General features: G+C 37.4%; 102 protein-coding genes and 4 pseudogenes. 53 read left to right on the top strand and 53 right to left on the bottom strand.

The genetic code is table 11. The annotated features are described in order from the left end of the window. Nucleotides 1-2,073, top strand: a 2,073-nt coding sequence (locus tag ACINWC743_RS13660) for a type I secretion target GGXGXDXXX repeat protein (RefSeq protein ID WP_009585936.1), incomplete at its 5' end; no start/stop codon positions are given. Nucleotides 2,074-2,468: 395 nt separating this feature from the next. Here the strand turns inward: ACINWC743_RS13660 and polA are convergent. Continuing rightward, nucleotides 2,469-5,231, bottom strand: coding sequence for a DNA polymerase I (gene polA, locus ACINWC743_RS13665; protein WP_009585914.1), 2,763 nt, complete (start codon nucleotides 5,229-5,231; stop codon nucleotides 2,469-2,471). Nucleotides 5,232-5,393: 162 nt separating this feature from the next. Between polA and ACINWC743_RS13670 the strand changes: the two are divergent. Next, nucleotides 5,394-8,107 (top strand): annotated as a pseudogene (locus ACINWC743_RS13670) (DUF2339 domain-containing protein). An 808-nt stretch (nucleotides 8,108-8,915) separates the two neighbouring features. Next, nucleotides 8,916-9,236 carry a DUF2834 domain-containing protein gene (locus tag ACINWC743_RS13675; RefSeq protein ID WP_005033541.1) on the top strand — a complete coding sequence of 107 codons (321 nt, stop codon included), beginning with the start codon at nucleotides 8,916-8,918 and terminating at the stop codon, nucleotides 9,234-9,236. Nucleotides 9,237-9,670: 434 nt separating this feature from the next. Here the strand turns inward: ACINWC743_RS13675 and ACINWC743_RS13680 are convergent, their stop codons facing one another. Then, nucleotides 9,671-10,846: a thiolase family protein gene (locus ACINWC743_RS13680; RefSeq protein WP_009585894.1), complete on the bottom strand. Its 1,176-nt coding sequence runs from the start codon at nucleotides 10,844-10,846 to the stop codon at nucleotides 9,671-9,673. A 116-nt stretch (nucleotides 10,847-10,962) separates the two neighbouring features. After that, on the bottom strand, nucleotides 10,963-11,385 hold the full coding sequence (locus tag ACINWC743_RS13685) for a GspH/FimT family protein (RefSeq protein WP_009585928.1): 423 nt from the start codon (nucleotides 11,383-11,385) through the stop codon (nucleotides 10,963-10,965). A gap of 484 nt (nucleotides 11,386-11,869) precedes the next feature. On the opposite strand from ACINWC743_RS13685, the gene omp38 reads away from it, so the two are divergent. From omp38 to ACINWC743_RS13700, 3 genes are all read left to right on the top strand, one after another. Beyond that, a complete protein-coding gene (gene omp38, locus ACINWC743_RS13690; protein ID WP_009585983.1) occupies nucleotides 11,870-12,901 on the top strand; it encodes an outer membrane protein Omp38 in 1,032 nt (343 codons plus the stop codon). Between the two features lie 116 nt (nucleotides 12,902-13,017). Next, nucleotides 13,018-13,473, top strand: coding sequence for an OmpA family protein (locus ACINWC743_RS13695; protein ID WP_009585935.1), 456 nt, complete (start codon nucleotides 13,018-13,020; stop codon nucleotides 13,471-13,473). 76 nt (nucleotides 13,474-13,549) lie between these two features. Then, on the top strand, nucleotides 13,550-14,080 hold the full coding sequence (locus ACINWC743_RS13700; protein WP_009585932.1) for a hypothetical protein: 531 nt from the start codon (nucleotides 13,550-13,552) through the stop codon (nucleotides 14,078-14,080). A gap of 68 nt (nucleotides 14,081-14,148) precedes the next feature. On the opposite strand, the gene ACINWC743_RS13705 is transcribed toward ACINWC743_RS13700, so the two are convergent. The 4 genes from ACINWC743_RS13705 to ACINWC743_RS13720 all read right to left on the bottom strand — a co-directional run bounded on the left by ACINWC743_RS13705 (nucleotide 14,149) and on the right by ACINWC743_RS13720 (nucleotide 19,693). Then, entirely contained in the window at nucleotides 14,149-15,354 is a 1,206-nt protein-coding gene (locus tag ACINWC743_RS13705; RefSeq protein WP_009585917.1) for an RtcB family protein, read from the bottom strand. A gap of 397 nt (nucleotides 15,355-15,751) precedes the next feature. Beyond that, nucleotides 15,752-17,215, bottom strand: a complete 1,464-nt coding sequence (locus tag ACINWC743_RS13710) for an amino acid permease (protein WP_004829930.1) — start codon at nucleotides 17,213-17,215, stop codon at nucleotides 15,752-15,754. Nucleotides 17,216-17,217: 2 nt separating this feature from the next. Then, nucleotides 17,218-18,249, bottom strand: a complete 1,032-nt coding sequence (locus tag ACINWC743_RS13715; RefSeq protein WP_004829927.1) for a class I SAM-dependent methyltransferase — start codon at nucleotides 18,247-18,249, stop codon at nucleotides 17,218-17,220. Nucleotides 18,250-18,319: 70 nt separating this feature from the next. Next, nucleotides 18,320-19,693, bottom strand: coding sequence for a uracil-xanthine permease family protein (locus tag ACINWC743_RS13720; RefSeq protein ID WP_004829925.1), 1,374 nt, complete (start codon nucleotides 19,691-19,693; stop codon nucleotides 18,320-18,322). Between the two features lie 174 nt (nucleotides 19,694-19,867). On the opposite strand from ACINWC743_RS13720, the gene typA reads away from it, so the two are divergent. The 4 genes from typA (at nucleotide 19,868) to ACINWC743_RS13740 (ending at nucleotide 24,032) form a co-directional block, all read left to right on the top strand. Continuing rightward, nucleotides 19,868-21,703, top strand: coding sequence for a translational GTPase TypA (gene typA, locus ACINWC743_RS13725; RefSeq protein ID WP_004829923.1), 1,836 nt, complete (start codon nucleotides 19,868-19,870; stop codon nucleotides 21,701-21,703). Between the two features lie 193 nt (nucleotides 21,704-21,896). Next, complete coding sequence (mscL, locus tag ACINWC743_RS13730; RefSeq protein WP_004829921.1) at nucleotides 21,897-22,328, top strand: large conductance mechanosensitive channel protein MscL; 432 nt, start codon at nucleotides 21,897-21,899, stop codon at nucleotides 22,326-22,328. A 133-nt stretch (nucleotides 22,329-22,461) separates the two neighbouring features. Further along, a complete protein-coding gene (locus tag ACINWC743_RS13735; RefSeq protein WP_009585871.1) occupies nucleotides 22,462-23,103 on the top strand; it encodes a hypothetical protein in 642 nt (213 codons plus the stop codon). Between the two features lie 14 nt (nucleotides 23,104-23,117). Beyond that, entirely contained in the window at nucleotides 23,118-24,032 is a 915-nt protein-coding gene (locus ACINWC743_RS13740) for a hypothetical protein (protein ID WP_009585929.1), read from the top strand. Here ACINWC743_RS13740 and ACINWC743_RS13745 read toward each other — a convergent pair. Both ACINWC743_RS13745 and mutM read right to left on the bottom strand, forming a co-directional pair. Continuing rightward, nucleotides 24,029-24,313 (bottom strand): peptidylprolyl isomerase, encoded by a 285-nt coding sequence (locus tag ACINWC743_RS13745; protein WP_005033515.1) that lies wholly within the window; start codon nucleotides 24,311-24,313, stop codon nucleotides 24,029-24,031. The two genes, ACINWC743_RS13740 and ACINWC743_RS13745, sit on opposite strands and share 4 nt — an antisense overlap. After that, nucleotides 24,310-25,161 carry a bifunctional DNA-formamidopyrimidine glycosylase/DNA-(apurinic or apyrimidinic site) lyase gene (gene mutM, locus ACINWC743_RS13750; protein WP_009585979.1) on the bottom strand — a complete coding sequence of 284 codons (852 nt, stop codon included), beginning with the start codon at nucleotides 25,159-25,161 and terminating at the stop codon, nucleotides 24,310-24,312. The genes ACINWC743_RS13745 and mutM overlap by 4 nt, the downstream gene beginning before the upstream one ends. 389 nt (nucleotides 25,162-25,550) lie before the next feature. Here mutM and ACINWC743_RS13755 point away from each other — a divergent pair, with 389 nt between their 5' ends. The 4 genes from ACINWC743_RS13755 (at nucleotide 25,551) to ACINWC743_RS13770 (ending at nucleotide 31,178) form a co-directional block, all read left to right on the top strand. Further along, nucleotides 25,551-26,849: a carbohydrate porin gene (locus tag ACINWC743_RS13755; RefSeq protein WP_009585904.1), complete on the top strand. Its 1,299-nt coding sequence runs from the start codon at nucleotides 25,551-25,553 to the stop codon at nucleotides 26,847-26,849. A gap of 42 nt (nucleotides 26,850-26,891) precedes the next feature. Then, the gene (locus tag ACINWC743_RS13760; protein ID WP_009585874.1) at nucleotides 26,892-29,006 is read left to right on the top strand and encodes a TonB-dependent receptor; all 2,115 of its coding nucleotides are present in this window, start codon (nucleotides 26,892-26,894) and stop codon (nucleotides 29,004-29,006) included. A 19-nt stretch (nucleotides 29,007-29,025) separates the two neighbouring features. Further along, nucleotides 29,026-30,144, top strand: coding sequence for an NADH:flavin oxidoreductase/NADH oxidase (locus ACINWC743_RS13765; RefSeq protein WP_009585885.1), 1,119 nt, complete (start codon nucleotides 29,026-29,028; stop codon nucleotides 30,142-30,144). Nucleotides 30,145-30,254: 110 nt separating this feature from the next. After that, nucleotides 30,255-31,178 (top strand): AEC family transporter, encoded by a 924-nt coding sequence (locus ACINWC743_RS13770; RefSeq protein WP_009585896.1) that lies wholly within the window; start codon nucleotides 30,255-30,257, stop codon nucleotides 31,176-31,178. Nucleotides 31,179-31,213: 35 nt separating this feature from the next. Here the strand turns inward: ACINWC743_RS13770 and ACINWC743_RS13775 are convergent, their stop codons facing one another. The 5 genes from ACINWC743_RS13775 to ACINWC743_RS13795 all read right to left on the bottom strand — a co-directional run bounded on the left by ACINWC743_RS13775 (nucleotide 31,214) and on the right by ACINWC743_RS13795 (nucleotide 35,500). Continuing rightward, nucleotides 31,214-32,026, bottom strand: a complete 813-nt coding sequence (locus ACINWC743_RS13775) for a tetratricopeptide repeat protein (protein WP_009585964.1) — start codon at nucleotides 32,024-32,026, stop codon at nucleotides 31,214-31,216. A gap of 226 nt (nucleotides 32,027-32,252) precedes the next feature. Then, nucleotides 32,253-32,960, bottom strand: coding sequence for a DsbC family protein (locus tag ACINWC743_RS13780; protein ID WP_009585925.1), 708 nt, complete (start codon nucleotides 32,958-32,960; stop codon nucleotides 32,253-32,255). Between the two features lie 104 nt (nucleotides 32,961-33,064). Next, nucleotides 33,065-34,729, bottom strand: a complete 1,665-nt coding sequence (locus ACINWC743_RS13785; protein ID WP_009585893.1) for a DKNYY domain-containing protein — start codon at nucleotides 34,727-34,729, stop codon at nucleotides 33,065-33,067. Nucleotides 34,730-34,925: 196 nt separating this feature from the next. Next, nucleotides 34,926-35,246 carry a low molecular weight protein tyrosine phosphatase family protein gene (locus ACINWC743_RS13790; protein ID WP_005033495.1) on the bottom strand — a complete coding sequence of 107 codons (321 nt, stop codon included), beginning with the start codon at nucleotides 35,244-35,246 and terminating at the stop codon, nucleotides 34,926-34,928. After that, nucleotides 35,243-35,500 carry a hypothetical protein gene (locus ACINWC743_RS13795; RefSeq protein ID WP_005033493.1) on the bottom strand — a complete coding sequence of 86 codons (258 nt, stop codon included), beginning with the start codon at nucleotides 35,498-35,500 and terminating at the stop codon, nucleotides 35,243-35,245. The genes ACINWC743_RS13790 and ACINWC743_RS13795 overlap by 4 nt, the downstream gene beginning before the upstream one ends. A 175-nt stretch (nucleotides 35,501-35,675) precedes the next feature. Between ACINWC743_RS13795 and ACINWC743_RS13800 the strand changes: the two genes are divergently transcribed. Then, on the top strand, nucleotides 35,676-35,921 hold the full coding sequence (locus tag ACINWC743_RS13800; protein WP_004829903.1) for a hypothetical protein: 246 nt from the start codon (nucleotides 35,676-35,678) through the stop codon (nucleotides 35,919-35,921). Nucleotides 35,922-35,949: 28 nt separating this feature from the next. Here the strand turns inward: ACINWC743_RS13800 and ACINWC743_RS13805 are convergent, their stop codons facing one another. Then, nucleotides 35,950-37,197 carry a TPM domain-containing protein gene (locus tag ACINWC743_RS13805; RefSeq protein ID WP_227510933.1) on the bottom strand — a complete coding sequence of 416 codons (1,248 nt, stop codon included), beginning with the start codon at nucleotides 37,195-37,197 and terminating at the stop codon, nucleotides 35,950-35,952. Between the two features lie 224 nt (nucleotides 37,198-37,421). Here ACINWC743_RS13805 and ACINWC743_RS13810 point away from each other — a divergent pair, with 224 nt between their 5' ends. Then, entirely contained in the window at nucleotides 37,422-38,597 is a 1,176-nt protein-coding gene (locus tag ACINWC743_RS13810) for a PQQ-dependent sugar dehydrogenase (protein ID WP_035301192.1), read from the top strand. 825 nt (nucleotides 38,598-39,422) lie between these two features. Here ACINWC743_RS13810 and ACINWC743_RS25310 read toward each other — a convergent pair. The 4 genes and pseudogenes from ACINWC743_RS25310 to ACINWC743_RS13830 form a co-directional block, all read right to left on the bottom strand. Continuing rightward, nucleotides 39,423-39,893, bottom strand: a pseudogene (locus tag ACINWC743_RS25310) (TPM domain-containing protein); the annotation flags it as partial. Between the two features lie 116 nt (nucleotides 39,894-40,009). Then, nucleotides 40,010-40,504, bottom strand: coding sequence for a hypothetical protein (locus ACINWC743_RS13820; protein WP_009585953.1), 495 nt, complete (start codon nucleotides 40,502-40,504; stop codon nucleotides 40,010-40,012). Nucleotides 40,505-40,506: 2 nt separating this feature from the next. Then, complete coding sequence (locus ACINWC743_RS13825) at nucleotides 40,507-40,851, bottom strand: hypothetical protein (RefSeq protein ID WP_009585918.1); 345 nt, start codon at nucleotides 40,849-40,851, stop codon at nucleotides 40,507-40,509. 275 nt (nucleotides 40,852-41,126) lie between these two features. Then, nucleotides 41,127-41,849, bottom strand: coding sequence for a YgfZ/GcvT domain-containing protein (locus tag ACINWC743_RS13830; protein WP_009585863.1), 723 nt, complete (start codon nucleotides 41,847-41,849; stop codon nucleotides 41,127-41,129). A gap of 238 nt (nucleotides 41,850-42,087) precedes the next feature. On the opposite strand from ACINWC743_RS13830, the gene acnD reads away from it, so the two are divergent. From acnD to ACINWC743_RS13865, 9 genes are all read left to right on the top strand, one after another. Further along, the gene (gene acnD / locus ACINWC743_RS13835; RefSeq protein WP_009585899.1) at nucleotides 42,088-44,694 is read left to right on the top strand and encodes a Fe/S-dependent 2-methylisocitrate dehydratase AcnD; all 2,607 of its coding nucleotides are present in this window, start codon (nucleotides 42,088-42,090) and stop codon (nucleotides 44,692-44,694) included. 170 nt (nucleotides 44,695-44,864) lie between these two features. After that, a complete protein-coding gene (locus tag ACINWC743_RS24495; RefSeq protein ID WP_009585890.1) occupies nucleotides 44,865-45,011 on the top strand; it encodes a hypothetical protein in 147 nt (48 codons plus the stop codon). Nucleotides 45,012-45,181: 170 nt separating this feature from the next. Further along, entirely contained in the window at nucleotides 45,182-45,325 is a 144-nt protein-coding gene (locus ACINWC743_RS23945) for a zinc ribbon-containing protein (protein WP_004829882.1), read from the top strand. A gap of 121 nt (nucleotides 45,326-45,446) precedes the next feature. Then, a complete protein-coding gene (locus ACINWC743_RS13840) occupies nucleotides 45,447-46,025 on the top strand; it encodes a DUF4126 domain-containing protein (RefSeq protein WP_035301207.1) in 579 nt (192 codons plus the stop codon). Between the two features lie 190 nt (nucleotides 46,026-46,215). After that, nucleotides 46,216-46,428 (top strand): hypothetical protein, encoded by a 213-nt coding sequence (locus ACINWC743_RS13845; RefSeq protein WP_080972000.1) that lies wholly within the window; start codon nucleotides 46,216-46,218, stop codon nucleotides 46,426-46,428. A 369-nt stretch (nucleotides 46,429-46,797) separates the two neighbouring features. Further along, the gene (locus ACINWC743_RS13850) at nucleotides 46,798-47,247 is read left to right on the top strand and encodes a hypothetical protein (protein WP_009585975.1); all 450 of its coding nucleotides are present in this window, start codon (nucleotides 46,798-46,800) and stop codon (nucleotides 47,245-47,247) included. Nucleotides 47,248-47,507: 260 nt separating this feature from the next. Then, nucleotides 47,508-47,945, top strand: coding sequence for a hypothetical protein (locus ACINWC743_RS13855; RefSeq protein WP_035301195.1), 438 nt, complete (start codon nucleotides 47,508-47,510; stop codon nucleotides 47,943-47,945). 613 nt (nucleotides 47,946-48,558) lie between these two features. After that, a complete protein-coding gene (locus tag ACINWC743_RS13860; protein ID WP_009585966.1) occupies nucleotides 48,559-49,260 on the top strand; it encodes a DUF1003 domain-containing protein in 702 nt (233 codons plus the stop codon). A 614-nt stretch (nucleotides 49,261-49,874) separates the two neighbouring features. Next, nucleotides 49,875-50,723: a GGDEF domain-containing protein gene (locus tag ACINWC743_RS13865; protein WP_009585955.1), complete on the top strand. Its 849-nt coding sequence runs from the start codon at nucleotides 49,875-49,877 to the stop codon at nucleotides 50,721-50,723. Nucleotides 50,724-50,767: 44 nt separating this feature from the next. Here the strand turns inward: ACINWC743_RS13865 and ACINWC743_RS13870 are convergent, their stop codons facing one another. The 6 genes from ACINWC743_RS13870 to ACINWC743_RS13895 form a co-directional block, all read right to left on the bottom strand. Then, nucleotides 50,768-51,181 carry a roadblock/LC7 domain-containing protein gene (locus ACINWC743_RS13870; RefSeq protein WP_004829867.1) on the bottom strand — a complete coding sequence of 138 codons (414 nt, stop codon included), beginning with the start codon at nucleotides 51,179-51,181 and terminating at the stop codon, nucleotides 50,768-50,770. A 17-nt stretch (nucleotides 51,182-51,198) separates the two neighbouring features. Then, the gene (locus ACINWC743_RS13875; RefSeq protein WP_009585978.1) at nucleotides 51,199-51,732 is read right to left on the bottom strand and encodes a GTP-binding protein; all 534 of its coding nucleotides are present in this window, start codon (nucleotides 51,730-51,732) and stop codon (nucleotides 51,199-51,201) included. A gap of 14 nt (nucleotides 51,733-51,746) precedes the next feature. Then, entirely contained in the window at nucleotides 51,747-52,715 is a 969-nt protein-coding gene (locus tag ACINWC743_RS13880) for a hypothetical protein (RefSeq protein ID WP_009585911.1), read from the bottom strand. 455 nt (nucleotides 52,716-53,170) lie between these two features. Continuing rightward, nucleotides 53,171-53,830: a hypothetical protein gene (locus ACINWC743_RS13885; RefSeq protein ID WP_009585933.1), complete on the bottom strand. Its 660-nt coding sequence runs from the start codon at nucleotides 53,828-53,830 to the stop codon at nucleotides 53,171-53,173. Nucleotides 53,831-53,845: 15 nt separating this feature from the next. Beyond that, nucleotides 53,846-54,286, bottom strand: a complete 441-nt coding sequence (locus ACINWC743_RS13890) for a ClpXP protease specificity-enhancing factor (protein WP_004829860.1) — start codon at nucleotides 54,284-54,286, stop codon at nucleotides 53,846-53,848. A gap of 26 nt (nucleotides 54,287-54,312) precedes the next feature. Then, nucleotides 54,313-54,966, bottom strand: coding sequence for a glutathione S-transferase N-terminal domain-containing protein (locus tag ACINWC743_RS13895; RefSeq protein ID WP_009585973.1), 654 nt, complete (start codon nucleotides 54,964-54,966; stop codon nucleotides 54,313-54,315). 169 nt (nucleotides 54,967-55,135) lie between these two features. Between ACINWC743_RS13895 and ACINWC743_RS13900 the strand changes: the two are divergent. Next, nucleotides 55,136-55,453: pseudogene (locus ACINWC743_RS13900) on the top strand (hypothetical protein); the annotation flags it as partial. Nucleotides 55,454-55,640: 187 nt separating this feature from the next. Here ACINWC743_RS13900 and rpsI read toward each other — a convergent pair. Together rpsI and rplM are read right to left on the bottom strand one after the other, a co-directional pair. Beyond that, nucleotides 55,641-56,027, bottom strand: a complete 387-nt coding sequence (rpsI, locus tag ACINWC743_RS13905) for a 30S ribosomal protein S9 (protein ID WP_004829853.1) — start codon at nucleotides 56,025-56,027, stop codon at nucleotides 55,641-55,643. A gap of 12 nt (nucleotides 56,028-56,039) precedes the next feature. Next, a complete protein-coding gene (gene rplM / locus ACINWC743_RS13910) occupies nucleotides 56,040-56,468 on the bottom strand; it encodes a 50S ribosomal protein L13 (RefSeq protein WP_004829852.1) in 429 nt (142 codons plus the stop codon). Between the two features lie 247 nt (nucleotides 56,469-56,715). On the opposite strand from rplM, the gene ACINWC743_RS13915 reads away from it, so the two are divergent. The 4 genes from ACINWC743_RS13915 to ACINWC743_RS13930 all read left to right on the top strand — a co-directional run bounded on the left by ACINWC743_RS13915 (nucleotide 56,716) and on the right by ACINWC743_RS13930 (nucleotide 60,373). Further along, nucleotides 56,716-57,126, top strand: coding sequence for a hypothetical protein (locus ACINWC743_RS13915; protein ID WP_035301197.1), 411 nt, complete (start codon nucleotides 56,716-56,718; stop codon nucleotides 57,124-57,126). A gap of 573 nt (nucleotides 57,127-57,699) precedes the next feature. Continuing rightward, entirely contained in the window at nucleotides 57,700-58,671 is a 972-nt protein-coding gene (gene pdxA / locus ACINWC743_RS13920) for a 4-hydroxythreonine-4-phosphate dehydrogenase PdxA (protein WP_005033449.1), read from the top strand. Nucleotides 58,672-58,709: 38 nt separating this feature from the next. Next, nucleotides 58,710-59,522 carry a 16S rRNA (adenine(1518)-N(6)/adenine(1519)-N(6))-dimethyltransferase RsmA gene (gene rsmA, locus ACINWC743_RS13925; protein ID WP_004829846.1) on the top strand — a complete coding sequence of 271 codons (813 nt, stop codon included), beginning with the start codon at nucleotides 58,710-58,712 and terminating at the stop codon, nucleotides 59,520-59,522. A gap of 2 nt (nucleotides 59,523-59,524) precedes the next feature. Continuing rightward, the gene (locus ACINWC743_RS13930; protein WP_009585922.1) at nucleotides 59,525-60,373 is read left to right on the top strand and encodes a symmetrical bis(5'-nucleosyl)-tetraphosphatase; all 849 of its coding nucleotides are present in this window, start codon (nucleotides 59,525-59,527) and stop codon (nucleotides 60,371-60,373) included. Between the two features lie 168 nt (nucleotides 60,374-60,541). Here the strand turns inward: ACINWC743_RS13930 and ACINWC743_RS13935 are convergent, their stop codons facing one another. From ACINWC743_RS13935 to hflX, 6 genes are all read right to left on the bottom strand, one after another. After that, nucleotides 60,542-61,420 (bottom strand): ATP-grasp fold amidoligase family protein, encoded by an 879-nt coding sequence (locus ACINWC743_RS13935; RefSeq protein WP_009585963.1) that lies wholly within the window; start codon nucleotides 61,418-61,420, stop codon nucleotides 60,542-60,544. Nucleotides 61,421-61,769: 349 nt separating this feature from the next. After that, nucleotides 61,770-62,216, bottom strand: a complete 447-nt coding sequence (locus ACINWC743_RS13940) for a DUF2147 domain-containing protein (RefSeq protein ID WP_035301198.1) — start codon at nucleotides 62,214-62,216, stop codon at nucleotides 61,770-61,772. A gap of 53 nt (nucleotides 62,217-62,269) precedes the next feature. After that, a complete protein-coding gene (locus ACINWC743_RS13945) occupies nucleotides 62,270-62,713 on the bottom strand; it encodes a DUF2147 domain-containing protein (protein ID WP_005033434.1) in 444 nt (147 codons plus the stop codon). A gap of 92 nt (nucleotides 62,714-62,805) precedes the next feature. Further along, the gene (locus ACINWC743_RS13950; RefSeq protein WP_004829838.1) at nucleotides 62,806-63,474 is read right to left on the bottom strand and encodes an LrgB family protein; all 669 of its coding nucleotides are present in this window, start codon (nucleotides 63,472-63,474) and stop codon (nucleotides 62,806-62,808) included. Between the two features lie 9 nt (nucleotides 63,475-63,483). Then, nucleotides 63,484-63,855 carry a hypothetical protein gene (locus tag ACINWC743_RS13955; RefSeq protein WP_004829835.1) on the bottom strand — a complete coding sequence of 124 codons (372 nt, stop codon included), beginning with the start codon at nucleotides 63,853-63,855 and terminating at the stop codon, nucleotides 63,484-63,486. Between the two features lie 43 nt (nucleotides 63,856-63,898). Next, nucleotides 63,899-65,230 (bottom strand): ribosome rescue GTPase HflX, encoded by a 1,332-nt coding sequence (hflX, locus tag ACINWC743_RS13960; RefSeq protein WP_009585927.1) that lies wholly within the window; start codon nucleotides 65,228-65,230, stop codon nucleotides 63,899-63,901. A gap of 330 nt (nucleotides 65,231-65,560) precedes the next feature. Between hflX and ACINWC743_RS13965 the strand changes: the two genes are divergently transcribed. After that, entirely contained in the window at nucleotides 65,561-66,376 is an 816-nt protein-coding gene (locus ACINWC743_RS13965; RefSeq protein WP_009585879.1) for a lysophospholipid acyltransferase family protein, read from the top strand. Nucleotides 66,377-66,618: 242 nt separating this feature from the next. Here the strand turns inward: ACINWC743_RS13965 and ACINWC743_RS13970 are convergent, their stop codons facing one another. After that, nucleotides 66,619-68,247, bottom strand: coding sequence for a phospholipase D family protein (locus ACINWC743_RS13970; protein ID WP_005033424.1), 1,629 nt, complete (start codon nucleotides 68,245-68,247; stop codon nucleotides 66,619-66,621). Between the two features lie 96 nt (nucleotides 68,248-68,343). On the opposite strand from ACINWC743_RS13970, the gene ACINWC743_RS13975 reads away from it, so the two are divergent. Continuing rightward, complete coding sequence (locus ACINWC743_RS13975; RefSeq protein WP_049044448.1) at nucleotides 68,344-69,354, top strand: metallophosphoesterase; 1,011 nt, start codon at nucleotides 68,344-68,346, stop codon at nucleotides 69,352-69,354. A 12-nt stretch (nucleotides 69,355-69,366) separates the two neighbouring features. Here the strand turns inward: ACINWC743_RS13975 and ACINWC743_RS13980 are convergent, their stop codons facing one another. Next, nucleotides 69,367-69,558: a DUF4366 domain-containing protein gene (locus tag ACINWC743_RS13980; RefSeq protein ID WP_227510934.1), complete on the bottom strand. Its 192-nt coding sequence runs from the start codon at nucleotides 69,556-69,558 to the stop codon at nucleotides 69,367-69,369. 1,198 nt (nucleotides 69,559-70,756) lie between these two features. Between ACINWC743_RS13980 and ACINWC743_RS24500 the strand changes: the two genes are divergently transcribed. The 6 genes from ACINWC743_RS24500 to ACINWC743_RS14015 all read left to right on the top strand — a co-directional run bounded on the left by ACINWC743_RS24500 (nucleotide 70,757) and on the right by ACINWC743_RS14015 (nucleotide 76,966). Beyond that, nucleotides 70,757-70,933, top strand: a complete 177-nt coding sequence (locus tag ACINWC743_RS24500) for a hypothetical protein (protein WP_009585982.1) — start codon at nucleotides 70,757-70,759, stop codon at nucleotides 70,931-70,933. A 165-nt stretch (nucleotides 70,934-71,098) separates the two neighbouring features. Then, nucleotides 71,099-71,470 carry a hypothetical protein gene (locus ACINWC743_RS13990; protein ID WP_035301201.1) on the top strand — a complete coding sequence of 124 codons (372 nt, stop codon included), beginning with the start codon at nucleotides 71,099-71,101 and terminating at the stop codon, nucleotides 71,468-71,470. A 441-nt stretch (nucleotides 71,471-71,911) separates the two neighbouring features. Beyond that, a complete protein-coding gene (locus ACINWC743_RS14000) occupies nucleotides 71,912-72,127 on the top strand; it encodes a hypothetical protein (protein ID WP_004829817.1) in 216 nt (71 codons plus the stop codon). A gap of 286 nt (nucleotides 72,128-72,413) precedes the next feature. Beyond that, a complete protein-coding gene (locus ACINWC743_RS14005; RefSeq protein ID WP_009585877.1) occupies nucleotides 72,414-73,562 on the top strand; it encodes a JmjC domain-containing protein in 1,149 nt (382 codons plus the stop codon). A gap of 8 nt (nucleotides 73,563-73,570) precedes the next feature. Next, entirely contained in the window at nucleotides 73,571-74,836 is a 1,266-nt protein-coding gene (locus ACINWC743_RS14010; protein WP_009585943.1) for an HlyD family secretion protein, read from the top strand. Nucleotides 74,837-74,839: 3 nt separating this feature from the next. Further along, entirely contained in the window at nucleotides 74,840-76,966 is a 2,127-nt protein-coding gene (locus ACINWC743_RS14015; protein WP_009585869.1) for a peptidase domain-containing ABC transporter, read from the top strand. A 70-nt stretch (nucleotides 76,967-77,036) separates the two neighbouring features. Here ACINWC743_RS14015 and ACINWC743_RS14020 read toward each other — a convergent pair whose 3' ends face one another. Beyond that, nucleotides 77,037-77,783 carry a hypothetical protein gene (locus ACINWC743_RS14020; protein WP_009585913.1) on the bottom strand — a complete coding sequence of 249 codons (747 nt, stop codon included), beginning with the start codon at nucleotides 77,781-77,783 and terminating at the stop codon, nucleotides 77,037-77,039. Nucleotides 77,784-77,998: 215 nt separating this feature from the next. Between ACINWC743_RS14020 and ACINWC743_RS14025 the strand changes: the two genes are divergently transcribed. The 5 genes from ACINWC743_RS14025 (at nucleotide 77,999) to ACINWC743_RS14045 (ending at nucleotide 80,305) form a co-directional block, all read left to right on the top strand. Further along, on the top strand, nucleotides 77,999-78,379 hold the full coding sequence (locus ACINWC743_RS14025; protein WP_005033416.1) for a ribonuclease E inhibitor RraB: 381 nt from the start codon (nucleotides 77,999-78,001) through the stop codon (nucleotides 78,377-78,379). Between the two features lie 138 nt (nucleotides 78,380-78,517). Then, nucleotides 78,518-78,964, top strand: coding sequence for an SRPBCC family protein (locus ACINWC743_RS14030; RefSeq protein ID WP_009585895.1), 447 nt, complete (start codon nucleotides 78,518-78,520; stop codon nucleotides 78,962-78,964). A gap of 27 nt (nucleotides 78,965-78,991) precedes the next feature. Next, complete coding sequence (locus ACINWC743_RS14035) at nucleotides 78,992-79,351, top strand: DUF488 domain-containing protein (RefSeq protein WP_009585989.1); 360 nt, start codon at nucleotides 78,992-78,994, stop codon at nucleotides 79,349-79,351. 94 nt (nucleotides 79,352-79,445) lie between these two features. After that, nucleotides 79,446-79,790 carry a zinc ribbon domain-containing protein YjdM gene (locus ACINWC743_RS14040; protein ID WP_009585926.1) on the top strand — a complete coding sequence of 115 codons (345 nt, stop codon included), beginning with the start codon at nucleotides 79,446-79,448 and terminating at the stop codon, nucleotides 79,788-79,790. A 56-nt stretch (nucleotides 79,791-79,846) separates the two neighbouring features. Further along, nucleotides 79,847-80,305 (top strand): nucleoside deaminase, encoded by a 459-nt coding sequence (locus ACINWC743_RS14045; protein ID WP_009585958.1) that lies wholly within the window; start codon nucleotides 79,847-79,849, stop codon nucleotides 80,303-80,305. Between the two features lie 92 nt (nucleotides 80,306-80,397). Here the strand turns inward: ACINWC743_RS14045 and ACINWC743_RS14050 are convergent, their stop codons facing one another. The 5 genes from ACINWC743_RS14050 to ACINWC743_RS14070 form a co-directional block, all read right to left on the bottom strand. Continuing rightward, nucleotides 80,398-80,811, bottom strand: a complete 414-nt coding sequence (locus ACINWC743_RS14050) for an ExbD/TolR family protein (RefSeq protein WP_009585886.1) — start codon at nucleotides 80,809-80,811, stop codon at nucleotides 80,398-80,400. A 20-nt stretch (nucleotides 80,812-80,831) separates the two neighbouring features. Further along, nucleotides 80,832-81,257: an ExbD/TolR family protein gene (locus ACINWC743_RS14055; protein WP_009585972.1), complete on the bottom strand. Its 426-nt coding sequence runs from the start codon at nucleotides 81,255-81,257 to the stop codon at nucleotides 80,832-80,834. Nucleotides 81,258-81,284: 27 nt separating this feature from the next. Continuing rightward, the gene (locus ACINWC743_RS14060; RefSeq protein ID WP_009585889.1) at nucleotides 81,285-82,145 is read right to left on the bottom strand and encodes a MotA/TolQ/ExbB proton channel family protein; all 861 of its coding nucleotides are present in this window, start codon (nucleotides 82,143-82,145) and stop codon (nucleotides 81,285-81,287) included. 21 nt (nucleotides 82,146-82,166) lie between these two features. After that, on the bottom strand, nucleotides 82,167-82,871 hold the full coding sequence (locus tag ACINWC743_RS14065; protein WP_009585892.1) for a TonB family protein: 705 nt from the start codon (nucleotides 82,869-82,871) through the stop codon (nucleotides 82,167-82,169). Between the two features lie 144 nt (nucleotides 82,872-83,015). Further along, nucleotides 83,016-85,691 carry a TonB-dependent receptor gene (locus ACINWC743_RS14070; protein ID WP_199953675.1) on the bottom strand — a complete coding sequence of 892 codons (2,676 nt, stop codon included), beginning with the start codon at nucleotides 85,689-85,691 and terminating at the stop codon, nucleotides 83,016-83,018. Nucleotides 85,692-86,436: 745 nt separating this feature from the next. Here ACINWC743_RS14070 and ACINWC743_RS14075 point away from each other — a divergent pair. From ACINWC743_RS14075 to ACINWC743_RS14100, 6 genes are all read left to right on the top strand, one after another. Beyond that, nucleotides 86,437-88,227, top strand: a complete 1,791-nt coding sequence (locus tag ACINWC743_RS14075) for an ABC transporter substrate-binding protein (RefSeq protein WP_026040282.1) — start codon at nucleotides 86,437-86,439, stop codon at nucleotides 88,225-88,227. 18 nt (nucleotides 88,228-88,245) lie between these two features. Next, entirely contained in the window at nucleotides 88,246-90,054 is a 1,809-nt protein-coding gene (locus ACINWC743_RS14080; protein ID WP_373867891.1) for an ABC transporter substrate-binding protein, read from the top strand. Between the two features lie 68 nt (nucleotides 90,055-90,122). Further along, a complete protein-coding gene (locus tag ACINWC743_RS14085) occupies nucleotides 90,123-92,132 on the top strand; it encodes a M3 family metallopeptidase (RefSeq protein ID WP_009585947.1) in 2,010 nt (669 codons plus the stop codon). Between the two features lie 14 nt (nucleotides 92,133-92,146). After that, the gene (locus ACINWC743_RS14090; protein WP_005033381.1) at nucleotides 92,147-93,085 is read left to right on the top strand and encodes an ABC transporter permease; all 939 of its coding nucleotides are present in this window, start codon (nucleotides 92,147-92,149) and stop codon (nucleotides 93,083-93,085) included. 8 nt (nucleotides 93,086-93,093) lie between these two features. Beyond that, nucleotides 93,094-94,230, top strand: coding sequence for an ABC transporter permease (locus tag ACINWC743_RS14095; protein WP_005033379.1), 1,137 nt, complete (start codon nucleotides 93,094-93,096; stop codon nucleotides 94,228-94,230). Between the two features lie 11 nt (nucleotides 94,231-94,241). Continuing rightward, complete coding sequence (locus ACINWC743_RS14100; protein WP_009585967.1) at nucleotides 94,242-95,972, top strand: ABC transporter ATP-binding protein; 1,731 nt, start codon at nucleotides 94,242-94,244, stop codon at nucleotides 95,970-95,972. A gap of 415 nt (nucleotides 95,973-96,387) precedes the next feature. On the opposite strand, the pseudogene rluB reads toward ACINWC743_RS14100, so the two are convergent. From rluB to betI, 7 genes and pseudogenes are all read right to left on the bottom strand, one after another. Next, nucleotides 96,388-97,246, bottom strand: a pseudogene (gene rluB / locus ACINWC743_RS14105) (23S rRNA pseudouridine(2605) synthase RluB); the annotation flags it as partial. 41 nt (nucleotides 97,247-97,287) lie between these two features. Next, nucleotides 97,288-97,878 (bottom strand): SMC-Scp complex subunit ScpB, encoded by a 591-nt coding sequence (gene scpB / locus ACINWC743_RS14110; RefSeq protein WP_004829778.1) that lies wholly within the window; start codon nucleotides 97,876-97,878, stop codon nucleotides 97,288-97,290. Further along, nucleotides 97,875-98,666: a segregation and condensation protein A gene (locus ACINWC743_RS14115; protein ID WP_004829773.1), complete on the bottom strand. Its 792-nt coding sequence runs from the start codon at nucleotides 98,664-98,666 to the stop codon at nucleotides 97,875-97,877. The genes scpB and ACINWC743_RS14115 overlap by 4 nt, the downstream gene beginning before the upstream one ends. A 513-nt stretch (nucleotides 98,667-99,179) precedes the next feature. Continuing rightward, on the bottom strand, nucleotides 99,180-99,974 hold the full coding sequence (locus ACINWC743_RS14120) for a TorF family putative porin (protein ID WP_009585910.1): 795 nt from the start codon (nucleotides 99,972-99,974) through the stop codon (nucleotides 99,180-99,182). A gap of 61 nt (nucleotides 99,975-100,035) precedes the next feature. Next, entirely contained in the window at nucleotides 100,036-101,733 is a 1,698-nt protein-coding gene (betA, locus tag ACINWC743_RS14125) for a choline dehydrogenase (protein ID WP_005033368.1), read from the bottom strand. A 90-nt stretch (nucleotides 101,734-101,823) separates the two neighbouring features. Next, nucleotides 101,824-103,296 (bottom strand): betaine-aldehyde dehydrogenase, encoded by a 1,473-nt coding sequence (gene betB / locus ACINWC743_RS14130; RefSeq protein ID WP_009585876.1) that lies wholly within the window; start codon nucleotides 103,294-103,296, stop codon nucleotides 101,824-101,826. After that, on the bottom strand, nucleotides 103,289-103,912 hold the full coding sequence (gene betI, locus ACINWC743_RS14135; RefSeq protein WP_005033361.1) for a transcriptional regulator BetI: 624 nt from the start codon (nucleotides 103,910-103,912) through the stop codon (nucleotides 103,289-103,291). The genes betB and betI overlap by 8 nt, the downstream gene beginning before the upstream one ends. Before the next feature lie 257 nt (nucleotides 103,913-104,169). Here betI and ACINWC743_RS14140 point away from each other — a divergent pair, with 257 nt between their 5' ends. Continuing rightward, nucleotides 104,170-105,768 (top strand): BCCT family transporter, encoded by a 1,599-nt coding sequence (locus ACINWC743_RS14140; RefSeq protein ID WP_009585981.1) that lies wholly within the window; start codon nucleotides 104,170-104,172, stop codon nucleotides 105,766-105,768. A 267-nt stretch (nucleotides 105,769-106,035) separates the two neighbouring features. Here the strand turns inward: ACINWC743_RS14140 and ACINWC743_RS14145 are convergent, their stop codons facing one another. The 3 genes from ACINWC743_RS14145 to ACINWC743_RS14155 form a co-directional block, all read right to left on the bottom strand. Continuing rightward, nucleotides 106,036-106,767 (bottom strand): sulfite exporter TauE/SafE family protein, encoded by a 732-nt coding sequence (locus ACINWC743_RS14145; protein WP_009585897.1) that lies wholly within the window; start codon nucleotides 106,765-106,767, stop codon nucleotides 106,036-106,038. Nucleotides 106,768-106,986: 219 nt separating this feature from the next. Further along, nucleotides 106,987-108,693 carry a flotillin family protein gene (locus tag ACINWC743_RS14150; protein WP_004829766.1) on the bottom strand — a complete coding sequence of 569 codons (1,707 nt, stop codon included), beginning with the start codon at nucleotides 108,691-108,693 and terminating at the stop codon, nucleotides 106,987-106,989. Nucleotides 108,694-108,723: 30 nt separating this feature from the next. Further along, the gene (locus ACINWC743_RS14155; protein ID WP_035301202.1) at nucleotides 108,724-109,368 is read right to left on the bottom strand and encodes a YqiJ family protein; all 645 of its coding nucleotides are present in this window, start codon (nucleotides 109,366-109,368) and stop codon (nucleotides 108,724-108,726) included. 1,020 nt (nucleotides 109,369-110,388) lie between these two features. Here ACINWC743_RS14155 and pnuC point away from each other — a divergent pair. From pnuC to ACINWC743_RS14170, 3 genes are all read left to right on the top strand, one after another. After that, a complete protein-coding gene (gene pnuC, locus ACINWC743_RS14160) occupies nucleotides 110,389-110,973 on the top strand; it encodes a nicotinamide riboside transporter PnuC (protein ID WP_009585931.1) in 585 nt (194 codons plus the stop codon). Nucleotides 110,974-110,990: 17 nt separating this feature from the next. Beyond that, entirely contained in the window at nucleotides 110,991-111,272 is a 282-nt protein-coding gene (locus tag ACINWC743_RS14165; RefSeq protein ID WP_009585960.1) for a hypothetical protein, read from the top strand. An 834-nt stretch (nucleotides 111,273-112,106) separates the two neighbouring features. After that, a complete protein-coding gene (locus ACINWC743_RS14170) occupies nucleotides 112,107-113,249 on the top strand; it encodes a GGDEF domain-containing protein (RefSeq protein ID WP_052012584.1) in 1,143 nt (380 codons plus the stop codon). A 266-nt stretch (nucleotides 113,250-113,515) separates the two neighbouring features. On the opposite strand, the gene ACINWC743_RS14175 is transcribed toward ACINWC743_RS14170, so the two are convergent. Next, complete coding sequence (locus ACINWC743_RS14175) at nucleotides 113,516-114,790, bottom strand: MFS transporter (protein WP_009585961.1); 1,275 nt, start codon at nucleotides 114,788-114,790, stop codon at nucleotides 113,516-113,518. A gap of 160 nt (nucleotides 114,791-114,950) precedes the next feature. Further along, entirely contained in the window at nucleotides 114,951-115,154 is a 204-nt protein-coding gene (locus ACINWC743_RS24900; RefSeq protein WP_009585865.1) for a hypothetical protein, read from the bottom strand. Nucleotides 115,155-115,343 lie beyond the last annotated feature (189 nt).

Genomic DNA, 115,343 nt, shown 5'->3' on the forward strand with positions numbered 1-115,343 from the left:
GGTAAAATCACTGGAACCACCACAGATGTTGCACCGAATAGCGATGTGATGATTACCATCACCGGTAAAGATGCAGCAGGCAAAGATGTCGTGATTCACAAGACAGTGAAGACCGATGCGGATGGCAACTACCAGACAGAACTTACGGTCGCTGATGGCATCGTAGATGGTTCAAGTGTCACTGTTGAAGCCACGACTACAGATCGCAACGGTCAAGGTGTTGGACCAGCAAGCGATCATCTTGCAGGTCAAGGCGATAACGACAACGATCCAAGTACGCCTGACGATACTGGCTTAGACTTGGTCACAGCTGAGATCACGGTTGAGATCAATACAGCGGGTAAAATCACTGGAACCACCAAGGATGTTGCACCGAATACCGATGTGGTGATTACTATCAAGGGCTATGATGAAAATGGAGAACAAGTTGAAGTTGATAGAACGGTTCAAACAGATTCAAATGGTCATTATGTTTATGAGTTAACGCCAGCAGATGGTATTGCAACAGGTACGCAAGGTTCTACAGTAGATGTTGTTGCAAAAACCAATGATCGTAATGGAAATACGATTCAAGATCATGACGTAGAAACAGTTGATCCAGTGATCAAAAATGATCAGTCAACAGGTGTGACAAATGGCGATAACTCCATCATTGGTACATCAGGTGATGATCTAATCGCAGGAGATACGGGTGGTTTAAAAACAAACTTTGTGGCAGGAAAGAACTATAACGTATCCATCGTTTTAGACTTGTCAGGAAGTATGCTATTTAATATGGCAGGAACGATTAGAAATGGCGCGAATGTTCCAGAAGGCGAAACGCGTCTTGAAATTGCCAAGAAAGGTTTAAAAGCCTTTATTCAACAGATGGTTGATCATGACGGTACGATTAATTTACAAATCGCATCTTTTTCAGCAAATAATAGTCTTGGAAACACCGTCAATAAAATCTATACCAATGTAAGCGTAGACAATATTGATCAAATCTTTGCGGATATTGGAACTGGAAAAAATGATGGACTTCAAGCAGGAGGCGGAACTTATCCTGAAATAGGTTTTAATAAAGCCGTAAATTGGTTCAATGATGTGTCTGATGCTAACTTTGAAAATCAAACATATTATATTACGGATGGTGAGCCAAATAGTTCGCAAAACACACTAGATAGCGCCTTCCGTCCATTGGCTGATCAAAGTAAAGTCTTTGCTGTTGGTGTGAGTAGTGCTGTAAGTGATGCAACTGTGTCACGCTACGACAATACAGATGCGAATGGAAACAAGCTACCTGGTGCTTGGAGTGGTTCAAATCATGGAGAAGCGAAAGCAATTGCTGATGCGGATAAACTCATTGCATATTTGATCGGCGGTTCAGAAAACTTTGTACCTGCTGATGTAGGCAGCGATACCATTAAAGGTGGTGCAGGTGATGATATCTTGTTTGGTGACGCGATGAATACCAACTGGATTACATGGTCAGGTAGAGATCCTTTGATGCATCCACAATATTCAGGTTATTCAACACTGATTGCGTATTTAAAAGCAGAAGTCACAAGTGGAGCAGAACCAACCCAACAGCAAATTTATGATTTTGTGAAAGAAAATTTTAAGAAATTTGTTGAAGCTGATGCGAATGACCCAGTCACTAAGGGTGGGAATGATACGATCTATGGAGGTGCCGGTGATGACATTATTATTGCAGGTGCAGGTAATGATATTATTTATGGCGGTTCTGGCAATGATATTATTTCTACAGGTCGTGGTAATGACACCATCATGTATGATGTGCTTGTCAATGCTGATGCTACTGGCGGCAATGGTACTGATGTTTGGGTGGATTACCAATCAAACGATAAAATTGAATTCAGTTCTGATTTCTTTGATGGCTTACTTTCAGATAAAAGTAATATTGGAGAATTTATCAAAATTGAAGATGATGGTCGCGGTAATGCCGTACTCAAAGTAGATCGTGATGGTAGTTTAAATACTCAGCATGAATGGGCGGATATATTAATTATTGAAGGTAAGAGTAAAATAGATTTAATGGATATGATTAATCAGCAAATTGTGATCGGTTAAGTATTCTTGGCTTTGATAGATTAAAATCTAATTTTTTATAAATAAAAATGCTCCATTTGTGGGGCATTTTTATTTGACAGAATATATTTGAAAATCAATCTAAAATATTAAATCTCATTCATCTAGCAAAACCTCATCTTTATCAACCTTTATGCGAAGAGTTGAAAAATACAGATTTACTGTAAAGGCGGATCAACAAAGCTATGTACTGAAGATCAAGTTGACTCTGTCTAGGATAAGTTGATCAACAACAAAAGCCCAAATAATTGATTCTAAAAATAGTCCACGCAATTAAGATAGAAGTGTTTTGATTTGACTTCCATCTTAATCTTGTGATGCGAAGGATATGTTTTAATCTACGCTCCCTTAAAAAGAAAGCAGATTAAAGGTTGGGCTTAATGTGCTTCTCCCCAGTTCTTGCCTTGACCAACCTCAACCTCCAAAGGTACAGATAAAGTCACAACTTTTTGCATGACATCTTTAATCTGTTCAGCCACTTGATCGGCAACAGCTTCATCGACTTCAAACACCAATTCATCGTGAACCTGTAAAAGAAGTTTTGCTTGATCTTTAGGTAGGATTTTATCAACTTCAATCATTGCCATTTTGATGATTTCTGCTGCTGAGCCTTGCAATGGCGCATTAATTGCAGCACGTTCAGCACCTTTGCGCACCATCATATTCCGTGCATCAATATCTGGTGTATATAAACGACGACCTGTAATGGTTTCAACAAAACCTTGCTCCAAAGCGACCTGACGAGTACGTTGCATATACTCATAAATGCCTGGATAACGGTGGAAATATTGTTTGATATAGTTTTGTGATTCTTCACGGGTAAAGCCCAATTGACGAATCAAGCCAAACTCAGACATCCCATACAATAAGCCAAAGTTCACGGCTTTCGCTTGACGACGTTGGTCAGAAGTCACATTTTCAAGAGCAACGCCCAATACTTCAGATGCTGTGCGGCGGTGTACATCTTGCCCATTTTTAAAGGCATCGACTAAAGCCTCATCTTGCGAAAAATGTGCCATTAAACGTAATTCAATTTGAGAATAATCGGCAGCGAGTAACACACGACCTTTGGGGGCAATAAATGCTTTACGAATTTGTCGCCCAATCTCTTCACGTATTGGAATATTTTGTAAGTTCGGATCTGTTGAAGATAAACGACCAGTTGCAGTTAGCGCTTGATGATAGCTCGTATGTACTCGGTGGGTATCATTATTCGCTTGTTTGACCAAAGCCTCAGTATAAGTACTTCGCAATTTGGTTAAACCACGATACTCAATGATCAGTTGGGTTATTGGATGATCAATTTTTTCCAAGACAGCTTCAGAGGTACTGTATTGTCCTGTTGCTGTTTTCTTGCCCCCTTTTAAACCCAGTTTTTCAAATAAGACTTCACCCACTTGCTTTGGTGAGCCGACATTAAAAGATTCACCAGCGATCTCAATAATTTGATTTTCAAGGTTTTGAATTGTATTGGCGAAATCAACACTGAGTTGATCCAAAAATTTTAAATCTAGCTCAATGCCATTTTCTTCCATACTGGTCAGAACGCTGGCAACAGGCATTTCAATATTGTGTAAAATTCCGCTGAGCTCAGGGATTTCTTTGAGTTTTCGTTCTAATACTTCATAAAGGCGATAAGTGACATGCGCATCTTCTGCTGCGTAATGACCAGCTGTTTCAATATCAATTTGATTAAAGGTTTTTTGCTTCGCCCCTTTACCCGCAACCTGTTCAAAGGTTGTCGTTAAATGACTCAGATAAACTCGAGCAACATCATCCATACCATGACGAGTTGCTACTGAGTTCAACACATAAGATGCCAACATGGTGTCAAAGAACCAACCTTGTAGATGAATCCCATGGTTTTCAAAAATATGTGCATCATATTTTAAATGATGCCCAATTTTTTCAATATTTGGATCTTCTAAAATAGGTTTAATTTGTTGAATGATTGTTTCGCGATTGAGTTGCTCTGGCGCACCTTCATAATCATGTGCTAAAGGGATGTAATAGGCATCATGTGCATCGAATGCAAGCGAGAAACCTACCATTTCAGCAACACGATAATCCAAACTTGTGGTTTCTGTATCAATTGCAAAGCGTTTTGCCGTACTTAAACGCTGGAATACTTTGTCCCAAACATCTTGACTTAATACAGTATGATACGTTGCTTCACCTAAACGGTCATCGACACTTGAACTTGTGGCTTGATCGGTGATTTCACTTTCAACAGCTTGTTCAGTTTTGATGGCACTTTGTGCAGTTTGTTTATAGGTTGAACTATTGGGGTTGTTGGGATGATCTAAAGACTGTAATTGGTTACGGAACTCAAGCTCTGTATATAAGTTGCGCAATGCTTCAACATCAGGATCGCAAAGTTTTAAGTCTTCATAGCTGATGTTTAAATCAAGGTCAATGATGATGCTGGCAAGTTGATGATCAAGAGTAATCCCATCAACATTGTCTTTTAGACTTTGTCCAACTTTACCCTTGATATTGTCCACATTTTTTAAAATGCCATCGATTGAACCATATTCATTTAAAAGCTTGGCGGCAGTTTTTGCACCTACCCCAGGAACTCCACGAATACCATCTGATGCGTCTCCCATTAAGGTTAGATAATCAATAATCTGATCCGGACGTACTCCAAATTTTTCAATGACACCATCAACATCCATTGGTTTGTCTTTGAAACTGTCTTCCAATGTCACTTTATCTGTCACCAACTGCGCCATGTCTTTATCGCCAGTTGAGATTAAAACTTGATAACCTTCTTTTTCAGCACGTTTGGCTAAGGTACCGATAATGTCATCAGCTTCAGCACCTGGAAGGGTGTGAAGTGGAATCCCTAAGGCGCGAATTAACGCATGTAAATAAGGAATTTGTTGGGATAATTCTTCAGGCATACTTGGGCGATCACCTTTATAAATCGGTGAAAGCTGATGACGAAAAGTCGGTTCAGGTGTGTCGAAAATAACAGCCATATGGGTTGGTTGTACACGACGCATAAGCTTTTGTATTGCCGAGATTGCTCCACGAATCGCATTGGTCTGTAATCCCGTTGATGTTGTTAGAGGTGGGAGTGCATGAAAGGCACGAAATAAAAAGTATGACCCATCGACCAATACAAATGGTGGCATTGATATTTTCCTAATTCAAATTACCGCTTTATTGTACGTGATTTTTCTCTGTTGCGTAGTGGCAACCATCGTGCTTGTGTTACTGAATATCTGATGAATTAACAGAATCATGTTGGAATGCTGTTGTATGATCAATATATTGAGGATGAAGAAAGTAAAAATATGCTGAAAGGGCAGAGTGAAATTCGCATTATCTGGTTAATGATGCTCATTATTATTGCGGTGAGTGCATGGTTTTTAGATGCACACGTATTGACTTATCTCTGTGGTTTAGCTTTTGTCATGAGTGTAATGCACTATGTCGATGCGATTCAAAATCCGATGTTAGATATCGCCCAAAGCATGCATTTACCGTTACATAGTACCTCAAAAGTCCCGCTCTATATTTCTTCTATCATTGCTGTTGTCGGATTAACCCTGCATTTGAGTTGGATGGTGGGACTAGGTTTAACGGCATGGATTTTCTTTTTTCTTAGATGGTTGAGGCGTCTAGAACGTTATCTCACACAAGTTCAGATACAAATTCAGTCGCTTGAATATTCTGCGAATCGATCAACTGCTTCATTCTCAATTCCTTCAACGCAATCTGAAGAAGTGCCACGAGATTCCGCAACGAGTTTGATTTCACAAATTCAAGATTGGATTTTTAAGGGGAATCCTGTACTGAAAGTTGCCATATTGGTGTTGGTCATTGGGATTATACTGTTACTGCGTTTTGCAACAGAGCATTGGCAATTGAGTCTCGTAATTAAACTCACATTGGTTGCTTTATCGAGTATCGCAATCACCACACTTGGTCTGAGTCTGCAAAGTAAAAATCGTAGTTTTGCATTGGCACTGGAGGGATTGGGGCTTGCTGGATTATCTCTCACCTTATTTTTTGCATATTATACCCATGTAATTCCTAATATTTATCTGGCAAGCCTTTGCTTTGTTATGATTATGCTAATTACACTCAGCTTAAGCTTAAAGCAGCAAAGTGTTGAATTGGCACTTATGGCAATGTCAATTGCCTACATTGCACCCTTTACCTTACCCGTACGCGACGCCACTGTCGTTGAGCTTTTAACCTATTATTTGCTGATTAATATTGCAATTGCGATAATGAGCACTTTGAGACCGTGGAAATATCTGAATCAAATCGGTTTCTTGGTTACAGCAATCGTTGGGAGTGTCTATGCAATTGGTCATGGTGATTTACAAGACAAACAGACACTTACCCTTTTAATTTTTGCGCATACAGCTGTTTTTATTTGGTTAGGTTTCCGTTTTAGCCAACTAATTGCCAAACAAGATGTTGAACAATTTAAGCTTAAACCGAGTTTAGATATTGCCTTGATTTTTGGTGCTCCGATTGTCAGCTATCTTTTTTTATATTTGCTTTTTTTCATCAAAGCATGTTATTGGCGAGTTTTAGTTTAGCTTTTGCTGCGCTTTTCGCAGGAATTTATCAATTTTCAAAACGTAATCAGTCGATTCAATTGATTTCACAGAGTTATTTTATTCTTGCCTTGATCTTTATGGCTTTGATTCCACCTATTTTATTACATGGACAATGGAGTGTAGTCGGATGGGTACTCGAAGGGTTATGTATATGGGGGTATGCGTTATATCGACAATCAGCAATTAGCCGTTATTTGGCGATGGCATTGATGGTCGTTGCAGGGGCAACAAGCCTGTATTATTTATTTAAACTGCCAAGCTTCCCAACCACAATGTACTGGTATTTATGTATTAGTTATATTTTTGCAGTGTTATTGGGAAATAGTCGTGAGGCATTTCGACAGCAACTGAATGCGCTGTCTACCTTATTTCTGAGTTTATTGATGATTGCAGCAACGTCGATGTTGCTTATTCTACTGCTTGACTATTTTAATGGTGCTTATCACTACATATACACATTGCTGATACTCAGCGCTACTTATCTGTTGATGAATGAATTGATGCTCAAGTTAAAAGCATTATCAACATGGTTGATCCCCAAGTGGATTGGTATTATTCCTATTTATGTTTTTGCACTGATTCTTTTATTGGATATAAGTCAAAATGGTGTATTGGTTTGGCAAACTGACATTGATCGATGGGGAATGACATTAGCAGGATTGATATTGACCACACTATGGTTAAGACCTTTTCATGCGCTACGCTTTATGGAAGAGTGGGGAAGTTTAGGCGTTTTAATCAGTTTAAGCTTAGCTAGCTTAACTTTAATTCCTTCTACACCTTATATTAGTGTCGTGATATTACCTTTATTGTTTTGTGGGTGGTGCTTTATTCAGAAAAGTGCGGATTGGAAATTTTTTTGGCAAACACGAACCAGTTTGGCGCTGATGCTGATATGGATCATCTGTTCGCAATTATTTTCTCAACAGGCTTTTCAAGGCTATTTATTGCCAATCTTGAATCCATTTGATTTGGTGAGTATTGCAATGTTAATGGGCTTTTTATGGATGCTCAACTTGCAACAGAAGCTGGCTCTACAACAGGGTACAGACCAAGGTATTCTGGCTGTTTTGTCGGTTTTAAGTCTACTTTGGTTAAGTAGTTATATGGTTCTGCGTGCGCTACATGTGTATTTTGCTACACCTTATAATCAATTAGATTTATGGCAAGATGCGACGGCACAATTAAGTTTGACCTTACTTTGGGTGAGCCTGGCGTTGATTAGTATGAGTTTTGCCAGCCGTAAACAATTACGTCCTGTATGGATTTTAGGTGGCAGCATTCTGGTCATTGTGACCTTGAAGCTGGTTTTGCTTGATTTATCTCATATCGGTACACTGACCCGAGTCATATCGTTCTTGGGAGCAGGTTTTGTGATGTTACTCATCGCCTATATTGCCCCTATTCCTGAACCAAAGCGTTTAGAGTCTTAATTAAGTCTGTGGATGGTTCATGGCGAGTTATTGAAATCTTAGTGTGTGGCTAAATTTTATTTATTCTGAATCTTCAAGTGTGACTTAGAAATAAATATACCAAGTTCAAGCTTATCACGAGATACTTTATTTTAGCGTTTCAATCAAATCGCTAAGATAGTGCCCAGTAATAGAAGCCCCGTATATGTTTCTTCAATGTTTAGATTTATCTCAATATTAAATACTTTTTACTAAGACAAAAAAGCTGATTAGAGATTTTTGATCAATGCGTGGTATATTTTTGATATTTATTTATATTTAACCTGAGTTCGATGTAATTAAATCTTCAACTCATTGAAAAATAATAAATCTCTATGGATTCTTGCTACCTTTTCATCCAATTTTAGAATGAGGAGCGGAGCTCGGCAAGCGCAACCATCAATAGCGTTTCATTTCTCTTGATCAATAAAATGAAGGCGATCAATAGATTGTTTGATGATCTAAAGCTTGCACTGCCACGCTTTACTTCTAAAGTTTAAATTGTTTTGCGTAGGGATGCCTCACTTTTCAGAGATGAAAAGTGACAAAAATCTTTCGTTGAGCGAGGGGTACATCCTCATACCCCCGCTCAACATGGCGACATCCATGTCGCCTCACGATAGCAAGACCATCTATGATTGAAAAGTACAAAATAAATGAATCATCCAAATCACTTGTATGAATAATCAGGCGGTTTGGATGTATCATCTTTCATCAAGGATTTTTATCGAACTCAGGTTATATTTAAATCTTTTGAAAATAAGGTCAATTTAATTAGAAAGGAATAATCATGAAAAGAATATACGCGCTATTGACTCTCCTTGGAATCATCCTTCCATTCTCACAATTTATCCTGTGGTTAAATCAACATGGATTAAACTTAACCCTGTTTTTTCAGCAAATTATTGATAATCCAATCGCAGCATTTGCATGGCTAGATGTCATTGTCACTGTTGTGGTGATTGTCGTTATGGTGATACAGGATGGTCAACAACTGAAAATGAATAGATTATGGGTTCCTGTCATTGCTTCACTGATGGGTGGGGCATCAGTCGGGCTGCCTTTATTTTTATATATGAAACAATGTCATCTTGAACAAAGAGCGGTATAAATCATAGCATTCTTGAAAATTTACATGGTATAAACAAGGCGCATTTACAGTCTTATATTTTGAGAAAAGTTTTAATCGATTTGCGCAGGAGAAGCGTTACTTTACTCAACCATTTTTTTTAACGGTCTTCTTGCACTGTAAACAAAATAGAGCCTTGTTTTTGCTCATATACTCCCGCTCAACATGAAGACATTCATGTCGCCTCACGATCGCAATGTTAGGCAAGATTGGCTGATGAAAAAAAGCAAAGATATTCTATTGATATGAAGTGAATCATATTGATTGGTAACATATAGGCTTGAGCCTTTTAACAGAGGCGTGGGGTGGATTTTGTTTTTTTATCGAATGACGATGAAATAAGATGAAATAAAAAGGCATCAACCATAATGGTGATGCCTTTTTATTTCAGTGAGTTTTAATCTATGAGAAAAAGCTTAAAGAATTTCAATCGCCACAGCGGTTGCTTCACCACCACCAATACACAATGCTGCAATTCCTTTTTTGCCACCTGTACGTTTTAATGCATGGATCAACGTCAAGATAATACGTGAGCCTGTTGAGCCTACAGGATGTCCTAATGCACAGGCACCACCATTGATGTTGACTTTTTCTGCATCTAATTTGAATTCATCGATTGGACACATGGTGACCATAGCGAAGGCTTCATTGATTTCCCATAAATCGACATCTTGAGCATTCCAGCCTGTTTTATTTAAAACTTTTTGGATTGCACCTACAGGGGCAATGGTAAATTCAGATGGATGTTGAGAGTTTGAAGCATAAGCCACAATTTTTGCTAAAGGTTGCAGACCTTTTGCCTTTGCAACATCTGTAGAGGTTAAAACTAAAGCAGATGCACCATCCGAAATTGAGCTGGCATTTGCAGCCGTGATGGTTCCATCTTTAGCAAATGCTGGACGTAAGGTTGGAATTTTTTCAATATTGGCATTAAACGGTTGTTCATCTTGATCAATAACCACATCACCTTTACGACCTGAAACAGTCACAGGTACGATTTCGTCTTTAAACCAACCTTCAGTAATGGCTTTTTGAGCACGTTGTAAAGAACGAATGGCAAAGTCATCCATTTGTTGACGGCTATAACCTTTGCTATTCGCCATATCCTGTGCAAAAGATCCCATTAAGCGACCAGTTTCAGCATCTTCCAGTCCATCAAAGAACATATGGTCTTTGACTTCACCATGTCCCATACGATATCCACCACGGGCTTTCGGCAGTAGATATGGTGCGTTGGTCATCGACTCCATACCACCAGCAACAATGATCTCGGCAGAACCTGCTTTAATCGCATCAGCGGCTTGCATAACAGCTTTCATGCCTGAACCACATAGTTTATTGATTGTGACTGCACCTGTTGAATCAGGTAAGCCAGCTTTACGCATCGCTTGACGAGCAGGACCTTGTTTCAAACCAGCAGGGAGTACACAACCCATAATGACTTCTTCTACATCATTGGGTTGTAAACCAGCGCGCGCAATTGCTTCTTTAATGGTTACAGCACCTAATTCAGGCGCAGTGACATTGGCTAGACTACCTTGAAAACCACCCATTGCAGTACGTGCACCATTGACAATTACGATGTCAGTCATTGTTCTGATCTCCACATGATTCTTGTTAAATATATCCAAAACTTAAGCAGTATATAAAAAACAGCGCAAGAATAAATGCTGAATATGCAATATATGTAGACGCTAGAGAACAGTTTTTAACATTTTTCAGTAGGCTCCTTATTTAAAGTCGCCATTCGTCCGATTTTATAGCGGGTATTGTTGTCAGTATCATGATGCCCACAATAGTAAAAACTGCCTGGTGAACCACGTGGTAGTCCGGTATCACCTTGAAGGGTCAAGACATCACGACTACTGGCACTCCCAATCCAAGTCAAGGTTCCATATTTAATATTTTTTTCAGTTTTAAGGAGTATGAGCTCGCCATCATCAATCTGCTTATTTTTATTACGATCTGTAAAAATAATTATGCCTTTATGCCATGTGTTTTTTTCACATTGGACCAAGCTTTCCGACGAACATATGACAACTGTTGTTCGTCGTGCCAATGCCTGACTTCTTGCATAAGAAACATGCTGTTGAATCATGGGATGAATCGATCGAAATTCTTGCTTTTGCATCCAATCATGATAAAAAGGCAAACTGATTAGGCAAATTATTGCAACGATAACAATTATGCTTATAAGCTCAAACAAAGAAAAACCTTGTTCTTTACAATAAAAATACATGTTTTAATCTTCTGTTAAGTATTGTTTTTTATTTGAAAAATAATGACTTGTCTATTAAATCTTATTGAAACGCTTTTGTAGTAAAATATTTATTACTATCACTTTCTTTTACTGCTAAAATACAGGTAGTAAAAAGATAAGCGATTCACGAAAAAAAATTGAGTAGAAAGTTACCGAATTACAACGGAAATTGTAAGTAATTTTGTCAATAATTTACTTGATTAAAGTTATCAAGCACTTGGAAAAAGCCTCAAGTGTTTGTATGATTCAACGTGAGTAGCTTAAAAATAATACTGGGGTATTAAAATTTATCTCAGGGTAGCCAATAAATTTTAGGCTAGGCTTGAACAACAATTGTTATCTCTGGAGGATATCCATGAAATTGAGTCGTATCGCACTTGCTATGCTTGTTGCTGCTCCACTCGCTGCTGCTAATGCTGGTGTAACTGTTACACCATTAATGCTTGGTTACACTTTCCAAGACTCTCAACACAACAACGGTGGTGACAAAGGTGAGTTAACTAACGGTCCTGAGTTACAAGACGATTTATTCGTTGGTGCTGCTCTTGGTGTTGAACTTACTCCATGGTTAGGTTTCGAAGCTGAATATAACCAAGTTAAAGGTGATCTTGACGGTACTGGCGTTCCTGGTTCTGAATACAAGCAAACTCAAATCAACGGTAACTTCTATGCTACTTCTGATTTGATCACTAAAAACTATGACAGCAAAATCAAGCCATACGTATTGTTAGGTGCTGGTCATTACAAGTACAAACTTGATGACATGTCTTACCACAACAACGAAGAAGGTACTTTAGGTAACGCGGGTGTTGGTGCTTTCTGGCGCTTAAACGATGCTTTATCTCTTCGTACTGAAGCTCGTGGTACTTATAACTTTGACGAAAAATTCTGGAACTATACTGCTCTTGCAGGTCTTAACGTAGTTCTTGGTGGTCACTTGAAACCTGCTGCTCCTGTAGTAGAAGTTGCTCCAGTGGTTCCAGTTGCTCCAACTCCAGTAGAACCAGCTCCACAAGTTCTTACTGAAGATTTGAACATGGAACTTCGTGTGTTCTTTGATACAAACAAATCAAACATCAAAGATCAGTATAAACCAGAAGTTGCTAAAGTAGCTGATGCGTTGAATACATTCCCGAATGCGACTGCTCGTATTGAAGGTCACACAGATAACACTGGTCCACGTAAGTTAAACGAACGTTTATCTTTAGCTCGTGCTAACTCTGTTAAATCAGCGCTTGTAAGCGAGTACAACATTGATGCATCTCGTTTGTCTACTCAAGGTTTCGCTTGGGATCAACCGATTGCTGACAACAAAACTAAAGAAGGTCGTGCTATGAACCGTCGTGTATTCGCGACGATCACTGGTAGCCGTACTGTAACTAAATAATTAATTATTTAGTTAAAAAAAGGCGACTCAATTGAGTCGCTTTTTTATTGGAAATACATATAATTGATCAATATCTAAATAAAACTGAAGCAAAAATCAATAATTATAGGTTAGTCATGAAATACGTGATTCTAGGATTGATGTTGTTGAGTTTAACTGCTTGCACGTCTACGCCCATAAATAGCAATACTGTTTCCATCCAAAAACAATATCCAAACGAAGTAAAGTCTTTGAAACATGGGCTTTCTATATATTTTCAGCCGAAATCGACTGAAATCGATCCGCAATATCGCCCAGCTTTATCAGTTGCTGCACAGTTATTGCAAACCAATAAAAATTTTGTGCTTAATATCGAAGGACATACAGACAGTTCAGGCTCATTGGCTGCCAATAATAAAGTCTCATTGACACGTGCAAATATCGTCAAAGATTATTTAGTGAGTGAATATAAGGTTAATCCTGATCAATTGATTACTCTTGGTTTGGGCCCAACAAAGCCTATCGCAGATAATAAAACTGCGGAAGGCAAAGCAAAAAATAGACGGGTCACTGTTATTTTAAAAATTAAGTAAATTCACAATAGAACTCAATTTTTTTCTATACACGTTATAATGATTTACTCAGATTTTTTAAGTGTTTGGATTGTGAATGAGTCTACAACTTCCTGATGAATTACTGGATTTAGAGGCTAATGGTGGTATTTTTGCGGTCTGGATGCTGATGCAAAATTGTGCTATCCAAGTTGATATTCAAACGCTTGTTCAGCTTTGCAAGCATGATTCTGAAGATGGAACATTTACCATCGGCTTGGCAGTTGGGCTTAAAAAATTAGGTTTTGATGTTGTATTTCATACAGCAGAAGATCCCAATATCCACTTCAAAGAAATTGAGCATTACACAGAGGCAAATCGCCTAGGTTTGGCTATTGAACAACCCTTAACTTATCAAGATATTCAAACCAACATTGAACAGGGTTATGCCATAGTTGTCTATTATGACACCTTAGAAGGGATTGGTAATCACTCCTTGGTGTATTCAATTGATGATCAAGAAATATGTTTTTATGATAGCTTTGATCCAATGCAAAAAAATATTTTTGAACAACAATGCCGGGCTGAAGGTATTTGCCAACAGGTCATCGTCATTCGTGAATATTGTCCTAAGCTCCGATACAGTTAACTTTGCGTTCGATTTCCTCTTTGCAAATCGAAACTCACAAAGAGGAAGTGCTTAACTACAATTAAGACTTAGCCTTTAATACACAATACTTGTTTAAGGGTATGCACCACTTCAATCAAATCGCTTTGATTTGCCATAACTTGATGAATATCTTTATAGGCACTAGGGATTTCATCTACTACGCCTTTGTCTTTACGACACTCAACGCCAGCAGTTTGTGCGATTAGATCTTGCTGATTGAACATGTGTTTAGCTTTCGTTCGACTCATTTTCCGTCCTGCACCGTGTGAACATGAACAGAATGAATCTGGATTGCCTTTGCCTTTTACAATAAAGGATTGCGCGCCCATTGACCCCGGAATAATTCCGTATTCATCAAGCCCTGCACGAATTGCACCTTTGCGGGTAACAAAGACTTCTTCACCAAAGTGAAGTTCTTTTTGCACATAATTATGATGGCAATTAATCGCTTCTTTGGTCATCTGAAAGCTGGGTAATAATGGGCGAATGGCTTCCAAAATTAAACGCATCATTTCACGTCGATTTTCAAAAGCATATTCTTGTGCCCATTCAACAGCTTCAACATAATCATCAAAGTTGCTTGAACCTTCTGCAAAATAGCTCAAATCCTTATCGGGTACATGACCAAAACGGTTTTGCGCTTCTTTTTTGGCACGTTCAATAAAATACGTACCAATCACATTGCCTAAACCACGACTACCCGAATGTAGCATGACCCAAACATCATCATTTTCATCAAGGCAAAGTTCAATAAAGTGGTTTCCGCCTCCTAAAGTTCCAAGTTGTTTCTGCCAAGTGACATCAAAACTGCGTAACATACGTTTTAATGCTGGATGCTTGTCAGTAATTAACTTTAGTTTTTTATCTAAAGGAGAAAGTGTTGATGCTTTGGCTTTAATTTGCTTGTGTATTTCAAATCCAACAGGAACTTTTCTTTCAATTGCGTTACGTAAACTACTCAAGTTGTAGGGAAGTTGAGCAGCTTTTAGACTTAATCTTAAAGCATTCATTCCACAACCAATATCCACACCCACAGCAGCAGGAATGATGGCATTTTTAGTCGGAATCACACTACCTACTGTAGCCCCTTTACCTAAATGTACATCAGGCATGACTGCAATATGCGAGTGAATAAATTGCAGCTGTGACATCTTTCGTAGCTGTGTCAGGCTTTCTTCATCTACATCCGTAGTATAAATTTTTACAGGAACGCCATATTCTGCTTTGGCGTTCAAAATCATTTGTATGCCCATTTTTTCATTCTCTAAGCAAATTATTTTTATTGTCCGAAAGTTTTAAATAAATATTACCCATCCATGACTCGGATTCAATAGGCAATAAAAAACCTAGCGAATGCTAGGTTTGAAACTGACATTCGGACACTTTGATTAAATCAGTGTCCGTGAGTAGACGACGACTTAATCTTAATTCAATGTTTTCTCAAGTTGTTGCATGTCGTACTCCTGTTTATTTTTTGATTCGAAAATCAAAGACCAAAATTCTGTTTGGATATTACCCAATGGGCGCTATTCTATAAATAAAAAAAACTTTGTCAATCCATCCCGCCAATTTTTTTAGATTAAACAGGGGCGTTCAAGCTAAAAAAAATAATAAAGCAGCTCGAAAGCTGCTTTATCTAAATATTCTAATTTATTCTTTTTCCACTGAAATTGGACTGACATCCATTTTGTCATAAGGTACAAATTTAGTTTTATGCTTCCATTTATAACCAAGCCAAATCACAAGGAACAGCGGAATACTGATATAAGTGGACAGCACGCTCATCCATTTTCCTGCAAGAATAGCCTCTGAATTTTGTCCAAGAATAATAATGGCACAGAGAATAAATGCAAACCAAGGACCAAATGGGAAGAATTTTGCTCGATACGCTAAATCTTCCAGTTTGTGACCTTGTGCCAAATAGCCTTTACGGAAGCGATAATGCGAGACTGCAATACCTAACCACACGATAAAACCACACATTCCTGACATATTTAACAGCCACGTAAATACCACACTTTCACCAATAAAGGTGGTCAAGAAACACAGTGCTGCAATTGCAGTCGTGGCATAGAGTGCATTCATTGGCACGCCACGCAGATCGAGTTTAGCGAAAATTCGTGGTGCTTTTCCTTCACGAGCCATATCAAATAACATACGTGTTGATGAATACATGCCCGAATTACCCGCAGACATAATGGCAGTTAAAATCACCGCATTCATTAAGCCTGCTGCAAAAGCTAATCCTGCTTTTTCGTACAATAAGGTAAATGGTGAAAGGGTAATATTACCGTCGCCTTCAGCAGCAAGAGCAAGATTTGGATCTGTATATGCCACCAAGGTACCGATGATAAAAATACATAAAATATAGAATAACAGAATTCGCCAGAAGATCTGTTTGATTGCAATCGGAATGGTTTTCTTTGGATCTTTAGATTCACCCGCAGCAACGCCTACCATTTCAGTTCCCTGAAATGAGAATCCTGCAATCATGGCAACACCGACCAAGGCTTGGAATCCACCCACGAAAGGTGCATCACCAATGGTCCAATTCTTTGTAATTGAATCTGTTGGATCTAACATGATTTTGCCAATCATGAATAAGCCAATCACAATAAAGAACAGGATGGCAATGACTTTGACCAAGGAGAATAAGAATTCACTTTCACCAAAGCCTTTGACGGTTAATGCATTGATAAAGAAGATAATGGCGAGAAAGATTGCACTCCACCAGAATCCAGGAATATCGGGAAACCAAAACTTCATAATGAACTGAACTGCAACCAGCTCAAAAGCAACAGTAATTGCCCAGTTATACCAATAGTTCCAACCCAGAGCGAATCCAAAGCCTTCTTCTACATATTTATTACCATAGGTAAAAAATGCACCTGAAGTTGGGTTGTGAGTTGCCAATTCACCCAAACTGGTCATTAAGAAATAAATCATAATACCAATCAGTACATAGGCAAGTAGTGCTCCACCTGGACCTGCTGTGGCAATGGTTTGACCAGAAGCAAGAAATAATCCTGTACCGATAGAACCGCCAATCGCGATCATGTTTAAATGTCGTGCTCCAAGCTTACGCTGGAGTTGTGGATGATCTGTTTCGCTCATCGTTATTCCTTACTGCTTTTTTGAGTATTGGCGAATAGCACTTTAAAGCCTTGTTGATCGGCTTTTGTAATGCATTGACCAAAGCTCTGCTCAATGAGTAATGGGTAATTTAGGAAGCGGTTTGCCACAATCCATAATTCACCGCCTGATTTTAAATGTCGTCTTGCAGTTTTACATAATGTTTCACTGGCATTGTAGTCGGTTTGAATACCTTGGTGAAACGGTGGATTGCTGACGATGGCATGTAAAAACAATGGCGCATCCTCAATTCCAGTCACTGCTTTTATTTCGAGTTGTTCTAAAGGTAGATGATTCTTTTCAAACGTCATTTGTGTTGAAGCTAAAGCAAAAGCATCAACATCTAAAGCAAAAATACGATTTTTAGGATTGAGTTTTGAGAGAAATGCGCTGATGACCCCCGCACCACATCCAAAGTCAGCAATTTTTCCTGAAGTGACTTGTTTCAAATAAGGCAATAGTACAGCAGTTCCAATATCTAATCGATTTTGACTAAATACACCAGGTAGGGCACAAATGCGAAGATCACCTGAAGGCGTGCTGACATTGTATTCTTGCGCCCATTGTGCGAGCGGTTTCGGAGTCACGGTTTTATCAGTCGTCAATTGCCACATTTGGCAATGACGTGCGCTGTCTAATTTTATGGCTTGACCATAAGGCAATAATTGTTTTGCAGCACGTTCAACACCGCCTTTCTTTTCTCCAACCAAAAAGATTGAAGCGCCGATTGCTAAACGAGCAACCAACTGATGCAGAACATAATTGAGTAATTCTTTGGATTTTGGGACAAAAACAATAGCTTGATCAAAATCAGCCTCTGCCATGTCTGTTCCAAAATGCACGTTGGCTTGTTGGTTTTGGAAATATTGGAACTCATTGTAATTCCAAGTCCAAACACTTGCCTCGATGTCATGAGCTAAATTTGAAAGTAGATCATCCGTTGGTGCATTGACCAATAAAACACGTCCAGAGAGATAGTCATGCTGTCGAATGACAACTTCACTTCTTGGCTCCATATTCACCATCCATCATTAAAATTGAACAATAATGCCCAGTCTAGGCTGGGCATTATAAAGAATTGATTCGTTATTTTTTAGTTTCAGGCAAAACTAAATTTAAAATTAAGGCAGCTAGTCCGCCTGTCGCAACACCAGAACTAAAGATATTGCGTGGTAATTCTGGTAAATGTTCTAAAATTTGAGGAACTTGGGCAACACCTAAGCCAAGTGCAAGTGAAATTGCAATAATCAACAATGCACGACGGTCAAGTTGAATTCCAGATAAAATGTTAATTCCCGATGCTGCTACAGCACCAAACATCACCATGACTGCACCACCAAGAACGGCTTGAGGCACAGCTTGGATGATTCCAGCAACAGCTGGAAATAATCCAAGAATGATGAGCATGATCGCAATCCAAATACCGACAAATCGACTCGCAACACCTGTCAATTGAATCACACCATTATTTTGGGCAAAAACAGAACTTGGAAAGGTATTGAACAGCCCTGCAAGAAATGAGTTTGCACCATTGACCAATACACCACCTTTGATTCGCTCCATCCAAACAGGACCATCAACAGGTTGGTTTGAGATTTTTGAGGTCGCAGTCACATCACCAATTGCTTCTAGAGAGGTCACGAGGTAGATGAATGCCATTGGAATAAACAAACTCCAAGAGAAACTAATTCCAAAGTGCATAGGTGTTGGGATTTGAATTAATGGGGCATCTTTTAAGCCTGAAAAATTTAAATAGCCCATAAAGCCTGCAAGAATATATCCAATCACTAAGGCGATTAAAATTGCAGAACTCTTAATCCAAACCACTTTAAATCGATTGAGCAAGATGATAATCGCCAATACTGTACATGACATAATCAGATTATCTTTGCTTGCAAAAGTGTGGGTGTCCATTGCTTGATAGCCACCCCCCATACTGATAAGACCTTCTTTAATTAAGGTCAATCCAATCAGCAATACCACGATTCCTGTCACCAATGGTGTAATGAGTTTTTTCACCCAAGGTAAAATGCGTGATACACCCATTTCGATAAATGAACCTGCGATCACCACACCAAAAATAGAAGCCATGACTGCTTCAACTGGAGTACCCGCTGCTACCATTGCAGAACCAATCCCAATCATTGGTCCAATAAAGTTAAAGCTTGTACCCTGTACGATCAATAAACCTGCACCAAAAGGTCCAATTTTTTTGCATTGTAAAAAAGTAGCTACCCCTGAAATCACCAAAGACATCGATAAAATCATGTTGGTGTCTTGAGGCGATACGCCTAGTGCTAAACAAATGAGTAAACCCGGGGTCACAATTGGAACGATAATCGCCAATAAGTGTTGTAAAGCAGCAAAAAATGCGATAAGTGGTTTTGGACGATCATTTAAACCATAAATAAGATCGATTTGACCCTGTTTTTGATCGGAAGAGGTATGAGAATCAGACATGGTACAGAAAGAGGAAGCTGCGAGATGGCGCTATTCTAATCGCTTTACACACTATTACAAAATAAAAAGCCAGCAGTTGTGAAAAAAACTTGTAACTGTCAATAAACTGTCACTACTAAAAGTTATCTTTTTTCTGTATAATTTGCCCTCAAATTTAAAGCGTATCGAATTTACATGTCTGATATTAAAACTCTCCGTAATATTGCCATCATCGCGCACGTCGACCATGGTAAAACGACTCTAGTAGATAAACTTTTACAACAATCAGGTGCACTCGGTGACCGCGCGGGTGAGATTGAGCGTGTTATGGATTCGAATGCGCTTGAGTCTGAACGTGGTATTACCATTCTTGCAAAAAACACTGCAATCAAATGGTTAGACAAACGTACAAACACTGAATACCGCATTAACATCGTTGACACCCCGGGACATGCTGACTTCGGTGGTGAAGTTGAACGTGTAATGTCTATGGTTGACTGTGTACTTCTTTTGGTTGATTCACAAGAAGGTCCAATGCCTCAAACTCGCTTTGTAACTCAAAAAGCGTTTGCGCGTGGTTTGAAGCCAATCGTGATCATCAACAAAGTAGACAAGCCAAGCGCTCGTCCAGACTGGGTGATCGATCAAGTATTCGATTTGTTTGATAACTTAGGCGGTAGCGACGAACAGTTAGATTTCCCAGTTGTTTATGCTTCTGGTCTTCGTGGTGTTGCTGGTCCATCTCCAGAAGAACTTGCTGAAGATATGACCCCGTTGTTCGAAACAATCGTAGATATTGTTGAACCACCTTCAGTTGATGTTGATGGTCCATTCCAAATGCAGATTTCTTCACTTGACTATAATAGTTTTGTGGGTGTAATCGGTGTGGGTCGTATTCAACGTGGTTCAGTAAAAACCAATACACCAGTGACTGTGATCGATAAAGATGGCAAGACACGTAATGGTCGTATCTTAAAAATTATGGGTTACCATGGTCTTGAGCGTGTAGATGTAGATTCAGCTCAAGCAGGTGATATCGTATGTATCACTGGTTTAGATGCATTAAACATTTCTGACACGATCTGTGATCCTAAAAATGTTGAAGCTTTACCTGCATTGTCTGTAGATGAACCTACAGTTTCGATGACTTTCCAAGTAAACAACTCACCGTTTGCGGGTAAAGAAGGTAAATTTGTAACTTCACGTAATATCCGTGAACGTTTGGATCGTGAGTTGATTCATAACGTTGCTTTACGTGTAGAAGATACTGACAGCCCAGACCGTTTTAAAGTATCTGGTCGTGGTGAACTTCATCTTTCAGTATTGATTGAAACAATGCGTCGTGAAGGCTTCGAGATGGGTGTTTCTCGTCCGCAAGTGATCATGAAAGAAGTTGATGGCGAAATGCAAGAGCCATACGAGAACGTAACATTTGATGTTGAAGAACAGCATCAAGGTTCTGTTATGGAGCAAATGGGTAACCGTAAAGGTGAGTTGACCAATATGGAAGTTGACGGCAAAGGTCGTATCCGTATTGAAGCAACTGTTCCATCTCGTGGTTTGATTGGTTTCCGTTCTGAATTCTTAACCATTACTTCTGGTACTGGTATCATGACTTCAAGCTTCTCGCATTATGGTCCTGCGAAACAGGGTGCAGTTGCGAAACGTCAAAATGGTGTGTTGATCTCTATGGTTAACGGTACTTGCTTAGCGTTTGCATTGTTCACTTTACAAGACCGTGGTCGTCTGTTTGCTGAACCACAGTTAGAAGTGTATGAGGGTATGATCGTAGGTATGAACTCTCGTTCAGACGACATGACTGTGAACCCAACTAAAGCGAAACAGTTAACTAACATGCGTGCATCTGGTACAGATGAAGCATTAACGTTGACACCTGCTATTAAATTCACGCTTGAACAAGCATTAGAATTTATTGAAGATGACGAATTAGTTGAAGTTACACCTAAATCTGTTCGTATTCGTAAAAAATTCTTAACTGAAAATGAACGTAAACGTGCTTCTCGTGGCTAAGTGTTTTAACTAGGAATAATTTCATTTCTAGAAAAAAAACCGCAATTTTTTAATAAATTGCGGTTTTTTTATATAAATGTAAAAGGCTTTTGGTTTTTAACAAAAAACGAGTAAATTAAGCGGAAATGTACATGGAAACATAATGTATACTTCGTCACATAAAAAATACCTAAAATTGGCTTGGAGTTAAAATATGAGTATTCTTTCAGAATTCAGAGAGTTCGCCATTAAAGGCAACATGATGGATATGGCAATTGGTGTCATCATCGGTGGGGCATTTGGTAAAATTATTGACTCATTGGTCAAAGACGTGATCATGCCATTGATCTCTGTAATCACAGGGGGCGGTGTAGATTTCACACAAAAATTTATTGTATTGGGGGACAACCCGAATAATTTAACTTCATTAGATGCTTTACAAAAAGCAGGTGTGAATGTTTTAACCTATGGTAACTTCATCACGATCTTCTTAAACTTCCTGATTTTGGCTTGGGTTGTATTTCTGTTGGTTAAATTCCTTAATAAAATCCGTAAACCTGCTGAAGCTGCGCCTGCTGCAACACCTGAAGATATTGAATTACTCCGTGAAATTCGTGATGAATTGAAGAAACGTCCGCAAGCCTAATAAATTGGTTTGAAGTTGCAGGATTATATATTTTTAAATGGTTTTAGAAATATAAAATGATTGTAAAGAAACGAATTGAAACGGTACGATTAAGTACCGTTTTTTATGCGAGAACATAAAAAGGATGATGGCTATGGTAAAAAAAAGCATAGGGATAGTGATCACACTCATGGCTTTATCCGCTTGTTCTGAGCATCCAAAAGAACAACAGGCGGTAGAAAAGGCTCAGGCTGAACGTGCAGATCAAGCGCAAGCTGCAAGTGGTTTGACGTTTAGTGATATGCCGAATGAACAGACCACGTATGCCACCATTGAAACAGATTCAACAGATGAAAATGAAGCACTGTTACTTGCTTTGGAAACACGGTTGTTAAAGGCTAATTTTGAATTTATTGAAAAAGACAGTGGATCATCATGGTCGGAAAATGATTGTACGCTCAACAAAGTCATACAAGTAAAAGGCGAAGGAATTCGTTCATATAAAGCCGTCAGTAAAGAAAAATTAGGTGATGATCAACAGTATCGTCCAGATTTTGTCTTGTTGGTGTTTAGTTTTAAAGATGAAGCGACAGCTGAACAAAGTTTTAAAATGCTGGAATCAGCCGTTAATTCGGCAGGAGGTTACTGCAATGGTAAATCGCCTGAAAATATTGTCAGAAATGGCAATGAAATTTTTTACTTTACGACCAGAGCAGAGATGTTTAGGACGTATATTGATGATTATGCGAAGTTTGTCCATGAGTTTAAACCTGAACAAGGTGATTCAAATATATAAAAGAGTTTAAATTCATGAGAATAGCTCAGATTTTTATTTTTTTGGCGAGTTTTCTAATCTATGGATGCCAAGCCCATGTTAAAGTTGATGAAAATTTTATTAAGCAGTTCAGCCCAGAAATACGCCCTCAAGTAACCTTGATGTGTGAACAATATGATTCTAATGATCAGGTTCAAGGAGTTTATTTTAGTCACTACGCATTTGGTTTATATACCTTTATTGGAATTAAAAACAACAGATTTGAAATATTAAGCTTTGATGATGTCAAGTATTCTTCTATGGATAAAGTTTCAAATATTGAATCGCAAACAGGTCAATATATAAAACGAAATGACCAAATCATTTTAAAAACGGAAAAAATGACTAAGTCAGACCCCTTGGCAAACCAAAGTGCAGATTTTGAAAACTTTATTTATTTGCGAAACTCTCAAAGTGCATTTCTAATTAAAGATATTGAGGATGTAGCCAGTTCAATGTCATGGTCACAAACAATGGGAAGTGCGCGTTCGCAATTTAAGAAGATTCATTGTCATATTCAGGATTATCATCATTATAAAGGTGATGAAGAACCATCACCATCTTATCAAGCATTGCCTAAACGCTTTAAAGCACTTGTGTTTGATCAACCTTTGCATTTGACAGTAAAGTCTGCGGAAGACATTTCAAAGTCATTAGAGCGAAATGATGATTCCGAAACAGTTATAGAGCAAACAGTTCAAATTCTAAGTGGCAATACTCAGAAGTTATTTATAAACCAGCCAATCTGTATTATTCAAGGGCAAGGTAAAGGATTATATGGATATATCAATCAACCAAGTCAGCCCCTTACTACAGCATGGATGAGTTTTGAGCAAGGTAAAAGTACGGGAATTGCCAGACAAGGCGATATCATTTCAACTTCATACCAAGAATGTAAATCTTTAAACTAAAAATCCATACGAAATTTAATTTCAACCAAATGAAAACCAAATTGACTTTTTACAGGTCCATGTAGGATATGTTCAGCTGCAGTAAACACCAATTTATCAATCACAGGAACAAGCTGTCCTTTTTTCACTTCACCCAGTTCACCACCACGTTTAGCTGAATTACACGTTGAATGTTGTTTCGCAATTTTGGCAAAATCAGCGCCATCATGGATCTTCTTCTTGAGCTGCTCTGCAAGATCTTTGTCTTTGACGAGAATATGTCGAACGATTGCAGTTTTCATTTACTTTTTCCTCGTGTCTTTTTAGTCGTATCTTTGGTTCGCTTAAGTGGTTGGCATTGGGGGCAAAAAACACTGGCTCTTTGTCCAAGTTTTAGATTTTCCAAAGTCGTTTCACAGTTGATACACATTTCACCTGCGCGACCATATGCCAACAAAGTTTGTTGAAAATAGCCATTTTCACCCATCGCATTGCTATAATCTCGTAAAGTTGACCCACCCAAATCAATTGCTTGCTTTAGGATTCGTTTAATTTCAATCACCAAATTTTGAACTTGTAGCTTTGATAAGCTTGACGCAGGTTGGGCAGGGTGAATACCCAAATTAAATAAGCTTTCAGTTGCATAGATATTTCCTACACCAACGACGATATGGTTATCCATGATTGCAACTTTTGTGCCGACATTTTTATTTTTTAATTTTTCAAACAAATATTCAGCATTAAATTCATCACTTAAGGGCTCAGGACCTAAAGTATCAATAAGTTTGCTTTGGCTTTGTTCATTCAGCCAAATAATGCAGCCAAATCGGCGTGGATCATGATAGCGCAATTGCATATCTTCAAATTGAATAATGAGGTGATCGTGCTTTCTCATTTCATCTGACTCATCACAAATTCTAAAGCTGCCTGACATCCCTAAATGCCAGAGCATTGTATGACGTTCGAACTCAGCCAAAATATATTTGGAACGACGAGTTAAACCAATGAGTTTTTGACCTTGAAGTTGCTGAATATCTTCTGGAATTGGCCAACGTAAGCGAGATTCACGGACTTGGACATACATCACTTTCTGATCGATTAAGGGAACTAAGCTGGTTTTAGTTGTTTCAACTTCAGGTAATTCAGGCATGCATGTGTCGTATTGGGATAAGAGCTCATTATTGTATGCAAGAATTGGATGGCTTTAAAGTGCGATACTGTTAGTCCTACGACTTTAGGTTGAACCCATAAGATAAATCGCAGAATGACGCGTTAGCGTGTTTGATAAGCTTTTGTTAATTAAAATAAAGTTTATTGATAAAATAAAGTTTTCCGATTGATAAAAAATATCTGATAGTTATATGTAAAAAAATGTGTAAATTTCTAGTAAATAATCTCTATAAATAATTTGGATTCTCCATAGTATTTTAGGCGTGATTGTGATTTTAAAATATGATTTTTATATTAATTTTATAAGGATCAAAAGTTTGAAATTAACAAAATTATCTGTATTCATTCTGCTCCAAATTAGGCTGCCCCATGAAAAAAATTGCTTATCCTTTATTGGCAATCTCTACTTTTACCATGATGTCTGTTGCATCGGCTGAAGATGCTTTTGACCTGCATGGATCAACCATGACAGGGGACTGGAATGGTACACGTACTGAGTGGGCTGAAAAAGGGATCAAATTCGATGGTACGATTGCCATGGATGGTTCATATCTCGCTGATGGTGGTTATGATGCACATCAAGCACCAACCTTTGCAACCCAGTTTGGTCTTGGAACTACTTTGGATATGACGAAATTAGCAGGTTGGAGTGATGTTACGATTCGTGCTTTAGTCACAGCACGTCAAGGGGAAAGCACATCATTAAGAGGGATTCAGGCACCTGATGCACCACAATGGGCAAACTCTCAAGCCAACTGGGGACGAGGTAATTCAGGAAGTCGTTTGAGTGAGCTCTATATTGAGAAGAATTTTAAAGAACAAGGGCTCAGTATTCGTGTGGGTCGAATGGGTTTGGGGACTGAATTTAATACCATGGCTTGTGATTTCCAAGGTAATGCATTCTGTGCTGCACAAATGGGGAAATGGCAAGGTAAGCTTTGGTATAACACACCCGTTTCACAATGGGGCGGACGTTTGAAGTATCAAATCAATCCTGAGTTATTCGCACAAGTCGGTGTTTTTGAATACAACCCAGACAATGCTTTGGAGCGTCAAGGCTGGAACTTGGATACCAAACATGCTGATGGTGTAAATATTCTTTCTGAAGTGGTGTGGTCACCAAAGCAAGGTTTCAATGCTTTACCAGGCAGTTATCGCTTTGGTACGCTTTACAATACTGCTGACGAGGCAAAAAATCAGTACGATGTGGCTTATAAAGCAGGAACTAAGGCTGAAGATCGTACATATGGCGGCTGGATTGCCTTTGAACAGCAATTGACCTCAGCAGGTGAGGGCAAACGAGGTCTACATAGCTTTGGTAATTTTACTGTACATGATCGAACGACAACAGCGGTAAGTGATTCACAACAACTGGGTTTAAAGTATTATGGACTATTTGAAAGCCAACCCAACGATATTCTAGGCTTAGCCGTCAATAGAGTACATTTGAACGATCGTTATACGGATTATGTGAATAATAGTCGCTTAGGCACAAATTTAAGACAGCTGAATGAAGATGCAGAGTATAATGTTGAGTTAAATTACTCATATTACCCTGCCAAATGGTTCATGCTTCGTCCTTTAGTGCAGTATGTGGTGCATCCTGGTGCAACCAATCAGGTCGACAATGCACTGGTCATTGGCTTGGGGTCTAAAATTATTTTCTAAAATTATTTTCTGCAATCACCCGAGGAAACCTAGATGTAAAGAGTGAAACATTTAAAAATTAATACCACACTACTTTGTTTAATAGTCTGTATTTCCCAGAACATCTATGCTGAATCGGAATCTCAGGGTTCGACTCAGCAACTCCCCACCATTAAAGTTGAAGCAACACGCTCAGACACGAGCATACTCAATACGCCTGCATCTGTTTATCGTATAGACCAACAACAAAATCAAAATAATATGGGAGTGAACCTCACTGAAACTCTCAAAGGCATTCCGGGCTTACAGCTCAATAACCGTGAAAATTATGCGCAAGATTTACAACTGTCCATGCGTGGCTTCGGTGCACGTTCAACCTTTGGTGTCCGTGGTATCCGTTTGTATGTGGATGGTATTCCTGCAACCATGCCCGATGGACAAGGTCAGACGTCAAATATTGATTTAAGCAGTTTGGATCATATTGAAGTACTGGGTGGACCTTTTTCATCACTCTATGGAAATTCTTCAGGTGGGACGATTCTAACGACGACCAAAGAGGGAACAGGGCGCGATTCGATTGAGTTAGGATACTCAGGTGGAAGTAACAATAAAGGGCGTGCTGATATTGTTTTACAAGGTGGTGCCGATAAAGCCAATGAGCCAAGTTATGTGATTAGTTCTTCGTATTTTGATACTGATGGCTATCGTGATCATAATGCAGCAAGAAAAACCTTGAGTAATGCTAAACTCACTTGGGATTTAGATGACGGCTCAAAAATTAATTGGATCACCAACTATGTTAATATTCATGCGGATGATCCACAAGGTCTCAGTCGGGATCAATGGAAGCAAAACCCTAAACAAGTGAATGATAGTAAAAATATCTATAATGTGCGCAAAGATATTAATCAGACACAAACAGGTGTTAATTGGACCAAGCCCATCAACGACCAAAATGAAATTTATTCAATGGCTTATTTAGGTCATCGAGAGGTCACACAATATCAATCTATTCCGAATACTGCTCAAAAGAATCCTCGTCATGCAGGTGGTGTTATTGATTTCTCTAGAGATTTTTATGGTGCAGATTTACGTTGGACAGGTAAAGAGCTTTTGCCCAACACGCGTATCAGTTTAGGGCTTGCTTATGATGCCATGAATGAAGATCGCCAAGGATATGAAAATTTTGATGCCAATGGTCAATATGGAGTAAAAGGTAAGCTACGCCGTGATGAACGAAATACTTTATGGAATTTAGACCCTTATCTTCAGGCGGCTTGGCATTTTTTACCAACTGTACGGCTAGATACAGGATTGCGTTATAGCAATGTCCATTATGAATCTAAAGATCATTACATCACAAGCTCTAATGGCAACGATAGTGGGCAAACAGATTATAAAAAATTACTTCCATCAGCTGCTTTGACATGGGAAATTACGCCTGAGATTAGCAGTTATCTCAGCTATGCCAAAGGATTTGAAACACCAACTTTCACTGAAATGGCTTATCCAACCAGTGGAACTTCAGGGATAAACTTTGCACTGAAACCTTCGACCAGTGATAACTATGAACTGGGTTTAAAGGCACAAAATCAATTGGGTAATTTCACGGCTGCAGTTTTTCAAAGCAATACACGAGATGATATTGTTTCTGCCGGTTCTGTGGATGGTCGAGCGACCTATCAAAATGCAGACAAGACATTACGTCAAGGCGTTGAATTATCTTGGAATAAAAAATTATGGAAAGATATTACTGCACAAGCCAGTTATAGCTTCCTAGATGCAACATTTGATGCCGATATCCCAAATACAGATCCGAAAAAAGTCATCCAAAGTGGAAACTACATTCCCGGTATTGCTAAAAATCAAGCCTTTATTGGACTTGGTTGGCTTCCAGAAAGTGGTTTAAATGCTGGGGTCGATGTTCGTTATATGGATAAAATCTATGTTGACGATCTCAATACAGATACTGCACCAAGTTATACAGTCACCAGCCTAAATGTCGGTTATATCTGGAAAAACAAAGATTGGAAAGTCCGTAGTTTTGCTCGAGTCGATAATTTATTCGACAAAAACTATGTTGGCTCAGTTATTGTAAATGATGGTAATGGGCGATTCTTTGAACCTGCAGATGGTATTAACTGGAGTGCCGGTTTGAGTGTCACCAAACAATTTTAATTCGCTGGGAAAGTAATTTATGTCTGCTCAACCGAAGTTATTTGAATCCATTCAATTTGGCTCGCTCGCACTGAGCAATAAAATAATTATTGCACCAATGTGTCAATATTCTGCAACTAATCAAGGTGAAATCACGTATTGGCACGAACAGCAATGGGCAAATTATGCTTTGTCAGGTGCAAGCTTGTGTATTGTTGAAGCGACTGCGGTTCAAGCAGAAGGACGTATCAGCTATGCAGACCTTGGTTTGTGGAATGATATTCAACGAGATCAAATAAAGGCTTTATTGAATAAAGTAAAAACGATAGCGCCAACGCCTTTTGGCGTACAACTTGCACATGCAGGTCGTAAAGCCTCAACGGATAAACCATGGTTGGGGAAAGGGCAAATTGCAGCAGATCATGCGCATGGTTGGCAGACAGTTTCTGCCAGTGATATTGCATTCAACATTGAAGATGTTGCACCACACGCATTAACGCTTGATGAAATACAAGCCATCATTGATGATTTTGCTCAGGCTGCAATCCGGGCTGTTGAGGCAGGTTTTTCATTGATTGAAATCCACGCAGCCCATGGCTATTTGCTACATCAATTTATGTCGCCATTGTCGAATTATCGTACGGATCAATATGGTGGCAGTTTTAAAAATCGTATTCGCTTAACTTTAGAGGTTTTTCAAGCCATTCGAAATGCAGTGCCTGCCAATTATCCTATAGGTGTACGTCTTTCAGCAACGGACTGGATGGATGCTGAAAATGGTTGGAACATTGAGTCGAGTATTGGTTTATCAAAAGCCTTGGCACAGTTGGGAGCGGTCTATATCCATGTTTCTTCAGGCGGCTTACATGCTCAACAAAACATCAAGATTGGTGCAAACTATCAAGTGCCATTTGCCAATGCAATTAAACAACAGGTGAATATTCCAGTAATTGCTGTCGGGTTGATTACCGAGGCTGAACAGGCTGAACAGATTCTTCAGCAGGGTGAGGCAGATGCAATTGCATTGGCAAGAGCAATCTTGTATGACCCACGTTGGCCATGGCATGCTGCAGCAAAACTGGGCGCTCACATTTCGATTGCACCCCAGTATTTACGTTGTCAGCCTCATGGAATAAAGGATTTGTTTTCAGCATACTGATGACATCACAGTTTTGCGTAATCTATTATTCTTTTAAAGTATTTATATTCATCAAAGATATATTCTAGGATATATCTTTATTTACAAGTTCTGGAAAAGGAACGGTTTAAATGATTTTTTCGGTAATTTTTCCAGTATTTTTCTTGTTATTTCTGGGTTTTATCTCTGTCAAAATCCAATTAATAAATAAAGCACAGATCATAGCCTTGAGCGCTTTTGTGATCAAAATCGCTTTGCCTGCTTTGCTCCTTCATGCCTTAGCTTCAAAAGATCTGCATGAAATTTGGTATCCTGCATACTTCTTTGTCTATGCCAGTGTCACTTTTGCCTTATTTATTCTGGCTTTCTTCATAGGGCAGAAAATTTTTAAAAATCATTTTACCCATGCCTCAGTGTTTTCATTGGGGGCTTCCATGTCCAATACAGGACTATTGGGTGCTGCAATTTTAACTTTGCTCATGGGCAGTGAGGCCATGATTTACATCTCTTTGGTGGTCATCATCGAAAGTGTTTTTCTCGTGCCATTAATGCTGACTTTGGCTGAAATTGGACGCCAACGACAAGCCAATTTAGTCGCTATCTTAAAAATAACTTTTATAACCTTACTAAAAAATCCGCTATTTCTATCGGTAATGATTGGCATGAGTTGCGCAGTTTTCAATATACAGATTCCACATCTGTTAGATTCAGTTTTTGCTATGCTTGGGCAAACAGCTTCGCCACTGGCACTCTTTATTATTGGCGGGGGAATGGTGGGGCTCACTATTCAATCCTTTAATCTGCAAACCATTTATCTTGTGGTCTCAAAAAATATTTGTATGCCGATCTTGGTCTATTTGGGCTTTACCCATTTTACGGACTTAGATCAAAAAATGATTTATGCAGGTACATTAATTGCAGCTTTGCCGATGCCTTCGATCTTTGGAATTTTTGGACAGATTTATGGTTTGAATGAAAAAGCACTAACGCCGTTGATGATCAGTACATTTTTGAGTTTTATGGTTGTGAGTGTTTTGATCGGTGTATGGTGGTAAAGCACACATAAGCGTGTGCTTTACCCTTTGGCAGATTATTTTTTCGGAGCAGCAACTTTTGCTGGCGCTTTAGCTTTCTCAGCAATTAACTTATTGACCACTTCTAGGGATTCTTTCGCTTTAGGCACATTATTTTTTGCTAACTCAGCGAAAATCTTTTGCGCTTCAGGTAAGTTTTGATCAATGATATTGCCGTTGGTCAGCATATTTCCTACAGCCATTAATGCAGGAATATAGCCTTTTTTGGCTAAGTTTTGAATTTCATTGAGACCTTGATTCACCGTAGCTGCATTTTTCTTTTTTAAACCATCTGTAATGTCATAGAGGGCTTTGGCATGAATCGCAGGTGCAAAATCTTTTTTCACTAAAGGATCAAGTTTTTGTAAACCCAGCTTGTCTGATGCAGGCGTACCCTCTGCAAATAATAAAACAGCCAATTCTACAGTCGCGTCATCAAAACCTTGAGATGATGATTTCTCTAAGTATTCACGAACTTTCTTTTCATCTTTGCTTAAACCTAACTGTCCTACAGCATAGCTTTGAGCCAACACATAACTTGCAACTGGATAGCCTTTTGCTGAAGCATCCTGATAATATTTCAATGCTTTTTTATCATCTTTGGCAGTACCTTGCCCAGTTTGGGTTAAATAGCCTAAGTTATATAAGGCTTGTGCATTGCCTGTTTTAGCGAGGCGGTCTAATTCTTGATAGGCTGCTGGGTAATTTTTTGCTTGAATGAGTTCTTGTGCCTTCGCAAAAGCAGGATCAACATTACTTTTAGGCGCATCAGCAGCAAATGCTGAAATACTAGATAAACTCAAAAGTGCTGCAATAAGTGTTTTTTTCATTTTGAAACGGTACCTGATTTTAATTTCAACATAATTCCATTTATGGTGTCAGAATGGATTGATGACATTTTTAATCATAATTTGAAAATTAATAATGTAAACATACCAATTGTATTTGTTGGTGCATTTATGTTTTAGATTTTTTGTAGATAAGCATAAATTAAGCATGTTTTAAAGTTATTCTTGCAGAAGAAATGAAAATCATTGCTTCTGCTTTTCGAAAAAATTATTTAACTGCTTTTAACAATAACTCAATTTCACCTGCATCACGTGCACCTGAAATACGTGTTCCATCTTGTAAGAAGAAAGTTGGCGTACCATCTACATTCAGCGTTTTAGCCAAAGCGATATTCTTTTCTACAGGGGTGGTGCAAGATTTGGTTGAACTTGGTTGTTTTTTATCAAGGGTATAATCTTGCCATGCTTGGTATGGGTTTTTAGCGCACCAAATTTGTTGCGAGACATTTTCAGCGTTAGGATGTAAACGTGTGATTGGGTATAAGAATAAATAAATCGTCACGTTGTCGACATTTTTTAATTCTTTTTCAAGATGTTGGCAATAAGGACAATCGGGATCACTAAACACATAAATGGTACGTTCACCTTTGCCTTTGACATGCTTAATGGCTTGTTTTAAAGGTAATGATTTGACATCAATACTTTTTAAAACCTGTTCACGTTCAGCAGTTAGATTCTTTTGTTCTTTTAAATCAATCAAATTACCGACAAAGAAATATTTCGCTTCTTCATTGGTATAGACAATACGCCCCCCCATATAAACTTCATAAACATCTTTGATCGGCGAGTTCTGTACCGATTTCACTTCAATTTCAGGATATTTAGTTTTTAAGTTTTGTTCTAATGTTTTGATGTCCGCATGTGCAGAAGTAAAGCTGAAAATACTTAAACTGAGAAGAGATAACCAAATTTTCATGATAAAACTCGAAATAATAATATCGATATTGTGCACTCAATGGTACTTAAAAATATATTGAGATCATGTAATTGAGATTAAAAAATCTCACTCAAACCTGTTGTTCATTTTTTCAAAATGCTGTGAATACCATGTTGTGCCAATTGCTGTTGTAATTGTTCAATATACTGATTTAATTCTGCTTGAGAATCTACATTTAAACTCAACTTTGAACTAAAGTTGAAGCTCATTGAACGTTTGCCATTGTGTTGTACAATTCGGAAATGACCAATATAGCCTTTTGTATGTGTTGTTCTGTTTATACTAAATTCCACCTGTTGAATCTGCGCTATAGGATAAGCAGTCAGCATCAAATTGCTGACAATCAATTTATGATTTCGAATGTAAAATGGGGCAAAATTTAAATTAAACCTTTTAAATAACCAAATCAAAGCACTGAAAATAACAACAAAGATGAGGGGAGCAATAAAACCCCAATATTTGTCCGAGCGGTTCTCTGTCTTCGCCTCAACCAAAGTTATGTGTTTGGCTTCAACCATCTTCTGTTCATCAATCCACTGACGAATATCGTCTGTACGTGGTTGAGTTTTTAGTAAACTTTGAATGGTTTGCGGGTCACGAATATGATAAACCGTGGCTCGAATCAGTTGGCTGTCACCAAGCTGGTCGAAATAATAAAAAGCATTGCCATTTTTCCATACGCTACCGCTGTTGTAATTCACGTTTCCCAGTCGTTGCCAAGTCGAAACTTGTGGCTCATCTAATTTTAAAATACGCGTTACTCTGGAGGAAGATGAACCTTTGCTACTTCGATATTCACGGGCTTGTAAGTAGAGAAGTTGCTGACCATTCGAAAAAATTGCAGGCGCAATTTCTTTAAAGGATTGCCCTAAAAATGGATTATCCCCAGCACGTACCATTTTTTCTTTATTTACATCAAAATAATAGATGCCCGTGTCGTTATAAAATAACGCATGATTGCTGTGGTCACCATATTTGCTGAGCAGATGATAAGGTGCAAATTGTGGATCAAAGGCAAATTGATTGACATAAACCATGCCATCAATCGGATTGAATAAATAGCTTTGATTGTTAGAGTTCTCTATATCAAGGGTATAAAGCTTTTGATTGTCCTTTAAGCTAAGTCGTGTGTTGTTGAAGTATACGTTCGTACCATCTGCCCTAAAAATATGATTTTCTTCGCCAGAGACTAAGCGTAATTGATGAGAGTGAGCATCTGGAAGTAATTTTCCACGATAATAGGTCAATATTCCGTTACTGGCTGTATCAATGTCTGCATTGACTAGATAAGGTTGATCACCCTGTTCCAGTTTAAAATAAGGATAAAGATAACTTTGTGGTTTTGAACCAATGCCAAAATTTTGTAGTATGATTTGAAAAACTTCTTGAATCACAGATAAATTTTCATTTCGCTCAGTCATCGGTGAACAATACCAAGTCTCTTTTCCATCTGTGAAATAACTGTTGCCGATAGTCTTCAGTTTTTGCGGTTGTACACCTTTTAAAAGAATGTTGCCACAGTAGACATTTTTTTGATCTGCACCAAGTTGTCGGTATTGGTAATGGTCATTTGGCAAATAAAATGTTTTTGCATCTGCTTCGCGAATGAGGTAATCACCATTACTCGGTACTGAAGCATAAATTTGGTTGTTATATTTTTCAAATACTCCCATTTTCTCGCTGGTTGCATCAAAAGGTATGGTATTTGAATCTGGACCTGAACATCTAAATAAAAAGCTCAAGCTCAACAGAAGCCCCAAAGCTGTTAAGAGGAGAGTAATGGTTCGAAGGATAGAAAAAACATTGAAGGGATTCTGCATTATTCGCTTTATTTTTTTATTGTGATCAGTCCTCATGACAAGATCATTCTAATTTATTTTTTACCTATTCAGTAGCGAATTAAGTAGAGAATTGTGCAGATTGCTTGTAGCACTATATTTTCATTTAAGGCAAATAAGGCAACATGCTCTCTTTCAAAAGCTCGATTAATGCTTCATCCATGTAGGGATATTCATCCGGAATGTCCAAAACAATCACTTTTTTGTGTTGTAGTGGTTGAGGGAATTTTTCTTTGATGTTTTGTTTGTGCTTTTGCTCCATCACAAAAATCATATCTGCCCAAGCGATATCTTTGAGAGAGATCGTATGTTTGGCATGTTTGCTTGTTCCAGCAGAACGAGTTGCAATGCCATAGCCCACTGCAAAGATACGCTCAGCAGTGGGACTACGCCATTGATTACGACTACATATAAAAAGGCTGTTCAATCAGCGATCATCCAAAACTCATATTGTGCTTGTTTTCGTCTTTTTGCCGAGGAAACACGCGGGTATTCAATCCCAAGTTGTTTGGAGCGAGATCTTTTGAGTGATCTATTCCAAAGCATTTTCCAGTCTTTTTCAGGTTTCCACAGGGTTGAGGTATGTCTACAATCTCGACCACGATGTAAAAAATTGACTTTACGTCTCCATGCGCGGTTTCTGTTTATATCGTTTGCAAATAATTGTGATGTAATGTCCATAGGATAAAACTCATGAGTTGATCGGGTTCAGCAGCCGCGATAACACATGATGGAATTATTTTATAAGTATTTATTGATCCAGACAAGTTGTAAGTATGTGCTGATCAGCACTTTGAACAGACTTAAATGAATTGAAACGTTATAATTGTCATTCAATTGAAGTGATGAGAAAACCATGTTTATTAAAGCGATTAAGCGTAATTATGACAAAATTAGTCAGGACGAAAGTATTGCTGACGAAGACAAGATTGATGCGCTGCTGATCAAGTTAGGTGGTGAGTTTCTTGTGAGTCAAGATGATCGTGTCTATTGCTTTGAAAAAGACGGTTTAACTGCAAAATTTGATGCAAAACATGCCCGTGCTTTTCATTTTAAGGAATATGTCTGTAAGGACATGAATAAACTGTTTCATGGTTTTTAAATAGAATTTAGCCGCTCAGGCTTAACGGTTACCAAGAGCCTGATGCGCCTCCACCCCCTGAACTACCTCCAGAACTTCTACTGCTACCCGATGATGAACTGGAGCTAGAGGAAGATGAGCTACTGCTTGATGAACTAGAAGAAGAACTCGAAGAAGATGAGGATCGTGTAAACTTTGAGGGGATTATTTTAAACCATTCTTGATATTCAGCAGGATAATAATGTTGATAAGGCTTGGCTATCGAATAAATGAGTGTCCAAATCAAAAGCAAGATGAATGGACAGAAAATAAAAAACATCAATACGGGAATCCAACTGTTTGGCAGAAGAAATGCCAATATAATTGGAATACCGATCAATAAAACAGCATATTTCTTTGGAATCTTTTCAGGTAAAGTCGATAATTTCATCAGTTTATAGATATTTTGATAATGATTAAATTTAGCGACTAGCCAAAGGACGAAAACGTACAAGCCAAAAAGCAAAAAGAAATTTAGTCCTGTAACAATCCAACAAAATAGATGGTGAATAGGCAAAAATACGATTAAAAATAAAGGAATTCCTTTGATTCGAATTTGCTGTTTTTTAAACGTTTGATAAATTGGCGAAAAATAGATGACTAAAATACAACTCACCATAATATTCCAAATAAAAACAATGAAATAGTTGATAAAGTGCTTTGATGGTTGGTCTAAGTGTATGACATACGGACTTTCTTGCTGTGGCGTAGCATAATGATATGTGCTTTGCGGTGTCGTATAAGGAGTAGATTTTTGTTCAACGTCGTGAAGTTTGGGTATGTCTATGATTAAGTTGGGTAATTGACCAAGTTCATTCTGTGCGAGTGCGATACCTGTATAGTATTCATCATTTTTAAAATGCGGTGCGAGAATATTTCGAATAATGCGACCAGATTGTATATCTGTTAGATCACCCTCTAAACCATAGCCAACCTCAATTCGCATTTTTCGATCATCTTTGGCGATCAGTAACAACACGCCATTATCTTGTCGAATATTACCGATTTTGATGGTGTTAAAAATATCATTTGCCACATGCTCGATTGAATCGCCACTTAAAGTGGAAATCATTAATATCTTAAGGTCGATATTTTTTTGTTTAAAAATAACTTCATTGTTCTGCTTGAGCTTTTCAATCTCAGCGGTAGTTAATGTTTGCGTGGTATCTAAAATATTGTGTTTTTTTAATTCTTCTAAAAGTTGTGGAGTTAGGGCATGACAGGTAATACTGAGTAATAGACTCAGTGTTAAGAGCATGAACTGTTGATAAATTACTTTGTTGAATAGATACATCTTTTATAGTTTTTAAGTTGTTGAACTCATTCTAAATGCTGAGGAGTGAGAGTGAAAGAATTTTTACAAATGAATGAAGAGTCCATTTGAATCTTCTCAAAAGCATTTGATTATGTATTCATCATTTAAATTGTATAATATCAAAAAAGAAGTTGTTTCTTCATAAGATGAACTGAGAAGTATCAAAAATGAACAAAATACTGTCAATCTTATTATTATGTTTAATTTGTCCAATGACAGTTTTAGCTCAACAGCCAAAGCTAGTAGCACATCAAATCAATTTGAAAAATGGAAAGCGCTTTTCTTTAAATTTACCGGCAAATTTTGAAATTATTCCTGCTGCTGAGGGCTTAAAACGAGTCCGCTTTTTTACAAAAGCCCCTGATGGGAGAATGTTTGTCACCGATATGCATGATTTGTCTGATAATAAAAAAGGCATCATCTATATTTTGGATCAATGGAATGCTGAAACAGGTCGATTTGGCAAAATAATTCCTTATATGACTGGTTTGAAAAATCCAAATTCGATTCAGTTTTATACAGATGATACAGGGCAAGATTGGTTATATTTAGCTGAAACTGACCAACTCACTCGACGTAAGTTTACCCAAGGTGAAACCAAACCCACGGCTAAAGCTGAAGTTTTAGCTACTTTTCCAGACTATGGCTTAAGCTACAAATATGGTGGTTGGCATCTAACACGGACAATTGCTGTAGGGGGCAATGGAAAAATTTATGTTTCAGTTGGCTCTAGTTGCAATGCATGTGTTGAAAAAGAAAAAGTTCGAGCAACAGTTTTAGAAATGAACCCAGATGGTTCTGAACAAAAGATTTTTGCCCAAGGTTTACGTAATGCAGTGGGTTTAAAATGGATAGGTAAAGTTTTATTTGCCACCAATCAGGGGGCAGACCATTTAGGTAAAAATAAGCCTGATGAAACTTTTTATGCCCTTAAACGTGATGCTGATTATGGTTGGCCTTCATGCTATTCGTCGAATGGTAAAATTTTTGCTGATGCAAAATTCAAACGTTCAAGTGGCTGTAAAAATGTATTAACACCTTACGCCTATTTCCCTACGCATTCATCTGCACTTGGCTTTGATTATTTTGATCATCCTAATACGGATGACAGTATCAAAAATTCTTTTTTGGTCGCTTTACATGGTTCTACAGATGCCTCAATTGGTCATGGCTACAAAATTGCGATTATGCGTAAAGGGCAAAAACTTGAGACTTTCATGGATGGTTTTTTAGTGGGAAAAAATGTCTATGGTCGACCTGCTGATATTTATCGAGTTGATGAAAATTCATTTTATTTCTCCGATGACAAAGGCGGTGTAATTTATTATGTGAGGAGGAAATAATCTTCCTCCATCACATGTTAAGGACCTTGACACTTACCATGAACCTGATGCACCACCACCACCTGAACTGCCGCCTGAATCTCGTTCATCATTGGATGATGAACTGCTGCTGGAGGATGAACTGCTACTTGAAGATGAATCTTGATGACTATCAAAGGATGAATGATGATTTGAGGAGTAATTATTGTCTGAATTGGAGTTTTTCCGTAGTGCCTGAACTCTTTCAAAAGCCTCCTCGCGTGCCTGTTGTCGCTCTTTTTCTCTGAGATATTGATTGTAGTAAGTTGTTAAATATTGATTTTCATTGCGATGTTTGAAGCGATACAAAAACTGTAGATAACGTAAAAAGATTAAAATTAAGCAGATAGTTAAACATTTCAACAGAAAAACTGCAGTTGCAGGGATGAAATCAACTAGATAGAAAATACCTAATCCAAAGATTGAAAAAATTTGAAGCGGCAGGCTATACAAAATGCATTTCAACATTTTATGGCTTTGATCTTTAGGTATGAAGACTGCAATTAAAAATGGTGCGTATACTGGAATAAGCGCACTCAAAAAGAAGCCTAAATTAGCAAGATTTAAATAAGAAAAAATCAATAGATGAATAAATATCTCTACCACAAAAAAAGCGACAAAGGCTGCTAATCCGCCTCCAGTCCCCAGTTTGACAACCAATTTGGTATAAACCCAATACATTGGAATACAAAGCAAAATAGAAAGAAACAGGTAACCATAAAAGCTGAGATTGAAAACAATTTCTGGGTGTTTTGTGGTGACCTCTCTCAATGAAATATTTTGATTGAAAAGCGTTTTCTGGGTTTGAGAAAGACCTTGATAATAATCATTATTTTTAAAATTTGGTGCAAGGGTATTTCGAATCATTCGCCCCATTTGCACATCTGTCAAATCACCTTCTAGACCATAGCCAACTTCAAAGCGCATTTTTCGGTCATCTTTAGACACGACAAGCAACATGCCATTATTAAGTTCTGAATTGCCTATTTTAATTTGATTAAAGACTTGTTCAGCATATTGTTCTATTGATGTATCTCCAATCGTAGGGATCATTAATATTTTCAAATCAATATTTTTCTGCTGATAAAGCTGTCTATTTTGATTTTTTAATGCTTCGATTTGATTGTTGTCTAGGGTAGAAGTCGTATCAACAATATGCTGTTGTTTGAGTTGCTGTAACAGTTCAGGCGATAGCGCATGACTACAGATACTTAAGATACTGACTAGAAGTAATACGATGATTCTTTGAGATGTCATGGTTTGAAGGTATCTATTCATTTTGTTGTATTAAAATTGAGATTAATCTCATTCAGTTTATTCAATGATCAATATATTTCGATAATTGAAGTAGGGGGGAAATTGTTTAAGCTAAATTTTTTTCTATGGATACATATCTAACGTCTGAAAGGTGATAATGAAATATTTTGTGCCTTAGCTAAATTTAAAAAACGTAAGAAAATAAAAAATTCTATTAAATTAATACCAATACGCCAAAATTGTTCGTTAAAAATTCTTAGCGTTGTATTGTACAAGACGAATACATCAAATCCAGCTCCATTTGCACCAAAGCCAGTTTCGAAATAAATAAACAAACCTGAGGTAATTTTGGGAATATAGGCAATCAAAGGTGTATAAAATGCTGGAATTAAACTTAAAGAAATCCAAAACAAGATTTTTAAACCTGTTTGTCTTTTGTCCCAATATTGAAGTGCACCAAACAACATAAAAACCAGTTGAATGTAAATTAAGACATATAAGATGAATACTAAAATATGAAAGGTATTGGTAAAGAGTTGATAGGTAATCAAGCCCAATCCAATGATGGCAGAAATACCATAATATAAAGCGATAAGTTTGTATTTAGGATCGTTAAATTCTAAATTATTCATTTTCATTTTTCCTCTAATGGAATTTGTGTGTTATTTAATATTTTTCTAAATCGATAAAACATAAAAATTTCAATAAAATTAAGACCAAACCCCCAAGGACTATCACCATTTAAGGTAATGGTCGTGTTGTACCCTGCGTGTAGTTTTAAGGTAGAAAAAAATGATGTATCTGTCCATTCAACGAAAAATCCAAATATGATGGCAATATTGGGGATATATAAAAATAACGGTGTGCTTAATAAGAAAATTAAACTAAAACTGATCCATTTTAATATTTTAAGTCCTATAATATTCAATTGCCAATATTGATAAGCAGCGTAGAGTGTAATGATCAGTTGAGTCAACATCAATCCATAAATCATTTTGGAGAATAAGTTGATGTTATTAAAATCAATGAGATAAATTAATATACATATCGCAAAAATTGAAAATCCACCATAATATAAGGCAATAAATTTATGTTTGGAGTCCTGGAAACTCTGATTCATAGTTATAAAAAAGATAAATTAATATAATGATTTTTATCATTTTATAATAAATTAAAAGATTTTTTAAGTGTGATTTTAATGAAATAGCATAAAGATAACGTTATCAACGCTATCTTTATATAAAAATTAAATACTTACTGTGGTCTAGCAACATCACCACTCAAATGCTCAGGTAGAGCTAAAACAGTCACGCCCAACTCTTCTAGAGCATCAGGACGGGCAACCACAAGTGCAATATAGCCATTTTCAAAAGCTGCACTGTTCACGACTTGAACGCCCTTATTTAGTTGTTCAGCAGGAGCAGGGACTTCACCAGTACCCTGAATAAGATGTAACCAAGCCTTAGGTTTTGCTTTAAACCAAAGACGCGCAATTACTTCCTGACCAAGATAACAGCCTTTGTCATAATTGATACCTTCACGTTGATGTAGGCGTAATTCTTGAGGTTGAAACAAACCGTCAGTCACTTTATTAATATAGGCTTGACCATTTTGAATTGCTGAAATTTCCCACGCTGCAATATCAGTTTCAATGGCAGAAAAGTCAGTTGTAGAACCATTGAGTATTGGAAAAACATGCCCAACCAACTCAAGTTTCATTTTAGAAAAAGCACCATATTTTTTGATGTGCTGAGCAAATTCTTCAGCTTGATCTTGCGTGGTCACAATTTCTAAATGTTCAGGATTAATCTTTTTTAACCACAAGCCAAAATGAATTCGACCTTTCAAATCGCAGATAGCCGTATATTGACTAATATTTTCAGCTAAATTTTCAACATTTACAGTAACTTGACCTTGTAAGAACTTGACCGCATCAACACCGATTAAGGTAAAAGAGGAGAAAGCTAGATCGCTCATGAATTGCTCGCTTGTCTTAAATCTAATACTAAAGAATTAATCTTATTTTCCGCTATTTTTCAAAAAAAAGCAGTTTTAGTGAAAATATTTTAATGAAGTTGTTACTAAATATTTCTAAAACCCCTGTTTTTATATCTAAGCTTATGAAATATAAACGATTTGGGAAATGGGTTTTCGACAGTGTACTATGCCAAGCATTAGACACGCAGTACAAAACGATGCAAGAGGCACAAACGCAATGAATAAAAATTATCGTAAACCCCTGCAAGGTACCCAGCTCGAATACTTCGATGTGCGTCAAGCCGTAGAAGACATCCAGCAAGGCGCATATGCAAAACTTCCATACACATCAAAAGTATTGGCTGAACAATTGGTACGCCGTTGTGATCCAGCCATTCTCGAACAGTCACTCAAAGAATTAATCCATCGTAAGCAAGATCACGATTTCCCATGGTATCCCGCACGTGTCGTGTGTCATGACATTCTTGGACAAACAGCATTGGTAGACCTTGCCGGTTTACGTGATGCGATTGCAGACCAAGGTGGTGATCCAGCAAAAGTGAATCCTGTCGTTCCAACCCAGTTGATTGTTGACCACTCTTTGGCAGTGGAATACGGTGGTTTTGACCCAGATGCTTTTGAGAAAAACCGTGCTGTAGAGGACCGTCGTAACGAAGACCGTTTTCACTTTATCGAGTGGACCAAAACTGCGTTTGAAAATGTCGATGTTATCCCAGCAGGTAACGGCATCATGCATCAAATCAACTTGGAGAAAATGTCTCCAGTGATTCAAAATCGTGAAGGTCTTGCTTTTCCTGATACCTGTGTCGGTACCGATTCACATACACCGCATACCGATGCACTCGGCGTAATTTCTGTAGGTGTTGGTGGTTTGGAAGCCGAAAATGTCATGCTTGGTCGCGCATCTTGGATGCGTTTACCTGACATTATTGGTGTAGAGCTGGTTGGGCAACGCAAAGCAGGCATTACGGCAACAGATATCGTTTTAGCGTTAACCGAGTTTTTGCGTAAAGAGCGTGTGGTTGGTGCCTATTTAGAATTTTTTGGTGAAGGTGCGGACAGCATGTCAGTTGGAGATCGTGCAACGATTTCAAACATGACGCCTGAGTATGGTGCAACTGCGGCAATGTTCTACATTGACCAGAACACCATTGATTATTTAACGCTGACAGGTCGTGAAGCGGATCAAATCAAATTGGTTGAAACCTATGCCAAAGAAATCGGTCTTTGGGCATCGGATATGAAACAAGCGGAATATCCACGTGTACTGCGTTTTGATCTTTCTACTGTAACACGTAATATTGCAGGTCCATCGAACCCACATGCCCGTGTATCAACAGCAGACCTCAAAGAAAAAGGGATTGCAGGTGTTGTTGAAAACCGTACTGATGGCTTAATGCCAGATGGTGCAATCATTATTGCTGCGATTACGTCTTGTACCAATACTTCTAATCCACGTAATACGGTTGCCGCAGGTTTATTGGCACGTAAAGCAAATGAATTGGGTTTAACACGTAAACCATGGGTGAAATCATCATTTGCACCAGGTTCTAAAGCAGCAGCTTTATACCTTGAAGAAGCAGGTGTAATGGATGATTTAGAGAAACTGGGCTTTGGGATCGTGGCGTATGCATGTACGACCTGTAATGGTATGTCAGGTGCTTTAGATCCAAAGATTCAGCAAGAAATTATCGATCGTGATTTATATGCGACTGCGGTACTTTCTGGTAACCGTAACTTTGATGGTCGTATTCACCCTTATGCTAAACAAGCATTCTTGGCTTCACCACCATTGGTTGTGGCTTATGCAATTGCAGGGACAATTCGTTTTGATATCGAAACCGATGCATTGGGGAATGATAAAGATGGCAATCCAATTTATTTAAAAGACATTTGGCCATCGGATGCTGAAATCGATGCTTTAGTGAAAGAGTCAGTAAAACCTGAGCAGTTCCGCAAAGTCTACATTCCAATGTTTGACTTAGGTGTGGCTGAAAAGTCTGAAAGCCCACTATATGATTGGCGTCCGCAAAGTACTTATATTCGTCGCCCACCATATTGGGAAGGCGCGCTTGCTGCGCCACGAACACTATCGAATATGCGCCCACTGGCAATTTTACCTGACAACATTACCACGGATCATTTATCGCCATCGAATGCCATCATGATGGATTCTGCTGCGGGTGAGTACCTGCATAAAATGGGTGTACCTGAAGAAGATTTTAACTCTTATGCAACGCATCGTGGTGATCATTTGACTGCGCAACGTGCAACATTTGCCAATCCAAAATTGTTTAATGAAATGGTGGTTCGTTCTGACGGTACGATTAAACAGGGTTCTAAAGCACGTGTTGAACCTGAAGGCGAAGTGATGCGTATGTGGGAAGCGATTGAGACTTATATGAATCGTAAGCAACCACTGATCATCATTGCAGGTAAAGATTATGGTCAAGGCTCAAGCCGTGACTGGGCTGCAAAAGGTGTTCGTCTTGCTGGGGTTGAAGCGATTGTTGCTGAAGGTTTTGAGCGTATTCACCGTACCAATCTTGTGGGCATGGGTGTTTTACCACTTGAGTTTAAAGCAGGTACAGATCGTAAAACTTTAAAGCTTGATGGTACTGAGCTTTATAGTGTGATCGGTAATATTGCACCACGTACAGATTTAACTTTGGTGATTGAGCGTGCAACGGCTGACGGTAAGAGTGAAATCATTGAAGTTCCTGTAACTTGTCGTCTGGATACTGAAGAAGAAGTACATGTGTATGAGGCGGGTGGTGTTTTACAACGCTTTGCACAGGATTTCTTGGAAGGTCAAGTGGCTTGATTTAATTACATTTCTTAATCCTCAACTCCCTCCTTCGAAAAAGGAGGGAGTTTTCAGCATTTCAAAAGTGAGTATTACTTTGTATGTGGGTGAGATTAAAGAATGAAGTCATTGATAAGGTTTAAAAAATATCCTACTGTTAAGTAGGATATTTATTTTTAGGAAGGAAAATGATTTTATTCACAGAAAATGATCCTGAAAATTCATATAAATCAATGATGGTTGAACATTTTTTAAATGTATTGTCACAAATGCCAGATGATTTTTATGAGGAAGATAGAACTGATGAACCACCTCAAGAAAGAGAAACAATTTAATTAATTTGTGTATTCTAATTTATGGAAAGTCGTTAACAAGAAAAATCGTATTACTTTTTGAAATCATTTCTTGCAAAAATGACACCATCATTTTTTAAAATAGACAGTAGACATACATTAAAATTTGACTATACTTTATTCACCATTTCTAAAACCTATGGAGAACAAAAATGGTTACTGCTGGTCAAAAACCTGGAACAGGCTTCTATTTTTGTGTCCAATGTGGACATCGCGTTTACTTAGAAATTGGTACAGATCGTTTACCTCCGTGTACCAAATGCCTTGGCAATCAATTCAACAACAAGAATGCCTAAGCAGCACCAACAAAACAGCTACTCGCAGTTTTAAGAAAAAGCCCTATCATCCAATAGGGCTTTTTTGTTAATTTAATAAAAAGTTTAAAAATATAATGAAAATACAGGCAGAAATATCATGATCGAAACACTTCTTAGCTTATGTATAGGCGTAGGTTTAAGCGCAGCCTGCGGTTTTCGTGTATTTGTTCCACTCTTGGTGATGAGCATTGCATCATTGATGGGATGGTTTGAACCAATGAAAGGTTTTGAGTGGTTAGCAATACCCTCTGTGTGTATAGGCTTGGCTGTTGCAACTGTCTGTGAGATTGGTGCGTATTATATTCCTTGGGTAGACAATGCCTTAGATACCATTGCCACACCTGCGGCAATGGTGGCAGGAACACTGACCACCATGGCGGTGAGTAGTGGTGAAATGTCACAGTTTGCCAGTTGGGCGGCTGCAATTATTGTAGGGGGAGGAACAGCAACAGCAGTACAAATGGGAACAGTTGCAGTTCGGGGATTATCCACAGCAACCACAGGTGGTATCGCAAATCCTGTCGTGTCTACAGGTGAATGGATTGGAGCAATTGTCGTTTCAGTATTATCGCTCATTGTCCCCGTTTTGGTGGTGATTGTTGGAATTCTCTTGGTGGTTATTGCCATCCGTTGGATTAAAAGAAAAAGACAAGAAAGTACAAATCATTCAACCGTTTAAAGATAAACATGATAATTAAAAGACTTATAAAAATTAAATACTTAGATTGATTGTGGAAAATCAATAAGAACAAAAAATAAAAAGATTGATTTTTATACAATAAAGGCATATTTTTATTATGGAATTAATAAAGGCATAATTTAATTATGGATTTATTCGTTTATTTTACGAATAAATAGGGGGAAACTTTATGATGGACAAATTTATTATCAATCAAAATCCGCAAGCCAATGGGGTGCATGAAGTACATAATGCTACTCAAGGTTGTAATTATTTACCCCATATCACTCAGCAAAATCTCTTAGGATTTTTTGCGACCAGTGATTTGGCGCTAAAGCGTGCAAAGATGAATTGGCCAAGAGAAAAAATTAAAGTTTGTATACACTGTTGTTCAGAGGCTTAGAATTTGAAATAAATTCTGCATCCATGTTGGAGCATTACACAACTGCCGCATGGATGCTTTGATTTCGCTATAAAAATATGATGTAGATTCATCATTTAATACAATGAAAGGAAAGGAGAATACCTTCAAAATAGGTGTTTGCTTGAGATTTATTATCCTCAAATTAGAAAGGATATTTAAATGTTAGATATTCATTTTTAGTTCAAACAACATTTTATGGACTGCTTCAAATTTTAGATGAATTGTTGTGATCCATGTTGTATTGAAAATAATCAATTTAAAAAAATAATGATAATAGCTGTTTTAAAACAACGATATAAATGCTATTAATTAATCATAATATCAACATCACATGGATAGGTGAGAACAATGAGAAAGTTCGATGTCGAAATCAGTTTGCCTGCGCAAGCAGTGGAATCATTTGAAGCTGAAGATATAGAACAGATTCGGACAAAATTTTATGCGATTAACTGGCGTCGTTTATTTCTGACTCAACTTCAAGCTGCTGATTCCGACATCTCATTTGCAGTACAAGATACAGAAACAGAATTATATTTGCATATACAGTTAAATACGCAATCGAGTAAAGCTGAGCCTGTCTTCCAAATTGACAGTAATATTCAATTGACTGTAGAAAGTAAGGAGTTTTTAGGATTCTTAACACGCAAAAAGAAATACGATGTGGTGTATAAGAATTTGAATCAAACACAGGTTTCAGAACAACTTAGTCTGTTTTTAAATGGGCAAATTGATGCAATGACAGAACAGTATAGACAACTGATACACAAAAAAATGTTGCAAGAGCATCGTTTAGCCTAATTTTAGATTTACGAAATCTACAAAAATCAGGAAGTCAAAGCTTCCTGATTTTTTTCAATTGCTCTAAATGCAAATACTTAAATAATTAACCAATGAGTAAAATAAACTTGGTGCATGTAAAAAATAAAAAAAGTGAATTTTTTCACAATTTACATTTAAAAATAAATAACTTAGTTTTAAAAGTATGATCTGGTTCTCTATGTTTTTTGAAGAGTATTGTTACACTACAAAAAGATTTTAAGTGTATGCGTTTTAGAGTAATGAGCAATTTTGAAATTCACATTCAGTATCCAAATCATACCAGTGAGCATGATATGGAACGGTTCAGCAATCTTGAGATTGCAGAAGTACTGACGAAATTTGAAAGCATCAGTTGGCGACGCCAACGCGTTTTACAATTGCAATTAGAGGGTCTCAGTACGATGTTCAAGGTGATTCATCCTATATCCAATGAATTTTTGACCATAACGCTGAATGCTTATGCTAAAACAGAAGATTTCGAGTTCAAGGTAGAAAGTAATATTACGTTGATTATTCCGCAGCGTGAGTTATTCGGATTAATGACACGTAAGAATAAAGCGCTATTTGCCATCAAGCAGAGTACACTTGAGCAGATTAAGACAAGTTTAACAGCGTTCTTAAATCAGGATAGAGCCACTTTAGAAGACATTTTCACTCAAGTTAAACAAGCTCATTAAGAAAATCAGTATTCAACTGAAAGCATGTTTACATATAACTAAAAAAGTAATGTTGCTGTGTTGGGGCGGAAATGCAAATTTAGAAATTAAATTTGCATTTTTTCTCTAATTCATGCAATAAAAAATCATTTAATTAACCGAGTTGGGAAATTTTTTTTATATTGATTGTTTTAAAGAAAAAATTTCCTGAAAAAGACAAAAATCAATCTATCTTAGGAAAATAATCCCGAAGCAATTTGATTAATATTGTTTTCAAGGATGTAAGGGATCGAAAAGAGCAGATTGCTACCAGTTGCGTATAACGTGCGTGTAGTACTTACCCACAAGGTCTCGATTCGGCTTAGGACGCTATAGATCAAAAGTTTATAGGCAATAGGGTTAAAACTTACAAAGTTTTAATAGTTGAAGTAAACCACAGTTGTTTTCCCGCTCATCCAAAAAATTCAATAAAAATATTTACCTAAAATATTTCATCAAATAAATCTATTGAACTTTGTTTCTTATATCAGAAAAAACATCTAACCAAGATACTCTTCATACACAAAGCCACTCAAATATAATCTATGCTTGGTCTTAATCAGGGATTAAAAAGAACCACGATAAGAGTAGCGTTATGAACGAAAAACTTGAGAATCATATTTGCTTTGTGTGTAAAAAGAGTTTTTCCCATCGTGATGTGGTTCCAATGGGTACCATTCGCAAAGTGATTACAGAAGAAATTGCACGAGATTTCCCAGACTGGTCTGCACAAGATTATATTTGTAGAGCTGATTTAACCAAGTACCGTATGCAATATGTGCAATCTCTATTGCAATCTGAACAAGGCGAAGTATCGAGTTTAGCTTATGAAGTGCTCAACAGCATGCAACAGCACGAACTAATCACCAAGAATACTGAAAATCAACTCGACGAAAACTGGACTTTGGGAGAACGTTTAGCAGATAAGATTGCAACTTTTGGAGGAAGTTGGGCTTTTCTAATTTGTTTTAGCTTGTTCTTGGCAATCTGGATTATTGTAAATACTGTGGTAATGGTCAAACAGCCTGCAGACCCTTATCCTTTTATTTTACTTAATCTTATTTTATCTTGCTTGGCGGCTGTGCAAGCCCCCATTATTATGATGAGTCAAAATCGTCAAGAAGCTAAAGATCGTCTACGTTCGCAAAATGATTATCAAGTCAATTTAAAAGCTGAACTCGAAATTCGACATTTACATGAAAAAATAGACCATTTGTTGATGCACCAATGGGATAAATTGGCAAAAATTCAGGAAATCCAATTGGACTTGTTGTCAGAAATGAATAAGAAAAAATAGTTTAGCGTTATTGATGTATGTGAGAGCTGAACAGAAAGGATTTCTATTTTTTTTTATACTTAGACAGAGAGAAAAGTAGAATTAAATAAAATACCATATAAAAATTCTTTAATCTCGTACTTTGACGGGAATTTTTTTTAAATTCTGCTGAAAAGACCTCATCTTAGGAAAATAATCCTGAACAGCTTTGGTTATTATGGTTTGCAAGGGTGATCAGGGATCGAAAAGAGTAGATTGCTACCAGTAACGTACAACGTGCGTGTAGTACTTACCCACAAGGTCTTGATTCGGCTTAGGACGCTATAAACCAAAAGTTTATAGGCAATAGAGTTAAAACTTATCTAGTTTTAATGCGTTGAAGTAAACCATCAGTTGTTTTCCCTAACACCCAAAGATTTCTATTTTATAACAGTATTTATCCTCCTATATATCACTTTACTTTTATTACTATTTTAACTACAGCTAAGTAAATAGTCTCTGTTTTTTGTTTTAAGGAATTTAATTAAATTTATTTAAAACATTGGCTTATCGAAGATTTGTTGAGTTTTTGCTTTGCTAGATTTTTTAATTAATCTATACGATAATGAAATAATAACACAAAGGATTGTGATCATATGATTAAACAGTTGGAAACGTATTTATTTATGAGTTCGATTGTTGTTCGGCGTGCTACTTTACTTTTGATCATTATAGTTTTAGGAATCATTGATCTCTCAACGGGCTATGAATATTCTTTTGCTGTTTTTTATTTAATTCCAGTTTCGATTGCCGCATGGTATGACCATAAGTATGTTGTCATCATTGCCGTAATTTTATCTGGACTCACATGGTTATATGCCGATTATAGTGCAGGGCATGAGTACACCAATTCGATTATTCCTTTCTGGAATGCTTGTGTGCGACTGGGTTTCTTTAGTGTTGTAGCGATTTTATTACGTAGAATAAAAATCAATTTAAATGAAATGACGCTTATGGCGATGAAAGATGCCTTAACCTCATTGAATAATACACGGGCGTTTAATTTAGCCTATCAGGCATTAAAAAAGCGACATAGTAAAACAGAACAAACATTTGCTGTTGGTCTAATTGATTTAGATGGTTTCAAAACTGTAAATGATACTTACGGGCACAGTAAAGGGGATGATGTCCTAGTCGAGTTTGCGCAGGTGTTAAAATCGACCACACGCCATTCTGATGTCGTTGCGCGTATGGGCGGTGATGAATTTATTGTGATCTTACAAGATATTGATCTAAACGCCATTGAAGACTACGAAAAACGTTTAAGAAAAAGCTTTTTGTTAAGTGGATTAAAACAGCAGTTCGGTATTGATTTTAGTATGGGGATTCGTACTTATGATGAATTACCTGAAAATATTGACGAGGCTACTCATCAGGCAGATCTACTGATGTATCAGTCTAAAGTACATGGTAAATCGCAAACCACTATTGATGCGAAACCTTAACGGGAATTACCGAACAGTTTAACCAAGATGGGTTAGCCCTCTTGCTATGATTGATCTTGTTGGATAATGGCTTGGCTGGCTTCTTTTAAGTGATAAAGCAATTGTCCGAGTAGTACCTCTTTACTGCTTAATGTGACGATGAGCATAGGATGCTTGGTGCATGGTACAGCTGTTAATACGGCTTTGCCATTCTCAGCATCTAAAGTAATACTTTGACAGCCAATCAAATTAATTTCAGATAAAAATGCACTGACCATCGCTAAAATGGAACTACTCACCGCTGCTAGTTTACTGGAGTGAAATTGATAGCGTTTACTCACAGAAGCTAATTCAAAACCATCACTTGAACAAATCATAATGAATTCAATATGATTGACATGGTTGAGTACTTCTTGGATTTGTTGTTTAGCAAATGCAACCAATGCTTCTGGTGCTGCCCGTTGCTCTGGTAAATTCATACGCACCTCTTGATTGGTTATAAGTATTTAATTTCCAATGCTGTAATCAATGTTTCTAAGAGCAACAGTACATCTGCTTTCTTTCTTGTATCGATAAAGAAAACAGGAAAGTTGAGTTGCCGTTCTAACAACCATTGTCGATATTGGTGAGTCGGTTTAGCCAAATCATCATCGATATGGGTGATACCAATTACAATGTTGTCGCCGTATTGTTTAAAGGTGTTGATGTAATAGTCCAACTCTTCCAAAGGTGTCTGTAAACTATGGTCAATCAATAGGATTGTGCCAATAGCCCCTTTACAAATCACTCCCCACATAAAGTCGAAACGCCCTTGACCAGGTGTTCCATAAAGCCCAACTTTATTGCCATCATCAAGTGTGACTTCTCCATAGTCGATTCCTACTGTGGTATTGAGTTTTTTGTGGCTATGTTCATCCGTATTAAAGGCTTCTGTTGCCAATACAGGAACCTCTGAGAGCGATTTAATCGCTTCGGTTTTTCCTGCCCCCATCGAACCTGCAAAAACAATTTTGTATTTTTGAATAATCATCGCGTATCTATCCCTTAAAACTTAAATTTACTCTTTAATTTGTTAAAAAAGCTTTTTAAGATTCCTTTATTTTCAGTGTGTTGTTCTTCGCTCTGTGTTTTGTCGAACTGGCTGTCTTTTGCTGAAATGATCTCCGCATTATGAATGGCTAGATTGGCTGCTACAAAATGCTGAACAGTTGCAACAGGAATATTGAGTTTATCTGCAACATGATGAATTTGTGCACCATAGATAAAGCAAGCGGTGAGTTGTAATAACAGTTTCTTATCGAGTTGATTGGGTTGAACCCAAAACTTCAAACGATAATATTTGTCAGCCGCAGGTACAGTAATGAGTTGTGGATTTTTCCAAATCAAATTAAATAACCAGTCTTCTAAATTGAACTGGCGTTTACGTGAAACCTTAATAAAGTCGGAGGTGAGAGCTGCTGTATAATGTATTGAAAGGTCTGTCTGATACTCATCACGTGTCGCCTCAAGCCAAGCCAAATGTGCATGGTGGTCTATAATGGCAATAGTTCCTAAATGATCACTGAGAATGACTTTGCGGCTGTCCTGTGTATAGAGATCAGTAAAGAAATCAATTTCTTTAATTTCAAGTTGAGTTTCATTGTCGTCTACAGACAGATCTAAACTGGTTACAGGTGAATCTGCTTGCTGAAGTAATTTGACATTGACCCAATCTTTAAGCGTACATTCATCATAAATTGGGATGCAAAGTAAGTTATCTTGAGCACTTTCTGTGTGTTCACTGTGTTTTGATATTTTTAAATAAGGAATATTTTTATTTTGAATAATATTTTGAATATTATCATTTTCAAAAAACTGCTCATTGATCAAAATACAGTTGATATTTTGATCTGAAACACTTGTCCAATTTATACCAATATGAGTTGGTAAAATTTTTCGCAGCCTGATTTTAAGATCATCTGAGGTGGTTAAACCTAAGCCTGAAATTGCGATATTGATACATTGATTGTTCATAATATCACTTATCTGAGATTAAAAGATTAAAGTGTGTAATACATTTTAACAGTCATCATGTGTTTAAATTAACGCTAGATTTATTCTTTTCCAGTTAAAACATTTTTTAATGTTTAAATGTATAGCATTTAGTCGTTTTATTTATTTCGGTTTTATCCTCCTTTGTAAATTGTTAATTTTATTTAAAGTTTAGAGAATTTCATCGCTTTAACTTAACACTAGTTATTATTGAAAATCTATCTTAAACACGAAGAATTTTTTAAATGATTTTTATCAATAGAAGATTAACTTAAAAGTTTTTAGGGTTTTGATTATTATTGTGTATATTTAATCATTTATAATTTTATTATTGTGATATTTATCACTTGTAATAATTAAATAAACTTAAATATTTTTTACATGAAAAAAAGCGATCATTTAGATCGCTTTTAATAAATTTAGATTATCAATACCATTTAAGCAAAAACTTTGCTGACAGCTTCAAAAAGAATATAGAGCACCACAAGTGCGACTACAGGTTCAGCAACTTTTGCCCAAGTTGGTTGAACTGTTTCAACAACAGTAACTTCTGGGTGGTCTACATGCGTATCAGTAGTTTGAACATTGACCATTTGATTAAACTCCTTCATGGTTTCATCCAATGATATCTCTTCTTGCACTGTAGGTTGAGAGCCAATCAGTTCGGTTAGTTCATTTGTTGACCAAACCCAATCTTTTGCTTGACCCGATAAATGTTCAATTTGCCCAATCACCAGTTCTCTTAAACCTCTTTTTCCCAAACTTCCTGCAGTGTCTAACTGTTTTAATTCAGCAAATTGTAGTTCAAGGATTTCAGTTGTTGCTGATTCAAGCATTGTTTGCTCTAAATCAGATTTGTTCTGTGGTGATGTTGTGAGATGTCGTGCAATTTCTTGACTATATAGATGATCTTGCGAAAGAATCTCCTGATAAAGTGCATCATCGTCCTTACGCCACAGGCTAATAATCTTGCCTAAAGTGAGCGCATTGATTTCTTCAATATGTGCAGTTCGTTCAACAGCTTGTAGTTGTGATAATAGCTGAGGCTTTTGAATCTTTATCTGCTCAGCAAAGTATTGTACGAGATCAAAAGCCATTCAGTTCTCCTTGTTCTATTCTAAAATGCGTAAGCTCGATTTTTTCTTTGGCGCATCAGTCGTGATTTCTGTTTCATCGCTTTTGTTTGATTTTAAAGCATCTTCTTCGATTTGCACATTGGCATATTCGTCAGGATCAAAGAATAAACCTTGTCCATTTTCACGCGCATACAGTCCCAATACCGCATTCATGGGGATATAAAGATCTTTCGATGCGCCACTAAAACGCGCAGAGAAAGTAATTGCATCGTTACTCATATTTAACATATGAACTGAATGTGGTGCTAGATTAAGAACAATTTGCCCATCTTGTACAAATTGTTGCGGAACATCGGTATAAGGTTGTGTCGCATCAACAAGTAAATAAGGGGTTAAATTGTTATCGCAAATCCATTCATATATTGCACGTGCAAGGTATGGTCGAGTTGGGGTTAAGTTCAATTCTGGTTCAGACATTAGAAAATACTCTATTGTTTTGCGATCTAGGGTTTTGCCAAAAGTTCACTATATCGGCTTTTTTCTTGAAAGGTCATCGACTTCAAAAAAGCGGGTCGGCTAAAAATCCGTTGGCAATATAGTAAAATTGGACGGCATTGCTGTTTAGGCAGCTCAATTCCCATATGTTTTAACCGTACGAAAATTGGGGCTAACATACAATCTAAAATTGTAAAGTTATCAGACATAAAATACGGATAGTGCTGAAAAAGTGGTGTTAAAGATATTAAAGTATCTTTCAGTTGTTGCTGAGCTTTTTTCTTTTCTGCTGCGTTGAGTGTATCTGGGTGGCGGAGCATAGTGTCTGCAAGCTTAAACCAATCTTGCTCAAAACGCCAAATATACTGTCTTTGTTCTGCGCGTGGGGCAGGTGCATCGGCATACAGCTTATTTTGCCGATAACGATCATCTAGGTATTCAGAAATGATATGGGTTTTAAACAATTTCAAATCGTTTTCAATCAACATCGGCAGTTGATTGTATGGATTAAGGCTTGCTAAGTCTTCATCATCTTCCTCAACGATTATTAAAGTGTGTTTAATTTGCTTTTCTGCAAGCAGAAATCTGATCCAATGTGAACGAAAGTCATCCTCGTGGCTATACAACGTAATCCCTTGTTGAGGCGCATTTTCGACTGACATATTCCAAAAACTAGAAAAAATGAATAGACTAGGATACTAAAAATAGGCAATAAAATCACCTTAACTTTAATAAGCTTACGGTATGCGCTGAATTTAAATCAATATAAGGTCTGGGTCATTCATGAATTTAATAAATAATAGCAGTAAGTTGCTTCTTGCTGTTTTTCTTATGATGAATCTTTCAAATACATATGCAAAGAAACAAATCGTAGATGCTCAAGTGCAGGAAGCGGCTGCTGAAGCTATGGAAGCTGCCGGAGCTGAAACTACTGTGGCTAGTGACGAAGAAGCCGCATGTCGTGCTGATGATGCTTGTGATGTTGCATCTGCTGTTTCAGAGGATGAAAGGTACGGTGGAATCGAACAGGAATATGTTGTTAAGGGTTGTAAGGTCACGATTTACAATGATGGACCTGTAAAAATGGTCAATGTAAAGACCAATAAGCCATGTGATGCACCGATTCCGAAAGATCATAAGTTTTCTAAGGAAACTCGAACTTATCAGGAAAATGGCTGTACGATCACAGAATCAAAATATGCCGATGGGATTGCCGATGCTGTCATGGACTGTTCTAAACGAGATACAACAAAATAACTTTGAAACTTTGAATAGTTTTAACCCATAAAAAAACCTCGGCAAATGCCGAGGTTTTTTGTCCGATTCGGTAAACGAATTAACGTTTAGAGAATTGAGGACGTTTACGTGCTTTACGTAAACCAAGTTTCTTACGTTCAACTTCACGAGCATCACGAGTAACGAAACCAGCTTGACGAAGAGCAGGTTTTAAAGTTTCGTCAGAAGCGATCAACGCACGAGTAATACCGTGACGGATAGCGCCAGCTTGACCACCGATACCACCACCAGCAACAGTGATGTAAAGGTCATACTTTTCAGTTACGTCTAAAAGCTCAAGCGGTTGACGAACAACCATACGAGCAGTTTCACGACCGAAGTACTGTTCAAGAGTACGATTATTGATTACGAGTTTACCAGTACCAGCTGATAGGAAAACACGTGCAGTTGCGGTCTTACGGCGACCTGTACCATAGTTAGTAGCCATGTGCTGTATCCCTTAGATGTCCAAAACTTGTGGCTGTTGAGCAGTATGAGGATGCTCAGTACCAGCGTACACTTTCATTTTCTTGATCATTGCATAACCAAGAGGACCTTTTGGCAACATGCCTTTTACAGCACGTTCGAAGATTTCTTCTGGTTTGTGAGCAACTAATTTTTCGAAATTAGTTTCACGAATACCACCAGGGAAACCAGTGTGGCGATAGTATTTCTTATCAAGTGATTTGTTACCAGTCACTTGAACTTGCTCTGCATTGATCACAACGATGTAGTCACCAGTGTCAACGTGAGGCGTATAAGAAGTTTTGTGTTTACCGCGTAAACGACGAGCGATTTCAGTCGCAAGGCGACCTAAAGTTTTGCCAGAAGCATCAACAACGTACCAGTCGTGTTGAACTTCAGCAGGCTTAGCGCTGAGAGTTTTCATTAAACCACTACCTATTATAGTTGGTTTGGACTATGGAATCTGTCCAAACAAAAAGGAGAGCAAATTCTAGCTGAAATGAGATAGATTCACAATCGAAATATTGAATTTCAAGCGCATTATTATATTGAGTGTTGTTAAAAAAAGCAAAGCTTCTTTTTACCTTAAATACTGAGGTATATTTTGTGATTGGAATTGTAAAGAAATTGATCAATAATTAGCACTTAAATCAAGAAAAACACAAGGCAAAATGAAAATAATAAGTTCAATAATATTCCTATTACTCCTGTGGGGAGCCGGGAATTTTACGCGAAGTTCTGCTCAGACCGTTTGGCAAGATAAAGCGCATGTGTTGGCTAAACCTCCAGAAAAACAGCATGAGGAATTAGATACGATTCTCGATGTGAAGTGGATGACTGCTGATTTTACTCAGGAAATTGATGATGCTTTTCCTTGTGAGCCTGTTGGAATATTGGTTCAAACACAAAATATTGAGATCGGTCAAGAAATAGATGTGGTAATTGAGTTGAAAAATCGTCGAGATCATCAAGCTGTGGAATATACTGTGTACGGAAAAGTTGAACCCGATCATCACGTTAGAATTATTTTTGATCAACACATTGACCTGAATAGCTGTGAGAATGCAGAATTTGAGCAATAATCAAACCGACTTTTGGATTTTGAAATACTCGTGTGTATCAATGGCAGAATTGATCAATATTTTTTAATTAAAATTTAATTAAGTATAAAAATAAGTGGAAAAGTTAAGTGATGTTTAAGTGGGTTAAGTCAGTTTTATGGATTGGAATAAATCGCTTTTTATTCGGAAAATTGAATCAATAGCATTTATTTTAGCACTCAAATGTTAATTTTTATCCGTTTTTTCAGCATTTGTATGGGATTTATACACAAGCGTTAAAGACTGTTGGTATTGTGGTTTATGTGTGTTTTATCGCATTTTTTCTTTACAATTGATATAGATGTATCATGATTTTTAATTTAGGTTTATGCTTGGTTGAATTTTTTTAAAAGTTACTTTTATTTTTAAATTCAAATATTCAGCATGCACTTGTGAATAACAATTGTCATGGATTTTGTGGGTCGTCTTGCAATAGTTTTTAGTTTAAGTTTATACATTTTTAGTCAAATTGATGCAAAAATTAACTTGAATAGGAAATGATGATTTAGAACCGATGTATACTATCAATGCAACGTCTGTTTAAAAGAGTTCTCGATGCTTCCTTTATATATAACCAGCGGTGAGCCTGCTGGCATTGGACCGGATATTAGTTTGGATTTGGCAGATCGTGTTGATGATCGTCCAGTAGTGGTATTGGCTGATATCAATATGCTGAGAGATCGTGCCAAAATTTTAAATAAAACGATTCAGTTGATCGAGTATCAAGGACAAAAGCAGGGTTTGGCAGAAGGTCAGCTTTACGTCGAGCATGTTCCTTTAAATGAGGATGTTGTCTTAGGGGAACTTAATCCACAAAACTCAGCCTATGTGATCGAACAATTACGCCGAACGGCTTATTACGCAATGCAAGGCTCAAGTGTTGGTGTGGCAACAGGACCTGTACAAAAGTCAATTATTAATGATGCTGGAATATATTTCAGTGGGCATACTGAATATTATCAAGAGTATGCAGGTGTAGATCGTGTGGTCATGATGCTTGCTACCAAAACTCTGAGAGTAGCATTGGTCACCACGCATCTTCCACTGCGCGATGTTGCAGACGCCATCACTAAAGAACGCCTACATCAAATTATCGATATTCTGATTCATGATTTAAAAACAAAATTCAAAATTAGTCAGCCGCGCATTCTGGTCTGTGGACTAAATCCTCATGCAGGAGAAGGTGGGTATTTAGGGCATGAAGAAATCGATACGATTAATCCAGTACTCGAAAGCTATCGTGCACAAGGTATACAGCTCAGTTTAAGTATGCCCGCAGATACTTTGTTTACGCCAGATAATTTAAAAAATGCGGATGCAGTTTTAGCGATGTATCACGATCAAGGTTTACCTGTGTTAAAATCACAGGGGTTTGGTGAAGCCATCAATATTACTTTAGGTTTACCTTTTATTCGTACATCTGTCGATCATGGTACTGCATTACATCTTGCGGGTACTGGGCTTGCAAAGAGTTCAAGTTTACATGTCGCAGTTGATTTGGCACTTGACCTTGCCCGATCAAATTAATTGGTAAACAAACTTATATACCGCGTTGGAAATTTTTTATGTATCAAATTAATGCCTTAAACCCAAAAGATGAAGGGCATCATACGCGAAAGCGTTTTGGTCAAAACTTTTTACATGACCAACGTGTAATTGCAAAAATTGTGCGTTCTGTTGCACCACGCACAGGTGACAATATTGTTGAAATTGGTCCAGGTCTTGCGGCACTAACTTCACCTTTGATTGGTGAATGTGATGCTTTAACTGTGGTTGAGTTAGACCGTGATTTGGCAGCAGGTTTACCTGGTCGTGTCCCACATCCTGAGCGTTTAACAATCATTGAAACAGATGCATTGAAATATGACTTTTCTGAGCTGTTTCAACAAGATCGCCCATTACGTGTGGTTGGAAATTTGCCATATAATATTTCGACCCCTTTGCTTTTCCATCTTTTAGAGTTTGGCGATAAAGTCAAAGATATGCACTTCATGTTGCAAAAAGAAGTCGTAGATCGTATTACAGCGGAACCAAATACCAAAGAATATGGTCGTTTGTCTGTGATGATCCAATATTATTGCAAACCTACCTTTTTATTTGAAGTACCGCCTGGCTCTTTTAATCCACCACCAAAAGTAACATCTGCAGTCTTTCGTTTAGAGCCTTATGCAACTAAGCCAATAATCGCCAAAAATGAAAAAGCATTGGCACGTTTGGTTTCGCATGTATTTACCCAACGTCGAAAAACTTTACGTAACAGTTTAAAAGGGATGTTGGTTGAAGATGGTTTTGAGCGGGCAGGTGTTGATCCAATGGCGCGCCCAGAAACATTGAGTCTGGCTCAGTTTGTCGCATTGTCAGATCAGATGGTGGCTTAAAAATGTCACGAGAAAATGTCAGATTTAATTATGTGATTGGTGATATACAAGGTTGTTTTGAAGCACTGAAAGCATTATTGAAAGCAATACAGTTTGATGCTGATCAAGATTACATTTGGTTTGCAGGTGATTTGGTTGCGCGTGGTGAAAACTCAGTAGGTGCATTACGCTTTATTAAAAAACTATGCGAGCGAGGCTGCGCTGCAACAGTGTTGGGGAACCATGATTTAAATTTACTGGCAGTTGCTCGTGGGATCAAAAAACTTAAAGACAAAGATCATATTGATGATGTCATTCACGCTTTGGAAAGTGATGAGTTGATTGACTGGTTACGTAAGCAGCCTTTGTGTCTTTTTCCGAACCCTCAGACTATTTTGACTCATGCTGGTATTCCCAATATTTGGGATGCAGAACAAACTGCTGTTTTGGCAAAAGAAGTCGAAACTGTATTGGCGGATGATGATTTTGACGTACTCGATTCATTTCTAAAAGAGATGTATGGTGCTGAACCTGCATTGTGGGAAGATAATTTACAGGGCAATGCACGACGACGCTGTATTACCAATTATCTTACCCGTATGCGTTTAACCGATGCTCAAGGTCGTTTAGAGTTTAGTTTTAAAGATGCGCTGGATGAACCGATGCCTGAAGGATTTCAGCCTTGGTTTGAGTTTGAATCAAAGGCTGCTCAAACGCATCAGATTATTTTTGGACATTGGGCTGCTTTGCAAGGTAAAAGCATCAGTTCACAAATTCAAAATGTGGATGGTGGCTGTGTATGGGGGCATCAATTGATTGCATATCGACTAGAAGATAAAGAAATTTTTAAAGTTGATAATCCAGTGATGTGATCTGAATAAAGCCACATCAAGTGGCTTTATTTTTGACTCAGTATGCATTTGTCAAAGTATTTCAATGAAGAATTGTTGCTCAACAGACAAGAATGAAAATTAGATCAACAGCGTATTTAGAGAGTATGGGCTGCTAAAGGTCATCATCTATCGGCAAAAACAAGAATTTTAAAAAGATTGCCAATATTCACCGAGTTTTGAATCCCATTCGCTCGGTTTGATGATCATTCTTCCTGCATTCGGCGTTAAAGTGATTTCACTAAAATAGATATTTTCATCCGTAATTAAAAAATCTACTCGACTATAACCATGCTTTAGACAAAGCATTTGAGAAAGTTCAATTACCATGCCCAATCTGACAGGTTGCTTTAAGCACATTGGACTATTATTTTTTAGGTCAACTGTGAAGGGTTGTAAAGTCCAACTTAGATCATAAATATTTGAATATTCGTTTTTAAACTGATCTTGTATATCTACTTCGATAAATTTAGGTTGACCTTCAAAACAATGCACTCTACAAGTGGTTATTGTTAATTGGGTTTCTGGATCTGATAATAATTCAACATATTGCTCAACTAAAATAACAGGTTTGATATTTTTGTAGTGCCATTCTCTCTTTAAATAATACATATTTTGTTTGAGATGCCGAGTTAGATTGCGTTCGGCTTTTTTAAAATCGAATTGATTTTTATCTTTACAAACCAAGGCACTACCACTGTCATGATTGCATTTTAAGACAAATTTTTCAGGCAACTGATCAAAGTTGATTTCATTGAAACGATGATATACACCAAGCAGTGGTACCACATGTGAAGTGCAAATCTTATCTTCAATCAATTGTCTAACCGCAAGTTTGTCAGCCAGTGCTGTATGAAGAGAATTTCGCTCAAAAATCATCCTCGAAGTTACTTTTTCATTGAAACTTTGTGGATGATACAAGTTCGGAAGATATCCTAATTTTTGTACGAATCTTTTGCTTAGGTAGGTTTTATCTGAAACAAAATAAGTTCTGATGATTTTTGCGAGATAGGTGAGATGGTTATACATATCGATGCAACCATGTTGGACATGGTGCATATATAAATAGCCAAAGCTTAATATTCCTTTAAAAAATTTGCGTAGAGTTGAATTTTATAAAACAGGTTTTATCGGGAAATTAAACATGTAAATGATGGATAAAAGAGATCAGCTTTAGCTATTTGATGATGGCAAATATGTATGATGCCGTGTTTTATGTTTAAAGATTAAGTGATTTTAACGAGATGCTGTCTCAATTTGCGTTATACACAAAGCAGGACTTTAGTCCTGCTGGGCTGAAATAGGTGACTGTTTGGGGTTTAAATCCAATGAGTAGCTCATTATTTATCAGCACATCGAATTGGGTTTGAAAGGATAATTATTCCATTCTAATCCATGTTTGACTGCGACCAATCATTGATATTCCAATATAGCCACGTAGTGTAAGTCGGTTACCACTAGCATTTAGGCGTGCTTTACCATGATAAATTTTGCCTCCACGAGGATCGAGAACTTCACCGCCGATATAATTGTTGGGGTCTTTAGGATCAACTTTCATTTTTTGCAAAATGGTCAATCCTATAATTGGCTTATTGGTAAATGGAGCAGGGCAGTTATGACATTGGGTTAAGGGCACTTCACCAGGAGCAGGAAAATCTTTAATGATTTTTCCAGCATAAGTATCGTCTTTTTGTTTTTCAATTTGAATATAAGCACGGACATAACCTGTTTTGTCATCCACCGTGCGCCAAGTTCCAGTAATATCAGCGGCATGTGTCCAGCTGACGATACTAAACAGCATACAACAGAAAAATCCTTTTTTCATCAGCATACCTACTTTGTTGTTTGAATAAAAGAAGTAGAGATTCGCGAATTAAATTATTCACGAATCCAAGTTTGACTACGACCAAGTGCCGAAACGCCGACATAGCCTCTTAATAATAAACGATTGCCATTTGGGCTGAGTTTGGCTTTCATTGAATAGATTTTACCTGTCAATGGGTCAATAATTTTTCCACCAACATAATCTTCATCACTGCTTTGCTTTAGGTTTTTCAGTACATCCATACCTAAAATAGGCTTATTGGTATAAGGTTCAGGACAATCTACGCAGGTTTCTTTTGGTGTATAGCCTGGACGTGGCGTCACCTTAATGATTTTACCCGTATAGGTTCCATTAGACTCTTTTCGTATTTCAAGAATGGCTTTTGATGAACCCGTTTTATCATCAATATTTTTCCAGATACCCGTGATATCTTTTGCCATACTGCTACAGCTTAAAATGGAAATTAATGTCCCTAAAATAAACTTATTAAACCTCATTTCTTGATTCCTTATCAAAATGGGGAAGTATAGTTCATATTAAGCTGAATAATTACCCTGTGCAATCACGTGAAAAGTTAAATAAATCACACTTATTTAAGAAACAGTATAAAGGTTGGCAACCAGATTGCGGTAAAGACCGCATTTACAGCCATACCAAATGCTGCATAACGCCCAGCAACTGCGCCACGTTGCCATGCTTGCGCAGTTCCAATAGCATGTGCAGCTAGCCCCAAAGCTAAGCCTGACGCGCGTTCGTCATTTATATTACGTAAAATAATCGATGAAAATGCAGCACCAATTACACCTGATAAAATGACGATCAAAATTACTAAAGTGACTGGCGAGTGCAATAAAGTTGCAATATTGATCGCAATCGGCGTTGTTACTGCTCGTGTTGCAAAAGCCATAATCGTCGGTTCAGACATGTGTAATAAATAAGCCAAGCTCATGGGTAAAGCGACAGCACTGATACTGGCAAAGACTAAAATACCTACGATAGATTTTAACGGTAAATCATCATAACGCATTGCAGCCAGAGGAATCGCTAAAGCAACAGTGACATAACCCAAGAGGTGACTAAATAGTCCATTCATATCGGTATTGTATTTTTCATAAGGAATTTTAAATAACATTAAAATCCCAATGACAAAAAACATGCCTATCACCAGTAATGGTACTTGAGGAAAACGCTTATTGATGGGTTTTGCAGCAAGATAAGCAATTAAAGTGATTAAAAAACCAGTCAGTACACTTAACATATGTATCTCCTATAACCACTTTTTTGCCATTTTTGCATAAATCCATAATGGAATCAGCGTACTAACAAACATAATCACTAAAAATAATGGAATTTCTTTGCCCATGCTGACTAGCATGATCAATGAGCCTGCACAGATAGGCAGAAATGCAAAGCCACTTTCTTTCATTAATTTATTGTTGGTATCGACCAGCCGCGCTGGAATTTTTTTGAATTTACGCCAAACAACCAAAACAACCAATAAGCTTAATAAGCCTGTTAAATTGCCCAGTTCTGGGTGATTAAATTGCGACATGATAAATACTGAAGCTTCACGAAAAAAGATGATGAGTCCTAACGTGAAGATCCAAGCTTGCCAATCGATACCTTTTAACTGATCCATGTGTGTTTATTTATAAAATTTGACCTTTCACGTTTTAACCGATTTAGCGCTTTATTTCAAACTCTTCTAATGGTCTTTTAAACTGTTGGGCTTTCTCTCCAAGAATTTCATCAATCGGTAAATGTGCCTGTTTAATGAGCTGCTCAAGTTTATGTGGGGCAATGGCAATGCTCAAAAGGAGCTGACCGTCATCATCATAATGTTCGGATTCAATCACATTCAATTCATAAAGCTGATTTTTGAGTTTCCCATAAGCAGGTTTTAAGCGCAGTTCAAATTTTTGAATTTGTCCCATTAAACATTCATGCACTGCTCTACGAAGTAGGTCTAAGCCTTGTTTGGTATGGGCTGAAACATAAACACGCTCGGGTTGATGAGGTTTGGCATAGATGATTTTTGCTTCATCATGACTTTGGTCAATTTTGTTATACACCCTAAGCGTTGGAATATCAGCACCAATTTCTTTTAATACGGTTTCAACCGCATCGATTTGCTCCATCATGTCTGGACTACTGGCATCGATCACATGTAGCAACAAAGTTGCCTCTAAGGTTTCTTCTAGAGTAGCTTTAAAAGATTCGACTAAAGAATGAGCGAGATTGCGCACAAAACCAACAGTATCTGCAAGAACCAATGTGCCAATACCATCCCAATCCAAACGACGCAATGTTGGATCTAATGTTGCAAAGAGCTGATCAGCTGCATAAACATCACTGTTTGCCAAAATATTAAACAGTGTTGATTTTCCTGCATTGGTATAACCCACTAAGGAAACGGTTGGAATATTGGCCTTTTGACGCGCTGCACGCCCCTGAACTCGTGTTTTACGAACTTTTTCTAGACGATCTTTGAGTTGCTCCATACGAATACGCAATAAACGGCGATCTGTCTCAAGTAATGTTTCACCAGGTCCACGTAAACCAATTCCTCCTTTTTGGCTATCTAAATTGCTTCGACTACGCACTAAACGAGAAGACAAATGATCAAGCTGAGCCAACTCAACTTGTAATTTACCTTCATGTGTACGTGCACGTTGTGCAAAAATATCCAAAATTAAACCAGTACGATCGATGACACGGCATTTTAAAATACGTTCTAAATTTCTTTCCTGCGCAGGGGATAGGGCTTGGTCAAAAATCACCAATTCAATTTCATCATTCTCGACTTGCTCAGCAATTTCTTCTGCTTTTCCTGTACCAATAAAGAATTTTGGATCGGGTTTAATCCGTTGTACGGTTAAATGGTCTAGAATCTCTGCCCCAGCAGATTTTGCCAACAAGCGAAATTCTTCTGGATCTAAATCTTCTAAGATTTGAACATTTACAGTGACTAAAATGGTTTTTTCACCACCTTTATTTTGATCAAGGTATTCCACAGATAATACAACTCAGCCATTGCTTGGATAAAAATTCATTCTAAAGGATATTGCAGTGTAAATCCTGAATGAGTGTTGGTGTAATGAAATAAAATTGCAAACAATAAGTGAGATGCCCGCTTTAACCGAAAAAGAACGGGCTTAACAGATGCTATAAAAAGATCATATTCTTGAAAAAATTTGATCTATTTAAAATGATAGAGCACCGATTATAATCATCAGTAGTGAGTTAAATTTTACTAAAACGATTTAAGGTCAATGCAAGTTGAATATGATTTGTATACAATAGCCGTGGTTTAATATGAAATATATTCTGTTTAGTGAATGTCTATGACTCAACAACAAGCAATCAAAAAGTCAAAATCATCGAATTTAAGTGCTTTATCTAAAGTTTTTTTATATGGTAAAAAATTAGTATCAAGTACATCTGCTGTTGCAGAAGGCTTTTATCTCGTTTATCGCCATCAATTATATAAAGATCCGAATAATCCAAAAAATACCCGTTACGTTCAATATTTTTGTCGCCGTTTGAGTGAAGTGTTCAATGTGGATGTGCGTGTCCATGGTGATATTCCACGTGAACCTGCATTGTGGGTGAGTAATCATATTTCTTGGTTAGATATTGCTGTTCTTGGCTCAGGCGCACGTGTATTTTTCTTGGCGAAGGCTGAAATTGAGAGTTGGCCAGTCTTTGGAAATCTTGCGAAAGGTGGTGGTACATTATTTATTAAACGTGGTTCTGGGGACTCTGTTCGTATCCGTGAACAAATTGCAGATTTTTTACGTAAAGATATTCCTGTATTGTTTTTCCCAGAAGCAACAACGACAGATGGATCAAAAGTTAAAAAAGTTCATGGGCGTATTTTAGGCGCAGCCATTGAGGCTAAAAAGCCTGTTCAAGTCTGTGTAATTTGCTATGTCAATCAAGATGGAAAATTAGATACCGTGGTTCCATTTATTGGTGAAACAGGATTTGTTGAGCATGTACAAGCCGTTTTAGAAATGCCTAAAGTAGTGGCGCATTTAAAAACCTTTCCCGCTATTTCTACAGAAGGACATACTGTTGAAACGCTGACTCAACAAGTTCAAGAAATGATGCAAAAAGGTTTGGAAGACTTACAAAAAGAAGTTCTTACACTCGACTAGTTTTCAATGGGATAGGTTATTTTCTTCATTAAATCAATGTGCGTAGGCGAAGCTTCACTTTGCTCACCCCATGTTTTATTTCAGTGTATTCTTGCGCTGCAAACCCAGCAGCGCTTTGTTTTTAGTCATATACACCACTCAACATGGCGACATTCATGTCGTCTCATGATAGAAAGATCATCTATATGATTCAAAAGTACGAAATAAATGAATCAACAAAAAGGTTTAACAATTTTCTAGACTTACATAAAGCCTTCGATCGGCAACCATGAAATCACTTTAATGCCAGCTTTTTGCCACCATTTCATTTTGGGTTCTTTTCTAAGCGTAACAATGCCTTGAGGCGTTTCTTTCAGCCAGTTGATTTTGTTTTGTGAGTCCAAAACTAATTTATAGGCATATTTTTTTAAATGCTCATCCATGGTTTTATGTACCGCATTGGCCAATGGCGGGCTATTGATAATCACCCCAATTTCTGTGTTTAAGTTGGCGGAACGTGGATCAAAATTAAAAGAGCCAATAAATACTTGTTTATTGTCGATCGCCATCAATTTGGCATGCAAACTTGAACGGCTTAATCCTTTTAAACTGACTTTGGCTTTTTTTGAGATTTCTTCTGAATTGGCATATAAATTTTCCTCAGAGACAGCTGGAAGGAATTCATATAGCTCTACACCATTTTTAAGCAAATCATCACGGTATTTAGCATAAAACGCGTGGACTAGCGCGACATCATTGGCTTTAAATGAATTGGTCAAAACACGAACTTTGACACCTTCTTGTGCCAGTTCAATCAGTTTTGCTTCTCCCTTTTTCTGCGGCACAAAATAGGCAGAAATGAGATCTACACTTTGCGTGGGGATATCTAAACGTTTAACCATCTGAAAGTTGAGATGTTGTTCTTTTTTTGCTTTCGCCTGAATTTTATCTGGTGCGTCTTTTACGACTTCCGCTTTAACCCAATCGAGTTGGATATTGTGATGCAGCCATTCATCAAAGGCATGTGTGCGATTACTTAAATTTAAATAATTTTGCACCGTTATTTCTTGGTAGTGGTGAGTGAGTTGTTGTTTTAAGTTGTCATAACGCAGGGTATAAGTATTGTGATTGACAATATTTCTGACAGGATAAGCATAGCTGTGATTCCAATATTCATCAAATGAATGGGTAATATCATCTACTGCTTGTCCAACCAACATGACATCAACATCTGAAAATTGGTAGTTGTCACTGACATTATAATATTGATTACTCATATTACGTCCGCCAATCAAAGAAATCTGATTGTCAGCAGTAAAGGTTTTATTATGCATTCGGCGATTGATACGTTTTAAATCCAGTACCATGTCAATCGGGCGCAAGCTTCTAAAACGATATGGGTTGAATAATTTAACTTCAATGTTTGGATGCTGATCCAATGCGAGATAGACACCTTCCATCTGCTTGGCATTGTTATCATCAATTAATAAACGAACTTTAACACCACGATCCGCCGCTTCAATAATTTTATATAAAGCCAATGAACCAATTTTGTCATTGTCCCAAATGTAATATTGTAGATCTAATGTTTTTTGTGCTTTTTCGATCAGATTAATACGCGCTGCAATGGCTTCAAGCGGATCATACAGAACGTGATAACCTGTTAATTCTGGATTTTGACTTTTTAAGGGGTTAATAATTTTTGCCAAAGAAGTGTCTTTGGTGTCTATGTCATAGGCATATTCTGGCTTGATATTTTGCTGTTTTGGTAAAGTAGAGCATGCCGAAAGACTTAGAAATAAGCACGAGCTGAGAACAAGCAGCCAGTTTTTAAACTGTTGATTGTCATCTTTTTGCTGTAATTGAGTATTACGATTGATCGTTCGTTGCATAATATTTTCTAAGATTTTTCAGAGCTAGAGTATAATTGTCTTCATTGAAAAGATAAATAATGAGATGACAAGTACATGGTACTTGAGAGATTGAATATGTTTCCAACCCTAACGATAACCTCAATTTTTTATCTCTGCTTTATTGTGCTTGCCATATGGGGAGTCAGCCAAGCATGGATAAGCCAATCTAGAACTGAAACAATCCATCCTTTTAAGTCTTTCGTCCATTTGTTGGCATTTTACCTGTCTTATCTATTAATTCCGTTGTTGTTTTTTAGCATTTATGCAGGTTGGATTGGAATATTTTCCTTACACGAAAGTATTTTTGTTTTCATATTGAGCGCTTTATTGATATATGCACGGTTCATTGAACCGCACACGGTACATGTCAAACATTTATCTTATGCTCTAGGACAATCACAACGTTTTGTACGACCTGTCAAAGTTGCATTGTTAGCAGATTTACATATCGGGCTTTTTTCAGGGCATGAACGTCAACTTAAAAGTATCGTGAAAAAAGTCAACTTAGCACAACCTGATTTTGTTGTGGTTGCAGGGGATTGGACTTATGAGCCTGAAAATAAACTGGTCGAAGAACTCGCCATTTTAAAAGAGATTCAAGCACCTGTTTATTCTGTCAATGGTAACCATGATGAACAATATCCTGGACCACCTATTCAAACGTTGCTGGCAAAAGCATTACAAGCCAACAATGTAATGGACATTGAAGGAAAAATTGTTGAGTTCGATGACTTTCGTTTAATCGGGATTGGAGACTTATGGGCTGGTAAAGCCGATATGCGATATATGCCAGAATTACCTCAAGATAAACCGTGGCTAATTTTATCGCATAATCCCGACACAGTGGATATGGTTCCGCAATTACCGACACGTCCATTAATGCTGTCTGGTCATACACATGGTGGACAAGTTGAGTTACCGTGGTTAACCAGTTATGTGATGAAAAAGGTGTCGATCTTAGGGCATAAACGAGGCTTATATCAGCATGAGAATGCAGATGTTTTTGTCAGTGTGGGTACTGGAATGGTGGGTGTACCATTCCGCTTTAGAGTACCACCAACCATTGATATTATTGAATTATATTAATTTCAAATGTTTTTAAGTCTTAAAATAATAGAAGGCAACAACGCCGATCAGCAATATAAATCCTATCAGTAGCCAGATTGAACCGGATTTATTTTGATGGTTTAAGTCTTCAACGCCTGCTGGGGTGGATGAATGAGGCGAAGCGCTGGTATCTTGAGATGAAAAGGTTTCTTGCGAGTCTTTATTTTGTGATTGTCCTTGCATAAAACTTTCAGCAAATTTAGACAAAGCATCAGGTTGAGTGAAACCGAGAATGCACTGTAAGGATGTTGAAAGTCTTTAATATTCCAAATACAAGTTCCTTTCTTCATTTATTAATTTCTAGGTTAAAACTATCTTTAACTTGATGAGCTATTTTGAAAGCTGTTAGCAAAAGTAGATCATAGCTTGCAGTAAAATAAGGTTAATATTTTTCCGATAGCTTAAATAGAGTAAAACTTGATCTTCAAGAAAATAGCATCTATTGCCTACTTTTAAGAAAGAATTTTCATTTTGATTTATTTAATTATTAGAGGAAATATCAAATGATTTACGTCAGTCATAACACTTTAAACTAAGAATAAAAAATGAGTTGATATATATTTTTTACGTAATTCATGCTTAAGGAATCTTAAATTTCATATGATGAGTATTCATAAAAAGATGATTTTTTGATTTTTGAAAGAGCGTAATTAAAATAAATCTATCTATATAAGGTCTATTTATTTGATAATTTCTAGTATTAATTTTTTAAAAAAACATAAATTATTGATATTTTTGTTTGAGTGGATAGTTTAAAAGTAAAGTTTCTGGTGTGTTAAATGCTGAATAAATAAAGATGTTATTTGGTTTTTTAAATGAAATTTTAAATTCACTTGAAATGTATTATATTGAGTTTTATAGTAATTTTGATTTTTATGGTTTGTTGTGTTATAAATTATTCTTAATAAATAAATGCTTTTATAAATTTAAATGAAAAATCATGATTAATTTTATTAGTAATTGTATTTGTTTTGAAATTTTTTGATCTATATGATTCTAATTTTAAGTATTTATTTTAATAGGAAAAAGGATTAAGCAATATGAAATTTTCTACAATGCGTGAACTATCTCTAGAAGAGCTAGATGTTATTTCTGGTGGGGGCTGAAATATGTCATCAATATCTATAGGTAAAAGAAAATCTCAAAAAATAGGAGTAATTTTCTTTAGTTTACTCCTTATTGCTAATTTATATATGCAAATTTATAACTACTTTAATGATAAGGATTTTAAATGGTTTGTAATTTTATGTAACATTTTTTTAATTTTAGTATGTCGTTATTTTTTTAATTTAGAAGATTATTTGAAAAATAAAGGATGGCTGTAAGTTTTTGTAAAGACTTTTTAGCAATAAATTTTTAACTTCATTATGGAGAATATATTATGCGTGAAATTATGATTCAAGAGATGACTTTAGTTTCTGGTGCAACTGATGATGGTAAAGGTGGTTCTACTAGCCGAGATTTCAAAAAAGCCTTAATTACATTAGCCGTTGAAAAGAGTTATGAAATTATTGAATCACAGATTGACTACTATACAACTATGTACGAAAGTGCTTGATAATCTGGAGTTGCCTTAGAGGTGATAGCTGTTCCTATGTTTACGGTCAGTATGTTTAGTCAATTAAAATCGATGATAGATGTTAATGGTTATACCGAGAAAGTTGGTGGAAACTATTGAGAATTAAGTAAATATTAATATAAATAAGTAGGGTTTAATAATATTATGAATATGAATTATATTATCTATGGTTTTTCTAGGACAATTTTTGTTTTTTTAATAGTAGTAGCTATAGGGGTTTCTTTAAAATTATTAAATATCAATAATAGCATAGAAATATCAGTGATAATTTTTAATTTATTGTTGATTTTTTGTGGGTATAAGTTTGTGGAAAAATCTTCAAAAGAAAAATACAAAAATAGCTTATTTTTATCGATAATAATAAGTTTTTCTTTTGCTTTGATTTTTTCTCTTTTTAATGAATTTGAATTATTAATTATTTTTAAAAATATCTTGTCTATTTTGTTTTTTATATGTGTTGGTATGTTTGCTAGGTATTTTGTAAAAACTGTTTTTAATAAATATGAAACTTATTGAGTTGTTATGTATTTAAATTTGTATTTTAGCTATTATTGGTGGGTTTTTAGTATATTTTATTAACTGTTTAACTTTTATTTTAATTTATTGTTGAGGTGGTGTTTATGTTTTTTAGTAATATGGTAGACAATGGGGATTTTATTAGAGTTAAGTGTGTTATTTGGTCTAGTATTGATTTGGATTGTGTATGAATTTTTTTAATTTTTTATTGATGTTAGAGTTGAGGACAGTAAGTTTAAACCCTATTTATTTTGCTTTAACTTCTATTTTTTTTTCTTCAATTTTAATTATTTTATTGTGGTATCAAAATATTAATATTTTTATTTGTATTTTTATTGGTTTTTTAATTTTATGGGAGCGATATTTAATTTTTAAGATTAAAAAAGCAGGTTTTAAATTATAAGTACCTATATTAGGTTGATTTTTACAGAGGATTTTAATATGAAAGAACTTTCTTTAATTGAATTAGAATTAGTAAGTGGTGCAAGTGGTGAATGCTTGGCTGCAGCAGTATTTTTAGGTGTGTCTCCTTTAGGGGGGCCTTGGGCCGTTGCTGGTGCAGCCTTTACAGCTTATAGTGCTTGTGTTGCAGGAAATGACTATTGTAATGATGGCACTAATTATGGGAGAGGTGGTAAAGATGGTGGAAACTATTAATATTTAAACATTAGCCCTCTTGCGAAAGTAGGTTTTTTGGTCATTTAGGTTTTATGTAATATCTTTTAAATCAAAGACCATACCTACTTAAATTTTGACTAATGCAAGAGGTCTACTAATAGCTAGACTTTAAGCTTAGTTTGTTGTTTTACTTGAATATTTTTTAAGTGATTTATCATATTTTTAAATTTATTTTATTAATATTGATTCTGTTTTATTTTTTAATTTTATCACTATTTCAACTTGCTAATATTTTTTATTAATTTTTATAATTTGGTGTAATTTAATGATTGTTAACTTTAATTTTAATCAAAGAAAGTTTAGAGAAAAATTTTTGTATAAAGAGCCGTATTTATTCAAGAAAGCAATTCATAAACAGGAGCTCACATGGAATGATGTAAATGAGTTGTATAGCCGTGCTGATATATCACATATTAATTTTAAATTAATGGATGGTTATGAAGTTTCTAAAGATAAATATGTTGAAGAATATAATAACTTAGGGGTAGTTGAGTATAAATGTATTACATCAGTTCTTTATGAATATCTTAGGAAAGGTGCAACTTTAGTTTACAATAGAATTAAAAATGAACCATTTGTAGATAATATAAGTAGACAAGTTGCCAGTTTTGCAGAAGCACATACAATAACGGGTGGATATGCTGCATTTAGTTCAAAGTCCTCTTATAAGAGTCATTGGGATACACGAGATGTTTATGCGGTACAGTTATTAGGAAGAAAACGATGGATTTTGAGGAAACCTAATTTTGAATTTCCCTTGTATATGCAACAAACTAAATATTTCTCAGATATAAAAGAGCCTGAAGAGGTTTATATGGATGTTATTTTAGAAGCTGGAGATATTTTATATATACCACGTGGTTGGTGGCATGATCCATTGCCGCTTGATGAAGAAACTTTTCATCTAGCGGTTGCTACTTTTGCACCTACAGGTTTTGAATATATGCAGTGGTTGCAAAATGCGATTCCAAGTATTTTAGATTGTCGTAGAAATTTTTATGATTATGAACATGATGCAAAGATGATTCAGAATATTAGTAATCAAGTTTCAGAGATTATTAAAGATAGGAAATATTATGAAAGCTTTATGATGCATCATATGGTAAATCATCATGTACCATCAACATTATCTTTAGATATTTTAGGTAATGGTAAAATTGGGCAGTTAGAAGAAGATCAAAAGCTTTGCTTAAATGCAAACTTAGTATATGTATTTGATGATGGTTTCGTCATTATTAATGGAAATAAACTCAATGTAGATACAATAAGTTTACAACTGATTCAGTATTTGTTCGAACATCGGTATTCATTCGTTGCGGATATAGTTGCTCAATTCAATAATTATCCAGCAGATAAAATAAAAAAACTTCTTTTCCAATTGGCTTTGGAAAATATTATTGGTCTTGTGACGTGAATTTTTAGATGAGTTCAAACTTATTTCGTAAAGAAGTCTTTAATGCAAAAAAAACTCGATGGACGGGAAGCATTATTCTCTCTCGCCCATTTAGTTTTACTTTCTTAACAATTTGCGCATTGTCTATTGCGTTAATTATTGTTGCTTTTGCTATATGGGGAAGTTATACCAAACGCAGTACGGTACAAGGTCAATTGATTCCACAATCTGGATTAATTCAAGTTTATGCCACCCAGCAGGGCACTATTGTTAAAAAGAATGTGTATGAAGGACAAATGGTTAAACAAGGAGATATTCTTTTTGTCATATCAACAACTAACTATGGAGAACATGGTGATATTGCTGCAGCTTTATCTAAACAAACTCAATTAAAAGAGCTGTCGATTCGTAATGAAATTATACGATTGCGTCTACTTCACAAAAATGAAAGAGAAACAACGTTAAACCAAATAAATTTATTAAAAGAAAACTTAATAAAGATGGATAATTTAATTCTAAATCAAAAAAATCGCGTCAATTTAGCTAAAGTAAATCAAGAGCGTTACGAACAAGCATTTAAGCTGAATGCAACATCAAATGAAGAGTTTGAAACAAAAAAAGCAGATTTTTTAAGTCAACTTGATCAATATGAATCATTACAGCGTGAAAGAATAACTTTTGAGAAACAGTTAAATGAACAGTATATCAATCTAGGTGGATTGAAGAATAAGCAGAATAATGAAATTGAACAGTTAGAACGCTTGTCGTCTACAAATACTCAAGAATTCATTGAAATGCAATCTAGACAGCAGATCGCAATACAAGCGCATACATCTGGAGTGGTGAGTACGGTTAATGCCGAGGTAGGGCAATTTGTTGATTTATCTAAACCCTTATTGGTTATTCTTCCCGAAAATACCCCTTTAATTGCACAATTTTATGTGCCAAGCCGTGCAATTGGGTTTGTTAAAGAAGGTGATCAGGTTTTATTACGTTATCAAGCATACCCTTATCAAAAATTTGGTCATGCGAAAGCGCAGATTTTATCTGTAGCAAAAACGGCATTGGCAAGTCAAGATTTAAAAGCAATAGGGACTATTTCTCCACAAGAACAACTCAATAATGAACCCGTGTATTTGGTAAGAGCAAAACTTGATAAACAGATGGTAAAAGCTTATGGAAAGGATATGCCTTTACAAGCGGGAATGACCCTTGAAGGAGATATTATGCATGAAAAGCGTAAATTGTATGAGTGGGTTTTAGAACCATTGTTTAGTATTACAGGAAAACTATAGTCCATGCGTTATCTTGATCGTTTATCTTTAGGTCTAGGTCGAAAAATTCCTGTAATACTACAAACAGAGTCATCAGAATGTGGGTTAGCTTGCCTCGCAATGATTGCAGGCTATTATGGTTATGAATCAGACCTTTTAACATTAAGACAGAGATATCCTATATCTCAAAAAGGAGCAACACTTACAACTTTGGTTAAGATAGCCAATAAATTGCATCTTACGACTCGCCCGCTCAAGCTTGAACTGGAGGAGTTAAATCAATTAAGACTGCCATGTATTTTACATTGGAATTTAAATCATTTTGTGGTTTTAAAAAATGTATCAGCAACAAAAATAACGATTGTTGATCCAGCTTTTGGGGAAAAAGTATTTACCTACGATCAGGCTTCATCGCATTTTACAGGGATTGCTTTAGAGTTATGGCCCGATTCTGACTTCGAAGAAAAAAAAGATAAAACAAGTATTCGTATTTTTAAATTATTTGGTGAAATTAGAGGATTATGGAAATCTTTAGGGCAAATTCTGATTCTTGCTTTAGTCCTAGAAGTTTTCTCTCTCGTCAGTCCATTCTTTATGCAATGGGTGATTGACCATGCAATTGTTTCTGCTGATTTAAACTTACTCACGACCTTGGCAATCGGTTTTGGCCTGTTAATAATATTGAGTAGCTTAATTAGCTTGCTACAAGCATGGGTGATTATGCATATGGCAACCACATTGAATGTACAATGGAAAGCCAATATTTTTCATCATCTTGTTAACTTACCAACCACTTTTTTTCAGAAACGTCATTTAGGGGATATTATTTCCAGATTTGGCTCGATTGATGCAATTCAAAGAACGCTAACAACATCATTTATTACAGCCATTCTTGATGGGTTGATGACAATTTTTACATTAATACTAATGTTTGTATATAGTCCAAAACTAGCATGGATTGCAGTAATTTCGATGTTATTGTATGCGATTATACGCTGGATTTGGTATTACCCTTTAAGACGAGCGACAGAAGATCAAATTGTCCATGCTGCAAAGCAAAATACTCATTTTATGGAAACAATGCGTGGCGTAAAAGCAATCAAACAATTTGAGAAACAGGACTATAGACAAGCAACATGGTTAAACTTATTTGTAAACCAGATTAATGCTGGATTGACAACACAGAAGCTAAATCTCATGTTTGGGTTTGTAAATACATTATTATTTGGCTTACAGAATATTGTTATCATATGGTTAGGCGCAACTTTAGTCATTGAGGGCGAATTTACTGTTGGTATTTTAATGGCTTTTATTGCCTATAAAAATCAGTTCGGTGGGAGAGTAAGTTCTCTCATTGATAAGTATGTTGAAGTAAGAATGCTTAGTCTACATGGTGAACGTCTAGCGGATATCGTACTTACTGAACAAGAAAAAACAGAAAGTTATTTATCTATTCCTGAGTCCTCAGAACTACAAAAAACAGAAATTGATGTCAGGTCTCTGAGATTCAGATATTCAGAAGATGAATCTTGGATTATTCATGGTATTAACTTTAATATTCCAGAAGGACAATCTGTAGCAATTGTCGGTCCTACGGGTTGTGGAAAAACTACACTAATGAATTTACTGTTAGGTAATTTAACACCTGAGCATGGAGAAATTAAAATTGGTGAGCAAAGCATAAAGAGCCTTGGTGTTAATCAACTCAGGCATTTTATCGCCTATGTTGCCCAAGATGATGTGTTGTTTGCAGGTTCAATTCTTGAAAATATTAGTTTTTTTGATGAAAATGTTGGGCAAAATTGGGTTGAACAATGTGCAAGAATGGTTTCAATACATGATGAAATTATGGCTATGCCAATGGGATATCAGACATTAGTAGGTGATATGGGAAATATTTTATCTGGAGGGCAAAAACAGAGAGTATTATTAGCAAGAGCATTGTATAGAAAGCCTAAGATTTTATTTTTGGATGAGGCAACGAGCCATTTAGATATCATCAAAGAGAAAGAAATTAACGACATGATTAAAGCACTCAGGATTACTAGAATCATTATTGCTCATCGACCAGAAACAATGGTGTCTGTTGATCGCATTATTGCTTTAAATAATGGTCATATTGTTAGTGATCAAATGATTGATTCTATGTAATGTACTTTATAATCTATTTAGAAAACTATTTAAAACCCTAAGATGTTGATTTTTTAGATGCATGTTTTTCTTAGCGGGTGCTTAACAAGTAGAGTATGAATGCAATAATGATCACGATAATAATGATAAACAAAGGTGAACGTTTTTTCTTCGATTGATCTTCAATTCCTACCAATGGGCTTGTTGAGGCGCTTGGACGTGTGTGCGCGTGAAGCGTGGCATCTGTTGTGGTTTTCTGGGTTCTTGTTTGCATGGCGTTCAGATAATCCGTTGCGGAATCATAGCTTTCTCCACCCGCAAATTGATTCATAATATTGTCCCAGTCAGGGTGATGTTCATCAATGCGTTCTTTACGACCATCCTGATATAAAATAAAAATTTCACCTGTGCTGTAGTTGGTTTGAATAGATTTGTACTGAGGATGAGAACGCTGATAAAAATCCTGATCAGATTCAAAGTCGAGAATGTTAGAATCAGGATTCTCAGCTAATTCCTCCACAAAATCTTTAGCATCTTTTAGACCCAGATGACTTTGGTCCATGACCAATTTTATTGCTTCAATCTTACGACCTTTTTGGATGAGCGATAGAACTTCATGATGTTGTATCGGTTGAGGTGTATTTAAACTATCTGTGTTCTGATGAGCGTATTCACTGTTAAAAAATTGCGCCTGATTTTCAAATTGATCAACAAAGTCTTTGGACTCTTTTAAACCTAAATTTGAGTGATCTTTAACATATTTAACTGCTTCAACTTTACGGTTTTGTTGAAGAAGTAAACGAATTTCATGTAACTGTTGCTCATTGAAATGTGTCATTGTCCACCTTTGAGTATTTGTTTATGCAATGCTCAGTAACTGATACTAAGCCATAGAAATTTTTATTAATCATAGAATTTAATAATTTTTTATTACAAAACAAAGCCAAATAAAAGTAGTAATTTGTGTGCGAATAGGCAATATTTTAAAACTGTCATAAAGTTTTGTTATTTTTAAAGTCATCCTATTTTAAAACCCTATAAGAGGACGCTGCCATGACTCGTGATTTTGAAAAATTTCCAGAAGATGATAATGGTAATCTACTTTGGCAAATGCACGAAGATGGTGATGATTTAGACGAAATACATGAGCTTGAATTCTCAATGTATTTCAAGACACAGGAACTTGCTGAAAAATGTGCGATTTCTCTGTTGCTTGAAGAACAAAAAATATCACTGTATTTAGATGAAGAAGTACATCCCAATGAATGGGTGATTACCATCTATGTCAATCTTTTTCCAGAATATGAGGATATTGTGGACTTAGAACAATGGTTTACTAAGATTGCCGAGCAGTTCGATGGTGAATATGATGGTTGGGGATGTACAACTTATGTCTTTGATATCGAAGAGAGTGATGATCAACAATTAAATTGAGATCAATTATTTATAGAGCATATCCAAAGAGATATGCTTTTCTTTTTTAAGTTTCAAACTACTAAAGCCATACAAATACCAATAATTTACAGCGCTAAACTAGATATTTAACAAGAATAAATAATCAAGGATTTGAGAATGAGCAATACGGTCAAGTTACATCGTGTTTTTAGTGCGCCAGCAGAGCGTGTTTACAAGGCTTTTTTAGATCCAGATGCGCTTGTCAAATGGATGCCGCCACATGGTTTTACTGCCAAAGTGCATCATATGGATGCAACTGAAGGTGGATCATATCGAATGTCGTTTACTAATTTTTCTACAGGTTCAATCCATTCCTTTGGCGGAACGTATGCGGAACTGATCCCGAATCAACGGATACGCTATTTTGATCGTTTTGATAATCCTGAATTGGCAGGAGAAATTGAAGTCATCATTGACATTAAAAGTGTGTTAGTAGGAACGGAAGTGAATATTACTCAATCAGGTATTCCTGAAGTCATTCCTGTTGAAGCATGTTATTTAGGCTGGCAAGAATCGCTGCAGCTTCTCGGTCTTTTAGTCAATCCAACTATTCCTGATCAATAAAAAATAGACCAGTAGAGTTTAATAAAAGTGACAATTTATACAAAGCGTATCTATGAGGAAGTGTCTGAAAAAGATGGAAAACGTATTCTTGTGGATCGTTTATGGCCGCGCGGAATAAAAAAAGAAAATGCACATATTGATGTGTGGCTTAAGGAAATAACACCTTCAAATGATTTAAGAAAATGGTATCACCAAGATAGTGAGCATCGTTGGGACGAATTTAGACTGAAATATAAGGCTGAATTAGAGCAACAACAGGCATATTTAGAACAACTGCGACAATGGGGTCAACAGGGTCCAATAACTTTATTAACTGCTGTCAAGAATGAAGATCATAATCATCTGACAGTACTGCTTGAGGTGCTGAATCATCAAGTCTCGTCATGATGTTTATTATTCCTTATATTTGTTAGGGGTTTTAAGTTGATGAAAAATGGATAGATGTTATGATGCTTCTTTTTTAATGTTATAGGAGTGAATCATGTCATTGCCTAACTGCCCAAAATGTAGTTCTGAATATACCTATGAAGACGGTGATTTGTTGATTTGCCCTGAATGTAGTTATGAATGGAAAGAAGGTGAGTTATCACAAGCTGAAGAGCAAGTTGTCATCAAAGATGCTGTAGGTAATATTTTGGCAGATGGTGATGCTGTTACTGTCATTAAAGATTTAAAAATCAAAGGTTCATCTTCAGTGGTAAAAGTGGGTACTAAAGTTAAAAGTATTCGTTTGTTTACAGATAGTAGTGATGGTCATGATATCGATTGTAAAATTGAGGGTATTGGTCAAATGAAGTTGAAATCTGAGTTTGTTAAAAAAGTTTAAACCTTTTGCTCACTGATGTTGCCTGAAATTTAAGCTATTTAAGAGAAGATGAAAGCATGCAGGATATTGAGTTTTTACAATACGCCGTGAATCTTGCTAGAGAAAATGTTGAGCAAGGTGGTCGTCCTTTCGGTGCGGTGATTGTTTATCAAGGCGAGCTGGTAAGTACAGGCGTTAATCAGATTTTAGCTCACAATGATCCGACTTCACATGCAGAACTGAACGCAGTACGCCAAGCTTGCCAGAAATTACAACGTTTATCTTTAAAAGATTGTGTGGTCTATGCAAGTGGTCAGCCTTGCCCAATGTGTTTGGCTGCAATGCGGATGGTTGGCGTGGAGAAAATTGTCTATGCTTATTCCAATTCTGATGCAGAACCTTATGGTTTATCGACTGAACAGGTGGCTGTGCAACTTAGGCAGCCTCCACAACAGCAAGATGGCTTACAATTTGTTCAATTAAAATTGGATCTGCCTTTTCATTTATATCAAATTTGGCAGCAAAGCAGTAAGTAAGATGTGCTTTAATAGGTTTTTTTCTTAAAATTCAAGTAGCTTTAGAATCACGCATAGATTGATCTATGCGTGATTCAGTTTGAGTTTACGATTTAATGATTTGTTGCAATGGCAATTTTTTTCACATTTAAGCGTTGTGCTGCTGCCATAACCATCGCGACATCTTTATATTCAGTGAATTGGTCAGGTTGTACTTTGATCTGATCTTGATCAGATTTTTGTGCAACACTTGCCAATAAAACTTCCAACGCTTGTTTGTTTTCCACCTCTTGATTATTCCAAAAAATTTTACCTTGTGGATCAATTCTCAAATTGATTGGCTCTAGTGGTTGATCTTGATTGGGTGGAGGATTGCCATTAGGTAAATTAATATTAATCGCGTTATTGGGGATCGGGATAGTAATAATGAACATGATGAGCAAGACCAGCATGACATCGATAAGCGGTGTCATATTGACATCCAACATGACATCATCATCTTTATTTGAACCAACATTCATCGCCATAAAATATTCCTCTTATTTGATCATGGTGCAGCAACAGGAGTGGTCACAAAGGCAATTTTGCCAATACCTGCCTGTTTGGTCGCACTAATGACCTCATCAATTGCCTCAAATTTGGTGACTTGATCGCCTCGAATATGTACCTCTGGTTGAGGGCGTTTCTGAGCTTCCACTTGTAGACGGCTGATCAATGTATTTTTATCTGCTATATATTTTTCGTTCCAAAAAATATCACCTGCTTTATTGACTGCAATTTGAATATTGATAGGTTTGGTCACATAAGGTGTATTTTTTTCCTCAGGTAATTTGACTGGCACTGTATGTATGGCAACCGGCACAGTAATTAAAAAGATAATCAGCAACACCAACATAATATCAACCAATGGTGTGGTATTGATGGCTGAAATTACATCATCTTCGTAGCCTTCTGAATTTACGCTCATTCCCATGCTAGATACCTCGTATTATTGCTTATACTATTTAAGGTCGTTGGTATTTTTGATTTCACCACTCAATAACACAGTGTGCAGATCAGAACCAAAAGTACGAACATTGTCCAAAACTGCTTTATTTCGGCGAGTGAGCCAGTTATAGCCAAGTACGGCAGGTACTGCGACAGCGAGACCGATTGCAGTCATGATCAAAGCTTCTCCAACAGGTCCAGCAACTTTATCAATTGATGCCTGTCCTGAAATTCCGATTGCTGTTAAGGCATGGTAAATTCCCCAAACCGTCCCAAATAACCCTACAAACGGGGCAGTGGAACCTACCGTTGCCAAGAATGCCAAGCCCCCACTTAAATGACTTTGGATTTTATCTATGGCACGTTGAATCGAAATCGTGACCCATGTATTAAAATCAATTCGTTCAAGTAAATTGCCTCCATGTTTTTTTGTTGAATGAATCCCTTTTTCTGCAATAAAACGGTATGCGCTTGTTTCATTCAGTGTTTCTGCTGCATGGTCTATCGAAGCTGCATCCCAAAATTTAGCTTCAACTTCTTTTCCCTGACGTTTGATCTTGGCTTGTTGGATAAACTTGGTCACCATGATGTACCATGTACCAATCGACATCAGCACCAAGATAAATAAGGTCGATTTAGCAACGATATCGCCTTCACGCCATAACGCTTCTAAGCCGTAAGGATTGTGAACAGCTTGACTTGTAGCAGGTTGAGGTGGTGGGGTATGGGCACTATTATTGGCATTTTCAGTAGTTTGAACTGCTGTTGCTGTAACTGTTTCTTCTGCAAATACGCTAGAAATAGGCAGTACACTGGTACCTGCTAAAACACTTGTTAATGCAAAAAGTCGGACAGTTTTCATCATTTTATTCATTCAGGATCTCCAATTTTTTAATTAATTCATTACAAATTCATAGGGAATGTCATACCAAGAATCTTGAGGTTCACCATTCTTCAAGGCAGGTTTGAAAGTACATAAACTGAAAGCTTTTGAAGCTGCTCTATCTAAAGCTTTACTACCACTCGATTTTTTAACTTTGGCTTCTTTAACTTTGCCATCAGCACCAACAAAGACTGAAATAAGAACTTCACCTTGTTCTTCACTTTGTAAAGACTCCCTTGGATAATCAGGCTTTTTACAGCCCGCTTCACCACGAGAAACACCCCGTGTTTCACCAGCAGGTTTGGATTTTGGCGTAGGATCAGATTTCTGTTCTGACTCTGTTTTTTGGGTTGGTGTAGACTCTGGGCTTTCAGATGTTTTCTGTGTTGGCTTTTCAGTTGGTTTTTCCTGAGGTTTCGGATCTGGATTGGTTTTTTGCACCTGTTTTTCACGAGGCTTTGGATCGGGTGTTTTTAATACTTTCTCCACTAACTTTGGAAGCTCAGGTGGTTTTTCAATAGGTTTTGGTTTTTCTGGTTCAGGCTTTTTGTCCTGAATGATGAGTAATTCAACTGGCTCATCAGTCGGCTTTTCCACATGCTTAGACAATCCTGTAATCAGTCCATAAAGGATGATCAGATGCAGAAGAATTACAGCTCCAATACCAATCAGGCGTTTGGCAGAATTATTTTCTAATTCTGAAAAATTCTTGCCCATTGCGACTCCTGAAATGAGAGACAAACAATAAATAGCGCAAAAGAGGCTATATAAAAATTGTGTTCAATTTTTTGTTTGACGATGTGAACGATTTACTTTCACAAACAACAGAAGAAATTGGGCTGCTGTTTGTGAAATACTCAGTTAGAACTTATAGGTCGCTCTTAGGTAATATGCACGACCTGTTGGATCGGCATAACTTGAGTCATAGCCATATTGGAAGTTATCTGTAACGTTCGAGGCAGGTGGATCTTGATCAAAAATATTTTTGATTCCTGCAGTGAGTTCAAGATTCTTAAATCCACTATAAGTACCTGCGATGTTGTAGAGGGTGTAATCGCTTACACGATGTTGGTCGTATTTTGCTTCACCCGTTGTATTTGAGTCTTTATAGCCACGGCTAAATTGTTGTTCAAAGATCATTTTCCAGTTGTCGTAGCTCCAATTTACATTGGCAACATGTTTCCAGCGTGTATACACTTGTTGATTGTAATAGCTCCCTACACGACCGATCCATTCACCTCCTTTTTCTTCTTGTTTGTCATATTTGATGACATAGGTTCCGTCAATACCAAACCCAAATCGTCCAGTTTTGGTCACAGGTGTAAGATAATTCAAACTTAAATCAACCCCTTGAGTTTTGATCCCTCCCATATTGATCAAAGTGGTACTGACATATTTGATACGACCATCTGCGTCACGGACAAAAAGACTTGCATATTTATTTGGATCTGCGAAAACAATTGAATCTGTAATGGCATCGATTAGATTATCAACTTTGATGTTGTAATAATCTGCTGTGAATACAAGGTTTTTGATCGGTTCAAATACCACGCCAGCTGTATATGATGTTGATTCTTCAGCTTTTAAATCTGGGTTTCCACCTTGCATACGCTTAAATTGGACATTACATTCTGTTTGATATTGTGGTGAACTAGCAACTCCACCTGGGCAAAGTACAGGATCATTGTATCTTGAGCCTGTGTAAGTCTGGCTTTGAGGTGCATTGATGTCGTATAAACTTGGTGCACGGAAGCCTGTGCTATAGGATGTGCGGAACATTAATTGTTTTAAAGGTTCCCAGCGCAGCGCCACTTTAGGATTGAAAGTATCCCCAAAGTCACTGTAATCATCATAGCGAGCGGCAAGTTGTGCCTCTAAATTGGCTAAAATCGGAATATGTAATTCAGTGAATACGGCTGAAATATCACGATCACCTTTACTCACAGGTTTGTCTGGATCTATTCCACTTCCAGGCACTTGTCTAACAATTTCAGCATTAATTTTTTGATCCCAATTTTGTTTGGTAAAACTTCCACCTAAAGCAAAGCCAACATCACCAGCAGGTAAGCTGTAGATGGGGCGAGATACAGTGACATCAACCGAAGTTGAATCTAAACTGGCTTTGTTGGTATCTCCGTTGACTTCAAAGGATTTCCAAATATTAGCATCTGCCGAAGGACCAAATGGATTGAGCGAACCATCATTTAATGCAGCTTGAACTTTACTTTGGTTAAGATAACCAGCATTAAAGCTGTCTGTTGCCTCGCTTTTTGCATAAGTTAAACCTGCATTGATATCCCATCCATAAGCTTCACCTTCAATTCCAGCAAATGCTCGGTGAGAGTCATTGGTTGTTTTGCCAGAGCGATTGCCACCTTGTGAACGCAGATAAAGTTGTAAATCTGAATCATTCAAGCCACTCACTTCTGGGGTAATTCCTTTGCCTGGATAATATTGACTTGTACTTGGGAGTGTTACAGAACGACTGTATACATCAGGGGCAATCGAAGTCGTCACTTCATTGCGAGAAAAAATATACTCCCCAATTAAATTAAATTGATCTGAAAGTTTAAATGTACCTCGACCAAGTGCTGAAATTGTTTCAACTTCTGGGGTAATGCCAATCAGTGCTTGCGTGTTCAAATAGCATAAGCCCCCATCTGCAATAACATTGGGCGTGTTATTACAATTTGTATTGCCATATGGGTTTGCAAGAATATTGGATTTTGGCTCAAAAAAGTTTGCAGGAAAGGCATTTGCTGAACTGGCATCTAGTCCCAGTTCAGGGATTACGCCCCCGCGACGACTGATTTTACGGTCTTTCGCCATGATATTATTGGCTCTACGATAATCAACTACGCCGTAAACGTTAAAGCCTTGTTCGTCTAAATTACCATATCCCCCAAAAATAGAAATGTCTTGTTTATCTCCACCACTGGCTTCAGGTTGAGTAGCACCAACACTAATATTGAGTCCTTCAAAGGATTTTTTTGTAATGAAATTAATTACACCTCCTATTGCATCTGCGCCATACACGGCAGAAGCACCATCCCGGAGAATCTCTATACGCTCCACCATTGCCATTGGAATAATATTAAGATTGGTGGTGGATGTGCTGAAAGGGCTATAAGCCAAACGACGACCATTGAGTAATACCAATGTTTTATCTGTTCCTAAACCACGAAGGTTGGCAGAAGAACCCTCTGTATTACTTGCTCCGACGTTTTGTGAAGTTGAAAATCCTGCTTGGTTTGAACTGACTTTGGTCAACGCTTCTTCAACTGTGGTGACCCCTTGTTTCGCTAAATCATCTCCTTTAATAATTGTAATGGGGGACGCACTTTGGGCAGCAACCCCTTTGATCGAAGAGCCTGTGACCGTCACTTTTGCCACTTTGGTTGTTTGAGGGCTTTCTTCATTTTCCGCTGCTTTTGCTACAGAGAGGTACATCAAACTTAAACTAAGTATGCTTAATTTAAGAATATTTTTCCCCATTATTGGCGATTCCAAAGAACGAAACTCTTTGTTCATTTTCATATTTTCAGACATCCGTTTTTTTTGTACTTAGCGATATTGCTGCAATGCTTTCTAGCAATACAAGTGCCAACTATCTAATTATATGTTGTAAAAATATACAAAAAATTGCTAATAAATTACGTTACTAGTGTCTAATTATCTTATTCTTCCGTGGCTTGATTGAAAAAATCTAATTTTTAAAAAATATTAAGGAAAGATGAAAAGATTGTAATTAAAGGTGTTGTTTTATGGTGATTATGTTTAAGCAATTTTTTTAAAATCAAATGTTTAATATAAGTTATGAGTAGTATATAAATTTATTATGATTTAAATTTTTATATTATTTTATAATAATCATATATTTATTAATTATTTTAAAGTGTTTGATAAAATAAGTGAGCAATTTTGGAACACTGGTGTCCTTAAATTGTGCAATATAAGTCATTTTGATAAAGGTTATACGAATTTAATATTTATATCAGTTTTCGTACAAATCATTATATGTCGAACTTTGATAAATACTTAATAATTGTCAATTTATTACGGTAAAAATAAACAAAATTTACAACGTTGATTATGGGTGGCATGAAATTCGCTTTCGATTTAGGGCTGTTATCTTGTGCAGTTTTTCACTATTGTTAATTTGATATTTGGTTTCGTACCAAAGCGGTAATGTACAGGATGATCGTACCGTTAGCATACTGTTTCATATGATCTGATTCAGAGCTGAGGCGCTTTTCAAGGTTTGCTACTCTTATAAAAACACATAGGTATGAATTTGGAATCTAAGCTTTTACGTATTGCATTGTGTGCTTATGCAATCGGTTGTGGGGAACTCGCCATTGCGAAAACTCCTGCGCAACCCAATAAAATTTTGAATTTGGCCTTTGAAGCGCCAGATGATGGTTTTGATATGGTTAAAACCTATAATTACTACAGCGGCAATATCGCAGAAGCGATATTTGAGCCTTTGTTAAAATATGATTATTTGGCTCGACCAGTGGTACTCGTGCCCAATACAGCACAGTCCTTACCAAAAATAGAACAAGAGGGTAAGGTTTATACCTTTAAAATTCAGCCTGGAATTTATTTCACCGAAGATCCTGCATTTAAGGGAAAACGACGTGAATTGACTGCTCAGGATTATATTTACTCAATACAGCGTATCAGTGATCCGAAAAATCACTCTCCAACTTACTCTTTTATCGATGGTAAGATTCAAGGTTTAGCATCTGTGGTTGCTCAGGCAAAAAAGACTGGAAAGTTTGATTATGATGCACCGATTGCAGGGCTTAAAGCTTTAGATAAATATACATTGCAATTCACTCTTACCCGTCCTGACTATAATTTCCCATATATTTTAGCTTATGTCACTTTTAGCGGAACAGCACGAGAAGTTGTTGAGTTTTATGGAGATCGTATAGCGCAACATCCCGTAGGTACTGGACCCTATCAACTCAGTAAATATGTGCCACGTAGTAAAATTGAATTAGTGGCAAATCCTGACTATCGTGGTTTTATCTGGAATTATAAATCTACAGGAACAGCTTGGGATAATCAGTTGGTCAAGGAAATGACAGGCAAAAAAATGCCCCAAGTCGGTAAAGTTGTGGTCAGTATTATTGAGGAGGAGCAATCCAGATGGTTAGCGTTTAAATCTGGGCAATTGGACTTTGATAAATTAACCTCTAATGCTGTTCCACAGGCACTCAATGGTACACAATTAAAACCTGAATTAAAGAAACAAGGTATTCAGCACTTTCCCAATAAAGATCCAGAAATTACCTACACCATGTTCAACATGAAAGATCCAATTGTGGGTGGCTATAGTTTAGATAAAATCGCCTTGCGTCGAGCGATTACCTTGGCATATAACCAAGAAGAAGCAATTAAGCAGCTTTATAAGGGACAAGCTGTCCGAGCTGAAATGCTCGTGCCAGATGGTGTACAAGGGCATAATGCTCAATATCGCAGTAGCGTGGCTTATAACCCTCTATTGGCGAACAAACTACTGGATCGATTTGGCTATAAAAAAGCCAAGGATGGATACCGAACTTTACCCAATGGGCAGCCATTGACATTGAAATACAATACGGAAAATAGTTCCAGTTCAGTCATTCATTCTGAGTTATGGAAGAAAAATTTGGACGCGATTGGGGTGCGTGTTGAATTTAAAGTTAGTAACTTTGCTGATAATTTAAAAGAAGCCATGCAATGTAAACATATGATTTGGGGTGGTGCGTGGATTGCTGATTTCCCTGAAGGCGAAAATTTTGCTCAGTTGCTTTATGGTCCTAATTCAGGAAAAGGCAATTTAAGTTGTTATCAATCTAAAGCTTACGATTCACTTTATCAGCAAGCCTTAACCTTACCACCACAACAACGACAGCCTTTTTATGAAAAAATCAGTCGTCAGATTGAAGCCGATAATCCTTGGATTATACATACCACCCGAATTCGTAATTGGTTATTGCAACCACAAGTTCAAGGCTATAAAGCGCACCCAATGATGAATACCGTTTGGCAATATCTTGATGTACAGTCAATCAAAAAATAACTGATAAAGTTGAAGGAAATGATGAAGGATAATTTAAATAGGAAACTTAAACAGATTGGGTTAAGTGTATTGTTGGGCAGTATGATGCTTACAGGCACGATGAATGTTTTTGCCAAAAGTCCAGCAGATCTAAATAAGGTTTTACGTTATGTTTTTCCCGTTGCGGAAACGGGATTTGATCCAGCTGGAACACAAGATTTGTATTCTGCACATGTGCATAATTCAATCTTTGAAGGCTTATATACCTATGATTATCTAGCATCACCTGCCAAATTAGTCCCGCGTACTGCTGTAGCATTGCCTGAAGTGAGTGCGGATGGGTTGACCTATACCTTTAAAATTAAAAAAGGTATCTATTTTGCAAAAGATCCAGTGTTTAAAGGTAAGGCGCGAGAGTTAACTGCACAAGATTATGTTTATTCTTATAAACGTTTATTAGATCCAGGTTTACATTCACCCAATAGTTGGTTGTTGGATGACAAGATCGTGGGTATAGATAAACTCCTTGATCAAGCCAAAAAAAACGGGAAGTTTGATTATGATCAACCTGTTGCAGGGCTTCAGGCAACAGATCGTTATACTTTGGTGATTAAGTTAAAACAGCCTGATCAAAACTTTCCAATGCTCTTGGCACATCAGCCAGCAGGTGCGGTGGCTCGGGAAGTAATTGAACATTATCGCGATAAATCCGGATTTGCTATGGCTCATCCAGTAGGTACAGGTCCTTATATTTTGACCAAGTGGATTCCTGGCTCACGTATTATTTTAAAAGCAAATCCTGACTATCGTGGCTATGTTTGGGATTTCAAAGCTTCAACACCCGAAGATCAGAAAATTGTCGATGCAATGAAAGGCAAAAAGATGCCGCAAATCGGTGTGGTTGATATTCAAGTGATGGAAGAAGCGCAATCACGCTGGTTATCGTTTAGCAAAGATGAAACAGACTTATTCGTCCTTGATGGTGATTTAACTGTTCAAGCGATTCAGGATGGTCAGCTCAAGCCTGAACTGGCGAAAAAAGGCATTCAACTTTCCCGAATTGTCGATCCTTCGATTGATTATTATTACTGGAATATGCAGAACCCTGTTGTTGGTGGTTTAAGTAAAGAAAAAATTGCTTTACGTCGTGCCATGGCAATGGCGTATTCCCCAGATAACCAAATTAAAATTTTAATGAAAGGGGATGCACAAAGATTACAATTCCCTGTCCCTTATGGGGTAGTGGGGCATGATCCAAATTACAAAACCAGTATCCCTTATTCAGTCAAAGCAGCCAATTTACTTCTTGATCGTTATCACTATAAGGTGGGGGCAGATGGTTGGCGAACTTTGCCCGATGGTAAGCCGTTGGTGATCGAATTAGCAGTTTATGGGGGGAGTGCGCGTAGTCAGCAGAGTGCCGAATTTTGGAAAAAAACGTTAGACAATATTAAAGTCAAAATGACCACCAAATCCTTACCTTTTGCAGAAGGTCTAAAAGCTGAAAAGCAATGTAAAACCATGTTTAAAGGTTCTGCTTGGGTTGCTGACTATCCTGATGCTGACAACTTTATGCAATTGTTCTACAGCAAAAATATTCATGCGACCAACAATGCCTGTATGAAAATTCCTGAATATGACCGCCTCTATGAACAAACCCAAAAGTTAAAGCCGGGTCCTGAACGCGATGCACTCTATCGCAAAATGGCAAGAATATTAGAAGTTTATATGCCTGTACAAATGGCATCAACACGTTATCGAAATGCTTTGGCGCAACCGCGTGTGATTGGATTTAAAAAGCATCCTATTCTTCCATCAGAATGGATGTATTTTGATATGAAAAAGTAATTTATTGCAGTGGTTGAAAAAATAAACAGATTAAATTTTGAAAAATAAATTGAAGATTGGAGTTAAAGATGAAAATGAAGCGATTTAAGCTCAGTGCGTTATGTATGTTATCAATAGGTTTAGGACAGTGGGCATATGCACAATCGGAACGGAGTACTTTACCGAAGTTTCAAGCGAAAGACATTCCAGCCCAATGTGATGCAAAAATTGCTGATGTAAAAAGTAAACTTGCTGAATTTGCCAAAATCAAATTAAAAAATAATGCGCCTGCTGGTAATGTGTTGGCAAAGTGGGATCAAATTTTTGCTGAGTTTGAAGATTTTTATGGACCGATCAATTTGATGAGCAATGTCGATCCAGATGCAGCATTACGCAAAGCTGCTGAGGATTGTGAGGTTAAAATTAGCCAATTCCAGACTGAAGTTTATCAAGATGCCAAGTTATATCAGCAGATTAAAAAAACCAAAGCCAATAATGAGATTGACAGTAAATATCGCCAAGATATTTTAGATGGTTTTGAAGATACTGGTGTTCAGCTCTCCGCAGAAAAACAAGCCCGTTTAAAGGTCATTTTGGATGAGTTGACCAAGATCCAACAAGAATATGCGCGTAATATTCGTGATAATCCAGAAAAATTAGAATTCACACCTGCCGAGCTAAAAGGTTTACCCGAAAGTTATATCGCCAATTTAAAGAAAAATGAAAAGGGTAACTATTTATTGGGATTTGACTATCCCGAATATCGTCCATTTATGGAGTTGGCAGACAGCGATGATGCGCGTAAACGTTATCAAATTGCTTATACACGTCGCGGAACTGAAAAGAATTTAGTCCTGCTTAAACAAGCCATTGATCTGCGTTATGAGTTGGCACAACTCTTTGGTAAAGCCAGCTATGCCGATTGGGCATTGAAAAACCGCATGGCGCAAAATCCTGAAACAGTCAATAAGTTCCTCAAAGACGTGCACAATACCGTTGCACCATTAGAACAAAAAGAAGTACAGACTCTCCGTGAATTCAAAGCCAAAACGTTGAACATTGCTGTGGAAAAAGCTGAAATTAATCGCTGGAGTGAAGCATATTGGAGTGAAAAATTACGCCAAGATAAGTACAAAATTGACCAAGAAAAAATGCGTGAGTATTTTCCAACCCAAGCGTCGCAAGACTGGTTATTTGCCATTTCATCTCACTTATATGGAATCGAGTTTAAGCCTGCTAAAGTCGATGTTTGGCAAGATGAAGTTGAATATTACGATGTAATCGATAAGCAGACAGGTCAACTTTTAGGTGGTCTGTATATGGATAAGTTTCCACGTGAAGGTAAATATGGTCATGCTGCGGTTTGGGGAGTAAGAGGCGGAAGTACACTGACCCAGCGTAAGCCCATTTCTGCTTTGGTCACCAACTTTAATCGTAAAGGCTTAAACAGTGATGAACTGGAAACATTTGTCCATGAGTTTGGTCACGCTTTACATGGAATTCTTTCAAATACGCGTTATGCCTCGCAGTCAGGGACTTCTGTAGAGCGTGACTTTGTGGAAGCACCTTCCCAAATGTATGAGGAATGGGCACGTCGTAAAGAAACGCTTTCTACCTTGGCGGATTATTGTAAGCCTGCATGTCCACGCATTGATGATGAACTGATTGCAAAACTCAAAGCGGTTAAAAACTATGGACGTGGTTTGTTCTATTCTCGTCAGACCTTGTATGCGCAATATGATATGGCACTACATACTGCCAATGCATTAAAAACCCAACCCATGGATGTTTGGAAAAATCTAGAAGCTCAAACAGCTTTAGGTTATGTGCCTACGACGGAATTCCCTGGTCAGTTTGGTCATATTATGGGAGGTTATCAAGTCGGCTATTACGGTTATATGTGGTCTGAAGTGTTGGCCTTAGACATGCTTTCAGCATTTGGCGATAACTTAAATAATCCAGAAGTTGGTGCACGTTATTGGAAGACAATCTTGTCGCAAGGTGGGCAGAAGAAAGCTGAACAATTGGTGGTCGATTTCTTAGGCAGAGCACCAGATAACAAGGCATTCTTTCAAGAAATTACGGGACAACGTAACTAAAGGGAATAAGAACTATGTTGGCATATATCATACGTCGTATATGGCAAATGATTCCTACCATGTTGGGAGTTGTGTTGCTGATTTTCTTTTTATTTAATTGGGTCGGGGGCGATCCTGCATATATCCTTGCAGGCAAAATGGCGAATCCAGAACAAATTGCAAATATTCGCCAGCAATTGGGCGTTGACCAACCCTATTACATTCAACTTTGGATTTTTATTAAACAAATTATCACTTTTGATTATGGTTTTAGTTGGAGTACCGGGGAGTCTGTTTCAAATATTATTTTGACTCGTCTAGGACCATCACTCACCATCATTATTCCATTGACGATCTTACAAACTGTGATTTCAATCATTTTGGCGTTGGCTGTTGCATCGGTCCGTGGTTCTTTAACAGATCGCATGGTGATGTTGTTGTGTACCATCGGTATGTCGATCAGTATTTTGGTGTATATCATTGTATTTCAATACAGTCTTGCTTATCAGTTAGGTTGGTTCCCTGTGCAAGGATGGAGTGACAGCCTGACGGGAAATTTATTTGAATATGCATTACTGCCTATTTTAATTATGTTGGTGGTCAGTATTGCGCCTACATTACGACTTTATCGCAGCTTTATTTTGGATGAAGTCAATCAGGATTATGTCAGAACTGCTCGTGCAAAAGGCGTTGGGGAAGGACGTATCTTGGGGATTCATGTGCTTCGTAATGCTTCAATTCCGATTATCACTGATGTGATGGCAAGTCTGCCTGGTTTATTAATCGGTGCATTCTTAATTGAGCGTTTTTTTGGGATTCCAGGGATCGGGCGTGAAATCATCATTGCAGTTGAGCGTAGTGATTTTCCTGTGATTAAAGCCATTACTGTGTATGTCGCAGCCGCAACCATGATTTTTAATCTCATCGCTGATTTGATTTATAAAGTGGTTGATCCACGCGTACAGTTGAAGTAGGTGGGATGATGCTTGGAATTTTATCTAAAAAAGTAGAAACACAACAGCAAGCTTCTCCGGGGCTATGGCGTTTGGCTATGCGACGATTAAAAGCTGATCGTGTTGCGATGGTGTCGTTAGGAGTATTGTTCTGTTATTTCATCATCTTGATTTTATCCATGACAGGTGTCATCGCTTCTAACTGGAACAAAGAGGTTGCCGAAAGTTATGCACCTCCTACCTTTATGGGAGCTGATCAAACACTACAAAATGCTGCTCAAAAGACAGCAAATACAGCAGCTTTACCTGAAAATCCTGTTGATCCTTTAAAAGATGTTATCAAAGAATTAAATGCTCAAATTGCCACTGAGCAGGCTTCAGGTGGTGCAGTGGATTATTATGGTGTTCAAGATCCACTCGCTGAGGATATGAAGGTCATTGATCAGCAGTTGGGTGGACATTTGCTCGATCAGCAAAGCGAGTTGAAAAAAACTTTGCCTTTTGGTGCTGATAAATGGGGACAGGATGTTTTATTAAAGACCATTAAAGGCGCTGAAACCTCGATTGTGGTCGGGTTGGTTTCTGCATTGCTTGCTGTGGTGATCGGTACTTTTCTTGGGGCGATTGCAGGCTATTTTGGTGGATGGGTTGATGATGTCCTAAATTGGTTTTATAGCATTTTTACCTCTATTCCCTATTTATTGCTGGTCTTGGCAATTGCAGCTGTATTACAACAAAAAGGAATTTTGTCTATCGTTTTGATTTTAGGTTTAACTGGCTGGACAGGTGTGTTTCGTTTAATTCGTGCTGAATATATGAAGCATACCTCACGTGAATATGTGCTTGCGGCTAAAGCTATTGGGGTGAGCCACCTGAGACGAATGTTTGTGCATATCTTTCCCAATGTCAGTCATATTGCACTGGTTCAGATGTCAATTTTAGTGGTTGGATTTATTAAATCAGAAGTGATTTTAAGTTTCCTTGGCTTTGGTGTTCCTGTAGGGGTTGTGTCATGGGGCAGTATGCTAAATGAGGCACAAAGCGAGCTCATACTGGGTAAATGGTGGCAATTGGTTGCTGCATCAGTCGCAATGGCAGTACTCGTCACGGCATTTTCAATGTTTACAGATGCATTACGTGATGCACTAGACCCTAAATTAAAATAAGGAGCACATCAATGTCAGAACAATATGTGACACCTCCTGTATTGCTCAGTGTTCAAGATCTGAGTGTGAGTTTTAAGGGGGAAAATAAGCAATTTATTGAAACTGTAAAAGGCATTTCTTTTCAGATTCCAGCCAATACCACCGTGGCATTGGTGGGTGAGTCTGGCAGTGGTAAGTCTGTGACGTCTTTGGCAACAATGGGACTATTACCCAAAGATCAGTCTCGTATCGCTGAAAAAAGTAAAATTATGTTTGAAGGTCAAGATTTACTGGGTTTGACAACCAAACAAATGCGTAAGATTTGTGGTAAAGACATTGCCATGATTTTTCAGGAACCGATGTCATCGCTTAATCCTGTCTTTACCGTAGGTGATCAAATTGCTGAAATTCTACGGATTCACTTAAACATGGGACGAAAACAAGCGCGTCAACGTGCACTTGAATTACTCACTGAAGTGGGGATCCCATCACCCGAAACCAAGATTGATGCTTATCCCAATCAACTTTCTGGTGGTCAGCAACAACGCGTCATGATTGCAATGGCAATTGCCTGTGAACCGAAATTACTGATCGCTGATGAACCCACCACAGCATTAGATGTTACGATTCAAAAACAAATCTTAGATTTGTTAGAGGCTTTGCGTAAACGCCGCCAAATGTCGATGCTATTTATTACTCATGATTTGGCTTTGGTGAATGAAATTGCCGATCAAGTCATTGTGATGCGTCATGGTGAAATTCGTGAGCAAGGTTTAGCCAACGAGGTGCTAGAACACCCCAAAGATCCATATACCAAAGCTTTATTGTTATGCCGACCAACATTATCACAACGTCCTTATCGTTTACCTGTCATCAATGACTTTCTTAAACAACAAGAAGGGCATTGGGTCGAAGGCGAAGATTTAGCAAAAACAAAAATGCCGGAAAGAACACGTGGTTTAGTCGGTGGTGAAGAAATCATTTTAGAAGTCAAAGATTTAAAAAAATCATTTTTTAGCCGTAAAGGGTTCTTTGGAAAAGAAGAATATCAAGCGGTAAAAGGTGCATCTTTTCAATTGGCAAAAGGAAAGACATTAGGCTTAGTCGGTGAGTCAGGTTCTGGTAAAACTACGATTGGCTTATTGTTGATGCGTCTACAACAGGCTACAGGCGGGCAGGCATTATTTCAAGGTAAAGATATTTTGGCAATGTCTGAAAAAGAATTCACCCAATATCAACGTAAAATTCAGATTATTTTCCAAAACCCATATGCTTCACTAAATCCACGTTTTACGGTTGGACAGATCTTGATGGAGCCGATGCAGATTCATCGCATTGGTGCAAATGATGTAGAACGCAAACAGTTTGCCTTAGCCTTATTGGAGAAAGTCAGCTTACCTGTACAGGCTTTTGATCGTTATCCACATGAGTTTTCGGGTGGTCAGCGTCAACGGATTGCAATTGCTCGTTGTTTAACCTTAAAGCCTGAAATTTTAATTTGTGATGAGTCGGTATCTGCATTGGATGTATCTGTTCAAGCTCAGGTGTTAAATTTACTTCAGGATTTACAAGATGAGTTTGGATTGAGCTATATTTTTATTTCACATGATCTATCTGTAGTGAAATATATTTCTGATCAAATCATGGTGATGAATCATGGTGATATTGTCGAAATTGCCAATTCTGATGAACTGTATCAGTCACCTAAACATGAGTATACCAAACGCTTGTTGAGTGCCATTCCAAAAGCTGTTGTTGAGTAACTGTTCTGATCCGATGCAAATCAAAAAGCCACTCAATCGAGTGGCTTTTTAGCGTTCAGTCTATGTATGACTTAAAACTTTTTAAAACCTTTATTCACTACAAAAGGTTTTTTCTTTTCAGGTTGTTCACTACGTTCTTGACGGTCTGAATAATCACGACGATCATTGCTGTAACGTTCATCTGAGCGGTTACGGTTTTGTGGTGAACCATAGCGGTTTTCAGAGCGGTTGCTGTTAAAGCTGTTGCCGCGATTATCTGCACGATCTTGATTGTAATGGTTGCCACCAGTACGGGCTTTATTGAAACGGTTTTCAGAACGCTCATTGCGCTGATCAGCACGATTTTCACTGCGGTTTTGACCATATTGATTTGAACCCGCTTTATAGTCGCGTTGTTCATTATGGTTATTTTGTTGCTCACCTTCATTGTCACGGCGTTGCTGACGAAGGAAACCGCCGCGACGTGCAGCCATTGGTTTGTCTTGCATACGTTCTGTACGGCGTTTTGCCATACCAAATAGACCCGTACCTTGACGTGGTTTTAGTTCAACCGCTTTGGTTAAATTATCAATATCAGTTTTATCCAGTTCCATCCAACGACCTGTACGAAGTTCACGAGGCAAAATCACAGTACCGTAACGTGTACGGAGCAAGCGACTTACTTTTAAACCTTGTGATTCAAAAATACGGCGAACCTCACGGTTACGACCTTCTTTTACAACGACTTGGTACCAGCGATTGATCCCTTCACCACCAATTTCAGAGAAAGATTCAAATTTAGCTGGACCATCATCTAAAACAACGCCATTTGTCATGTTGTTTTTAAGTTGAGGCGTGACTTCTCCCATGACACGAACAGCATATTCACGTTCGATTTCATTTGAGGGATGCATTAAACGATTGGCAAGTTCACCATCGTTTGTGAAAAGCAATAAACCGGTAGAGTTAATGTCTAAACGACCTACCATGACCCAACGGTCGTTGGCGATTGGCGGTAAATGATCAAACACGGTCGGGCGAGATTCAGGATCATTACGTGAGCAGATTTCACCTTCTGGTTTATAGTAAATCAAGACACGACGACGGATTTCGTCTTCAATTTGGAACTGAACCTTACGACCATCGATGCGAAGCTCATCACCTGGTTCGATACGTTCACCCACTTGAGCAACCTGCCCGTTGACACTTACACGACCAGCGGCAATGACCTCTTCCATATAACGGCGAGAGCCCAGACCAACTCGTGCGAGCACCTTTTGCAATTTTTCACTCATGACAGCATAACCTTAGAAATAATCATCAACAGTGCACCTATTTAAGACTTTGGCGCTTGCGCATCCAAAGCCATAAAAGCTTCCTTGGCGTCCTGTAGGGGAGGCAATTGATCCAAAGACACTAGACCAAAGGCATTTAAAAATTGTGGCGTCGTTACCAACAACGCGGGTCTTCCTGGGAGCTCACGGTAACCAGATTCTTTAATCCAGTTCCAATCAAATAAAGTCCTGAGTATTTGACTATTATTTGTCACTCCTCGTATTTGCTCAATATCAGCGCGGGTTACAGGCTGATGATAAGCAATCACTGCAACAGTTTCTAACAGTGATGGCGATAATCTGGTTGGTCGATCAGGCCAAACTTGTGCAATCATATTGCGATATTTAGCACGAACTTGAAAACGATAACCTTGAGCGGTTTCAATCAGCTCAATAGAACGACCATGTTGTAAAACAGACAGTTGTTGTAAATACTGTTGCAACTGCTGTTTAGAGTACTGATTTTGAAATGCTTCTTTTAAACGTGCTAGAGAGACAGGGGCGTCACTGGCAAAGATAATCGCTTCAAGTTGCATCAAAACTTCATGATGTAATTCATCAACATTAAATACATTATTTTGATCTATGGTCATGCGTTTGCACCTTGAATGGAAAGAGGAGCTTCGACACCAGATGAAATAATTTGAACTTTTTGCTGACGCGTCAGCTCTAAGATTGCCATGAAAGTCACCACCATGCCCATACGACCTTGGTTTGGCTTAAGCAATTCTTGAAAACTGAGTACTCCACCAGATTGGGTCATATATTCAATATAAGCAATACGTTCTTCAAGCAGGACAGGCTCTTGTTCAATTTTATGGGTAATTGGTTCAGGGCGGTTAAAAATGCAGTACAAGGCATCTTTTAACATGTTGACATCATAGCCCTCATATACTTTTGGAATTTCACCAATTGCCACATGACTGGCAAAAGTATCTCGGTCTAAAACAGGCATTTGCCCTAAACGTTCAGCTGCTTGTTTGATTCGTAAATAAGTTTCTAAACGATCAATAAGTTCTTGTTTTGGATCTTTTTCGATATTGATTGTTTTCGGTTTCGGCAACAACAAGCGCGATTTTAAATCAGCTAACAGTGCCGCCATGACCATGTAGTCCGCAGTGAGTTCAATGTTAAGCGATTTCATATTGTCCATATAAGACAGATATTGCGTTGCAATTGGAGCAATATCCAATTGTAAAAGATCAAAACCGTTTTTCTGAATCAGATAAATTAAAAAGTCGAGTGGTCCTTCGAAATGTTCAAGCAGAATTTCGAATGCAGCAGGAGGAATGTATAAATCCTCTGGAATTTCTTCTTGCCATTCATCCAATACACGGATGTTGGAAATGGATTCCATAGGATGATGAGTTGCTTGAGTCATTACAATTATTAGCCACGCGAATTTTCAAAGGCATGTTTATTCGTGCTACCACGCATAAAACAGTTGCTTTGGCGCAAGGTGGTGACGAATTACGAAAAGATAGTAGGTGCATTTTAAAGTAAAAGTTCGCAGGAATACATTGCTAAATCATAAAAACGATAAAAAACCTGAAAATAAATAGGGAATATCACGTCACAAAATATGTCAGACTGTCGATAAAATCATCGGAAATTTAAAAAATTATCGTGAGATCATCGACTTACAAAGACCAAATATATAGAGTATAAATGGAGAATTTTTTTATTAAGTTGTTGTAATTAAAATAATTTTTATTGGTTTTTGTTAGTGTGGAGCTAGCCATTTTATGTATGTGCTGGAGGGGAAGTCGTATAGATCAATAAAAAAAGCATGAGGATGAGTCATGCTAAAGAGGGAACTGAATTCAAAAATATTTAGGTTTTTAGTCCCTTTTATAGGATAGCCATACTAAGCTCTGAGAATTGAGCCTGAAAACTAAAAACTTTTGGTGAGTGCAAAAGTCACGGTTGAGTCAATCGGATTAGAAACTTTAGCATTTGGGTTACCGTTACTATAGTTCTGATAGAAACCATCTTTATCCCAAGCTTTGCTATAACTCAAACTGCTTGAAATCTGATAAGGCAATTGTTTACTGATGGTCAAACTTGCATCCTGAAAGTTAGCCTCAGAAAAATTTCGAATACGTTGGTGACCATAGTGTGCATTTACAGACCAACCTTGAGTAATGGGTTGATACCAATTCAAGTCTAGATATCCAGAGCCACGAGAGTGTTGATTGTTGCCAATCGCTAAGGTGTCAGAGTTATTGCCAAAGTAGTTTTGTGTATAGGTGATTGCATATTTCAAGCTGAATGGACCATAACTGATTTCAGGAATGATCTCACCATAATTAAATCGGGTATGTGCTGTTTCTGCTGTGGTTTTTGCACCAGGGTAATAGTAATACGCGACTTTTGTACCTAGCGTAAGCTCACCGAAACTACGGCGATATCCGCTATATACATCCCATTCGACAGTCGCATCTCGGATAAAATCATCACTGACTGTAGATGCCCATGTTCCTGCAAAAAAGCCATTGCTATGATTGTAATCTAAGCCACCTTGTACAGCAGGTTTCCCCCAAGTTTGTTGGAAACCACGTGAAATATATTGGCTTGCTATGGTTAGATTCGCGCTATACGGTGATGTCGTGACTGTACTCGATTCGTCTGCATAGATGCCTTGAACGTATATGCTGCAAGGAATGAGAAATAATAGTTGCTTTTTCATCTTATTCGTCCTTGAGTAATGCGCCAGCTCAGTGGTCACTCAGCTGGCGCAATACAGACCTCTATGAATGGATTGCACGCAAAGGTGCTTGGCGTACAGGCGTTGTTCCTGCCTTGTAATAGCCCGCTTCAGATCGTGGTAACTTTTGACCACGGATTTGATCTGCAATTTTTTCTGCGATCATAATGGTGGTTGCATTTAAGTTTCCAGTAATGATCAATGGCATGATCGAGGCATCTACGACACGTAAACCTTCTAAGCCATGTACTCGACCTTGACCATCCACCACGGCCATTTCATCTTCACCCATTTTGCAACTACAAGAAGGGTGGTAAGCCGTTTCTGCATGGTTTCGTACAAAATCATCTAGCTCAGCATCGGTTTGTACTTTCTTACCGGGACTGATTTCATCGCCTCGATAGGCATCCAAAGCAGGCTGTTGCATGATTTCACGAGTAATGCGAATTGCATCTCTAAATTCACGCCAGTCTTGTTCAGTGGACATATAGTTGAACAAAATACTTGGATGTTGAAACGGATCTTTTGAATTGAGCTTGATTCGACCACGAGACGGTGAGCGCATGGAACCGACATGCGCTTGAAAGCCATGTTCTTTAACAGCATTACTACCATTGTAGTTAATCGCCACAGGCAAGAAGTGATATTGGATATTGGGCCAATCAAACTCATCTGAGCTACGGATAAAGCCGCCTGCTTCAAACTGGTTACTTGCGCCAATGCCTGTGCCATTAAAGAGCCATTCAGCACCAATCGCAGGCTGATTAAACCATTTTAGTGCTGGATACAGAGAAACAGGCTGCTTACACTTATACTGTAAGTACATTTCCAAATGGTCTTGTAGATTTTCACCCACACCTGGCAAATCATGAACCACAGCAATATCCATTGATTTGAGGAAAGTGCTTTGACCTACGCCTGAGCGTTGCAAAATTTGTGGTGAAGCAATCGCACCTGCACACAGTAAAACTTCCCGTTTTGCTTGCGCTTGTTTTAAATTGGCTTGATCAGCACCCAGAATATACTCTACACCGACCGCTTGTTTCTGATTAAAAAGAATTTTATTGGTGGTTGCATGGGTGACAATGGTTAAGTTTGGTCGACCTTTCGCCATATCCAAATAACCACGCGCTGTACTTGAGCGACGACCTTTTGGCGTCACAGTGCGGTCCATTGGACCAAAGCCTTCTTGTTGATAGCCGTTCAAATCATCAGTACGTGGGTAACCTGCCTGTACGCCTGCTTCAACCATGGCATGGAACAGTACATTGTTACCATTTTTTGGCGTAGCCACAGACACTGGACCGTTGTCACCATGATAGTCATTACCACCGATATCTCGTGTTTCGGCTTTTTTGTAATAAGGCAAACAATCCGCATAAGTCCAGTCTTCCAGACCTTTGTGGGTTGACCACTGATCTAGGTCCATAGCATTACCACGGATGTAGCACATTCCGTTAATCAACGAAGAGCCACCTAGACCTTTACCACGACCGCATTCCATACGGCGATTGTTCATATGGGGTTCTGGGTCGGTTAAATACGCCCAATTGTAACGACGACCTTGTAATGGATATGCCAAGGCAGCAGGCATTTGGGTACGGAAATCTAAACGATAGTCAGGACCACCTGCTTCTAATAATAAAACAGTGACATCTTTGTCTTCAGTCAAACGAGTAGCCAATACATTTCCGGCAGATCCTGCGCCAATGATAATGTAGTCATAGGATTGAGTATTCATAATTATCCTTTTTGTATTTCTTAAAGGTGCCAATGCAATCAAGTGATGACATGGCACATAGGATGGATTGAGAGGGAAGGGTTGAGTGCATTAAAAAATGCTTTGGTACTCACCTAATTCAACTTGAATCGATTTAATGCGTGTGTAATGTGCGAGTGTAGTCAAGCCATTTTCACGACCCACACCAGATTGCTTATAACCGCCAACTGGCATTTCTGCAGGAGATTCACCCCAAGTATTGATCCAGCAAATTCCTGCTTCGATTTGGTGAATAATACGGTGTGCTCGGGTGATGTCTTGAGTCACAACACCCGCTGCAAGACCAAAAGTCGTGTCGTTAGCACGGCGAATGACTTCTTCCTCGGTGTCATAACTGAGGATGCTCATCACAGGTCCGAAAATTTCTTCTTCAACAATGCGCATATCATCTTGACAGTGACTAAAAACAGTCGGTAATACATAAGCCCCTTTGGCTAAATCACCTTCAGTCGCACGCCCGCCACCGATAAGCAGTTTTGCACCTTGTTGTTTGCCTGACTCAATGAAAGACAATACCTTTTCCATATGTGGAAAGCTGGTGAGTGGACCAAAGTTGGTGTTTTCTGACATTGGATCGCCAATGCGAATTCGCTTAACACGTTCAACAATCGCTTTTTCAAAGTCAGCGAGTAAAGATTTAGGCACAAAGACGCGTGTACCATTGGTACATACCTGTCCTGAGCTAAAAAAGTTCGCCATGATGGCAATGTCGGCAGCACGGTCTAGATTGGCATCATCGCAAATGATCAATGGTGATTTACCACCGAGTTCCATTGTGACTTCTTTAAGGGTTGAACCTGCTGCACTGGCCATGACTTTCTTGCCTGTTTCTACACCGCCTGTAAAAGAAATTTTTTCAATCACAGGATGTTCAGTCAGCCATTGTCCAATTTCACGACCCGCACCTTGTACAACGTTAAATACGCCGTCTGGCAGACCTGCTTCCGTATAGATTTCTGCAAGTTTAAATGCTGTAAGCGGGGTAGTTTCACTTGGTTTGAAAATCATGGCATTTCCCGCTGCAAGGGCAGGAGCAGATTTCCAAAGTGCAATTTGAATTGGATAGTTCCAAGCACCAATGCCTGCAACCACACCCAATGGTTCACGACGGGTATAAAAAAAGCTGGAATCACGAAGGGGAACTTGTTCACCCTGAATCGCAGTGGCAAGTCCTGCGTAGTACTCTAAAACATCAGCCCCTGTGACAATATCAACAGTTGACGTTTCACTATATGCTTTACCTGTATCTAGTGTTTCTAAGTGCGCTAACTGGTCATTACGCTCACGAAGAATATCTACAGCACGGCGTAAAATACGTGAACGTTCCATCGCCGTCATGGCTGCCCAAATTTTCTGACCTTGTCGTGCGCTTTGAACAGCTGTTTCAATATCTTGTTGTGATGCTTGCTGAAGTGTTGCAATCACCTCACCATTGGCAGGGTTAATACTATTAAATGTTTTACCACTGGTCGCGGCAACATAGCGACCATGGATATACAATTGATGAACTTGTGAATCACTCATTCTGTCTCTCCTGCAAAGGTTTTTGCGCAAATTGCAATTGCGTTTTTACATAATCATAAGCAATGGATCGTGCCAGTTCACTGTCAAATTCATCATGACTGGCTAAACTGCCACGTAACCATAATCCGTCAATCAAAGCTGCCAATCCACGCGCAGCAATACTTGCCTGTTCTTTGTTCAATAACTTGAGGAAATGAAACTTCAAGTTTGAATATAGACGTTGGTCGTTAATTTGTTGCAAGCGTCCCAATTCAGGGAGATGCATACTTGCAGACCAAAAGTCTAACCAGACACGCATCGCTTGTTTATTGACCTGGCTGATATCAAAGTTGGAATCAATAATTGCCTTAATCTGGCTTTCTGGATGCGTATCTGCTTCAGCTTTATTCTGGTCGGTTTTTCGACGCAAAACGTTGAGCATTTCTTGCATACAGGTATTGATTAATCCTTGTTTATCACCAAAATAGTGACTGACAATACCTGTTGATAATTCAGCTTTTTTTGCAATTTGTGCAATGGTTGTATTGGACAATCCCACTTCATAAATCACATGAAATGCGGCATTGATAATTTCTTCACGTCGCACATGCTCTGGTTTTACTCTACGCTTTGTCATGCTTTTCCATTCGCCCTAAATAGGGTTTTTATCTAACATTTCTCGTTGTAGAGCATCATAACATTTTAATCATACTTTTTATTGATTGAACGTTCAATCAATAAAAAGTATAATCTGCAAAAATCAATAATTCTTTGATGGGCAATATAAGATCTAAATGGCTAAATCAAGTTCGTTGAAGGTTGATGTGCTAAGTCGAAAAAAGTGCCTATCATCTTATTTTTAAAGAAAATACACCGTTTGCAAGGAGCAAGAGCATGGTGTCAAAAAGTCATGAAGGATCCGAATCCGAACATGTTCGATTAAATTTATTTGTATTTGGTAGTTCAGCAGTCAGTATCGGTATTTTTGGGTTATTATTTGTGTTATTTCCTGAAAAAAGCCAATTTTGGCTGACCTATGTACAAGAGCAAGCCAACCAGCTATTTGGTTGGTACTATATGTTGGTGATCGTCGGCTGCATCGGTTTCGTTGCTTGGTTAGCTTTTTCAAGGTTTGGTCAAATTCCTTTAGGTAAAGATGACGATAAGCCTGAGTTTGGCTATCTGGCTTGGGTTTCCATGTTGTTCTCTGCAGGTATTGGGATCGCCTTACTCTATTATGGTGTTGCTGAACCAGTTGATCATTTCCTACGACCGCCAGAAGGTGAGGGTGGAACCATTCAAGCAGCACGTGATGCCATGATGTATAGCTTTTTACATTGGGGCATTCATGGTTGGGTGCTCTATGCCTTATTGGGTGTGACTCTGGGCTATTTTGCCTTCCGCCTAGACTTACCTTTAGCACTACGCTCAGCACTGTATCCAATTTTTGGTCAAAAGATCTATGGTTTGATTGGTGACTGTGTTGACGGCTTTGGTATTTTAGCTACTGTCATTTCTTTGGTCACCAATTTAGGGATTGGTGCATTGGTTCTGGTCTCAGGAATTAGTTATTTACTCCCAGAAATTCCCAATAATAATATTACCTTGATTAGTGTGGTCTTGGTGATGATGGTTGTTGCAACGATTACCACGGTAGTTGGTATTGAAAAAGGTTTAGCTTGGCTTTCAAGGATTAATTTACGTTTACTCTATGCTTTATTGCTTTTTGTATTTTTAACAGGACCCACCAATCATTTGTTGAATGGTCTGGTACAAAATATTGGTGATTATCTTAATCATTTTGTCGTTAAAAGTTTTGATGTGTATTTATACAATCAAAAAGCCAGTGCGTGGTTAGGTTCGTGGACAGTGTTTTACTGGGCATGGTGGATTGCTTGGGCGCCATTTGTAGGAATGTTTATTGCCCGAATTTCAAAAGGTCGTACAATTCGCGAAGTGGTATTGGGTGTATGTCTGATTCCTCTTGGTTTTACACTGGCTTGGCTTTCTATCTTTGGAAATACTGCGATTGATTTGATTTTGAATCAAAAGCAAAAAATCCTAGGGGATATGGTGTTAACTGATCCTGCTTTGTCTTTGTTTAAATTATTAGAATATTTACCTTTCAATCCTTATGTGGCTGGTATTGTCGTGGTGATCTGTTTTGTCCTATTTTTGACTCCAGTAGGTTCAGGGACATTGATGATTGCGAATTTATCTACCAAAGGTGGAAGTAGTGAAAGCGACTCACCGATCTGGTTACGAATTTTCTGGTCAGTGGTGATTACATTGGTCAGTGTTGGTCTGTTGTTGGCAGGGAGCTTCCATTCCATGCAAAGCGCCGTAGTACTCTGTGGATTGCCATTCTCTGTAATTATTTTGTTGTATATGTTTGGTATGAGAAAGGCGTTGTTACAGGATCATTTTAAACCTCAACCACCAATTTCACAGCAAGCACCCCAGCAAGAGCATTCAAGTCAAGACCCATCTTGATTGTGTAAATCCAGATACACCCATTCTGAAATATGTAATCTACTTATATTCAGAATGGGAAAATTGATATCTAGATAAATAATTTACTTGATGAATTTGACAGTATCTTTTATCTGTGAACAGTATGACACCTTAGTCTTGGTGGTCGTGTTCAATTCAATATCTATCATTCATTGATAAGACTGACACAAATCGAAATTTTTCTCAAAATACAAGGTTGTAAAAGTGCCTTATTGATATGATGCAAGTTTTCAAAAATGGCATCATTTAGATCAATGTTGTGAACAACAAGAAACACCCAGAAGCGAAAAGCAAGCTAAGGACGATACGTTTAAACTGAATTTCAGAAATTTTGTAAAACATTTGTGCACCCATCATTGCTGGAATACTCACTGCAATAATAATCAGTGCAAAATAAGGTAAATGTAAGCGTTGAATCGTCCCTTGGTAGAGATAGATCAATAGGGTAAATAACTGAATGGCAAAATTAAAGTGTCTCAGAATATAGCGCTGTTGGGCTTTAGGTAGGTTTTTAAGCATCACCCATGCAGAAGGTGCTGCACCACAAAAACCACCTAATCCACCTAAAACTCCACCTACAAAGCCGATGCAAATGTCAGCGATTTTTCCCAATGCTTGAATGCGTGGGAATTCAGGTGCAAAAAGCATGATTGGACACCAAAGCATGAGAAACAGCCCGAGTAAAATTTTAAAACTATTGCCATCAACCAAGTGTAAAAGGTAAGTTCCTAACGGAACACCGATGAGTCCTGCAATCAGATAGGGCAATACCAAAGAAAAAGAAAAGTCATGTTTTTGCTCTCGCCCCAGTGCGATGAGATGACTCCATAGAGAAGCAAAGACCACCAACGGTGCTGCCAGTTGTGGTGGTAATACCCAAACCCAAAAAGACATCGCAATTAAAGCAAAGGCAAAACCTGTTAAACCTTGCACAAAGCCTGCAATCATGGCACCGAGAATGAAAATAAACCAAGTCATTTTTTAGTGTGTTATATCGAGCTGGAAAAGGGGCATGGTATTCCGACCAAAAGGATGAGATCAAGCACTCGATTCTAAAAGAAATGAATGAATGGCTTCATCATTTATTTAGATTAAAATTGAGATTCAAATCGTCATTCTTGCATTGAATTTCAGCCAATAAAAAAGCCCCTAACTTTAGAGGCTCAATATTCATTTTATGTCTAAATAATAAGTGAATTAATCATTATTAGGTTTTAATGATTGGGTTAAACCATTGATATCACCACCTTTGATGCCTAACTCATTCATTAAACTATCAATTAACGGTGCTTGAGAGCGATAACGAAGTGCGCTGTTGACGACTTGATCAGAAAGCGCAACTTGAGTTTGTTCACCTGATTCTGAGCTTCCAGTCGAGCCAGCAACACCGCCTAAACCATTGACTTGGAGAATCTTAATATCATCAATATTTTCCATCGGTTTAACACTTTCACGAATGATTTCAGGTAGGTATTTCAATAACGCTAAACGAATTTGCATTTCAACTTGTTCAGTTGAAAGGACATTATTGGCTTCGTTCACTGCACGCGTACCCTCAGCATCCACTTGATATTGTTTCTCTTGAGCGGCTGCAAGCAGCATTTTTGCATCAGCCTCACCTTTGGCCTTTAATCGAACCTTTTCTGCTTCCGCTTGTGCTGCAATACGTACAGCTTCTGCATCATCTACTGCAGCTTGTTTTGATGCTTCTGCTGCAACGGTAATGGCAATCGCATCTGTTTCAGCAACTTGTTTCGCAGCAACCAACTCAACTGCTTTTAAACGCTCAGCTCGCTGAGTTTCTCGAACTGTGGTCACTTCTTCTTCCGCTTTTACCGCTTGTGCACGCGCTTGATCTGCTAAGGCTTTTGCTTCAGATTCTGCGCGTGATTTTTCAGCAATCGCGATGGCACGGTCTTGTTCAGCCAGTTCAATGGTTTTCTTCTGTTCTACTTGGGCTTTTTGGATCAACTGTGCTTTTTGAATATTTTCATTTTCAACATCTCGTGCTGAAGCAATGCGTTTAATTTCAACTTCACGTTCAGCGGCAATACGCGCCTCTTCGGCTTCTCGTTTTTTTGCCGCTTCTTGGGTCGCGATTTCAGCAGACTGTTCAGCTTTGCGAATGGCAATTTCACGTTCTTGTTGCATTTTTGCATATTCTTCTTCGCGAAGGATTTGCAAACGCGCTTGTTCAGCTTCTAAGTTTTTGGCTTTGATTGCCAGGTCATTGTCCTGTTCGATGTCATTTCGTTTTTTACGACGGTCTTCAATGGTTTCGGTTAATTTGGTTAAACCTTCAGCATCGAAAGCATTTTGTGGATTAAAATATTCAAAACTGGTTTGGTCCAAACCTGTCAAAGAAACAGTTTCAAGTTCTAAACCATTTTTAAATAAATCTTCTGAAACCACTTGTTGAACTTTTTGGACAAAATCAACCCGCTTTTCATGTAACTCTTCCATTGCCATTTCAGCAGCAACTGCACGAAGTGAGTCCACAAATTTACCTTCAACCAAGTCTTTTAGTTCTTGCGGTGACATGGTTTTTTTACCCAGCGTTTGGGCTGCCGTAGCAATTGATTCTGCGGTAGGTTTTACACGAACATAGAATTCCGCCATCACATCTACCCGCATGCGATCTCGGGTAATCAATGCTTGATCTGTCGCACGTTTAACTTCAAGTCGTAGTGTATTCATATTGACAGGAATCACTTCATGTAAAACAGGAAGTACAATTGCACCGCCATTCAAAATGACCTTTTCACCACCAAAACCAGTACGAACAAAGGAAACTTCTTTACTCGAACGTTTATATAAACGGGCAATGATCACGCCAATAATGATCAGTGCTGCGAGCACAATGCCCGCTAAAACCAGTATTTGATATAAATTTGAATTCAACATTTTATTATGCCTTCGTTTGTTATTAAAAAATTAATCAAGAATTGCTTGAAAACCTACTTTTGTTCGCTGGGTGAGAATTACCGATTGACCTTGTGAAAAGACTTGGTCTAATTCAGGTTCAACCAAAATATAATGTGTTTGTCCAAATTGATCGATGACTTTGGCTTGAGCAGGGTAGTTCTGCTTTGCTTCGCCTAAAACAATCTGAGCTGTACGACCAATCAACTCGTCACTATGAATGGCAGTGGTTTCATCTTGGGGTAAAATTTTGGAGATCAGGGCTGCACAGAGACGGACTATGGGCATACATAAAAAAAGACTGGCTGGTGCAATTACCCAAATTGAAAAATAATGTTCTGTAAAGTGATAAAAAATTGTTTGAACAATAAAGCCAAATAGGGCATAAACAGTTAAAAAAATAATCAACCAAACTAAGACAGGAACTCTTCCCAAATAGAGCCAATCTAAAAGTTGTACAAAAAAACCATGTTCTGTATGCAGATCAATATCTGGATGATGGGCTTCTAGAAGCTGATCAGGAACAAATTGGTCTAAAAAACCTTGGCTACTCGAACCAATAATGAGAAGCAAACACTCCACCAGTCCCAACAACAACATGAGGCAAAGACTTACGCTAAAAACTAAGTTAGATGAGTGTGTAAATAATTCCCACATATTGTTTTGCTCAACATTATTGTTAAAAAATTTTTATAGATCGTATTTTAAATTTGAACTAATCCTACAATTATCATCAATTAATTCAATTAATAAATAAAGTCTATCGGTTTTGTCGAAATATTGCAACTAAATATTTTTTGATTGTAATTAAAATCAATATGTTATCATTTTTAATAGTGGAAAAGTTGTTTGAAAATGATTGCTTGCATTTTGTTCAATGATTCCTTATAACTGTTGAAGTTAACAGACGGAACTGTAGACAAAAAAATACGCAATGATTGGGGTGATCATTGCGTAGAACAACGAATCTGCTTTCACAGTTCGGTTAAGGAGAAATGTTATGAATTTTGGGGAAGATTCATAACTTAAGTAGATAGTAGACGGTTCTGTCTGTTAATTCATTGGTATTCACGTAAACAAGTGTTAAATCTCGTAAATAAGGTTAAAATGTGAACAGTATCAATGAAAGAAACTTAATTTTAATCTATGTTTTTTATAGAGATTTTTAAGTTATATTGCATAAACAAATAATCTAAGCATATACAGTATTTTTTAACGAATGATAAATACACGGTTTGAAAAAATTAGATTTTGGCTATTTTTTAACATCTTAAAAAGCATTTATTAGTGCTAGTTTGAGCGATGTTATGAATGTTTTGATGAAATGAACTGTGTTGGCTTGCTTTATTTATTGGTGATTGCTTAGTTTTAATTAAAATCACGTCAAATTGTCGTATTGAAGGGATAAAAATAATTAAATTTCTAAAAAATTATTTTTGACGATAAGCTTCGATTTACATGACAAACAATCCATGTTCCTAATTTACTTTAATCTTCGACTCGAATGTATGAGTGAGTCCAATTTAATGTATAAATAAAACGGCTATATATGATCATCATAAAACATGATGGCTGGAGTGTATGCGCCGTTTTGAATTGAATTTGGTATGTCATCTTTCTTGCATTTGTAGTGTTTTTTTTCATAATAAGCTTTCTTATATTTGTGCGCTTTTTATCATGTCAGCATTAGAAATTTTTGCCGTTATTATTAGTGTGATTGGTGTTGGTTTGACAATAAAGCGCAATATGTGGTGTTGGTTATTTAATTTTTTTGCATTTGTCTTATACGCTTATCTATTTTTTACCTTTAAATTATATGGTGAAACCATTTTACAGCTATTTTTTATGCTGGTGAATTTTTATGGTTTTTATCACTGGTTTAAAGGTAAACAGCAAGATCATGAAATTCGAATTGAGCCCATTGCGAAAGGTACCGTGTTTATTCAAATGTTGATTGCTGCCTTAGGTGGGCTTTTATTCGGCTTGTCATTGCATTATTTTACTGATGCAGCTTTGCCGATGCTAGATTCGCAACTTGCAGCATTTAGTTTATTGGCGACCTATTGGACCAGTCGAAAACACATTGCGACTTGGGTACTGTGGGTATTTGTTGATATTGTCTATGTGGCGATGTTTCTTTACAAAGATTTATTTTTGACTGCAGGTTTATATGCAGCATTTGTGGCTATGGCGGCATTTGGATGGTGGCAATGGGAACAAGTGAAAAAGAAACAATTGAGTCAGTTGTATAATGAAATCTAGTGATATAAAGGTCTAGCATGCTGATTGACTTTGTTCAAATACAAAAACAGAAATTTGAAGATCTGGCACAAAATATTGTAGATAGACCTGAAAAGTATCTTGATTTTGATTCAGTATCCGATTTTTATAAAGCTCAATGGCTCAATGATTTTCCTCAAGGAACGACATGGACTGTATCTGGTCTTGATGATGGTGCAGAAGACTTTTGTATTCATATTGAATATAAAAATCATTTTTTATCGATCGATGTGCAAGGTGTGCAAAAATTAACCAAGGTTCGTTATACAATTAGAGAATAATCGCTCAATGATTCAGATGCTTCATTTCGTTCATACAATTGTCATGTTTGCTGTCTATATTGATCATGTTGGGTAATTTTTAATCATATTTCAATAAAAAAAATTTTGAGCGCTGAACTTTTCTCAAAGAGAAATCAACCTTCAAAAGTAAAAAATAATTGAATCACCAAATCTTTTAACCATCTGTATAAAAGCATAAATTTTATTGGATGTGATTGATATTAAAACACATATTTGTTTAATCAGACAGTTTGATGATATGTTCTCGATACATCCTAATTTTTGATTTTGATACTCGTGTTATGATTCAAAAAAACACAAGACACAAAAATTAAAAAATTAAATTTTATAACTTAAATAAATACAGTAATTTTGAATATTTTTTTATTTATTTTAAAATAAAATACAGCTATAAGTGTGTGTATGTAAATATTTTTTAAAAAATAAACTTGTCGTTGTTTTGAATTTTATTTACTGTAATTATATATTATTATTGAACTCAAAGTTCTTTTTATTTTGGTTTGTTTAAATAAATACAATGAGTTAAATTTATCTAATGGTTTAAATGAATGCTATCCAATGTGTGAAATCAAAACAAACCAACTTATTTCATTCAATTTAGTCTTGCTATTAAAATAAATAGAATTAAGAAATGGTACTATTTAAAAAAATGACTTACTTTGATTTTTCTAAGTGTTATATTTTAATCATCGATATGAAAAATAAAAATAGAGAGTAATTCACTATTTTTGACGGGTGAATGGTAATATGAAGCAAAAAAATAGAGGGGTAATACATTCCTCCGCTGAAGTTTTTATACACGACAACATGATCATGAATTGGAGTAATTATAAAAAGTGCAGCTTGGTCCTATTACTTGGTGGTATAGATGTTTTGTTATGGATCATATGGTGGTATTTCAGTGAAGCAAAAGTAGATATACAACCTTGGATTAATCAAGCCTTTTATCCAACGTATATTCGGATGTTGTCTCTTGCCACAATTGGTTTTTTTGTGCTCATTTTTCTGATTCGATCTTTAAAAAAAATTTCTATTTTTGAAAAAATTATTCCTTATATAACGATTGTATATTTTGGCACTATTTTTATTTATGGTGCTTATTGTATAGGTATCTTTAGTCCAGCTTCGACTGCTGGTTTTGTCAGCTTGATTACGGTTGGTTTGGTGTTGTTTGAACGGCGGGTTGTTTATTTAACAGTTATTCCAATTAGTTGTTTTATGTTGATTTGTATTGTATTGAGTCTTACAGGTCAGATTAGATATGCCCCGATTTTCAGTGAAGAACTGCTGTTAATGCCGTTGTATCGCAATGCATTTTGGGTATATTGCATGCTGTATTTTTATATTCCAATTTTCTTTGCAAGTTTAGTTTTGTTTGAGGTTCTTCTTACACAGTGGCGTAAACGCGAAAAAATGATTGAGCAAGTGAGTATTATTGATCCTTTAACTGGCATTTTTAATCGTCGTAAAATCAGTGAAAATATTGATATGCTCAAACAACAACAAAGCTCTTTTGCGATTGTGTTGTTAGACCTTGATTATTTTAAAGATATTAATGATAAATATGGTCACGATATAGGCGATATCGTTTTACAACAAGTTGCTGGGATATTGACTGAAAATATCCATGAAGAGGATATTGTTGGACGCTTTGGTGGTGAGGAATTTATCATTTTGACCAGAGGTGGTCAGCTCGCCAAAGCCATTGATATCGCTGAGCGATGCCGTAAAGCAATTGAGAAAGAAGTGATTTTACTGGATACTCAACGCAAAATTAGCATTACTGCAAGTTTTGGCGTTGCAGCCTCAATCAATCCTTTTGGAATTACCAAAGAAGAAATTATTCGTCAGGCAGATCAAGCGTTATATTTGGCAAAAAAGAATGGGCGCAATCAAGTTCGTCATTTCTTGGAAATTAAAATTACCCATTCAATGGAATCTAAACAAGTGATTTAGGGGCTGTGGACATTTCATAAATGGCTTGCGTTGTAGGTTAAAATTGAGCAGGCATTGGCAAGGAAATGAAGAGAATAGCGAGACTATTTTTAAGTTTCATAACGTAGCCTGAGATAATTTTAGCCACAACCCTTCGGGACTAGTGTGTTTTTTGTCGCTTCGTCGTTCCGAACTACTCATTTAGAATGACTAAATTTCGTATTTCGCGCCTAGAATCGCCTAAAAAACACACCTAGTCGCAAACATAGACGAATTGTCCACAGACCCTAATGTATTTCAAATTTTTTTCGGTAAATTAAGCTGGTCAGTAGGGTGAAGCAACACAACACGACAATATAGTACATTGCACCAATATCACTATATAAACTGAGCCATTGTACTAATGGGAGCGTTAATCCACCTGCGATGGCATAAGCAACGTTATAAGAAAAAGAAATTCCTGAAAAACGAATTTGTGCAGGAAACATTTTTACCATGCTATAAGAAACTATACCTACCGTACCTGAAAATAAACCCAATAGCATATAGAGGCTAAAAATGGTGGATGTAGTTACATGCTCCAAACTGTTGTAAAAAATAGCTGAAATAACAGCGACACACAGTGAACCCCAGAACATAATACGACCTGCACCAAAGCGATCAGCCAATGTTCCTGCAATCACACAACCCAACATCTGCATTAAGATTGCAGCACTTTGCATTTGAAATGCATCTGTACGTTGAAAAGCAAAAGTCCCCGTGAGTAAATTAGGCATCGCTAAAATAATGACCACGACACAACCCGTTAAAAACCAAGTAAACAGCATTCCTATCAAAACCGCTGACTTATGGGAGCTTAAGACTTGTTTGATTGGTAGCGCTTTAGAGAGTTCTTTACGTGCTTGCATGGCTTTAAACACAGGTGTTTCTTTGAGATAGCTTCTTAGATATAAAGCAATTAATCCAAATATTCCGCCCAAAATAAAGGGAATACGCCAAGCCCAAGCGTGAATTTCTGTTTCATTAAATTTGAGTGAAATCAATAATGATGTTAGTGATCCCAATAAAATTCCTAACGATAAGCCTGCTGTGAGTAGACCATTGGCAAAGCCAATTTTCTTTTCAGGGACATGTTCTGAAACAAAAGTCCATGCTGCTGGAATTTCACCACCGATGGCAATCCCTTGTACCACACGCATAAGCAGTAATAATAGCGGAGCGGCAAGACCTATATCAGTATAGGTTGGCATGAGACCAATCATTAAGGTTGGCAGTGCCATTAATAAAATAGATAGACTAAATAGACGCTTACGTCCTATTAAATCCCCAAAATGTGCCATGACAATTCCGCCCAAAGGACGGAAGAAATACCCAGCCGCAAAAATTCCATAGGTGTTCAACATCGCCCAAAAAGGACTCAGTGTGCTGGGGAAAAATAGTTCAGCAATGATTTTTGCGTAGAATACATAAATCACAAAATCATAAAATTCGAGTGCACCACCCAAAGAGGAGAGACCAAGTGTGCGTTTATCTTCCTGATTAAGATTTGTTTTTTCATCCATATTGTAATATCTAAAAATAGTCGAAAATAAAATTTTATAATTTTAATAAACAATTTTTTCCTTGAATAATCAATCTTTATTTTGATCGTGTCAAAAAATTATTATGGGTGTCTGATGATTTATGTCTTCGCTTATGAAAGCTTTAGGAAAAAAGATGCCACTATATGCGAATAAACCATGGGATGAGGCTAAAAATCATTCCAATAGCGCTGATCAATAGATTATTTTCAATGAAATAGGGAAAAATCATTAAAGCGATACCACAGATGAAGGGCACGATCATTTTTTGTTTTTTTCCATAAATAAAATAACCTAATCCAATCGAACTAAAAATCAAACCGAGAAATAAGGTGGTACTATTCATTGGTACAATCTCATGAGTGAGTGACTGTTATTTACAAGATCATGATTAAAATTGAATTAAAGAAACAGTTTTAAATTTGATATTTGAACAATAAGAGTTGAGCACAAAAAGTGAATTGCTTGTATGGAATTATTCAATTGCGATTGAATCGCTAAATGTTAAAATCAAGGCATTGAACGATATGCTGAT

It is taken from the genome of Acinetobacter sp. WC-743 (assembly GCF_000335555.1).
GTDB classification, from domain to species: domain Bacteria; phylum Pseudomonadota; class Gammaproteobacteria; order Pseudomonadales; family Moraxellaceae; genus Acinetobacter; species Acinetobacter bereziniae.

Excerpts from the sequence above, each read along its gene's own strand:
- polA (WP_009585914.1), bottom strand. The coding sequence starts at position 5,231 with ATGCCACCATTTGTATTGGTCGATGGGTCATACTTTTTATTTCGTGCC.
- ACINWC743_RS13675 (WP_005033541.1), top strand. The coding sequence starts at position 8,916 with ATGAAAAGAATATACGCGCTATTGACTCTCCTTGGAATCATCCTTCCA.
- ACINWC743_RS13680 (WP_009585894.1), bottom strand. The coding sequence starts at position 10,846 with ATGACTGACATCGTAATTGTCAATGGTGCACGTACTGCAATGGGTGGT.
- ACINWC743_RS13685 (WP_009585928.1), bottom strand. The coding sequence starts at position 11,385 with ATGCAAAAGCAAGAATTTCGATCGATTCATCCCATGATTCAACAGCAT.
- omp38 (WP_009585983.1), top strand. The coding sequence starts at position 11,870 with ATGAAATTGAGTCGTATCGCACTTGCTATGCTTGTTGCTGCTCCACTC.
- ACINWC743_RS13695 (WP_009585935.1), top strand. The coding sequence starts at position 13,018 with ATGAAATACGTGATTCTAGGATTGATGTTGTTGAGTTTAACTGCTTGC.
- ACINWC743_RS13700 (WP_009585932.1), top strand. The coding sequence starts at position 13,550 with ATGAGTCTACAACTTCCTGATGAATTACTGGATTTAGAGGCTAATGGT.
- ACINWC743_RS13705 (WP_009585917.1), bottom strand. The coding sequence starts at position 15,354 with ATGGGCATACAAATGATTTTGAACGCCAAAGCAGAATATGGCGTTCCT.
- ACINWC743_RS13710 (WP_004829930.1), bottom strand. The coding sequence starts at position 17,215 with ATGAGCGAAACAGATCATCCACAACTCCAGCGTAAGCTTGGAGCACGA.
- ACINWC743_RS13715 (WP_004829927.1), bottom strand. The coding sequence starts at position 18,249 with ATGGAGCCAAGAAGTGAAGTTGTCATTCGACAGCATGACTATCTCTCT.
- ACINWC743_RS13720 (WP_004829925.1), bottom strand. The coding sequence starts at position 19,693 with ATGTCTGATTCTCATACCTCTTCCGATCAAAAACAGGGTCAAATCGAT.
- typA (WP_004829923.1), top strand. The coding sequence starts at position 19,868 with ATGTCTGATATTAAAACTCTCCGTAATATTGCCATCATCGCGCACGTC.
- mscL (WP_004829921.1), top strand. The coding sequence starts at position 21,897 with ATGAGTATTCTTTCAGAATTCAGAGAGTTCGCCATTAAAGGCAACATG.
- ACINWC743_RS13735 (WP_009585871.1), top strand. The coding sequence starts at position 22,462 with ATGGTAAAAAAAAGCATAGGGATAGTGATCACACTCATGGCTTTATCC.
- ACINWC743_RS13740 (WP_009585929.1), top strand. The coding sequence starts at position 23,118 with ATGAGAATAGCTCAGATTTTTATTTTTTTGGCGAGTTTTCTAATCTAT.
- ACINWC743_RS13745 (WP_005033515.1), bottom strand. The coding sequence starts at position 24,313 with ATGAAAACTGCAATCGTTCGACATATTCTCGTCAAAGACAAAGATCTT.
- mutM (WP_009585979.1), bottom strand. The coding sequence starts at position 25,161 with ATGCCTGAATTACCTGAAGTTGAAACAACTAAAACCAGCTTAGTTCCC.
- ACINWC743_RS13755 (WP_009585904.1), top strand. The coding sequence starts at position 25,551 with ATGAAAAAAATTGCTTATCCTTTATTGGCAATCTCTACTTTTACCATG.
- ACINWC743_RS13765 (WP_009585885.1), top strand. The coding sequence starts at position 29,026 with ATGTCTGCTCAACCGAAGTTATTTGAATCCATTCAATTTGGCTCGCTC.
- ACINWC743_RS13770 (WP_009585896.1), top strand. The coding sequence starts at position 30,255 with ATGATTTTTTCGGTAATTTTTCCAGTATTTTTCTTGTTATTTCTGGGT.
- ACINWC743_RS13775 (WP_009585964.1), bottom strand. The coding sequence starts at position 32,026 with ATGAAAAAAACACTTATTGCAGCACTTTTGAGTTTATCTAGTATTTCA.
- ACINWC743_RS13780 (WP_009585925.1), bottom strand. The coding sequence starts at position 32,960 with ATGAAAATTTGGTTATCTCTTCTCAGTTTAAGTATTTTCAGCTTTACT.
- ACINWC743_RS13795 (WP_005033493.1), bottom strand. The coding sequence starts at position 35,500 with ATGGACATTACATCACAATTATTTGCAAACGATATAAACAGAAACCGC.
- ACINWC743_RS13800 (WP_004829903.1), top strand. The coding sequence starts at position 35,676 with ATGTTTATTAAAGCGATTAAGCGTAATTATGACAAAATTAGTCAGGAC.
- ACINWC743_RS13805 (WP_227510933.1), bottom strand. The coding sequence starts at position 37,197 with ATGCTCTTAACACTGAGTCTATTACTCAGTATTACCTGTCATGCCCTA.
- ACINWC743_RS13810 (WP_035301192.1), top strand. The coding sequence starts at position 37,422 with ATGAACAAAATACTGTCAATCTTATTATTATGTTTAATTTGTCCAATG.
- ACINWC743_RS13820 (WP_009585953.1), bottom strand. The coding sequence starts at position 40,504 with ATGAATAATTTAGAATTTAACGATCCTAAATACAAACTTATCGCTTTA.
- ACINWC743_RS13825 (WP_009585918.1), bottom strand. The coding sequence starts at position 40,851 with ATGTTGACTCAACTGATCATTACACTCTACGCTGCTTATCAATATTGG.
- ACINWC743_RS13830 (WP_009585863.1), bottom strand. The coding sequence starts at position 41,849 with ATGAGCGATCTAGCTTTCTCCTCTTTTACCTTAATCGGTGTTGATGCG.
- acnD (WP_009585899.1), top strand. The coding sequence starts at position 42,088 with ATGAATAAAAATTATCGTAAACCCCTGCAAGGTACCCAGCTCGAATAC.
- ACINWC743_RS24495 (WP_009585890.1), top strand. The coding sequence starts at position 44,865 with ATGATTTTATTCACAGAAAATGATCCTGAAAATTCATATAAATCAATG.
- ACINWC743_RS23945 (WP_004829882.1), top strand. The coding sequence starts at position 45,182 with ATGGTTACTGCTGGTCAAAAACCTGGAACAGGCTTCTATTTTTGTGTC.
- ACINWC743_RS13845 (WP_080972000.1), top strand. The coding sequence starts at position 46,216 with ATGATGGACAAATTTATTATCAATCAAAATCCGCAAGCCAATGGGGTG.
- ACINWC743_RS13850 (WP_009585975.1), top strand. The coding sequence starts at position 46,798 with ATGAGAAAGTTCGATGTCGAAATCAGTTTGCCTGCGCAAGCAGTGGAA.
- ACINWC743_RS13855 (WP_035301195.1), top strand. The coding sequence starts at position 47,508 with ATGAGCAATTTTGAAATTCACATTCAGTATCCAAATCATACCAGTGAG.
- ACINWC743_RS13860 (WP_009585966.1), top strand. The coding sequence starts at position 48,559 with ATGAACGAAAAACTTGAGAATCATATTTGCTTTGTGTGTAAAAAGAGT.
- ACINWC743_RS13865 (WP_009585955.1), top strand. The coding sequence starts at position 49,875 with ATGATTAAACAGTTGGAAACGTATTTATTTATGAGTTCGATTGTTGTT.
- ACINWC743_RS13870 (WP_004829867.1), bottom strand. The coding sequence starts at position 51,181 with ATGAATTTACCAGAGCAACGGGCAGCACCAGAAGCATTGGTTGCATTT.
- ACINWC743_RS13875 (WP_009585978.1), bottom strand. The coding sequence starts at position 51,732 with ATGATTATTCAAAAATACAAAATTGTTTTTGCAGGTTCGATGGGGGCA.
- ACINWC743_RS13880 (WP_009585911.1), bottom strand. The coding sequence starts at position 52,715 with ATGAACAATCAATGTATCAATATCGCAATTTCAGGCTTAGGTTTAACC.
- ACINWC743_RS13885 (WP_009585933.1), bottom strand. The coding sequence starts at position 53,830 with ATGGCTTTTGATCTCGTACAATACTTTGCTGAGCAGATAAAGATTCAA.
- ACINWC743_RS13890 (WP_004829860.1), bottom strand. The coding sequence starts at position 54,286 with ATGTCTGAACCAGAATTGAACTTAACCCCAACTCGACCATACCTTGCA.
- ACINWC743_RS13895 (WP_009585973.1), bottom strand. The coding sequence starts at position 54,966 with ATGTCAGTCGAAAATGCGCCTCAACAAGGGATTACGTTGTATAGCCAC.
- rpsI (WP_004829853.1), bottom strand. The coding sequence starts at position 56,027 with ATGGCTACTAACTATGGTACAGGTCGCCGTAAGACCGCAACTGCACGT.
- rplM (WP_004829852.1), bottom strand. The coding sequence starts at position 56,468 with ATGAAAACTCTCAGCGCTAAGCCTGCTGAAGTTCAACACGACTGGTAC.
- ACINWC743_RS13915 (WP_035301197.1), top strand. The coding sequence starts at position 56,716 with ATGAAAATAATAAGTTCAATAATATTCCTATTACTCCTGTGGGGAGCC.
- pdxA (WP_005033449.1), top strand. The coding sequence starts at position 57,700 with ATGCTTCCTTTATATATAACCAGCGGTGAGCCTGCTGGCATTGGACCG.
- rsmA (WP_004829846.1), top strand. The coding sequence starts at position 58,710 with ATGTATCAAATTAATGCCTTAAACCCAAAAGATGAAGGGCATCATACG.
- ACINWC743_RS13930 (WP_009585922.1), top strand. The coding sequence starts at position 59,525 with ATGTCACGAGAAAATGTCAGATTTAATTATGTGATTGGTGATATACAA.
- ACINWC743_RS13935 (WP_009585963.1), bottom strand. The coding sequence starts at position 61,420 with ATGTATAACCATCTCACCTATCTCGCAAAAATCATCAGAACTTATTTT.
- ACINWC743_RS13940 (WP_035301198.1), bottom strand. The coding sequence starts at position 62,216 with ATGAAAAAAGGATTTTTCTGTTGTATGCTGTTTAGTATCGTCAGCTGG.
- ACINWC743_RS13945 (WP_005033434.1), bottom strand. The coding sequence starts at position 62,713 with ATGAGGTTTAATAAGTTTATTTTAGGGACATTAATTTCCATTTTAAGC.
- ACINWC743_RS13950 (WP_004829838.1), bottom strand. The coding sequence starts at position 63,474 with ATGTTAAGTGTACTGACTGGTTTTTTAATCACTTTAATTGCTTATCTT.
- ACINWC743_RS13955 (WP_004829835.1), bottom strand. The coding sequence starts at position 63,855 with ATGGATCAGTTAAAAGGTATCGATTGGCAAGCTTGGATCTTCACGTTA.
- ACINWC743_RS13965 (WP_009585879.1), top strand. The coding sequence starts at position 65,561 with ATGACTCAACAACAAGCAATCAAAAAGTCAAAATCATCGAATTTAAGT.
- ACINWC743_RS13970 (WP_005033424.1), bottom strand. The coding sequence starts at position 68,247 with ATGCAACGAACGATCAATCGTAATACTCAATTACAGCAAAAAGATGAC.
- ACINWC743_RS13975 (WP_049044448.1), top strand. The coding sequence starts at position 68,344 with ATGTTTCCAACCCTAACGATAACCTCAATTTTTTATCTCTGCTTTATT.
- ACINWC743_RS13980 (WP_227510934.1), bottom strand. The coding sequence starts at position 69,558 with ATGCAAGGACAATCACAAAATAAAGACTCGCAAGAAACCTTTTCATCT.
- ACINWC743_RS24500 (WP_009585982.1), top strand. The coding sequence starts at position 70,757 with ATGCGTGAAATTATGATTCAAGAGATGACTTTAGTTTCTGGTGCAACT.
- ACINWC743_RS13990 (WP_035301201.1), top strand. The coding sequence starts at position 71,099 with ATGAATATGAATTATATTATCTATGGTTTTTCTAGGACAATTTTTGTT.
- ACINWC743_RS14000 (WP_004829817.1), top strand. The coding sequence starts at position 71,912 with ATGAAAGAACTTTCTTTAATTGAATTAGAATTAGTAAGTGGTGCAAGT.
- ACINWC743_RS14005 (WP_009585877.1), top strand. The coding sequence starts at position 72,414 with ATGATTGTTAACTTTAATTTTAATCAAAGAAAGTTTAGAGAAAAATTT.
- ACINWC743_RS14010 (WP_009585943.1), top strand. The coding sequence starts at position 73,571 with ATGAGTTCAAACTTATTTCGTAAAGAAGTCTTTAATGCAAAAAAAACT.
- ACINWC743_RS14015 (WP_009585869.1), top strand. The coding sequence starts at position 74,840 with ATGCGTTATCTTGATCGTTTATCTTTAGGTCTAGGTCGAAAAATTCCT.
- ACINWC743_RS14020 (WP_009585913.1), bottom strand. The coding sequence starts at position 77,783 with ATGACACATTTCAATGAGCAACAGTTACATGAAATTCGTTTACTTCTT.
- ACINWC743_RS14025 (WP_005033416.1), top strand. The coding sequence starts at position 77,999 with ATGACTCGTGATTTTGAAAAATTTCCAGAAGATGATAATGGTAATCTA.
- ACINWC743_RS14030 (WP_009585895.1), top strand. The coding sequence starts at position 78,518 with ATGAGCAATACGGTCAAGTTACATCGTGTTTTTAGTGCGCCAGCAGAG.
- ACINWC743_RS14040 (WP_009585926.1), top strand. The coding sequence starts at position 79,446 with ATGTCATTGCCTAACTGCCCAAAATGTAGTTCTGAATATACCTATGAA.
- ACINWC743_RS14045 (WP_009585958.1), top strand. The coding sequence starts at position 79,847 with ATGCAGGATATTGAGTTTTTACAATACGCCGTGAATCTTGCTAGAGAA.
- ACINWC743_RS14050 (WP_009585886.1), bottom strand. The coding sequence starts at position 80,811 with ATGGCGATGAATGTTGGTTCAAATAAAGATGATGATGTCATGTTGGAT.
- ACINWC743_RS14055 (WP_009585972.1), bottom strand. The coding sequence starts at position 81,257 with ATGGGAATGAGCGTAAATTCAGAAGGCTACGAAGATGATGTAATTTCA.
- ACINWC743_RS14060 (WP_009585889.1), bottom strand. The coding sequence starts at position 82,145 with ATGAATAAAATGATGAAAACTGTCCGACTTTTTGCATTAACAAGTGTT.
- ACINWC743_RS14065 (WP_009585892.1), bottom strand. The coding sequence starts at position 82,871 with ATGGGCAAGAATTTTTCAGAATTAGAAAATAATTCTGCCAAACGCCTG.
- ACINWC743_RS14070 (WP_199953675.1), bottom strand. The coding sequence starts at position 85,691 with ATGAAAATGAACAAAGAGTTTCGTTCTTTGGAATCGCCAATAATGGGG.
- ACINWC743_RS14080 (WP_373867891.1), top strand. The coding sequence starts at position 88,246 with ATGATGAAGGATAATTTAAATAGGAAACTTAAACAGATTGGGTTAAGT.
- ACINWC743_RS14085 (WP_009585947.1), top strand. The coding sequence starts at position 90,123 with ATGAAAATGAAGCGATTTAAGCTCAGTGCGTTATGTATGTTATCAATA.
- ACINWC743_RS14090 (WP_005033381.1), top strand. The coding sequence starts at position 92,147 with ATGTTGGCATATATCATACGTCGTATATGGCAAATGATTCCTACCATG.
- ACINWC743_RS14095 (WP_005033379.1), top strand. The coding sequence starts at position 93,094 with ATGCTTGGAATTTTATCTAAAAAAGTAGAAACACAACAGCAAGCTTCT.
- ACINWC743_RS14100 (WP_009585967.1), top strand. The coding sequence starts at position 94,242 with ATGTCAGAACAATATGTGACACCTCCTGTATTGCTCAGTGTTCAAGAT.
- scpB (WP_004829778.1), bottom strand. The coding sequence starts at position 97,878 with ATGACCATAGATCAAAATAATGTATTTAATGTTGATGAATTACATCAT.
- ACINWC743_RS14115 (WP_004829773.1), bottom strand. The coding sequence starts at position 98,666 with ATGACTCAAGCAACTCATCATCCTATGGAATCCATTTCCAACATCCGT.
- ACINWC743_RS14120 (WP_009585910.1), bottom strand. The coding sequence starts at position 99,974 with ATGAAAAAGCAACTATTATTTCTCATTCCTTGCAGCATATACGTTCAA.
- betA (WP_005033368.1), bottom strand. The coding sequence starts at position 101,733 with ATGAATACTCAATCCTATGACTACATTATCATTGGCGCAGGATCTGCC.
- betB (WP_009585876.1), bottom strand. The coding sequence starts at position 103,296 with ATGAGTGATTCACAAGTTCATCAATTGTATATCCATGGTCGCTATGTT.
- betI (WP_005033361.1), bottom strand. The coding sequence starts at position 103,912 with ATGACAAAGCGTAGAGTAAAACCAGAGCATGTGCGACGTGAAGAAATT.
- ACINWC743_RS14140 (WP_009585981.1), top strand. The coding sequence starts at position 104,170 with ATGGTGTCAAAAAGTCATGAAGGATCCGAATCCGAACATGTTCGATTA.
- ACINWC743_RS14145 (WP_009585897.1), bottom strand. The coding sequence starts at position 106,767 with ATGACTTGGTTTATTTTCATTCTCGGTGCCATGATTGCAGGCTTTGTG.
- ACINWC743_RS14150 (WP_004829766.1), bottom strand. The coding sequence starts at position 108,693 with ATGTTGAATTCAAATTTATATCAAATACTGGTTTTAGCGGGCATTGTG.
- ACINWC743_RS14155 (WP_035301202.1), bottom strand. The coding sequence starts at position 109,368 with ATGTGGGAATTATTTACACACTCATCTAACTTAGTTTTTAGCGTAAGT.
- pnuC (WP_009585931.1), top strand. The coding sequence starts at position 110,389 with ATGTCAGCATTAGAAATTTTTGCCGTTATTATTAGTGTGATTGGTGTT.
- ACINWC743_RS14165 (WP_009585960.1), top strand. The coding sequence starts at position 110,991 with ATGCTGATTGACTTTGTTCAAATACAAAAACAGAAATTTGAAGATCTG.
- ACINWC743_RS14170 (WP_052012584.1), top strand. The coding sequence starts at position 112,107 with ATGAATTGGAGTAATTATAAAAAGTGCAGCTTGGTCCTATTACTTGGT.
- ACINWC743_RS14175 (WP_009585961.1), bottom strand. The coding sequence starts at position 114,790 with ATGGATGAAAAAACAAATCTTAATCAGGAAGATAAACGCACACTTGGT.
- ACINWC743_RS24900 (WP_009585865.1), bottom strand. The coding sequence starts at position 115,154 with ATGAATAGTACCACCTTATTTCTCGGTTTGATTTTTAGTTCGATTGGA.